Annotated in this window: 105 protein-coding genes, 4 tRNA genes and 1 pseudogene (1 of these 110 only partly in view); 63 read left to right on the top strand and 47 right to left on the bottom strand. The window is 68.8% G+C overall.

The window, feature by feature from the left end; genetic code table 11:
- Together EAO78_RS08680 and EAO78_RS08675 are read right to left on the bottom strand one after the other, a co-directional pair.
- Positions 1 to 54, bottom strand: partial view of a hypothetical protein gene (locus EAO78_RS08680; protein WP_122105449.1) — the start only. The gene continues 303 nt to the left of window position 1, outside the view; 54 of the gene's 357 nt are visible here — the first part of the coding sequence; its start codon is at positions 52 to 54; its stop codon lies beyond the left edge, outside the window.
- A 72-nt stretch (positions 55 to 126) separates the two neighbouring features.
- Positions 127 to 390, bottom strand: coding sequence for a winged helix-turn-helix domain-containing protein (locus EAO78_RS08675; RefSeq protein ID WP_122105448.1), 264 nt, complete (start codon positions 388 to 390; stop codon positions 127 to 129).
- Between the two features lie 141 nt (positions 391 to 531).
- Here EAO78_RS08675 and pan1 point away from each other — a divergent pair, with 141 nt between their 5' ends.
- Positions 532 to 1746, top strand: coding sequence for a proteasome-activating nucleotidase Pan1 (gene pan1 / locus EAO78_RS08670; protein ID WP_122105447.1), 1215 nt, complete (start codon positions 532 to 534; stop codon positions 1744 to 1746).
- Between the two features lie 216 nt (positions 1747 to 1962).
- Positions 1963 to 2100 carry a DUF7560 family zinc ribbon protein gene (locus tag EAO78_RS08665; protein WP_122105446.1) on the top strand — a complete coding sequence of 46 codons (138 nt, stop codon included), beginning with the start codon at positions 1963 to 1965 and terminating at the stop codon, positions 2098 to 2100.
- 226 nt (positions 2101 to 2326) lie between these two features.
- On the opposite strand, the gene EAO78_RS08660 is transcribed toward EAO78_RS08665, so the two are convergent.
- From EAO78_RS08660 to EAO78_RS08650, 3 genes are all read right to left on the bottom strand, one after another.
- Positions 2327 to 2785 carry a pyridoxamine 5'-phosphate oxidase family protein gene (locus tag EAO78_RS08660; protein ID WP_122105445.1) on the bottom strand — a complete coding sequence of 153 codons (459 nt, stop codon included), beginning with the start codon at positions 2783 to 2785 and terminating at the stop codon, positions 2327 to 2329.
- Positions 2786 to 2891: 106 nt separating this feature from the next.
- The gene (locus EAO78_RS08655; protein ID WP_112079253.1) at positions 2892 to 3044 is read right to left on the bottom strand and encodes a DUF7560 family zinc ribbon protein; all 153 of its coding nucleotides are present in this window, start codon (positions 3042 to 3044) and stop codon (positions 2892 to 2894) included.
- Positions 3045 to 3128: 84 nt separating this feature from the next.
- Positions 3129 to 3887, bottom strand: coding sequence for a helix-turn-helix domain-containing protein (locus EAO78_RS08650; protein WP_238987652.1), 759 nt, complete (start codon positions 3885 to 3887; stop codon positions 3129 to 3131).
- 122 nt (positions 3888 to 4009) lie between these two features.
- On the opposite strand from EAO78_RS08650, the gene EAO78_RS08640 reads away from it, so the two are divergent.
- The 4 genes from EAO78_RS08640 to EAO78_RS08625 all read left to right on the top strand — a co-directional run bounded on the left by EAO78_RS08640 (position 4010) and on the right by EAO78_RS08625 (position 9062).
- Positions 4010 to 4402, top strand: coding sequence for a winged helix-turn-helix domain-containing protein (locus tag EAO78_RS08640; protein WP_122105562.1), 393 nt, complete (start codon positions 4010 to 4012; stop codon positions 4400 to 4402).
- A 335-nt stretch (positions 4403 to 4737) separates the two neighbouring features.
- Positions 4738 to 6867, top strand: coding sequence for an acetate--CoA ligase family protein (locus EAO78_RS08635; protein WP_122105444.1), 2130 nt, complete (start codon positions 4738 to 4740; stop codon positions 6865 to 6867).
- Positions 6864 to 7922 (top strand): phosphotransacetylase family protein, encoded by a 1059-nt coding sequence (locus EAO78_RS08630; RefSeq protein ID WP_122105443.1) that lies wholly within the window; start codon positions 6864 to 6866, stop codon positions 7920 to 7922. Before EAO78_RS08635 ends, EAO78_RS08630 begins: the two co-directional genes overlap by 4 nt.
- 144 nt (positions 7923 to 8066) lie before the next feature.
- Complete coding sequence (locus EAO78_RS08625) at positions 8067 to 9062, top strand: cell division protein CdpA domain-containing protein (protein ID WP_122105442.1); 996 nt, start codon at positions 8067 to 8069, stop codon at positions 9060 to 9062.
- A gap of 466 nt (positions 9063 to 9528) precedes the next feature.
- Here EAO78_RS08625 and EAO78_RS08620 read toward each other — a convergent pair whose 3' ends face one another.
- A complete protein-coding gene (locus EAO78_RS08620; protein WP_122105441.1) occupies positions 9529 to 10638 on the bottom strand; it encodes a DUF373 family protein in 1110 nt (369 codons plus the stop codon).
- A 136-nt stretch (positions 10639 to 10774) separates the two neighbouring features.
- Between EAO78_RS08620 and EAO78_RS08615 the strand changes: the two genes are divergently transcribed.
- Positions 10775 to 12232 carry a dihydrolipoyl dehydrogenase gene (locus EAO78_RS08615; protein ID WP_122105440.1) on the top strand — a complete coding sequence of 486 codons (1458 nt, stop codon included), beginning with the start codon at positions 10775 to 10777 and terminating at the stop codon, positions 12230 to 12232.
- Positions 12233 to 12561: 329 nt separating this feature from the next.
- Positions 12562 to 13065 carry a cupin domain-containing protein gene (locus EAO78_RS08610; RefSeq protein ID WP_122105439.1) on the top strand — a complete coding sequence of 168 codons (504 nt, stop codon included), beginning with the start codon at positions 12562 to 12564 and terminating at the stop codon, positions 13063 to 13065.
- A 75-nt stretch (positions 13066 to 13140) separates the two neighbouring features.
- Here EAO78_RS08610 and EAO78_RS08605 read toward each other — a convergent pair whose 3' ends face one another.
- The gene (locus EAO78_RS08605; RefSeq protein WP_122105438.1) at positions 13141 to 13857 is read right to left on the bottom strand and encodes a DUF6517 family protein; all 717 of its coding nucleotides are present in this window, start codon (positions 13855 to 13857) and stop codon (positions 13141 to 13143) included.
- Between the two features lie 144 nt (positions 13858 to 14001).
- Here EAO78_RS08605 and EAO78_RS08600 point away from each other — a divergent pair, with 144 nt between their 5' ends.
- The 4 genes from EAO78_RS08600 (at position 14002) to pheA (ending at position 18269) form a co-directional block, all read left to right on the top strand.
- On the top strand, positions 14002 to 15000 hold the full coding sequence (locus EAO78_RS08600; protein ID WP_122105437.1) for a radical SAM protein: 999 nt from the start codon (positions 14002 to 14004) through the stop codon (positions 14998 to 15000).
- Positions 15001 to 15080: 80 nt separating this feature from the next.
- A complete protein-coding gene (locus tag EAO78_RS08595; RefSeq protein WP_122105436.1) occupies positions 15081 to 16103 on the top strand; it encodes a M48 family metalloprotease in 1023 nt (340 codons plus the stop codon).
- A complete protein-coding gene (locus EAO78_RS08590; protein ID WP_122105435.1) occupies positions 16100 to 17380 on the top strand; it encodes an outer membrane protein assembly factor BamB family protein in 1281 nt (426 codons plus the stop codon). The genes EAO78_RS08595 and EAO78_RS08590 overlap by 4 nt, the downstream gene beginning before the upstream one ends.
- An 82-nt stretch (positions 17381 to 17462) precedes the next feature.
- Positions 17463 to 18269, top strand: a complete 807-nt coding sequence (pheA, locus tag EAO78_RS08585) for a prephenate dehydratase (protein WP_122105434.1) — start codon at positions 17463 to 17465, stop codon at positions 18267 to 18269.
- Between the two features lie 33 nt (positions 18270 to 18302).
- Here the strand turns inward: pheA and cysS are convergent, their stop codons facing one another.
- Positions 18303 to 19778 carry a cysteine--tRNA ligase gene (cysS, locus tag EAO78_RS08580; RefSeq protein ID WP_122105433.1) on the bottom strand — a complete coding sequence of 492 codons (1476 nt, stop codon included), beginning with the start codon at positions 19776 to 19778 and terminating at the stop codon, positions 18303 to 18305.
- A gap of 118 nt (positions 19779 to 19896) precedes the next feature.
- Here cysS and EAO78_RS08575 point away from each other — a divergent pair, with 118 nt between their 5' ends.
- Positions 19897 to 20775, top strand: a complete 879-nt coding sequence (locus EAO78_RS08575; RefSeq protein ID WP_122105432.1) for an alpha/beta fold hydrolase — start codon at positions 19897 to 19899, stop codon at positions 20773 to 20775.
- Positions 20776 to 20801: 26 nt separating this feature from the next.
- On the opposite strand, the gene ilvA is transcribed toward EAO78_RS08575, so the two are convergent.
- Positions 20802 to 22055 carry a threonine ammonia-lyase gene (gene ilvA / locus EAO78_RS08570; RefSeq protein WP_122105431.1) on the bottom strand — a complete coding sequence of 418 codons (1254 nt, stop codon included), beginning with the start codon at positions 22053 to 22055 and terminating at the stop codon, positions 20802 to 20804.
- Between ilvA and EAO78_RS17685 the strand changes: the two genes are divergently transcribed.
- Positions 22054 to 22278, top strand: a complete 225-nt coding sequence (locus tag EAO78_RS17685; protein ID WP_136516494.1) for a hypothetical protein — start codon at positions 22054 to 22056, stop codon at positions 22276 to 22278. The genes ilvA and EAO78_RS17685 overlap by 2 nt on opposite strands.
- Positions 22279 to 22389: 111 nt before the next feature.
- Here EAO78_RS17685 and EAO78_RS08565 read toward each other — a convergent pair whose 3' ends face one another.
- Positions 22390 to 22923 carry a DUF7523 family protein gene (locus EAO78_RS08565; protein WP_122105430.1) on the bottom strand — a complete coding sequence of 178 codons (534 nt, stop codon included), beginning with the start codon at positions 22921 to 22923 and terminating at the stop codon, positions 22390 to 22392.
- Between the two features lie 207 nt (positions 22924 to 23130).
- Here EAO78_RS08565 and EAO78_RS08560 point away from each other — a divergent pair, with 207 nt between their 5' ends.
- Complete coding sequence (locus tag EAO78_RS08560) at positions 23131 to 24000, top strand: CbiX/SirB N-terminal domain-containing protein (RefSeq protein ID WP_122105429.1); 870 nt, start codon at positions 23131 to 23133, stop codon at positions 23998 to 24000.
- 2 nt (positions 24001 to 24002) lie between these two features.
- Entirely contained in the window at positions 24003 to 25211 is a 1209-nt protein-coding gene (locus EAO78_RS08555; RefSeq protein WP_122105428.1) for a DR2241 family protein, read from the top strand.
- A gap of 49 nt (positions 25212 to 25260) precedes the next feature.
- Here EAO78_RS08555 and polC read toward each other — a convergent pair whose 3' ends face one another.
- From polC to EAO78_RS08500, 11 genes are all read right to left on the bottom strand, one after another.
- A complete protein-coding gene (gene polC / locus EAO78_RS08550) occupies positions 25261 to 30381 on the bottom strand; it encodes a DNA polymerase II large subunit (protein WP_122105427.1) in 5121 nt (1706 codons plus the stop codon).
- Between the two features lie 13 nt (positions 30382 to 30394).
- On the bottom strand, positions 30395 to 30814 hold the full coding sequence (locus tag EAO78_RS08545; RefSeq protein WP_122105426.1) for a PPC domain-containing DNA-binding protein: 420 nt from the start codon (positions 30812 to 30814) through the stop codon (positions 30395 to 30397).
- Between the two features lie 198 nt (positions 30815 to 31012).
- Complete coding sequence (locus tag EAO78_RS08540; protein ID WP_122105425.1) at positions 31013 to 31387, bottom strand: NifU family protein; 375 nt, start codon at positions 31385 to 31387, stop codon at positions 31013 to 31015.
- A 54-nt stretch (positions 31388 to 31441) separates the two neighbouring features.
- Entirely contained in the window at positions 31442 to 31768 is a 327-nt protein-coding gene (locus EAO78_RS08535) for a DUF5783 family protein (protein ID WP_122105561.1), read from the bottom strand.
- A 244-nt stretch (positions 31769 to 32012) separates the two neighbouring features.
- On the bottom strand, positions 32013 to 33440 hold the full coding sequence (lpdA, locus tag EAO78_RS08530) for a dihydrolipoyl dehydrogenase (RefSeq protein ID WP_122105424.1): 1428 nt from the start codon (positions 33438 to 33440) through the stop codon (positions 32013 to 32015).
- Entirely contained in the window at positions 33440 to 35182 is a 1743-nt protein-coding gene (locus EAO78_RS08525; RefSeq protein ID WP_122105423.1) for a 2-oxo acid dehydrogenase subunit E2, read from the bottom strand. The genes lpdA and EAO78_RS08525 overlap by 1 nt, the downstream gene beginning before the upstream one ends.
- Positions 35179 to 36171, bottom strand: a complete 993-nt coding sequence (locus EAO78_RS08520; RefSeq protein WP_122105422.1) for an alpha-ketoacid dehydrogenase subunit beta — start codon at positions 36169 to 36171, stop codon at positions 35179 to 35181. The genes EAO78_RS08525 and EAO78_RS08520 overlap by 4 nt, the downstream gene beginning before the upstream one ends.
- Positions 36172 to 37281: a pyruvate dehydrogenase (acetyl-transferring) E1 component subunit alpha gene (gene pdhA, locus EAO78_RS08515; protein WP_238987651.1), complete on the bottom strand. Its 1110-nt coding sequence runs from the start codon at positions 37279 to 37281 to the stop codon at positions 36172 to 36174.
- Between the two features lie 271 nt (positions 37282 to 37552).
- Positions 37553 to 37957: a CopG family transcriptional regulator gene (locus tag EAO78_RS08510; protein ID WP_066412396.1), complete on the bottom strand. Its 405-nt coding sequence runs from the start codon at positions 37955 to 37957 to the stop codon at positions 37553 to 37555.
- Between the two features lie 151 nt (positions 37958 to 38108).
- Complete coding sequence (locus EAO78_RS08505; RefSeq protein WP_122105421.1) at positions 38109 to 38807, bottom strand: RPA family protein; 699 nt, start codon at positions 38805 to 38807, stop codon at positions 38109 to 38111.
- A gap of 1 nt (position 38808) precedes the next feature.
- The gene (locus tag EAO78_RS08500; protein WP_122105420.1) at positions 38809 to 39735 is read right to left on the bottom strand and encodes a replication factor A; all 927 of its coding nucleotides are present in this window, start codon (positions 39733 to 39735) and stop codon (positions 38809 to 38811) included.
- Positions 39736 to 40073: 338 nt separating this feature from the next.
- Here EAO78_RS08500 and EAO78_RS08495 point away from each other — a divergent pair, with 338 nt between their 5' ends.
- The 4 genes from EAO78_RS08495 (at position 40074) to EAO78_RS08480 (ending at position 44541) form a co-directional block, all read left to right on the top strand.
- Positions 40074 to 40376, top strand: coding sequence for a DUF7091 family protein (locus tag EAO78_RS08495; RefSeq protein WP_122105419.1), 303 nt, complete (start codon positions 40074 to 40076; stop codon positions 40374 to 40376).
- An 82-nt stretch (positions 40377 to 40458) separates the two neighbouring features.
- Positions 40459 to 41715, top strand: a complete 1257-nt coding sequence (locus tag EAO78_RS08490) for a TgpA N-terminal domain-containing protein (RefSeq protein ID WP_122105418.1) — start codon at positions 40459 to 40461, stop codon at positions 41713 to 41715.
- A gap of 52 nt (positions 41716 to 41767) precedes the next feature.
- A complete protein-coding gene (locus tag EAO78_RS08485; protein WP_122105417.1) occupies positions 41768 to 43624 on the top strand; it encodes an ABC transporter substrate-binding protein in 1857 nt (618 codons plus the stop codon).
- Complete coding sequence (locus EAO78_RS08480) at positions 43621 to 44541, top strand: phosphatase PAP2 family protein (protein WP_122105416.1); 921 nt, start codon at positions 43621 to 43623, stop codon at positions 44539 to 44541. The genes EAO78_RS08485 and EAO78_RS08480 overlap by 4 nt, the downstream gene beginning before the upstream one ends.
- 30 nt (positions 44542 to 44571) lie before the next feature.
- On the opposite strand, the gene EAO78_RS08475 is transcribed toward EAO78_RS08480, so the two are convergent.
- A complete protein-coding gene (locus EAO78_RS08475) occupies positions 44572 to 45240 on the bottom strand; it encodes a DsbA family oxidoreductase (protein ID WP_122105415.1) in 669 nt (222 codons plus the stop codon).
- 84 nt (positions 45241 to 45324) lie between these two features.
- On the opposite strand from EAO78_RS08475, the gene thiD reads away from it, so the two are divergent.
- The 4 genes from thiD to azf all read left to right on the top strand — a co-directional run bounded on the left by thiD (position 45325) and on the right by azf (position 50363).
- Positions 45325 to 46155: a bifunctional hydroxymethylpyrimidine kinase/phosphomethylpyrimidine kinase gene (gene thiD, locus EAO78_RS08470; protein ID WP_122105414.1), complete on the top strand. Its 831-nt coding sequence runs from the start codon at positions 45325 to 45327 to the stop codon at positions 46153 to 46155.
- Positions 46156 to 46186: 31 nt separating this feature from the next.
- Positions 46187 to 48958, top strand: a complete 2772-nt coding sequence (gene mutS / locus EAO78_RS08465; protein ID WP_122105413.1) for a DNA mismatch repair protein MutS — start codon at positions 46187 to 46189, stop codon at positions 48956 to 48958.
- Between the two features lie 168 nt (positions 48959 to 49126).
- Complete coding sequence (locus EAO78_RS08460) at positions 49127 to 49480, top strand: cell division protein SepF (protein ID WP_122105412.1); 354 nt, start codon at positions 49127 to 49129, stop codon at positions 49478 to 49480.
- Between the two features lie 76 nt (positions 49481 to 49556).
- Positions 49557 to 50363 carry an NAD-dependent glucose-6-phosphate dehydrogenase Azf gene (azf, locus tag EAO78_RS08455; RefSeq protein ID WP_122105411.1) on the top strand — a complete coding sequence of 269 codons (807 nt, stop codon included), beginning with the start codon at positions 49557 to 49559 and terminating at the stop codon, positions 50361 to 50363.
- 9 nt (positions 50364 to 50372) lie between these two features.
- On the opposite strand, the gene EAO78_RS08450 is transcribed toward azf, so the two are convergent.
- Entirely contained in the window at positions 50373 to 51095 is a 723-nt protein-coding gene (locus EAO78_RS08450) for a DUF309 domain-containing protein (RefSeq protein WP_238987650.1), read from the bottom strand.
- A 65-nt stretch (positions 51096 to 51160) separates the two neighbouring features.
- On the opposite strand from EAO78_RS08450, the gene EAO78_RS08445 reads away from it, so the two are divergent.
- Complete coding sequence (locus EAO78_RS08445; protein WP_122105410.1) at positions 51161 to 53047, top strand: cation:proton antiporter domain-containing protein; 1887 nt, start codon at positions 51161 to 51163, stop codon at positions 53045 to 53047.
- Positions 53048 to 53131: 84 nt separating this feature from the next.
- On the top strand, positions 53132 to 53611 hold the full coding sequence (locus EAO78_RS08440; RefSeq protein ID WP_122105409.1) for a hypothetical protein: 480 nt from the start codon (positions 53132 to 53134) through the stop codon (positions 53609 to 53611).
- Between the two features lie 325 nt (positions 53612 to 53936).
- Here EAO78_RS08440 and EAO78_RS08435 read toward each other — a convergent pair.
- Positions 53937 to 54009 (bottom strand) — tRNA-Arg (locus tag EAO78_RS08435).
- Positions 54010 to 54268: 259 nt separating this feature from the next.
- On the opposite strand from EAO78_RS08435, the gene EAO78_RS08430 reads away from it, so the two are divergent.
- The 3 genes from EAO78_RS08430 to EAO78_RS08420 all read left to right on the top strand — a co-directional run bounded on the left by EAO78_RS08430 (position 54269) and on the right by EAO78_RS08420 (position 57318).
- On the top strand, positions 54269 to 55729 hold the full coding sequence (locus EAO78_RS08430; protein ID WP_122105408.1) for a single-stranded DNA binding protein: 1461 nt from the start codon (positions 54269 to 54271) through the stop codon (positions 55727 to 55729).
- 152 nt (positions 55730 to 55881) lie between these two features.
- Positions 55882 to 56313: a histone gene (locus EAO78_RS08425; protein WP_122105407.1), complete on the top strand. Its 432-nt coding sequence runs from the start codon at positions 55882 to 55884 to the stop codon at positions 56311 to 56313.
- Positions 56314 to 57318 carry a histone deacetylase family protein gene (locus tag EAO78_RS08420; RefSeq protein WP_122105406.1) on the top strand — a complete coding sequence of 335 codons (1005 nt, stop codon included), beginning with the start codon at positions 56314 to 56316 and terminating at the stop codon, positions 57316 to 57318.
- A 259-nt stretch (positions 57319 to 57577) separates the two neighbouring features.
- Here EAO78_RS08420 and EAO78_RS08415 read toward each other — a convergent pair.
- Together EAO78_RS08415 and EAO78_RS08410 are read right to left on the bottom strand one after the other, a co-directional pair.
- A tRNA-Asp gene (locus tag EAO78_RS08415) sits at positions 57578 to 57650 on the bottom strand.
- Between the two features lie 30 nt (positions 57651 to 57680).
- Positions 57681 to 57753 (bottom strand) — tRNA-Asp (locus EAO78_RS08410).
- Between the two features lie 231 nt (positions 57754 to 57984).
- Here EAO78_RS08410 and EAO78_RS08405 point away from each other — a divergent pair.
- The 9 genes from EAO78_RS08405 to EAO78_RS08365 all read left to right on the top strand — a co-directional run bounded on the left by EAO78_RS08405 (position 57985) and on the right by EAO78_RS08365 (position 68409).
- Positions 57985 to 58215 carry a DNA-directed RNA polymerase subunit H gene (locus tag EAO78_RS08405; protein ID WP_122105405.1) on the top strand — a complete coding sequence of 77 codons (231 nt, stop codon included), beginning with the start codon at positions 57985 to 57987 and terminating at the stop codon, positions 58213 to 58215.
- A complete protein-coding gene (locus EAO78_RS08400; RefSeq protein WP_122105404.1) occupies positions 58212 to 59777 on the top strand; it encodes a DNA-directed RNA polymerase subunit B'' in 1566 nt (521 codons plus the stop codon). The genes EAO78_RS08405 and EAO78_RS08400 overlap by 4 nt, the downstream gene beginning before the upstream one ends.
- A gap of 1 nt (position 59778) precedes the next feature.
- Positions 59779 to 61608 carry a DNA-directed RNA polymerase subunit B gene (rpoB, locus tag EAO78_RS08395; RefSeq protein ID WP_122105403.1) on the top strand — a complete coding sequence of 610 codons (1830 nt, stop codon included), beginning with the start codon at positions 59779 to 59781 and terminating at the stop codon, positions 61606 to 61608.
- A gap of 6 nt (positions 61609 to 61614) precedes the next feature.
- On the top strand, positions 61615 to 64542 hold the full coding sequence (locus EAO78_RS08390; protein WP_122105402.1) for a DNA-directed RNA polymerase subunit A': 2928 nt from the start codon (positions 61615 to 61617) through the stop codon (positions 64540 to 64542).
- Positions 64535 to 65767: a DNA-directed RNA polymerase subunit A'' gene (gene rpoA2, locus EAO78_RS08385; RefSeq protein WP_122105401.1), complete on the top strand. Its 1233-nt coding sequence runs from the start codon at positions 64535 to 64537 to the stop codon at positions 65765 to 65767. Before EAO78_RS08390 ends, rpoA2 begins: the two co-directional genes overlap by 8 nt.
- Positions 65767 to 66186: a NusA-like transcription termination signal-binding factor gene (locus EAO78_RS08380; RefSeq protein WP_122105400.1), complete on the top strand. Its 420-nt coding sequence runs from the start codon at positions 65767 to 65769 to the stop codon at positions 66184 to 66186. Before rpoA2 ends, EAO78_RS08380 begins: the two co-directional genes overlap by 1 nt.
- A 98-nt stretch (positions 66187 to 66284) precedes the next feature.
- Positions 66285 to 67094, top strand: a complete 810-nt coding sequence (locus tag EAO78_RS08375; protein ID WP_122105558.1) for a hypothetical protein — start codon at positions 66285 to 66287, stop codon at positions 67092 to 67094.
- Positions 67095 to 67330: 236 nt separating this feature from the next.
- On the top strand, positions 67331 to 67759 hold the full coding sequence (locus EAO78_RS08370; protein ID WP_004599087.1) for a 30S ribosomal protein S12: 429 nt from the start codon (positions 67331 to 67333) through the stop codon (positions 67757 to 67759).
- Positions 67756 to 68409 (top strand): 30S ribosomal protein S7, encoded by a 654-nt coding sequence (locus EAO78_RS08365; protein ID WP_122105399.1) that lies wholly within the window; start codon positions 67756 to 67758, stop codon positions 68407 to 68409. The genes EAO78_RS08370 and EAO78_RS08365 overlap by 4 nt, the downstream gene beginning before the upstream one ends.
- A 201-nt stretch (positions 68410 to 68610) precedes the next feature.
- Here EAO78_RS08365 and EAO78_RS08360 read toward each other — a convergent pair whose 3' ends face one another.
- Positions 68611 to 70593 (bottom strand): aconitate hydratase, encoded by a 1983-nt coding sequence (locus EAO78_RS08360; protein WP_122105398.1) that lies wholly within the window; start codon positions 70591 to 70593, stop codon positions 68611 to 68613.
- Between the two features lie 202 nt (positions 70594 to 70795).
- Between EAO78_RS08360 and EAO78_RS08355 the strand changes: the two genes are divergently transcribed.
- Positions 70796 to 71269: a deoxyuridine 5'-triphosphate nucleotidohydrolase gene (locus EAO78_RS08355; RefSeq protein WP_122105397.1), complete on the top strand. Its 474-nt coding sequence runs from the start codon at positions 70796 to 70798 to the stop codon at positions 71267 to 71269.
- A gap of 254 nt (positions 71270 to 71523) precedes the next feature.
- Here EAO78_RS08355 and EAO78_RS08350 read toward each other — a convergent pair whose 3' ends face one another.
- From EAO78_RS08350 to EAO78_RS08340, 3 genes are all read right to left on the bottom strand, one after another.
- The gene (locus EAO78_RS08350) at positions 71524 to 72897 is read right to left on the bottom strand and encodes an LLM class flavin-dependent oxidoreductase (RefSeq protein WP_122105396.1); all 1374 of its coding nucleotides are present in this window, start codon (positions 72895 to 72897) and stop codon (positions 71524 to 71526) included.
- A 105-nt stretch (positions 72898 to 73002) separates the two neighbouring features.
- Positions 73003 to 73410 carry a CBS domain-containing protein gene (locus EAO78_RS08345; protein WP_122105395.1) on the bottom strand — a complete coding sequence of 136 codons (408 nt, stop codon included), beginning with the start codon at positions 73408 to 73410 and terminating at the stop codon, positions 73003 to 73005.
- Between the two features lie 81 nt (positions 73411 to 73491).
- A complete protein-coding gene (locus tag EAO78_RS08340; RefSeq protein WP_122105394.1) occupies positions 73492 to 74448 on the bottom strand; it encodes a DUF5787 family protein in 957 nt (318 codons plus the stop codon).
- A 75-nt stretch (positions 74449 to 74523) separates the two neighbouring features.
- Between EAO78_RS08340 and EAO78_RS08335 the strand changes: the two genes are divergently transcribed.
- The 3 genes from EAO78_RS08335 (at position 74524) to EAO78_RS08325 (ending at position 76723) form a co-directional block, all read left to right on the top strand.
- Positions 74524 to 74913, top strand: coding sequence for a hypothetical protein (locus EAO78_RS08335; RefSeq protein ID WP_122105393.1), 390 nt, complete (start codon positions 74524 to 74526; stop codon positions 74911 to 74913).
- Positions 74910 to 75623: an NUDIX hydrolase gene (locus EAO78_RS08330; protein ID WP_238987649.1), complete on the top strand. Its 714-nt coding sequence runs from the start codon at positions 74910 to 74912 to the stop codon at positions 75621 to 75623. The genes EAO78_RS08335 and EAO78_RS08330 overlap by 4 nt, the downstream gene beginning before the upstream one ends.
- A 266-nt stretch (positions 75624 to 75889) precedes the next feature.
- Entirely contained in the window at positions 75890 to 76723 is an 834-nt protein-coding gene (locus EAO78_RS08325) for an NAD+ synthase (RefSeq protein ID WP_122105392.1), read from the top strand.
- A gap of 36 nt (positions 76724 to 76759) precedes the next feature.
- Here EAO78_RS08325 and EAO78_RS18155 read toward each other — a convergent pair whose 3' ends face one another.
- Positions 76760 to 76909, bottom strand: coding sequence for a DUF7563 family protein (locus EAO78_RS18155; protein ID WP_203227855.1), 150 nt, complete (start codon positions 76907 to 76909; stop codon positions 76760 to 76762).
- 161 nt (positions 76910 to 77070) lie between these two features.
- On the bottom strand, positions 77071 to 78201 hold the full coding sequence (locus EAO78_RS08320; RefSeq protein WP_122105391.1) for an anthranilate phosphoribosyltransferase: 1131 nt from the start codon (positions 78199 to 78201) through the stop codon (positions 77071 to 77073).
- Between the two features lie 100 nt (positions 78202 to 78301).
- Here EAO78_RS08320 and EAO78_RS17875 point away from each other — a divergent pair, with 100 nt between their 5' ends.
- The 3 genes from EAO78_RS17875 to ahbB all read left to right on the top strand — a co-directional run bounded on the left by EAO78_RS17875 (position 78302) and on the right by ahbB (position 79995).
- Positions 78302 to 78445 (top strand): hypothetical protein, encoded by a 144-nt coding sequence (locus tag EAO78_RS17875; protein WP_162498058.1) that lies wholly within the window; start codon positions 78302 to 78304, stop codon positions 78443 to 78445.
- A 269-nt stretch (positions 78446 to 78714) separates the two neighbouring features.
- Positions 78715 to 78873, top strand: coding sequence for a DUF7317 family protein (locus EAO78_RS18150; RefSeq protein WP_203227854.1), 159 nt, complete (start codon positions 78715 to 78717; stop codon positions 78871 to 78873).
- A gap of 57 nt (positions 78874 to 78930) precedes the next feature.
- Positions 78931 to 79995, top strand: coding sequence for a siroheme decarboxylase subunit beta (gene ahbB / locus EAO78_RS08315; protein ID WP_122105390.1), 1065 nt, complete (start codon positions 78931 to 78933; stop codon positions 79993 to 79995).
- A 156-nt stretch (positions 79996 to 80151) separates the two neighbouring features.
- Here ahbB and EAO78_RS08310 read toward each other — a convergent pair whose 3' ends face one another.
- On the bottom strand, positions 80152 to 81927 hold the full coding sequence (locus EAO78_RS08310) for an excinuclease ABC subunit C (protein WP_122105389.1): 1776 nt from the start codon (positions 81925 to 81927) through the stop codon (positions 80152 to 80154).
- Positions 81928 to 82070: 143 nt separating this feature from the next.
- Between EAO78_RS08310 and EAO78_RS08305 the strand changes: the two genes are divergently transcribed.
- Positions 82071 to 83696 carry a methyl-accepting chemotaxis protein gene (locus EAO78_RS08305; RefSeq protein ID WP_122105388.1) on the top strand — a complete coding sequence of 542 codons (1626 nt, stop codon included), beginning with the start codon at positions 82071 to 82073 and terminating at the stop codon, positions 83694 to 83696.
- An 81-nt stretch (positions 83697 to 83777) separates the two neighbouring features.
- Positions 83778 to 85172, top strand: coding sequence for a cytochrome P450 (locus tag EAO78_RS08300; protein ID WP_122105387.1), 1395 nt, complete (start codon positions 83778 to 83780; stop codon positions 85170 to 85172).
- 44 nt (positions 85173 to 85216) lie between these two features.
- Here EAO78_RS08300 and kynU read toward each other — a convergent pair whose 3' ends face one another.
- Positions 85217 to 86620, bottom strand: a complete 1404-nt coding sequence (gene kynU, locus EAO78_RS08295; protein WP_122105386.1) for a kynureninase — start codon at positions 86618 to 86620, stop codon at positions 85217 to 85219.
- Between the two features lie 124 nt (positions 86621 to 86744).
- Positions 86745 to 88052: an MFS transporter gene (locus EAO78_RS08290; RefSeq protein ID WP_122105385.1), complete on the bottom strand. Its 1308-nt coding sequence runs from the start codon at positions 88050 to 88052 to the stop codon at positions 86745 to 86747.
- Between the two features lie 129 nt (positions 88053 to 88181).
- Here EAO78_RS08290 and EAO78_RS08285 point away from each other — a divergent pair, with 129 nt between their 5' ends.
- Together EAO78_RS08285 and sugE are read left to right on the top strand one after the other, a co-directional pair.
- Entirely contained in the window at positions 88182 to 90026 is a 1845-nt protein-coding gene (locus tag EAO78_RS08285) for a sensor histidine kinase (protein ID WP_122105384.1), read from the top strand.
- Between the two features lie 28 nt (positions 90027 to 90054).
- Positions 90055 to 90378, top strand: a complete 324-nt coding sequence (gene sugE, locus EAO78_RS08280) for a quaternary ammonium compound efflux SMR transporter SugE (RefSeq protein WP_122105556.1) — start codon at positions 90055 to 90057, stop codon at positions 90376 to 90378.
- 13 nt (positions 90379 to 90391) lie between these two features.
- On the opposite strand, the gene EAO78_RS08275 is transcribed toward sugE, so the two are convergent.
- Positions 90392 to 90985 carry a pyridoxamine 5'-phosphate oxidase family protein gene (locus tag EAO78_RS08275; RefSeq protein WP_122105383.1) on the bottom strand — a complete coding sequence of 198 codons (594 nt, stop codon included), beginning with the start codon at positions 90983 to 90985 and terminating at the stop codon, positions 90392 to 90394.
- Between the two features lie 102 nt (positions 90986 to 91087).
- Complete coding sequence (locus EAO78_RS08270; protein ID WP_122105382.1) at positions 91088 to 91864, bottom strand: hypothetical protein; 777 nt, start codon at positions 91862 to 91864, stop codon at positions 91088 to 91090.
- A gap of 175 nt (positions 91865 to 92039) precedes the next feature.
- Here EAO78_RS08270 and EAO78_RS08265 point away from each other — a divergent pair, with 175 nt between their 5' ends.
- Positions 92040 to 92519 (top strand): type IV pilin domain-containing protein, encoded by a 480-nt coding sequence (locus EAO78_RS08265; RefSeq protein WP_122105381.1) that lies wholly within the window; start codon positions 92040 to 92042, stop codon positions 92517 to 92519.
- Between the two features lie 87 nt (positions 92520 to 92606).
- On the opposite strand, the gene EAO78_RS18725 is transcribed toward EAO78_RS08265, so the two are convergent.
- The gene (locus tag EAO78_RS18725; RefSeq protein ID WP_122105380.1) at positions 92607 to 92867 is read right to left on the bottom strand and encodes a DUF7386 family protein; all 261 of its coding nucleotides are present in this window, start codon (positions 92865 to 92867) and stop codon (positions 92607 to 92609) included.
- Positions 92868 to 93268: 401 nt separating this feature from the next.
- On the opposite strand from EAO78_RS18725, the gene EAO78_RS08255 reads away from it, so the two are divergent.
- Positions 93269 to 93691, top strand: coding sequence for a hypothetical protein (locus EAO78_RS08255; protein WP_238987648.1), 423 nt, complete (start codon positions 93269 to 93271; stop codon positions 93689 to 93691).
- Here EAO78_RS08255 and EAO78_RS17680 read toward each other — a convergent pair.
- Positions 93672 to 94514 (bottom strand): DUF6414 family protein, encoded by an 843-nt coding sequence (locus tag EAO78_RS17680; RefSeq protein WP_136516493.1) that lies wholly within the window; start codon positions 94512 to 94514, stop codon positions 93672 to 93674. The genes EAO78_RS08255 and EAO78_RS17680 overlap by 20 nt on opposite strands.
- Positions 94515 to 95147: 633 nt before the next feature.
- Positions 95148 to 95219: transfer RNA gene (locus EAO78_RS08250), tRNA-Ala, on the bottom strand.
- A gap of 229 nt (positions 95220 to 95448) precedes the next feature.
- Between EAO78_RS08250 and EAO78_RS08245 the strand changes: the two genes are divergently transcribed.
- The 3 genes from EAO78_RS08245 to EAO78_RS08235 all read left to right on the top strand — a co-directional run bounded on the left by EAO78_RS08245 (position 95449) and on the right by EAO78_RS08235 (position 97971).
- Positions 95449 to 96198, top strand: coding sequence for a DUF120 domain-containing protein (locus tag EAO78_RS08245; RefSeq protein ID WP_122105379.1), 750 nt, complete (start codon positions 95449 to 95451; stop codon positions 96196 to 96198).
- A complete protein-coding gene (gene ribB, locus EAO78_RS08240) occupies positions 96198 to 96932 on the top strand; it encodes a 3,4-dihydroxy-2-butanone-4-phosphate synthase (protein ID WP_122105378.1) in 735 nt (244 codons plus the stop codon). The genes EAO78_RS08245 and ribB overlap by 1 nt, the downstream gene beginning before the upstream one ends.
- 109 nt (positions 96933 to 97041) lie before the next feature.
- Positions 97042 to 97971, top strand: coding sequence for a branched-chain amino acid transaminase (locus tag EAO78_RS08235; protein ID WP_122105377.1), 930 nt, complete (start codon positions 97042 to 97044; stop codon positions 97969 to 97971).
- A gap of 16 nt (positions 97972 to 97987) precedes the next feature.
- Here EAO78_RS08235 and EAO78_RS08230 read toward each other — a convergent pair whose 3' ends face one another.
- A complete protein-coding gene (locus EAO78_RS08230; RefSeq protein WP_122105376.1) occupies positions 97988 to 98728 on the bottom strand; it encodes a DUF502 domain-containing protein in 741 nt (246 codons plus the stop codon).
- A 127-nt stretch (positions 98729 to 98855) separates the two neighbouring features.
- Positions 98856 to 99695 (bottom strand): proline dehydrogenase family protein, encoded by an 840-nt coding sequence (locus EAO78_RS08225; protein ID WP_122105375.1) that lies wholly within the window; start codon positions 99693 to 99695, stop codon positions 98856 to 98858.
- Positions 99696 to 99822: 127 nt separating this feature from the next.
- Here EAO78_RS08225 and EAO78_RS08220 point away from each other — a divergent pair, with 127 nt between their 5' ends.
- Complete coding sequence (locus EAO78_RS08220; protein WP_122105374.1) at positions 99823 to 100365, top strand: CDP-2,3-bis-(O-geranylgeranyl)-sn-glycerol synthase; 543 nt, start codon at positions 99823 to 99825, stop codon at positions 100363 to 100365.
- A 77-nt stretch (positions 100366 to 100442) separates the two neighbouring features.
- Here EAO78_RS08220 and EAO78_RS08215 read toward each other — a convergent pair whose 3' ends face one another.
- A complete protein-coding gene (locus EAO78_RS08215; protein WP_203227853.1) occupies positions 100443 to 100805 on the bottom strand; it encodes a PRC-barrel domain-containing protein in 363 nt (120 codons plus the stop codon).
- Between the two features lie 154 nt (positions 100806 to 100959).
- Here EAO78_RS08215 and EAO78_RS08210 point away from each other — a divergent pair, with 154 nt between their 5' ends.
- From EAO78_RS08210 to EAO78_RS08195, 5 genes are all read left to right on the top strand, one after another.
- Entirely contained in the window at positions 100960 to 101139 is a 180-nt protein-coding gene (locus EAO78_RS08210) for an HVO_0416 family zinc finger protein (RefSeq protein WP_112079158.1), read from the top strand.
- 89 nt (positions 101140 to 101228) lie between these two features.
- Positions 101229 to 101387 carry a DUF7563 family protein gene (locus EAO78_RS18145; RefSeq protein WP_188127902.1) on the top strand — a complete coding sequence of 53 codons (159 nt, stop codon included), beginning with the start codon at positions 101229 to 101231 and terminating at the stop codon, positions 101385 to 101387.
- A 307-nt stretch (positions 101388 to 101694) separates the two neighbouring features.
- A complete protein-coding gene (locus EAO78_RS08205; protein ID WP_122105372.1) occupies positions 101695 to 103539 on the top strand; it encodes a UvrD-helicase domain-containing protein in 1845 nt (614 codons plus the stop codon).
- Entirely contained in the window at positions 103536 to 104975 is a 1440-nt protein-coding gene (locus tag EAO78_RS08200) for a M24 family metallopeptidase (protein ID WP_122105371.1), read from the top strand. The genes EAO78_RS08205 and EAO78_RS08200 overlap by 4 nt, the downstream gene beginning before the upstream one ends.
- 87 nt (positions 104976 to 105062) lie before the next feature.
- The gene (locus tag EAO78_RS08195) at positions 105063 to 106106 is read left to right on the top strand and encodes a BGTF surface domain-containing protein (protein WP_122105370.1); all 1044 of its coding nucleotides are present in this window, start codon (positions 105063 to 105065) and stop codon (positions 106104 to 106106) included.
- Between the two features lie 25 nt (positions 106107 to 106131).
- Here the strand turns inward: EAO78_RS08195 and EAO78_RS08190 are convergent, their stop codons facing one another.
- The gene (locus EAO78_RS08190) at positions 106132 to 106401 is read right to left on the bottom strand and encodes a DUF7533 family protein (protein ID WP_122105369.1); all 270 of its coding nucleotides are present in this window, start codon (positions 106399 to 106401) and stop codon (positions 106132 to 106134) included.
- A 110-nt stretch (positions 106402 to 106511) separates the two neighbouring features.
- On the opposite strand from EAO78_RS08190, the gene EAO78_RS08185 reads away from it, so the two are divergent.
- From EAO78_RS08185 to EAO78_RS08175, 3 genes are read left to right on the top strand one after another with little or no spacing between them, the layout of a single operon-like run.
- Positions 106512 to 107690: a sugar phosphate nucleotidyltransferase gene (locus EAO78_RS08185; RefSeq protein WP_122105368.1), complete on the top strand. Its 1179-nt coding sequence runs from the start codon at positions 106512 to 106514 to the stop codon at positions 107688 to 107690.
- A gap of 1 nt (position 107691) precedes the next feature.
- Entirely contained in the window at positions 107692 to 109515 is a 1824-nt protein-coding gene (gene glmS / locus EAO78_RS08180; protein ID WP_122105367.1) for a glutamine--fructose-6-phosphate transaminase (isomerizing), read from the top strand.
- Between the two features lie 45 nt (positions 109516 to 109560).
- A complete protein-coding gene (locus EAO78_RS08175; protein ID WP_122105366.1) occupies positions 109561 to 110187 on the top strand; it encodes a riboflavin synthase in 627 nt (208 codons plus the stop codon).
- On the opposite strand, the gene EAO78_RS08170 is transcribed toward EAO78_RS08175, so the two are convergent.
- The 3 genes and pseudogenes from EAO78_RS08170 to EAO78_RS08160 all read right to left on the bottom strand — a co-directional run.
- Positions 110178 to 111590 carry an MATE family efflux transporter gene (locus EAO78_RS08170; protein ID WP_122105365.1) on the bottom strand — a complete coding sequence of 471 codons (1413 nt, stop codon included), beginning with the start codon at positions 111588 to 111590 and terminating at the stop codon, positions 110178 to 110180. The genes EAO78_RS08175 and EAO78_RS08170 overlap by 10 nt on opposite strands.
- Positions 111591 to 111619: 29 nt before the next feature.
- A complete protein-coding gene (locus EAO78_RS08165) occupies positions 111620 to 112840 on the bottom strand; it encodes an ATP-binding protein (RefSeq protein WP_162498057.1) in 1221 nt (406 codons plus the stop codon).
- Between the two features lie 65 nt (positions 112841 to 112905).
- Positions 112906 to 112992, bottom strand: a pseudogene (locus EAO78_RS08160) (IS6 family transposase); the annotation flags it as partial.

Below are 112992 nucleotides of genomic sequence, written 5' to 3'. Positions count from 1 at the left end.
CGTCCGGGTCGCCAGCGCGGCGAGCGCCCGTTTGACGTCGTCTGTCGAGACCACACGGCGGCTGGGTCGGCATCGGATTTAACCTCTCGGGACGTCGGAGCGGGACTATGGAGTCGGCAGCACGGATCAGACCGCGAGCGAGTACAGCCGTTTCCGGGCGTCGGTAAACGAGAAACGGGCGTCGATCACGTCCTCCTCCTCGAGCCGCGAGAGCGCGTACCGGACGGTCCGCGGCGGGAGCAGCGTCTCCTCGGCGAGCTGGCTCTGGGTCAGCGTGTCGTTGTAATCGAGGACCTTCGCGACGAGCTTGGCGCTCGGCGGCAGGTCGCGAACGGCCTCCCAGCGGTCCGAAACGTCCTCGTCGGCGGCGACGGCTTCCGTGGTGCTCATGCGTGGTCATCAGTAACTCATGCCGTTAAATAATATTTACTATCCTGTTTTATTACTATTGGGCATTCATTTTCGTGACGGGACGGTTCTCGAGTGCCCCCACCCGAAACCTCTTATCCGCGAGACGCTTTATTACGGACAATGAGTGACACCGTCGACGACGTCGACATGCCCTACGAGGGGTCGGCGTCGAGACAGGAGAAGATCGAGACCCTCCAGGAGCGCCTGGAGGTCCTCGAGACCCAGAACGAGGAGATGCGCGACAAGCTCCTCGACGCCAACGCCGAGAACAACAAGTACCAACAGAAGCTCGAGCGGCTCACCCACGAGAACAAGAAGCTCAAGCAGTCGCCGCTCTTCGTGGCCACCGTCCAGGAGCTCACGGAGGACGGCGCGGTCATCAAACAGCACGGCAACAACCAGGAGGCGCTGACGGAGATAACCGACGAGATGCGCGAGAAGGTCGACCCCGACGACCGCGTCGCGGTCAACAACTCGCTCTCCGTCGTCAAGAAACTCGAGAAGGAGACGGACGTCCGGGCTCGCGTCATGCAGGTCGAACACTCCCCCGACGTCACATACAACGACATCGGCGGGCTCGAAGAGCAGATGCAGGAGGTCCGCGAGACGGTCGAGATGCCGCTCGAGAGCCCGGAGATGTTCGAGGACGTCGGCATCCAGCCGCCGAGCGGCGTCCTCCTGTACGGCCCGCCGGGAACCGGGAAGACGATGCTGGCGAAGGCGGTCGCCAACGAGACCGACGCCACGTTCATCAAGATGGCCGGCTCCGAGCTGGTCCACAAGTTCATCGGCGAGGGCGCGAAGCTCGTCCGCGACCTCTTCGAGGTCGCCCGCGAGAACCAGCCAGCCGTCCTCTTCATCGACGAGATCGACGCGATCGCCTCCAAGCGGACGGACTCGAAGACCTCCGGCGACGCCGAGGTCCAGCGCACGATGATGCAGCTACTCAGCGAGATGGACGGCTTCGACGAGCGCGGCGAGGTCCGGATCATCGCCGCCACCAACCGCTTCGACATGCTCGATCCCGCCATCCTGCGTCCGGGTCGGTTCGACCGGCTCATCGAGGTCCCCAAGCCCGACACGGCGGGCCGAGAGATCATCTTCCAGATCCACACCCGCAAGATGAACCTCGCCGACGGCATCGACTTCACCGAACTCGCCGCCATGGTCGAGGACGCCTCCGGCGCGGACATCAAGGCGATCTGCACCGAGGCCGGGATGTTCGCGATCCGCGACGACCGGACGCAGGTCACGCTCGACGACTTCCTCGAGGCCTACGAGAAGCTTCAGGAGACCGACGAGACCGGCGCCGACGACTCGCTCGCGTTCGCGTAGGCGACCGATCACCATCGACCGTCGCCCGGATCGGCCCGCACTCATACCGTCGCCCGGATCGACTCGCAGTCGAGCACTTCCTCGCACGTCTTCCGACTCGATCGGACGCCACCGACGGTCGAGCCTCCGACGGCCGGTCGGGGTTCGACCGCGATCGAACCGAAAGCCGGTGGTTTATATCGCCCGCCGCCGTTTTTCGACCAACGAGGGACCATCGTGACGACCGCAGAGTTCTCGTGTCCGGGCTGTAACCAGACCATCGAGGTGAACGACGAGATGCGCGAGACCATCCTCGAGGTCGGCTGTCCGGTCTGTACGACCGCCGTGAGCCCGGACGACTTCGCCGAGGCGTAGCCCGGCCGGTCGGGCCCGGATCCGCACGTCCACCCGTCCTCGATTCCGTCGTTTTCGCTTCCGCCGCTCTCCGTTCATCCGATCACCGTTCCCCACGGTTTCTCTACTTCGCCGGCGCGGTCACACGGGAGTCCGAGCGGAGCGGAAAACGAGCGTGGAGGGAGGACGGAGAGGGAGCAAGCGAGAGGAGGAAACGACGACGAGCGTGACGCGGGAACGGCCCGGGTTACTCGCCCTCGTCGCGGTCGACGGTGACCGTCCGACCGGTCAGCCGGTCGGGCGCGAGCCGGTAGAGCTGGATGTCGAGGTCGGGCTTGCCGTCGGCCCAGATCTCGAAGAGCGGGCGACGGGTCTCGCCGTACTGGGCGATCCGCTCGGGGGTGAGTTCCGCGGGGTCGACGCGTTCGAGCGTTCCGACGGCGACGACGCTGGCGTAGTCTTCGCCGTCCTCCTCGTACACCACGAGGCGGGCGTCGGGGTCGGAGCCGAGGAACTCGCGCTTCTCGCTGTCGACGGTCGAAACCAGCCGCAGGAACGCCTCGCGTGTGTCCTCGTCGTAGCCGTAGGAGATCGGGATCGCGTACGGGGCGTCGTCGCGGGCGAGCGAGAGCACGCCGGTCTCGTGGCGGGCGAGGAACGCGTCGATCGCCGACGCGGACATCTCGGCCTCGCGCTTCGTCGTCATACGCTACGTCTCTACATACGCACGCATAAACCACACGAGACCGGGCGACGGCCGCGACGCTCTCCGGACCGGAAGTCGTCTCGGCGGCGAGTGATTCACCGGCGGGTCACTCGACGGTCGGGGCGGTGAGGTCGGCGTCGACGACGGGCGCGCCGCAGACGACACAGCCGGCTTCGAGCAGCGCCTCCCGCATCGCGTCGTCCACCTCGAACGAGTGGCGACACTCCGGGCAGACGAACGTGTGTGTGGGTGTCGTCATGGATACGAATAGCACGCCCGTTCCTATCAAACGATCATCGAGTTCCCATGCCGTCAGAATCCGAGGGATCGACGGTCGCGAGCGTCACGAGTCGAGCACGGTCGCGAGGATCTTCCGCTGGGCGGCCGCGACGTGCTCGCTGAACGTCGACCGATCGATGCCGAGGTCCGCGGCGACCTCGCCCGCGTTCGCGCCCTTCGGGTGGTCGAAGTAGCCGGCGTCGTACGCGGCCGAGAGAACCTCGCGCTGTCGTTCCGTCAGCTCGCTCCGGTCGAAGGTGACCAGGTCGCTCTCCTCGGGCGTCGACGACGACTGTAACAGCCGAAGCACCTGCATGTCCGCACACGACTCCTGGAGCTCCCCGAGGACCGTCCGCAGCGTCGGAAGGTCCGCCGCGTGGAACGTCACGAGGAGCCGGCCGTCGCGGACGACCGTCTCCGTCGCCGGGACGCCGTGGCGGTCGAGCACCGAGAACGGCGACCCGTCCGCACAGGGTACCTCGAACCGATAGGCCGCCTTCCGACCGTAGTCGAACACCGTCTCGACGCCCTCCGGAACCTCGAGGTCGGCGTCCGCGAGGAACTCGATCACGACGGTGTCGGCGGCGGCGTCCGCCGGGACGCCGGAGCTCGCGGCCGTGTCGTCGCCGTCGGCCGTGTCGTCGGGGAGATCGTCGCCGTCGGCCGTTTCGGTGCCGTCAGCCGCGTCGTTCGCGTCCGGCGACTCGGGTGTGATCCGGCTTCGTGCGACGCTGTAGATCGGGGTCGACCCGTCGACGACGCCGTCGAACGGGGACGGTGCCGACGTCGGCAGCGAGACCTCCGCGCGGATGCCGGATCCCATCGTTCGTCCGTCCCTCCCGCCGAACAAAACGTTGACGGCCCGCGGGGCTCGCGGGATCCGGTATAAAACACCCCGCATATACAGGGATGGGGTTCGGGGGGATGGAGCGCCGACGTATAGACATGAAGCGAGACCCGTCCCGCCTGGGTGGACCGACGACGCTGACGGAGACCGACGGAGACCTGGACACCGCGTTCGACGCGCTCTCGGACCCCGACTGCCGGACGATCCTCGCGATGGCGGACGAGCCGATGACGACGAGCGAGATCGCCGACGCCTGCGACATCGCGCTCTCGACGGCCTACCGAAAGGTCGAACGGCTGAGCGAGACGCCGCTTCTCACCGAGGGCGTCCGGTTCGACCCCGACGGCGACCACGCCGCGGAGTACTCGCGAGGCGTCACCGACGCGACGCTCGAACTCACCGATGGCGGGGTCCGCCTGACGATGGAGTCCGACGAGGGAGCCGGCGCCCTCGGTGCCGCCTTCGACACGCCGGAGGTCTCCGCGGACTGACTCGCTCCGGCAACGTCGCCGTCATCGATCCGTCCGTCGACGATCGAACCGTACTTTTCGATCGTGATAACCGGACGGTCATGACCATCTGTGCCGTATCGAGAGAGCTCGGGTATGACCGGGGCGCCGAACGCCACGACTACGAGCGCCGCCGCTGGCGGAAGCGGTCCTCCCTCCGGACGCGAACGGGATCCCGCGAACGGGATCGCCCCCGAGCGAGGGGCGCGCCCCGGTCCGTCCGTCGATCGGTCGTTTCGCGCGCGCGTCGGTGTGGATTCCCGGAACCGGGAACCAGTCACCGTTATTAAAGCCGTAGTCCGCGTAGGCGGGAAACGATGGGTACGCTCAACGAACTGTTCGACCCGGACCGGGTCGCGGTCGTCGGCGCGACGGCCCGCGAGGGGGCGGTCGGCCGCGCCGTCACGTCGAACCTGCTCGCGGACTTCGACGGCGAGACGGTCCCCGTCAACCCGAACTACGACGAGGTGCTCGGGACGACCTGCGTCGACGGGATCGGCGACGCCGACGCCGACGTGGCGGTCGTCGTCGTTCCGCCCTCGATCGTGTTAGACGCCATCGAGGCGTGCGGCGAGGCGGGGGTGGAAAACGTCGTCGTGATCACCGCGGGGTTCGGCGAGACCGGCGAGGACGGCGCGGCACGCGAGCGTCGCCTCGCCGAGATCGCCGAGGAGTACGAGTTGAACCTCGTCGGCCCGAATAGCCTCGGTATCATGTCGACGCCCTCGGGAATGAACGCCACGTTCGGCCCCGAGAACGCGCTCCCCGGCGGGCTCTCGTTCATGAGCCAGTCCGGCGCGTTCGTCACGGCGGTCCTCGACTGGGCCAACGACAACGGCGTCGGGTTCAAGGACGTGGTCTCGCTCGGAAACAAGGCGGTCCTCGACGAGACCGACTTCGTCGACCACTGGGGCGACGACGAGGGCACGGACGTGATCATCGGCTACCTCGAGGGGATCGAGGACGGCCGCGAGTTCATCGAGACCGCCCGCGAGACCGCCGCCGACACCCCGATCGTGGCCGTGAAGTCGGGGCGCACGAGCGCGGGCGCACAGGCCGCCTCCTCCCACACCGGCACGCTTGCCGGCTCGGAGAAGGCCTACGAGGCGGGGCTCGACCAGGCCGGCGTCATCCGCGCGGAGTCGGTCGACGAGCTGTTCGACGCCGCCGGCATCCTCGGCAGCCAGCCGCTCCCCGACACCGACAGCGTCGCGATCGTCACGAACGCCGGCGGCCCGGGCGTGATGGCGACCGACGCGGTCGGCGACGCCGGCCTCGAGCTGGCCTCGTTCACGGGCGAGACCACCGAGGCGCTCCGCGAGTCCATGCCGGAGGAGGCGAACGTCCACAACCCCGTCGACGTGATCGGCGACGCCGACGTCGACCGGTTCCGCGAGGCGCTCGAGACGGTGATCGCCGACGACAACGTCGGGGCCGCGCTGGTGTTGGCCGCGCCGACCGCGACCCTCGAGTTCGACGAGCTGGGCGAGGCGGTACGCGAGACGGTCTCGGACGTCGACGCCCCGGTGGCCGCCTGCCTGATGGGCGGCGACCGGACCCGCGAGCCGAAACGGAAGCTCCAGGCGGCGGGGATCCCCTGTTACTTCGACCCCGCTCGCGGGATCGAGAGCCTCGCGACGCTCGCGGAGTACCGAGACATCAGAGCGCGCGAGTACGCCGAGCCGATGTCGTTCGACGTCGACCGCGAGCGCGCCCGCGAAATTCTTTCGTCGGTCCGCGACCGCGACGACAACCGCCTCGGCGTGGAGGCGATGGAGCTGCTCGACGCCTACGGGATCGAGACGCCCGCCGGCGAGATCGTCGACTCGCCGGCACGCGCGAGCGAGGTCGCGGCCGGGATCGACGGCGACGTGGTCATGAAGATCGTCTCGCCGGACGTTCTCCACAAGTCCGACATCGGCGGGGTCGCGGTCGGCGTCGCCGACGCGGACGTGGCCGACACCTACGAGGACCTGATCACTCGCGCGCGGAACTACCAGCCGGACGCGACGATCCTCGGCGTCCAGGTTCAGGAGATGGTCGACCTCGACGACGGCGTCGAGACCATCGTGGGGATGAACCGGGACCCGCAGTTCGGCCCGCTCGTGATGTTCGGGCTCGGTGGGATCTTCGTGGAAGTGATGGAGGACACCGCCTTCCGCGTCGCGCCCGTCTCCGAGCCCGAGGCCCGCGAGATGACCGAGGAGATCCGGTCGGCACCCCTGTTGCGGGGCGCTCGCGGCCGCGACCCGGTCGACGTCGACGCCGTGATCGAGACGATCGGGCGGCTCTCACAGCTCGTCACCGACTTCCCCGCGATCCTGGAACTCGACATCAACCCGCTCGTCGCACTGCCCGACGCCGACGGCGGCACGAACGTCGCCGCCGTGGACGTCCGACTCACCGTCGATCCCGAGGAACTCGACTTCGAGGAACCCAACCAATGACAGACACCACCACACTCGTCACCGCGACCGGAGAAGGCGCCGGAAAGACTGCGATCACCCTCGCGCTCGCTCGGCTCGCCGCCGACCGCGACGGGAGCGTCGGCTACATGAAACCGAAGGGGACGCGGCTCCAGTCGAACGTCGGCAAGACGCTCGACCGCGACCCGATGCTCGCCCGCGAGGTCCTCGGTCTGGACGCCGAGATGCACCAGATGGAGCCCGTCGTCTACTCGCCGACGTTCGTCGAGGGCGCGGTCCGGGGCACCGAGGACGCCGGCGCGCTCCGCGAGCGGATCCGCGGGGAGTTCGACGAGCTGGCCGCCGACCGCGACCACATGTTCGTCGAGGGCGGCGGCGACTGGACCACCGGCGGCGTCGTCGACCTCACCGACGTCGACGTGGCGGAGCTGCTCGACGCGCGGGTCGTGCTCGTGGCGGAGTACGGGTCGCCCGGCGACCTCGACGAGGTGCTCGCAGCCGCCGACGCGTTCGGCGACCGGCTCGCGGGCGTCCTCTTCAACAAGGTGGGTGACGCCGCCTTCGACTCGCTCGATCACGACGGGATCCCGTTCCTCGAGTCCCGCGGGATATCCGTGTTCGGGGCGCTCCCGCACGAGAAGGAGCTCGCGGGCGTCACGGTCGCCGACCTCGCCGACGAGCTCGGCGCGGAGCTGCTGACCGACGGCCCCGGGGACGCGTTCGTCGAGCGGTTCCTCGTCGGTGCGATGGGCGGCGACGAGGCGCTGCGGCACTTCCGGCGCGCCCGCGACGCCGCGGTGATCACCGGCGGCGACCGCGCGGACGTCCAGGCCGCCGCCCTCGACGCCTCCGGCGTCAAGTGTCTCGTGCTCACCGGCGGTCACCGGCCCTCGGGCGCGGTGCTCGGCCGGGCCGCCGAGGCCGGGACGGCCGTGCTCGCGATGAACACCGACACCGCGACCGCGATCGACCGCGTCGAGGCGGTGATAAGCGGCGGGCGGACCCGCGACGCCCGCACCGTCGACCGGATGGCGGAGCTGCTCGACGCGCACGCCGACCTCGACGCGCTCGTCTAGCGCGTCCTCGACGAGGAGCGCGTCCTCGGTGGGGGACGACGACGTCGATGAAGGGTGGACGACATCGACGATCCCGACGACGTCGTCCCGAGATCGGGTGAACGTCTGACGTACTGTTTTCACGGTGGGAGACGAAGGGGGCGTATGACTAGTCTCTCGGAGGCGTACGGGGGGAAGGGGCGCTCCGAGGTCGACCCGCGGCGGCTGTCGCTCGGGGCGGGGCTGTTCGTCGGCGGCACGCTGCTCCTCGTCGCGGGGATCCTCGTCGCCGCGGAGGTGCTCGTGCCGAGCGGCTACAGCTCCGGCGCGGCGCGGCGGCTCGGCGGGATCCTCGGCGGGATCGGCGTCCCGCTCGTCACGCTCGGCGTGATGACGGTGCTGCCGGCCGACCGACGCACCCGGACGGCCGCTGTCGTCGGCGCGGCGATCATGGCGCTCGGCGTCGCGCTGTTCTCGCAGGCGTACCCGAACCACTGGGTCGGCGGGCCGCGCCCGGAGCTCGTGGACCTCACCCTGCCGACCGCCGGCGTCTACTTCCTCGGGGCCGCGACGACGATGTGGTGCGTGTTCGTCGGCGTCGCCAACTTCAAGACCCGAAACGACCCCGGCGGGACGGTGACGATGGAGGTGACCCACAAGGGCGAGACGAAGGTCATCGAGGTCGAACGCGACCGGATCCAGGGGCTCGGCGGCGGAGTGGGCCTCCTCGGCGGCACGCCCGACGGCGACGTGGAGACGCAGACGAACCGGCCGGACGACTCGACGGGACTCGACGACTCCGTGGGGAACGCCGGCGGTTCGCTCGGCACGCCGTCGACGGTCCCCTCCGGTCGAAGCGACGGCGGGAGCGAGACGGCGGACCTCTCCTCGCCGCTCGACGGCGGCGGTTCGGATGGAGTCGACGGGACCGGACCGAACGGTTCGGCCGGACCGGAGACGCCGTCGTCCCCGATCGCGCCGACGGACGGATCACGGGAAGAGAACGCCGCCGCCGCACGCGACGGGCCCGGGGACACCTACTGCGGGAACTGCGCGGAGTTCGACTACGTTCGAACCGACGACGGGATGCGGCCGTACTGCGCCCACTACGACGAGCTGATGGACGACATGGAGGCCTGCGAGCAGTGGACGCCGCGGTGACCTCCGGTTCGGCTCCGTCGAAATCTACAGCGAGTGATAGATCAAGCACCGGTTCGGTCAATACAGACGAAGCCACGAACGATCCGGATTGCGGTGGCGCGCCCGGGAGCGGGCCACCGGCCCGCGACCGGCCCGCGAGGGACGTCGCGAACGAAGTGAGCGACGAGGCTGGGGAGGCGTGAGGTGCGGGGTGGGACTCAAAGGGGCAGTCGCGAGGGCGAACCCCGGCGACGTAAGGACCGCAGGGAGTGAGCAACGCGAACGACTGAGGACCGCAGCGAGCCGCGGGAGCCGTCGCGACTGGGGCTTTGGAGATGGTCACCGCGCCAGCAACGATACTCTTCTACTCACTCTAATCACATCGAAACGACCGTCCTTCAAGCAGTCTACATCGACCGATCGGTTCAGGCGATCATACGCCTGATTAACAGACGTTCAACGAAGCCTCCCGCCCCGATCTCGGCCTTCAGGCCGGCTCCCCGGTCGGGAGCTGCGACTCGGCGATCGCGAACGTGAGCGTGCTCAACACGCCGAGCAGCGTCCCGACCGCCAGCGCCATCGCCAGGTCCGCGAGCTCCAGCGAGGTGACGCCCGGCGCGGGCGGGAGGAGGAACCCGGACACCGCGTACAGCACGACCGCGATGGCGACGACGTAGAACGGCGCGTTGAGGTACCGCCACCGGAAGCGGCCGGCGAGGTACTCGTCGGTGATCTGTCCGAGACTGGAGGTCACGCCCGCCACGGCGAGCCACTGGACGAACCCGTGAACGAACGCGGTGACGGTCGCGGTCACCGGGAGGCTCCCGTCGACGACGCCGCGGACCGCCTCGACCGTCTCGGTTCCCTGAACGCCGCCGACGAGGACCAACGCGAGCGCGACGACGTACGTGATGAGCGTCACCCGTCCGGCGTAGAGCACGTTTCGGACCGCGTCGGCCGCGCCGTCGACGGTGTCCTCCAACCCAAGCCCGCGGAACAGCGAGTAGAGGCCGACGCCGCCGGAGATGAGTCCGAGCACGGCCGCCCCCTCCACGTCGAAGAGGTTCGCGACCACGACGAGCGGGTAGATGAGGAGGAGGATTCCGAGCGGCACGAGGATGGTCCCGCGGGTCTCGGGGTCCGCGAGCACCTGTTTCATCGTGTAGTACAGCGACTCGAGGTCCTGTGCCTGCCGGACGACGACGCGGCGGACCCCGTCGATCCGCATCCGCGAGCGGATCACGGGGAGCACCGACTCGTCCTGGGCTCCGTCGGTGATCACGATCGCCGAGACGTCCTCGCCGGTCGACAGCTCCGCGAGCACGCGGTCGACCTCCGCGCCGACCGCGCGGTTGGCCTTGACGTCCGGACCGTCGACGCCCGTGACGGCCGCGACCTCGACGGCCTCGCCCTCGGCGGCCAGCTCGTCGTGGACGGTCACGCCCTGGAACAGCACGTTCACGTCCGAGTCCTCCGGGTCGGCCGTCGCGAGCGCGACCGCGGCCTCGGTGACGTCGTCGTCGCCGATCACGGGGGTCGGGATCCCGGTCTTGCGGCCGAGGTCGTCGTCGAGGTCGACACAGAGGACGAGCAGCATTCAGCGATGGTATGCGAGGGGCCGGCATATGCTTTCGGCTCGGGCCGACGGAGTCGGGATTCGAGCTCTCGCGGTCGTGTGTCGCGGGCACCACCACGGACGGCCCTTGATGAGGGTGGCCGCCCTCGTCGGAGGCATGCAGGAGTTCGACTTTCTCGTGATCGGATCGGGGTCGGGGCTGGACGTGGCGAACGCGATGGCGAGCCGGGGGAACTCGGTCGCGGTCGTCGAGGAGGGCCGGCTCGGCGGGACGTGTCTCAACCGCGGGTGCATCCCCTCGAAGAAGCTCCTCTATCACGCCGAGGTGCTCGAGACGATCGAGGGTGCGGGCGCGTTCGAGATCGAGGCCGAGGTGACCGACGTCGACTTCGCGGAGATCGTCCGGACGGTCACCGAGGACGTCGCCGAGAGCTCCGAGTCGATCCGGCGGGGGCTCACGTCCTCGGACGCCCACGAGCTGTTCTCGGGAACCGGACGGTTCGTCGACGACCGCACCGTCGAGGTCGTTTCCGGCGACGACGAGGGCGCGACGCTGCGGGCCGACACCGTCCTGATCGCCACCGGGACGCGACCCTCGATCCCGCCGATCGACGGGATCGAGGAGGTGGAGTACCTCACGAGTACGGAGGCGCTCCGGCTGGAGTCGCCGCCGGAGCACCTCGCCATCGTCGGCGGCGGATACATCGCGGCCGAGCTCGGCCACTTCTTCGGGACGTTCGGCAGCGACGTGACGATCGTCGGCCGGCGCGAACGCCTGCTCCCGGAGGCGGACGGGGAGGTGGGCGAGGCCTTCACCGACCGCTACGCCGACCGGTTCGACGTGTACGCGGGCTACGAGGCCGTCGCGGTCGACGAGGACGCCGGCGAGGTGACGGTCGAGGCCCGGCCGTACCCCGAGGCCGACTCGGTCCGTTCGGGCGGCGAGCGGGTCGGACCGCCCGGGGAGGCCGAGAACGTCACCGTCACGGGCGACGCGTTGCTCGTCGCCGCGGGCCGCCGCCCGAACACGGACGCGCTGAACCTCGACGCGACCGGGGTCGAGACCGATGGGAGGGGATTCGTCGAGACCGACGAGTACCTCCGGACGGACGCGGATGGAGTGTGGGCGCTCGGCGACGTCGTCGGCGAGTACCTGCTCAAACACAGCGCGAACCACGAGGCGAAGGCCGTGATCCGCAACCTGCTCGGCGACGAGTCGGAGCCGGTCGATTACTCGGCGATGCCGTTCGCGGTGTTCGCCTCGCCCGAGGTCGCCGGCGTCGGCGCGCGCGAACGGGACCTCCGGGAGGCCGACGCCGACTACGCCACCAACACGTACGCCTACGACGAGACGGCTCGGGGGAGCGCGATGCACGCCGACGGGTTCGTGAAGGTGCTCATCGATCCGGACGGCGAGATACTCGGCTGTCACGTTATGGGCCCCGAGGCCTCGAACCTGATCGAGGAGGTCGTGGTCGCGATGACCGCGGGTTCGGGGACCGTTACGGACATTCGCGACGCGGTCCACGTCCACCCGGCGCTCTCCGAGGTCGTCGACCGGGCGTTCTCGGGACGGTTCTCGCGCGGCGGCCACGACCACCACCGTCACGAATGAGCCGCGCGGTCGAGCGGGCTCGACTCCCGGAGGAACGATCTCACGATCGCTCTCCGGGGGTTCCCGATGTCCGGATTCGGGCATCCCCATGCTCCGGGCTCGAGCGTCCTCCGGGTGATGACCCGACGGTACGCGTATGCACCGTGACCACACGACCGCGAGGCGTTTAACCCGGACGCAGTCGTCCATCCGATCGCGGACGGAGGCACACGTTCCCCCCTTATCGGGTCGTCGGCCGCCGACGACCGACCTCGTCGACTTCTCCTTCGTGTCTCGTGGATCCGGCGCACGCTCCACACGGTTTTGGTGGGTCGCTTCCAAGGACCGTCATGGATCGGGTTCGCATCGACGACGTGGAAAACGACGTACAGCCCGCCGCGGTGATGCGCAAGCTCACCGAACCGCTCGGGCTCACCGACGTGGCGATCAACTACTACGAGCTCGAATCCGGCGACAGCTTCGCGTTCGCGTACCACAGCCACGAGGTCCAGGAGGAGGTCTTCTGCGTCCTCTCGGGAACGGCGACGTTCGAAACCGGGGCGGGTCCCGTCGAGGTCGGCGCGGACGAGATCGTCCGGTTCGGCCGTGAGGAGTTCCAGCGGGGCTGGAACTACGGCGACGAACGGGTCCGGGCGTTCGCGATCGGCGCGCCGCTGGAGTACGGAACCCAGCCGAAACTCCGATACTGTCCCGACTGCGACGCCGAGACCGAGGGCGAGCTGGACCGGATCGAGGACGCCGAAGGGGAGGAGGTCGTCGTCGCGCACTGCGTCGAGTGCGACACCGAGACGGGCCGCTGGCATCGCGGGTCGATGGACGGCGAGGTTTCCTGATCGGCCGGGGCGGATCGGGACGGGTCGCGACGGACCGCGACGGTTCACGCTCCGGAGACGGCGGACCGCGGGCCGCTACGCCGGATCGTGTTCGATGCCGTTCAGCATTCGGCGGACGTTCTCGCCGTCCCCGAACGACGCCGGGAAGGCGGCCATCGGGACGACGTAGTCCTCGCCGGCCTCGACCGCCCCGCCGACGTGGAACTCGAGCTCGGTGCTCGCGCCCGTTCCCGCTATCTCGCCGTCGGCGGTGTACACGACCACGTCGGCGTCCGCGTCGAGGACGGTCGTGGTGTACTCCGAGCCCCGTTCGAGGGAGTCGACGTTCTCGTAGCGGTCCACGATCAGCTCGGCACGCTCCTCGTCGTCGAGGTCGCCGACGGGGTTGACCGCCCGCCCGAGCACCTCGATCCGCGGCGTCGTGAGCACCGCGAACACCGCCGCCTGGTAGCGCTCGCCGAGCACCTCGACGGCCTTGTCGTACTCCGCGACGCGGTTGACCACCCGGACCTCCCGGGTCGTCCCGGCCACCTCGACCTCCCGGGAGACCGCGCGGTCGGAGACCTCGTTGAGCTCGTACCCGGTCTCGTCGAGGGCCGCGTCCGCCACCGTCGCGGTGCCGGCCTCGAACTCGGCCGGATCACCGGTCGCGACGTCGAGCGCGGTACAGCCCGCGATTCCGGCGATCCCGAGCGCCCCTCCGGCGGCGAGCGCTCGCCGCCGGGTGACCGGAGCGTTCGTGTTCCGCCGGGCGTCGCCTCGCGTCTCCTCGTCGTTCGACGGTCGATCCATGCCTCCCGTTCGCCGGGGCGGGGGTACATACTTTGTGTCTGCGACCGCGTCGCCCCTCGCGACCCCGACCCTCCGTGAGAACGGCTCTCCCGGGCGTGCGGAGTCCGGTCGCTTTTTGAGGCCGCGGCCGGTACGGGACCGTAGATGATCTCCAAGGGCTGTGAACAGTGCGCCAAGGGCGGGAAGATGGTGCTCTTCGTCTACGGCTACTGCGACCAGCGGGACTGTTTCTACTGCCCCCTCGGGGAGAACCGGAAGAACGTCACCGACGTGTACGCCAACGAGCGGAAGGTGGAGTCCGACGAGGACGTGATCGAGGAGGCCAAACGCATGAGCGCGCTCGGCACCTCGATCACGGGCGGGGAGCCACAGGAGGCGATGGCGAAGACGACGCGGTACCTCGAACTGCTCAAAGACGAGTTCGGCGAGGACCATCACACTCACCTCTACACGGGGATCCCCGGCGGCCGCGAGAACATGCGCCGGCTGAGCGAGGCCGGCCTCGACGAGATCCGTTTCCATCCGCCCCTGGAGCTGTGGGGCGACATGCACGGTACCGAGTGGGAGGAGATCCTGTACATCGCCCGCGAGGAGGGACTCACGCCGGCGTTCGAGATACCCGGCATCCGCGCGGAGCCGGAGTTCCTGGAGTTCCTCGACGAGGGCGCGGCGGAGTTCTGTAACGTCAACGAGTTCGAGATGAGCGACGGCAACTACCGGCGGATGCAGGAGGAGGGCTTCGAGCTCCAGGAGGGACACATGTCCGCCGTCGAGGGATCGAAGGACGCCTCGATCGTCGAGGAGATGGCCTCCCACGAGAAGGTGTACTTCTGTACGTCGGTGTTCAAGGACGCCGCCCAGCACCGCAACCGCCTCAAGCGGATGGCCCGGAACGTCCGCCGCGAGTTCGACGAGGTCACGGACGACGGCACGCTCGTCTACGGGAAGGCGTTCGCCGACCCCGAGCGGTTCGAGGCGCTCGGCGTCCCCGAGGAGTTCTACACCGTCAAGACGAACCACGTCGAGGTCGCCTGGTGGCTCCTCGAGGAGATGATCGAGGACGGCGACCTCACGGAGGGCGAGATCGTCGAGCAGTACCCGACCGTGAACGGGACCGTCGTCGAGCGGACCCCGGTCGCGTAGGGCTCACGAACCCGTTCACGATCCGGACCGCTCGCCGTCGCGCGCGGGATTTTTATCGTCCCGCTCACAACGCGCGAACGATGCCCTCCACCCTCCCCGAGGACCCCAGCCTCCGGCGTCGCGTGCTGGTCGCGACCGCGCTGGTCGTCGTCCTCCCGTTCGCGTTCATCTACACGTTCGTGTTCGTGACGAACGCGGTCCTGATCCCGCTCCTGGAGTCGCAGGGAAGCGGCCCCTACCACGGCCGGGTGTACGTCGACCCGCTGTTCGCGGTCGTCGTCGTCGCCGGCGGGCTGGCGCTCCAGGCGTGGAAGGGTCCCGACGTCGTGCTCGGCAGCGTCGGGGCCCGCCGCGTCGACGCCGACGAGTACCCGGAGCTCCACGCGCGCGTCACCCGGCTGGCACAGGCCGCGGACGTCGACCCGCCGGCCGTCGCGGTCGCGCACAACGACGCGCCGAACGCGATGGCGGTGCAGGGGCCCCGCGGCGCGGCGGTCGTCGTCACCACCGGCCTGCTCGAGACGCTCGACGGTCGGGAGCTCGAGGCGACCCTCGCCCACGAGGTCTCACACGTCGCCAACGACGATGCCACCGTGATGACCGTGGCGTGGCTGTTGCCGACGGTCACCTACTACCTCGCGATCGCGACCGCGTACGTGCTCTACGGGATGGTCCGCGCGTTGGGCCACGGCGGAAGCTCGCGGAACCGCGGCGACGGCGCGGCGAAGGCGCTGCTCGTGTTGATCGTCACCGCGCTCGTCACGCTGGCGGTCTCGGCGACGTTCTGGGCGGCGAGCGTGCTCGTCCACCGCGTGCTCTCGCGGTACCGCGAGTACGCCGCCGACCGTGGCGCGGCGGCGATCACGGGCGACCCGACCGCGCTCGCGAGCGCGCTCCGGACGCTCGACGAGGGGATGGAGTCGGTTCCCGATCGCGACCTCCGGTCGCTCGACGGCGGCGCGGAGGCGCTGTACGTCGCGCCGCTCGAGGGGCGGGCGTTCACCGACGCGGAGCTGGTGTCGACCGACGTCTTCCCGGCCACGCACCCGCCGACGGCCGACCGGATCGACCGGCTCCGCGGGATGGCCGGGGCGCTCGAATGAACCGCCGACGGCTGCTCGCCGCGCTCGCGACGGGGTCGACCGCGGCGCTCGCCGGCTGCGGGTACGCCTACGGCGGCGGCGACGTTCGACGGACCGCCTTCGCGGGCGGGACGAGCGTCTTCATGGCCGGGTGGAGCGCCCACGCGACGGCCGGGGACCGGATCGTGTTCGCCGAGTCGGGGGACTCGCCGTTCGAGGGCGAGCGGACCGCCGTCGACGTGATCGACCGCGACGCGGCGGTGCGATGGTCGTTCCGACACGGGGACCGAAGCGTCGGAATGGCGGTCGACCCGGCGGCGGAACGGGTGTACCTCCGCGAACTCGGCGGCGTCGTCGCGGTCACCCCGCCCGACGAGTCGGCGGGGATGGGGGGCGCGGACGGCACCGACGACCCGGACGACACGGGCAGAATGGAGGACACGGACGGCATGGACGGCGGTCCGTCCCGGCGGCCCGACACGCCCGACTGGCGGGCGTCGCTCGCCGATCTGACCGCGGAGCCGGTCGACGGCGACGGATCGAGCGGGAACGAGCCGGACGACGGCGAGCCGGGAACCGACGACTCGGACGAGGAGCGCCCGATCGCGGCCGACGCTCACGGCGCGTACGTCGCGGTCGACGCCGAGGTGGTCGCGGTTCGCGAGGGGGGCGTGGCGTGGACGGTCGAGCCGTCGGCGTCCGTCGACTCGTCGCCCCCCGTCGACGGCCTGTGGGGCGGCGGTTCGGACGGTCCCGACGGCGTCGTCGCCGTCGCCGGTGACGCGGTCGTCGCGCTCGCGCCCGACGGGTCCCGTCGGTGGCGGTACGAGGTCGGGAACGAGCCGACTCTGACGGTCGACGGCGACCTGGTCCTGTGCCGCGACGGCGACGCGGTCGTCGCGCTCGACCGCCCCGATGGCGGGGAGGCGTGGCGGACCGAGGTCGGGAGTGGAGGTGTTCCGCCGCGAGTGATCGAGGACCGCGTCGCCGTCACGGCTCGGGGCGAGACTCGGGTTCTCGACCGGCAGTCCGGCGATCCGCTGTGGCGCGCCGGGGGCGCTCCCGGCCGGGACCGATACCGGTCCCTCGTCGTCGACGGGGGCCGGGCGTACTACGTCGGACGGGGCGGCGAGGCGATCGCGGTCGACGCCGACGGCCGGGTCTGGACGCGGGAGCTGGAGCTCTCCGGGGGAAAGGCCGTCGACGGCTGGCTCGTCGACGGGGCGGTGGCGTTCGCGTTCGACTCCGGCGAGTTCGTGTGGCTCCAGCGGCGCGACGAGGACCCCGGCCTGCTGTAGGGACCGATCGAGGGGTCGTTGCCGCCCCACGCCGATCGTCGTCCCACCACGCTTTTCGCGCCCGGGCGTCTACTCCGACGCGATGAACGCCGTCACGCTCGGTCCCGCCGGCACGTACTCACACCGTGCGGCGCGGGCCGTCGCCGCCGAGGTGTCGTTCCGCGAGTCGGTCACCGCCATCGTCGACGCCGTCGCGAGCGGCGAGTTCGAACGCGGGGTCGTCCCCATCGAGAACAGCATCGAGGGCTCGGTCTCCGAGAGCCTCGACGCGCTCGCTGACCACGAGGTCGCGGTCACTCGCGAGGTCGTCACCCCGATCCGGCACGCGCTGCTCGCGCAGTCGTCGGAGTTCGAACTGGTCGCCAGCCACTCGCAGGCGCTCGCGCAGTGTCGCAACTGGCTCGAGGCGAACCATCCGTCGGCCGGATTGGAGGCGGTCGCCTCGACCGCCCGCGGGGTCGAGCGCGCCCGGGAGGACGCCCGTATCGCCGGGATCGGCCACCCGGACAACGCCGGCGACGACCTCGAGATACTCGCCGCGGACATCCAGGACCGGACCTCGAACGCGACCCGGTTCCTCGTCGTCGGTCCCACGAGCGCCCGCACGGACGCCGGCGGGAAGACGACCCTCATCGTCTATCCGAACGCCAACTACCCCGGACTCCTCCTGGAACTCCTGGAGGCGTTCGCCGACCGCAACCTCAACCTCTCGCGGATCGAGTCGCGCCCGAGCGGCGAGCGCCTCGGCGACTACCTCTTCCACTTCGACGTCGAGGCCGGCCTCTACGAGGACCACATGGCGAAGGCGGTCGAGGACGTCGAGGCCATCGCCGACAACGGCTGGGTGCGGGTGCTCGGGTCGTACGACACCCAGCACGTGCTGGAGTAGCGCGTCCCGACGGCCTCCCGTTTCGTCCCCCGCCTACTCGAACCGGTAACTCGTCCCGTCCGGCCCATCCTCGATATCGACGCCGACCTCGCCGAGCGCGTCCCGCAGTTCGTCCGCGCGCTCGTAGTTGCCGGCCTCGCGTTCGGCCTCGCGGACGTCCAGGACGAGTTCCACCACGTCGCCGGCGAGATCGACGTCGCCGTCGGTCGTCGACTCGAACTGGAGGCCCAACACGTCGCCGCCGAGTTCCTCGAACGCCTCGACGGCCTCCCGGAGTCCGCGGTAGTCGTACGGCGGCTCCGCGTCGACGTGGCGGTTCACGGCCTCGGTGAGCTCCAGGAGGGCCGCGGTCGCCTCCCGAAGGTTGAGGTCGTCGTTCATCGCCGTCTCGAACTCCTCACGGGTCGACGCGACCGCCTGGCGCAGGTCCTCGTCGACCGTCTTCGTGCGGGCGTCGACCGAGTCGAGCGCGTCGACCGCGCGTTCGTGAGCGCGCGCGAGCCGGTCCCAGCGTTCCTCGGCCTCCGCGATCGTCTCCTCGGTGAGCGCCTGCTCGGAGCGGTAGGCCGCCCCGGCGTAGAACGTCCGGACGACGTTGACGCCGAGCTCGTCGAGGGCGTCGGGGACGGTCCAGAAGTTGCCGATCGAGGAGGACATCTTCTCGCCCTCCATCGCCAGCAGGCCGACGTGGAGCCAGTGACGGGCGAACTCCTCGCCGGTCGCGGCCGTCGACTGTGCGATCTCGTTCTCGTGATGCGGGAAGACGAGGTCTCGCCCGCCCATGTGAACGTCGAGCGTGTCGCCGAGATGCGTCGTCGACATCGCCGAACACTCCACGTGCCAGCCGGGCCGCCCCTCGCCCCACGGCGACTTCCACGTCTCGCCCTCGGGAACCGCGTCGCCGTGGTCGTGTTTGGCGTGCTCGCGGGCGGCCGCCTCGCTCACGCCGTCCGCCTTCCAGAGCGCGAAGTCCGCGGGGTTGCGCTTCTCGCTCCGCTCGTCCGGCTCGCCCTGCGCCTCCAGCTCCGAGGGGTCCTGGTTCGAGAGCGCGCCGTAGTCGTCGAAGGTCGTGACGTCGAAGTAGACGGAGCCGTTCGACTCGTAGGCGTAGCCCTTCTCGACCAGCGTCTCGACGAGGTCGACGATCTCCGGGACGTGCTCGGTGACGCGGGGATACACCTCCGCGCGGAGCAGGTTCAGCCCGCGCATCGACTCGAAGGTGCTCGCCGTGAACGTCTCGGCCACGTCGCGCTCCTCGTCCCATCCGTCGCGTTCGCCGACGCGGGCCGTGATCTTCTCGTTGACGTCGGTGACGTTCTCGACGTGGCGTACGTCGTACCCGAGGTGCACCAGCCACCGGTGGAGCACGTCGGCGTGGAACCACAGCCGGGCGTGTCCGAGGTGGGGGTCGTCCGACACCGTCAGCCCACAGACGTACAGCGTGACGTCGCCGTCGGCCGTGAACTCGACGCGCTCGTCCGACAGGGTGTCGGTAACGACGAGACTCATTACGCGCCGATACCCGCGGGGAGGCTTTGAAATCGTCGGATCGTCGTCCCGAAGGCTACAATCGGAGCCTGACCCATCCGACGCGTTATGCCTCCGGGATCGAAACCCGAGGACACCGATGGACCAGCACACGACCCCCCGCCCCGGCGTCGACGGGGGCGTGGCCCTCCGCGCCGACGCGGTCGACCTCGCCGACGGGCGAACCCTCGCGTACACCGACTGCGGTCCGCCCGACGGCTTCCCGGTCGTCCTCCACCACGGAACCCCCGGATCCCGGCTGTTCGCGGCGCTGTTCGCCGACGATGCCGCCGAGGAGGGCGTCCGGCTCATCACCCCGGACCGGCCGGGATACGGGCGCTCGTCGCCGCCGCCGGACGGCTGGAGCCGGCGCGATTGGCGCGAGGACCTGACGACCCTGCTCCGCGCGGAGTCGATCGACCGGGCCGGGCTGTGCGGGTTCTCGGGCGGCGGCCCGTTCGCGATGGCGGCCGCCGAGAGCGACCGGGCGACCCGGCTGGCGCTCCTGAGCGCCGTCGTCCCGCCCGCCGCCGACGGGCTCGCCCGGCTCGCGCGGGTCCCCTACGCGCTCCGTCTCCTCTTCCCCCTCTTCCGCGCGTTCGCGTCGGTTTCGGGGCCGGACGCGGTCGTGAGCCAGTACACCGACCGGTCGGTGTCGCCGGCGGTCACGCGGGCGGTGGCCGCGGACTTCCACGAGGCGCTCGGCGGGGCGGACGGTGGCGGAGCGCGCGGCGCCATCGGCGGCGCGACCGCGGTCGAACGCGAGAGCCGGTCGTTCGCGACCGAGCCGGTCGATCCGGGCCGTCCCGACCTCCCGATTCGTGCGTGGCACGGCACCCGCGACGACAACGCCCCGGCGGGACCCGTCCGGGAGTTCGTGGACGACCGCGGGGGAACGCTGACGACCGTCGACGCCGACCATCTCGGGACGCTGCTCGATCGCGGTTCCGACGTGCTCCGGTGGCTCGCGCCCGAGTAGGCGGGTCCGGATACGGACTCACGGGCTCACCGATCGGACCCGACGTCGGTCCGCGAGGCCACCGCGTACCCCGCCTCGCGGACCGCCTCGACGACGCGCTCCATGTGGGCGGGGCCGTTCGTCTCCACCTCGAAGACGAGGTCGGCGTCGCCGACCGGGAGGTCCGGGCGACTCCGCTCGTGGCGGACGGTGCGGATGTTCGCGCGTTCCCCGCCGATCAGCGTCGCGATCTCGCCCATCTTGCCCGGCGTGTCGTCGATGCGGACGGTGAGCTCGACGAGCTGATGGCGCTCGACCAGCGCGTGGGTCAACACCTCCTGAAGCGACGTGATGTCGATGTTCCCGCCACAGAGCAGCGGCACGACCGTCTCGCCGGCCAGCTCGAGCTCGTCGACGATCCGGTCGTCGAGGAGGGCGGCCGCGGCGGTCGCGCCCGCGCCCTCGACCATCTGTTTGGCGCGCTCCAAGAGGAGGAGGATCGCGGCGGCCACGTCGTCGTCGCTGACCACGACCACGCCGTCGAGGTGTTCCTCGAGGAGGCCGAAGGTGAGGTCGCTCATCCCGCCGGTGGCGATCCCGTCCGCGATCGTGTCCGGCTCCTCGCGCGTGACCAACTCGCCGGCCGCGAGGCTCTCCGAGAGCGTCGAGGCGCCCTCGGTCTGGACGCCGATCACCCGTACGTCGGGCGCGCGGGCCTTCACCGCGGTCGCGACCCCGCCCGCGAGCCCGCCGCCACCGACGGGGACGAGCACGGTGTCGACGTCGGGGGCCTGTTCGAGCACCTCCAGCCCGATCGTGCCCTGCCCGGCGACGACGTCGGGATCGTCGAAGGCGTGGACGAACCGTGTCGCCGGGTCGTCCACGAGCGTCCGCGCGTGGTCCATCGCCTCGGCGAAGACGGCTCCCTCGAGGACCACGTCCGCGCCGTACGACCGGGTGGCCTCGATCTTCGCGCCCGGGGCCGACTCCGGCATCACGATCGTGGAGTCGAGGCCCGCCGCGGTCGCCGCGAGGGCGACCCCCTGGGCGTGGTTTCCCGCGCTCGCGGCGACGACCCGGTCGACCGACGGCTCCGACTCGACGAGCCGCGAGATCGCGTTGTACGCGCCGCGGGGCTTGAACGAGCCGGTACGCTGGAGGTGTTCCATCTTCAGCCGCACCTCCGCGCCGCACCGCTCGGAGAGCGACCGGCTCCGCTGGACCGGGGTTCGTTGGACGATGTCGGCGTCGGCGAACCGCGCCGCCGCGGCCTCGACGTCGTCGACCGTGACTCGGGACATGACGAGCGAATCTACGCCACGGAACGAAAAGGACCCGGTTGCGGAATCGGGTTCCCTCGTGGTGGCGCGTGCCTCCGAGCGGCCGGCAGGCCGCGAGGAGCCCGCACGAGGTCGCCGCGAACGGAGTGAGCGGCTGCTCGGAAATCTCCGATTTCCGGTGGAGGGCGAGGCGACCTGCCAGCGGTCCCGGCGGGTCGCCGAGACCGAGGCTGGGGAGGCGTGAGGTGCGGGGCGGTTCGAGGCCGTGGGATTCGGGACGGGACTGGAAGGGGCAGTCGCGAGCGAATCGAGCTCTCGAGACCGGGGCTTTGGAGGTGTTCTCGACAGCCACGGCTCATTCGCCGTCGGCGCTCGGAACCGCCTCCAGCGCGCCCTCGACGACCCGAAGCGCCGTCGCGCCGTCGCGCCGGTCCACGACGACGGCGAGCGAGTCGCCGGCGACGCCCGCGGCCGCGACCGCGACGTCCGCCGCGTCGAGTCGGGAGAGCGCGGCCGAAAGCGCCGCGGCGTCGACCTCGCCGGTCGCGAGCAGCGCCGTGTGTGAACCACTCGGAACGACCGCCGCGCCGGCGACCCGAAGGAGCGGGTCGTCGTCGGGATCGCTGCCCGTCGTCGACTCGTCATCGCTCACCACCCCCACGCCGCTCCGCATCGTGACGCTCGCGGCCCGGTCGTCGGTCGCGTAGGCGGGGAGGTCCCCGCGGAACCGGCGGAGCGCGGTCGCGATCGCGTCCGCGTCGCCGTCGAGGTCGCCCTCGACGGCGAGCCACGCGGCGGCCGCGCTGTAGTTCAGGACCCCGGCACGGAGCGCGTCGAGGAGGAAGGGCCGCTCCCGGACCGCCTCGCGGGTGTCGGCTGCCAGCGACATGCCCGCTCCTGTGTGTGCGGCCGGCATGGCGGTTTCGGTTGATTCGGCGGTCGTGATGCTCGGCGGTCGGAGTTGCGTTGACGGTTGCGGTTGCATTCGCGGCTTCGCGGGATTCGATCGCTCGCCTGGCCTCGTCGACGCCTCGACGCGTTCCCGCGCGGCCGCAGCCTCCGAAGTCCCTAAGAACGGCGCGCCCCCAGATCGGGTATGCAGTCGCTCGTCATCGTCGCGCACGGCTCCCACCTCAATCCGGAATCGAGCGCGCCGACGTACGCACACGCCGACACGATCCGCGCGTCCGGCGCGTTCGACGAGGTGAAGACCGGCTTCTGGAAGGAGGAACCGCACTTCCGCGAGGTGCTCCGCACCGTCGAGGGCGACGAGATATACGTCGTCCCGCTCTTCATCTCGGAGGGCTACTTCACCGAACAGGTGATCCCCCGCGAGCTCCGGCTCGACGGCTGGGACGTCTCGGAGTGGGACTCCGACGGCCTCTCCGCGGACCAGGCGACGCTCGTCGCCCGGGACGTCGACCGGGAGGTCCACTACTGCGGCCCGGTGGGAACCCACCATGCGATGACGGACGTGATCGTCCGGCGCGCGGAGTCGGTCACCGGCGACCCCGACGTGGGCGAGGGATTCGGACTGGCGGTCGTCGGCCACGGTACCGAGCGCAACGAGAACAGCGCGAAGGCGATCGAGTACCACGCCGACCGGATCCGCGAGCGCGGTCGCTTCGAGGAGGTGAAGGCGCTCTACATGGACGAGGACCCGGAGGTCGACGACCTCCCCGAGCACTTCGAGAGCGACGACGTCGTCCTCGTCCCGCTCTTCATCGCCGACGGCTACCACACCCAGGAGGACATCCCCGAGGACGTCGGGCTCTGTGAGGACCACACCGAGGGGTACGACGTGCCGGAGACGGTCGCGGGCACCCGGATCTGGTACGCGGGCGCGGTCGGCACCGAGCCGCTCATGGCCGACGTGATCCTGGAGCGCGCGGCGGACGCCGGCGCGGACCTCGGCGACGCGCTCGCGACCGTGCGTGAAACGACCCGTGTCGCCGCGGGGGACTGACCGTGGCGGACCCGACTCCCGACCCCGCCACCGCGACGCCTGACGGGGGGACGACCACGACCGACGAGCCCGCAGTCCCCGAGACCGACCTCCCGAGCGACGCGTTCGACGCGGTTCTCGACGCGATCGGCGACCTCGCTCCCGACGAGCGGATCCGGTTCGAGGGGTTCGCGGTCGGGCGTGACCCCGACGCCGAGGGCGCCTACGTCCTCGAACCCGCCGGCGACGACCTCCGGACGGGCCTGAGCGAGCGTGACCTCCACGCGGCGCTCGCGGAGCGTGCCCCCCGGGTCACCGACTGGTACGCCTTCGAGCGCGTCGTCGGGGAGTTCGGCCCCCGGCGGGCGTTCCTCCGGTGGATCGAGGACGCCGACGGCGCGACGGTGGCGACCCGGTACGCCGCGCTCTCCGAGGGCATCGAGCGCGCCTGGGGCCAGTTGCGGATCACCGCGACCGTCACCGACCGCGGCGAGCGCCGGTACGAGGTGCGCCACGTCGACGACGCGGGCGTCCCGGTCGACGACCTCGAGACGCACGACGACCCGCTCGACGCGCGCGAGATCGTCAAACTCGACGGAAAGGGGCGGTACCGGCCGCTGAAGACCGCGCCGTCCCTGCGGCGCGGTTGGGCGTTTCCCGAGTTGGGGCCGCGGGACGCCTACGAGCTCGTCGAGACGGTCTACCCGGCGACGGTCGCGAACTGGCACCGCGAGCGCGAGGGGGACCTCGACGTGAACCACTGGCGCGAGACGATGGAGCGACAGTCGGGGATATACGGCGTGATCGAGACGTGGGACCGCGGCGAGGGCCACGAGCACGTGAACTGGGTGGCGGAGGCGTGCTGTGACGACTCGCAGTGTCTGAAACGCCGGGAGTGGGAGTACGACGAGGAGACCGACCTCGACGTCGACGGCGGCGACGGCGTCTTCCCCTGCCGGGAGCCCTGTTCCGTCGTCGTCAGCGCCGCGCGCAAGTGGACCCGTCTGGAGAGCGAGCAACCTCGAACGTACGAGTTCGAGCTGACGCCGAGCGAGAAGGAACAGCTCGAGGCGGTCGTCGACGCGGTCGCCGACGGCCGGATCGACGAGATCCGCGAGGCGGACACGAAGGAGGGCGCGAACCGCTACCGTGCCCGGTTCCTCCGCGCGAAGCTGTTCGACGAGGAGGGGAACCTCGGCGGCGTGCCGACCGACCCGGACGACGGCGAGTAGTGGCGGGTTCCGGAGATCGACGAACGCCCACGAAGTCGCCGCGGCGACCTCACATGAAGTCCGCGATGCCCGACTGTTTGTTGGTGTCGTCCTCGAATATCGACTCCAGCGCGTCCTCGAGCACGTACAGCCGCTGTTTGGTGTAGGGACGGCAGCCGAACCGCTCCGCGACCTCGATGGCGGTGTCGACGTACTTGCTCACGGAGCCCTCGTGGACGGTGAGGTTCACCCGACCGCCGCACTCCCGACAGTCGCCGGAGAGGGGCATCCGCCGGTACTTCTCGCCGCAGTCGAGACACCGCGTCTCCTGGCGCGAGAAGGCCCGGAGGTTCCCGATGATGTCGGGCAGGAAGTGGTACTCGATGACGCGCTCCGCGACGTCCGTCTCGTCGACCGCGCGGAGCTTCCGGGCGAGCTCCAACTGGGCGTCCATCTTCTCCATCATGTCGCCGAGCGTCTTGTACGCCGAGAGGTCCGGCCCCATCGCGATGTCCGTCGTGTCGTGGGTGTGGTCGAACCCGCGGTACTCGTCGTCGGTGCCGAGCGTGTCCTCGCCGAGCTGGATCCGCTCTTCGACCGCCTCGGGATCGGCCATCTCGCGGGTCGCCTCGTAGAACTCCAGCGGATACCGCCGCACGATGTCCATGTTGTGCGCCTCGTCGTCGATCTCCGACGGGTCGATCCGCGAGGACATCACGAGCGGCGCGTCCATCTTTCCACCTCTCTGATCGGGTAAGAAGGTTTTTGAGAAGTTGAGCAGCCCGTCCATGAGGAGCATGACGCAATCCTCGTCACCGTCACACTGATCGACCGACAGGTCGTTCGCGACGAGCGAGTGAGTGTCCTCGACGGTGAGACAGTAGACGTACTCGGTGTCGCTCTCGACGACCTCGATCGTGTCGACGTCGTCGACGAGGTACTCACCGGAGCCACCGTCCGCCATCCGCGGCGCGTTCGGCGAGATCGACGCGACGTTCTCCGCGAGCCGATCTGCCTTGCGAGAGAGGTGAAAGCCCGCCGTCTCGGCGAATCGGACGGCATCCCGCGAGGAGACGGCGAGAACGTACGTCTGTGCGTTCAGCCGCATGTCGCTCTCGTCGTAGAACTCGGGGAACTTGTCGTGGAGCCGGACCCGTTTCGGTCGATCGACCGTCGCGTGGATACCGAGCCGTCTGAGTAGTCCGAGCAGATCCTCCCGGAGTTCCTCGCTCACCGTCGTCGCCGTGATCCGGAGTGACCCCTCGTCCACACCGCCGTCACCGCTGAAGTAGCCGCTCAGATACGCACCGACGATCGTCTCCGACGCGTCGAAGACCGGAGCCGGCACACGTTTCGTGTGTGCGTACACGCCTGCGTCGAGTACCGAGTCGAAGAACGCGCGCAACAGCCGTCCGGAGACGGTCACTTTCGCGTGATTCTCTTCGTACGGGTCCACGCCGAACTCCTCGCGAAGGACGTCGAGGAAGAACTCTCTCGCCTCCGTCTCGGTACCGCAGATCGTCGTCTGGTGGATCGTCCCCTTCGGCGTCTCCTGTTTGCGGGCGAACCCTTCCGCCGCATAGTAGCCGAGAAGTGTCGCCACCCGATCATTAAGTTCTACGAACCGATCGATCTCGGTGCGGTCTCGTTTCATCCCGAGCGTCACGTCGTCCGGGACGAACTCGAGGAGTTCGTCGGTCGAGGAGAAACACCGCTTGAGGTACGACACGGGGAAACTCCCCCGGTACAGGTAGTTACTCAGCGTCTTCTTGTTCGTGTCGAACACCTCGGTCGTACTCTGAAGCGGATAGAAGCGCCCATCCCAGTCCTCGGCGAACGCGTCCTTGAAGAGTTCGTACATCTGGTCCTTGTCCAGTCCCTTGATCATGAGGCGATCGGTCGGAACAGCCTCGCTGTCGATGAACTCGTCGAGCAGGTCGAAGTGTCGGTGCGTTCGATCGCTTACGTCACCGTGGGCTGGCTCGGAGTCGACCGACTCAGGGACGACCAGGCTGTCGGACGTTTCGATATCTCTTGCCTCCTTTCCGACGATCCGGTCCGACTCCACGTCGTACACGTGAACGCTGTGGTCTGGCGTGACGGTTATCGATCGTCCCGATGCTGTTCGGATATCGATCACGTGATCTGATGCCGGGTGTTTGCTGACGGCCTCGACTGGCCGAGACACGCGCTCGCCGTCCGCGGTCAACGACGGAACTCGCAGCTCCCCGTCAACGGCTTCCATCTCACCGACGGCGGTCCCGAAGTCGTCAAATTCGACATCGGACCGATCGAGATACGTTTCGACGAAGTCGTCAATTTCGTCGTATCGCAGGCTCCCTGTCTCATCCTCGTACCAGATCTTCGTCTCCGGGTGGAAGCAGTTCCGCCGCTTCGCGGCGTGAAAGTACGGGTGAGCATAACCCACCGCGGCCGACGTGAACCCTATCACCCTCCCGACGGTCGCCGCGCTCGTGTGCGGGGCCATCCCGAAGACGAGCTCGCCGACGAGGTCGTCGCGCTCGTTCACCTCGTAGAAGCGAGGCAGGTCGTAGAACTGCTCGAGGAGGTCGTCGACGAAGTCGGCCGTCCGAAGCATGTGTTCGGCAGCCCCGTCCGAGAGCACCACGTCCTGTACCTTCAACTCGACCAGCTGGTCGTCGTGGCGGAGCGGGTCGCCGTCGACGTCGGTCTCGTACCCCAGCTCCCGGAAGTGGTCCGCGGTGACGTCGAGTTCCTCCGGGCGGACCGACGTGACCGGGAGGTCGGTCATGTCGTACCGGACCGTGCCGTCCTTGAACGAGGTGACGCCGTTCTTCGCGCGGAGGATCCCCTTCTCGATGGCCTCGGGCGTCTTGTTCGTCGAGGTGAGACCCTGGACGCCCTTGAGGATCTCGAAGGCCGACTCGCGCTCGCCGACGACTTCCATCGCCGAGCGGTAGGCGTCGTTGAGGTCGACCTCCTGGTAGGTAGCCGCGGTCACCTCCCACTCACAGCGCGGACACTCGACGCGGCCCGCCTCGTCGGGCTCACAGACAGTTCCGCAGTCGCCGCACTCGTAGTGGGGCTCGGTGTGGGTGCCGCAGTCGGGACACGCCGATCGATAGGTGTGGGTGCCGCAGTCGGGACAGGCCCGGTCTGCGACCTCGAGTTCGTGATGGCCGCGCCGCCCGCGGTCGTCCATCGTTCCCGCGGCCTTCGCCACGTCGCGTTGCGGGCCGCCGGCCTCGTTGATGGGGAAGAGCGTGTGGACCGCCGGCGAGAGGTCGCGACTCTCCGACTTCTCCGGGCGACCCATCCGGTTGCCGATCCGGACCGGCGCGCGCTCGCGGACCTCGAACGGCGCGACCGCGTCCACGGCTCGCACCGCGTTGTCGCCGCCGTCCCACTCGCGGGCGGACGCGGGCAGCTCCTCCCACTCCTTCCGCAGCCCGTCGTCGATCCCCAGCGAACGCGCCAGCGGTCGCCACGTCGGGATCCGGAGCGCGTCGGGCGTGGCGGCGTGCTCGACGAGCAGCGTCTCGAGCGTGCGCGCGACCGAGTCGGTGTGCTCGATCGCCAGAACGCCCTCGACGATCTCGCCGTCGGCGACCGCGTCCGCGAGCGCCTCGAACGCCTCGACGCTCACGTCGTGCCAGAGGTAGGTGTACTCGGGGTGGAGCGGACAGCCGTACGCTTTCGCCCACTCGATCGCCTCGTCGACGCTCGGGTGTTCGAGGTCGACGTTGGGGTCGTCGTCGAGCGCCTGCACGTCCGCGCCGGCGGCCTCGAACTCCTGGACCCACCACTCGTAGACGTACGAGGCCGGCGCGAGGGGGTGGTTGTTCTCGACGAACTCCCCGTAGTTGACGAGGTACTCGCCCAGGTCGAGGATCTCCTCCACGCCGTTGCGGACCGCGAGCGCCTCCTCGGGGTCGTCGATCCGCCGGACCTCGCCGTTCGCGAGCCTCACCGTCGGCCCCTCGATGGAGTCGACGGGGACGACGCCCGCGGCCTTCCCCGGACGCTCGGTCTTGATCTGCGTCCCGGTCGCGAGGAAGTCGTCCACGAGGTGCATCGTCGCCGGATGGACGCCCGCGGTCGCGAACCCGTGGTTCCGTGCGCGACCGTAGCGGAGCCGGAACCCGCCGTCCTCCGAGGGATGCGTGAACACCGGGCGTCCGGCGATCAGGTCCCGCAGGAACTTCTGCGACGGTTTCGGCCGGAGCGGCCCGGCGGGGCCGGCCGCTCCCTCTTCGTCCGCCTCGCCGTCGATCGCCCTCTCCCCGTCGCCGTCACCCGGCTCGCCGTCCGCGTCGCTTCCGTCACCGTCGTCGTCGGCAGCGGCTTCCTCGTCGCCGTCCTCCTCCTTCCCGATCGTCCCGTCGATGAGGTCCTGGAGCCACGGCCAGTCGACCTCGTCGAGGTCGCGGGTGTACCGCTGGATCTTCGGGGCCTTCAGGGCGATACCCTCCGCGGCGACGAGACACATCCCGCCGCGTGCGGAGTTGGTGTCGACCCGTTCGAGGTCGCGGAACCCAGATACCTCCTCGTCGCCGGTCGCCTCCCCGTCGAGCATGATGGGGATGTTCTCGGCGATGAACCTCGACTCCTCGTCCTTCGGCGTGTACTGGAGCCCTGTCTCGCGGTCGTACAGAGCGATCTCCTCGGCGTACCGCTCGACCTCCTCGGTTCGTGCGTGGTACTCGTCGATCCCCAAGAGTGCTCGTGCGTAGTCGGCGACCAGTACCGACAGCGCCTGTGCGGTCCCGCCGGCCGACCGGATCGGCCCCGCGTAGTAGACGTTGATGAACTCGGTGCCGTCGTCGTTCTCCAGCAGTTCGACGCGGTCGATCCCCTCGATCGGCGCGGCGACGACGCCCTCGGTGAGGAGCGCCACGGCGGTCCGGACCGCCCCCTCGATCTTGCCGGCGCGGGAGTCGTAGTCGCCGACGGTTCCCTCGACGAAGTCGGTGACGAGTTCGAGGGCTGCCTCCTCGCGGGACATCTCGCCTTCCAACTCACGGACGCGCTCCGCGACGCCGTCGATCCCGAGGATGTTCTCGACCCGGTCGGCCATGTCGCGGGCGACCGGGATCTCGATCTCCGGCTCGGGGTCCTTCCCCTGTGCCTTCGCGGTCTCCGCGACCTCGAACGCCTCGTCGAGCCGATCCTCGAGCCGCGCGAAGTAGCGCTCGTCGGCCGGTCTCATCGCTGCCGCCGGGTCAGAGCCATAGGTCGAGGTCGGTGACCGGGTCGTGTGTGCGTTCGAGCGGCTCCGCGAACGCCCGAAGGTGACACTCGCCGGCCCAGACGGTCGCCGAGTCGAGGTGGCCCGCGAGCGCCTGTCCGCTCGGTCGTGACACCACCGAGTGCGTGTGCGCGAAGACGTCGTCCTCGAGGAGCGAGACGTTGCCGACGCAGGCGGCGACCTCCAGCGGTTCGTCGAACGTCACCGATCGATACTCCGTCTCCTCCTGGTCGTAGAACCAGACCTCCGCGTCCTGGACGGCACCGAGCGCCGAGAACCACCCGGCGTCGACGTCCTCCTCGCGGGCGAGGTCCTCGATCTCCTCGCGCCAGTCGGCCCCCGTCTCGAACCGCGCGACGTACTCCGCCGTCGGCTCGACTTCGCGGTACTGCATAGGAAGCGATGACGGCCCGGGGGGCAAAAACCCTTCAGTCGTCGAACCGACCGGGATCGGTTTTTCATATCGCGATATGACATTTATCAGTGCGTGGCGGACGGCTTCATCGTCGAACGATCGATCCCGGAAAACGCGGTCGCTATCGGCTATCGGGCGGGAAAACGCGAGAGGAAGTGATACCGAGGGACGACGGCGTCAGAAGGGGGCCTGCGGCCCTTCGTCGTCGTCGCCGTCGGTCGTCTCACCGGGGAAGGAGGGGGACATGCCGCTGCCGCCGGTCCCGCCGAGGTCGCCGTCGGCACCCGCGCCCATTCCGGTGTCGGCGTGGACCGTCTCGATCTCGGGGATCTCCTTGACCATTCGGGACTTGATCGCCTGGATCGTCATCGGCGAGATGCCGCAGCCGGAACATGCGCCGCCGAGTTGGATCTGGACCTCGCCGGTCTCGCGGTCGAGGTGGCTGATCGCGGCGCTGCCGCCGTGCATCTGGATCTGCGGGAAGTTGCGCCGCAGGAAGTTCGTGACCCGCTCGCGAAGGTCGTTGTCCGCGTCGCTCGTATCCGTGCTCATGTCCTCGAGTTGGCGGTCGGTCGGCTTATGCCTTTGGTTCGGGCGGATCTCCGGTCATTCGGGCGCGTCGACGCCGAGCGTTCGGTACAGCTCCGTCTCGATCCGGTCGACGTACTCCTCGAGGGTCGCCTCGAACTTCTCGTCGTCGACGAGAACCCCCTGAAGCCGCTCGCGAGGGTTCTCGGGTAGTTCGACGGAGAACTCCCCGTCCTCGTAGGTCGGCTCCGATTCGTTGAGGACCATCTGGTCGATCCCGTGGATCAGCTCGGAGTCGTAGCGCTCGTTCATCTGGTTGAACGCGTTCTTGTACGCCCGCTGGAGTTCGGGGAAGTAGTGGACGTACTTGTCCTCGAACTTCTCGGGGTCGAACTCGTCGGCCATACCCGAATCGAGGGTCCGCCGGGGAAAAAGCCGGTCGATCCACGGGAGCCGACTCCCGCCGAACGGCGGCGTGATCGACGGACGTGCCGGGGTGTACCGGATCCAGTGCATTCCGGGATTCGACGAATAATAAATCTCATATCGCGATATCAATTCGATTTCACATCGGCGGCGCGTTCGTCACGCGGGGCTCACGGAGTCGGGGGAACGTCTAACCGCGGGAAACGACCTCGCAGGAAACGATCTACCGGTTCAGCGTGTGGATCGCCTGTCCACGGGCGTTCTCGGCGGCCTCCATCACGGCCTCCGAGAGCGTGGGGTGGGTGTGGACCGTCGCGGCGACGTCCTCTAGGGTCGCGCCGAGTTCGATCGCGAGCCCGACCTCCGCGATCAGCTCCGAGGCTTCCGGGCCGACGATCTGTGCGCCCAGCACGAACCCCTCGTCCGCGTCGGCGACGATCCGAACGAAGCCGTCCGTGTGGCCGGTGGTCATGGCGCGCCCGGAGGCCCGGAACGGCATCTCGCCGACCGCGACGTCGAAGCCGGCGTCCTCGGCGTCGGCCTCCGTCATCCCGACCGTCCCGATCTCGGGATCGGTGAAGACGGCGGCGGGGATCGCCTGCTGGTCGAGGGCGGCCGGCTCGCCGGCGATCGTCTCGGCGGCGACGACCCCCTCCTTCGAGGCCGCGTGTGCGAGCATCGGCTCGCCGGAGACGTCGCCGACGGCGTGGACGTGCTCGACCGTGCTCCGGGTTCGGTCGTCGGTCTCGATGAACCCGCGTTCGGTCGTCTCGACGCCCGCGTTCTCGAGGTCGAGCCCGCCGGTGACGGGCTCGCGGCCGACCGCGACGAGGACCCTGTCGGCCGGATAGCCCGACTCCGTTCCGTCCTCCGTCTCCGTGTGAACGAGGTGGCCGCCGTCGCCGGCCTCCGACCAGCCGGACGCGCCCTCGCCGAAGCGGAACTCGATCCCGAGATCCTCCGCGCGGTCACGGACGACGCGTTTCACGTCGTCCTCGTAGGGGTCGAGAATATCGTCGAGCATCTCGACGACCGTGACCTCGGCGCCGAGTTTCGCGTAGACGGTGGCCAGCTCCATCCCGATGTAGCCGCCGCCGACGACGACGAGGCGGTCCGGAACGCTCTCGGCCGCGAGCGCGGCCTCGGAGCTCCAGACGTGGTCCTCGGCGAACTCGAACCCGGGGATCTCGATCGGGCGGGACCCGGTGGCGACGATCGCGTGTTCGAACTCGATCGACTCGGAGCCCTGCCCGTCGCCGCCGTGGGCGACGCGGACCGTGTGGTCGTCGACGAAGCGCGCGGTCCCTTCTATCAGGTTCACGCCGTTGGCCTTACACAGCTTCTCGACGCCGCCCGTGAGCCGGTCGACGACGCCCCGTTTCCATTCCATCATGCGCGAGAGATCGACGGCGGGGTCGGCGTGGATCCCCATGGACTCGGCGTTGCCCGCCTCGTGGGCGAGCCCGCTCGCCGCGATGAGCGCCTTCGAGGGAATGCAGCCGCGGTTGAGACACGCCCCGCCGTAGGCGTCCTTCTCGACCAGCGTCGTGTCCAGCCCCTTCTGTGCGGCGCGGATCGCGGCGACGTAGCCCCCCGGCCCCGCGCCGATCACCAGTACCTCCGTTCCAGTCGAGATGTCTCCGACCACCATCACTCGTTCAACAGTAACAGCGGGTCTTCAAGATGGTCCATCACGACGTTCGCGAACCGGGCGGCGACCGCCCCGTCGACGACCCGGTGGTCGATGGACAGCGACAGCGGTAGCGTCGACGCCGGGACGACCTCGTGGCTCGCGTCGTCGCCGAGGAACCTGTCCTCGCCGGATCGTTCCCGCACGACGGGGCGTTTCTCGATGGCCCCCAGTCCCAGGACGGCGGTCTCGGGATAGTTGATGATCGGCGTCGCGTACTCGCCGCCGATCGCGCCGAAGTTGGTGAGCGTGAACGTGCCGCCGCGCAGCTCCGCCGGCGTGAGCGAACGGTCACGCGCCCGTGCCGCGAGATCGCTCACCTCGGCGGCCAGCTCGAAGAGCCCCTTCTCGTCGACGTCCTCGATCACGGGAACCATCAGTCCCGCGTCGGTCGCGACCGCGACGCCGAAGTGGTACTCCCCTTTCAGGACGATCTCCTCCTCCTCCTCGCGGAGCTCGCTGTTGAGGATCGGATACTCCCGCAGCCCCGCGAGGACGGCCTTCATCACGAACGGCAGGTAGGTGAGGGTCACCCCCGCCTCGGCCGCCTTCGGCTTCAGCCGCTCGCGGGCGGCGACGAGGTCGTCGACCTCGGCGGTGTCGTGGTGGGTGACGTGTGGGGCCGTGAACTTCGACCGCTCCATGCGCTCTCCGATCGTCCGGCGGACGCCGCGGTACGGGATCGTCTCCGCGGCCGTTTCGTCGGCATCCCCCGCGGCGTCGTCGACGTTCCTCGCCTCCGAGCCGTCCGTGACGTCGGCGTCGGTCGATACCGTGTCCGCGGTCGACGTCGGCGCGTCGGTCGCCGGATCGGCGGGCGTCGGATCGGTCTCGACGCCGACGTCGGTATCCGGCTCGGAATCGGGACCTGCCCTGATATCGTCGCCCGCTTCCACGTAGGCCCGTACGTGGTCATCGTCGACGAACGCCTCGCCCTCGCGCGTCTCGTCGGTGGGAACCTCGTCGACGTCGACGCCGAGTTCACGGGCGAGCTTCCGCGTCGCCGGCGTCGCGAGCGTCCGATCGCGGTCGGCGGGTTCGGGACCGGACGCCGACGGCCGGCCGTCGGACCCCGCGGTCGAGTCGCGCTTTTTCACGGCCGATCTTCGCTCGTCGGACCCGACGTCGACCGGTCTCGGACCGGACGAGTTCCCGTCGTCGGCGTCGACCGCGTCGCTTCCGGATCCGCTCGTCTCCGCGTGCTCGCGCACGTCGCGCTCGGACACCCGACCGCCAGGACCGCTGCCGGCGACGGCCCCGAGGTCGACGCCGAGTTCGCGCGCGAGCCGGCGGACCGACGGCGGGGCGAACGCGCGTTTCGCCGTCGAGTCAGTCGCCCCGGAGTCGGACCCTTCGGAATCGACCTCGTCGGGGTCGGCCGTCCCGGAGTCGGCCTCTCCGGCATTACCCCCGGCGTCCCCTTCGTCGACCGTCCCCGAGTCGACGGGCTCCCCGTCCCCCGCGTCGACGCGGAAGGAGATGATGGTGTCGCCGACGGGGACGATCTCGCCCTCCTCGACGAACAGCTCCTCGACGACGCCGTCGTAGCTGGAGGGCACCTCGACGAGCGCCTTGTCGGTCTCCACCTCGGCGACGGGCTGGTCCTCCTCGACGCGGTCGCCGGGCTCGACGAGCCACGCGACCAGTTCGCCCTCCGCGACCCCCTCGCCGACGTCCGGGAGGCGGAACTCCTCGATCGTCATGGCTCGTACTCCGCGGCCGCCCTGATCCCCTCCTCGATGCGCGTCGCGCTCGGGAGGTAGTAGTCCTCGAGCGCGTACAGCGGGTACGGCACGTCGAATCCCGTGATACGCTCGATCGGAGCCTCCTGGTAGAGGAGCGCCTCCTCCTGGAGGATCGCCGTGATCTCGCCGGCGAGCCCGCCCGTCCTCGGGGCCTCGTGGACGACCGCCGCGCGGCCGGTGTGCTCGAAGGCGTCGACGATCGCCTCCCGGTCGAGCGGCGAGATCGTCCGGAGGTCGAGCACCTCGCACTCGATCCCCTCCTCGGCGAGCGTCTCGGCCGCCTCGAGGGTGGGTCGAGTCATCGCGCCGTAGGTGAACACGGCGACGTCGTCGCCCTCGCGTCTGGTCGCCGCCTCGCCGATCGGGACGGTATAGGGTTCCTCGGGCACCTCCTCGCGGAACGCCCGGTAGATCAGCTTCGGTTCGAGGAAGATCACCGGGTCCGGATCGCGGATCGACGCCGCGAGCAACCCCTTCGTGTCCCGCGGCGTCGACGGGATCACTACCTTCAACCCCGCCTCGTGGGCGTAGAACGCCTCCTTGGACTCGGAGTGGTGTTCGGGCGCGCGGATCCCCCCGCCGTAGGGTGCACGGAGGGTCATCGGCAGCGAGAACCGTCCCCGCGAGCGCGCCCGGAACCGGGCCATGTGCGAGACGATCTGGTCGTAGCCGGGGTACATGAACCCGGAGAACTGGATCTCCGGAACCGGACGCATCCCCATCGCGGCCATCCCGACCGCGCAGCCGACGATGGCGGACTCCGCGAGCGGCGTGTCGACGACGCGGTCGCCGCCGAACTCGTCGTAGAGCCCCTCGGTCGCCCGGAAGACGCCGCCGTTCCTGCCGACGTCCTGTCCCATCACGACGACGTCCTCGTCCTCGCGGAGCTCGGTGTGAAGCCCGTCCCGGACCGCCTGTACCAGCGTGAGGTTTTGCGTGTCGCTCATTTATTCACCCAGAAACGCCGCGTCGCCGGCTTTCTCGCGGAGCGTCTCGGCCTCCGCGTACTGCGCCTCGAGCTCCGGCGGGAGCTCGGCGTAGGCGTGCTCGAACAGCGCCCGCGGATCCGGTCTGGGAACCGACTCCGCCGCCTCGATGGCGTCGGCGACGCGCGTCTCGACCTCGGCTTCGATCCGGTCGACCCGCTCGTCGTCGAGGACCCCCTCCGACCGGAGATACCGCTCGAGCCGCGGGATCGGGTCCTTGCGCCGCCACCGCTCCACCTCGTCGTCGTCGCGGTAGACGGTCGGGTCGTCGGCGGTGGTGTGTGCGCCGAAGCGGTACTGGACCGCCTCGATCAGCGTCGGTCGGAGCCGGCTCTCCGACGGGTCCCGCGCCTTCTCGACGGCCGCCTTCGTGACCTTATACGTCGCGAGCGGGTCCATGCCGTCGACCTGGACGCCGTCGAAGCCGTACGCCTCGGCCTTCCCTGCCAACGTGGCGCTCCTCGTCTGCCGCTCGCGCGGGACGGAGATCGCCCACTGGTTGTTGTTACAGAAGAACACCGTGGGGGTGTCGAAGACGCCCGCGAAGTTACACCCCTCGTGGAAGTCGCCCTCGCTCGTCGCGCCGTCGCCGAAGTAACAGACGAAGACGTCGTCGTCTCCCCGCAGCTTCGACGCCCACGCGCCGCCGACCGCGTGCGGCACCTGCGAGGCGATCGGCACCGCGATCGGGAAGACGTTGACGTCGTCCGGGGGACGGGCACCGTCCCCGTGGCCCATCCAGTAGAGGAGCGTCTTCTCGGGGGGAAGCCCCCGGACGAACGCGGCGCCGTGCTCGCGGTAGGAGGGAACGATCCAGTCGTTCCCGGCGAGCGCGGCCGCCGACCCGACCTGTGCCCCCTCCTGACCGGACAGCGGCGGGTACGTCCCCATCCGCCCCTGTCTCTGGAGGCTCACCGCCCGGCCGTCGAAGTGCCGAGCGAGCCGCATGTCCCGATAGATCCCGACGAGTTCCTCCTCCCCGAGATCGGGCACGTCGCCGACGACCGTGCCGTCCTCGTCGAGGACGCGGACCGGATCGTCGTACGCCCTGTCGAACACGCCCTCGGTCACGGTCGGATCCACCCCTTCATGCGAGTACAGTCCGAGCCCCGAGTAATATCCTTTTCGTCGATCGTTATAGATCGGCAGAAATCGTCGGAGACTGTGGGGATTCGTCCACGGAACGGCCGCGAGAGAGAAACGATCGTTCCCGTGAGCGCGATAACGCGGTGATCCGTGGTCGGCGGGACGACCCGTCCCGAAATCAGGGGATCGACGGGGACGGTTCGGGAGGGGATAGGTCCGGGCGGCTCGCGGGGAGACCCCGGAGGCGGTCCGCGACCTAGCCGAGACGGAAGGAGGGCTCGTCGGGCTCGCCGTCGAGGTCCTCGAGCTGGATCACGTCCTCGTCCTCGTCCTCGAGCTGCTCGCGGAGGTAGTTGACGTAGCGTTTGTGCTCCTCGAGCTGCTCGCGCAGGTGGTCGGCCTCGAGCTCCAGGCGTTCGTGTTCGCGGACGAAGCTCTTTGGGACCTCGATCTTCGGGGGGAACGACTCGCCGCTGTCGCCCATGCTCTCGAGTTCCGCCTCGGGGATGACGCGGACCTGTCCGTCGTGGGCAACGAGCGTATCCACGTAGTCCCGGAAGACGGCCGAAAGCGAGATGTCCCGCTCCTCGGCGATGTCGCGGAGGGTCTCGAAGGCGTCCTCGTTGACGCGGAACGAGATCGTCTTGTTCTTGTTGCCCATCACCACCCGATCGTTACGCGGACCACTTAAGCGTTTGTCAGACGGTCGCAGGCGCGCTCACGCGTCGTTTCCGGGGATCGAAACGTCGATCGGCGGAATCGGAGCGGGCGCTCGAGTCGGACTCGGGCGATGCTCGGACGGAAACCGAGCGTCAGAGGCCGGCCGCGTCGGGGACCTCCGCGTCGTCGTCGAGCGCCGCGTCGTCGGACCCTGTCGCGTCGCCGGTCGCTCCGTCGCTCACGCCGCCCTCCGTCGCCACGCCGTCGCCGGCGAGCTCGTCGGTCTCGTCGAGGTCCTCGAGCGCCGACAGCGCCGCGGCCTTGTACGTCTCGGGATCGAGGTCGTACTCCTCGCGGGCCATCCGCGCGTACTCGTTCCCCTCGTCGTCGAACGCGGCGACGCGCTCTATCGTCCGCTGAGCGGTCTCCGCGACCCAGCGGTCGCGGACGCTCGCGTCGACCTCCGTGATCGACTCGGGGCGGACCGAGACCCGGACGGTCCCGTCGTCGGTCTCGTACGTCCGGGGCTTGCCCACGACCGCGACGTAGGCGGGCGGTTCCAGGTCTCGGAGCTTCGAGGCGGCCTCTGGCTGGTACTGGCCGGCGTAGACGAAGAACGTCCCCGTCGGGTCGACGATGCGGCCCCGCCAGTACTCGCTGTCCTCGCCGACGTCCTCCTTCTCGGTGAGGGTGCCGACGAAGAAGACGCGGTTGGCGGACTCGCCCGTCGGCAACAGCAGGTAGACGGGCGCGCGCTCGTCATCGGACTCCTTGAACGTGTAGCCGGCGTCGTTGAACTCGCTCGCGAAGACGCGCCGGGCGACCTCTCGGGTGGGGGTTGACTGGCTCATTTCAGATCGACCTCGCTTCGATCAGCGCGCTTTCCACGTCGACCGCGCCGGGTTCCTCCATCTCGTCGACCAGGACGTACCGGCCGAACGTCGGGCCGGTGACGCGGTAGTAGCGGCCGAGGACGTCCTCGGCCATCTCCTCGGCGACGACCGTCGTGTCGAGCGCGTCCATCGCCATGTCCTTCGCCTCCTCGAGGCCCATCCCGGTGAGCTCCTCGGTGGCCTCGCGGTCGAAGATGACCTCGGTGACGGTCTCGCCGTCGTCGAGGACGCCCTTGATGCGGAGGTCGAACTCGCCCTCGACCTGGCCGTGCTCGGAACACCGTCCGTTCTGGAGGACGCGGGTACAGTCCTCCTCGGGACAGCGCTTGATCAGCCCGGAGCCGGACTGGATGTCGACGAGCGCTCCCTCGACGGTCTCGGCGTTGTCGCCGACCTCGATCTCCTCGTCGATCTCGGTGATCCCCGTCGTCCGGTTGAGCTTCACCGAGTAGCTGCCCTCGTACTCGTCGGTGACGACGTTCGAGAGCTCGTAGGCCTTCCCTTCCTCCAGCTCGGGGAGGTCGGACGTCTCGAAGGCGACGAACTTGATCGTCCCGGACTCGTCTCCGACGAGCCCGACCTGCGAGATGGAGTCGCTTCGGGGCTCCCAGAGGTCGACGAGCTTCACGCGGAGGTCGACCCACCGCTCGTCCTCGTCGATGTCGTTCACACGGACCTGCTCGGTGCCGCCGCGGCCGAGCTCGTCGCGCTCCATTCCGGCGTCGTCGAGGTAGCTGTTGGTGACGCTCCGGCGCGCCTCCTCGAGCGGCACGCGATACTCGTTGACCAGGTTCTCCAGCCGCTCTTCGATCTCGTCGGGGCCCACCTCGAGGTGGTCCGAGAACTGTTCCGCTATCGCTTCCGCTTCCTGTCGCAGTTCGCTCATGGGTGTCTCGCCTCCGGTCGTTTTCAATGGGAGGCGTACGACGGTTGGTTCCTCATGATATTAAAACGAACGTGACCGCGGTGAAAGTGTCCGCTCGCTCACCATGGAACCGCCGATATCGGTCGATAGTCGTGCGCTACCGGCTGATCTCGCTCTGTGATCGATCGATGGTTCCTCCGTCGGGAACCGGACCGTCAGACGCGCGTCAGCCATGCGCGGGCGGCGTTTCAAGTGGAACCCTCACACGGGACGTGTTCACGAAGCGGTCGGGCGCACGGGAGGGTCCCGACGCCCACGTCGCCAACGGACCTATACTCCGGGCGGTCGAAAGCGGGGACATGGACGACCGCCTCGAACGAGTGATCCGCCAGCAACTCCGAAAGGCCGGCCGGCAGTTCGAGGAGGCCAAGCGGGCGTACGCGGAGGGCAGAACGGCTCCCGACGAGGAGAACGCCGGTGCGGAACTGTACGACCTGCCGACCGACGAGGGTGGGCGCGCGAGGGTCGTCTGTCGGCGACACGCCGAGCGACGATCGGTGACCGTCGACGCCGAGGGCCGCCCCGACTGTTTCGAGCCGGATCACGCCGACTGTGAGGGCTGTGCGGAGGACGTCCGGGACGGCTACGTCGAGACGTGGTGACTCGCCGTGAGGGATCGTCCGGGACGTTCTCCCGGATCCCGCCCCCGGGAGGTTTTATAGCGCGGACGCGTGCGAATCGGTCATGCAACGGAAGACGGTCGCCGTGGCCCTCCTGCTCGTCGTCGGAGCAGGGCTGGTCCTCTCGGGGATCCTCGGCGGGACCGTTCAAGGGCCGGAGGCCGGCGACGTCCCCGCGGAGTCCCTGATCGAGATAGAGGGGGACTACGAGCTGTGGCCGTACACGAGCCGAAGCCGGTCCGTCTACGGACAGACCCTCGCGATCAACGTCGTGTTCCGGAACGACGCCGAGACGGTCGAGCGCGCACTCACCACTGACCCGGAGGCCGACTGGCGGGAGACCGACGAGCAGGAGGCGACCGACGAGGACGGACGCGCACCGCTGGTCGGGGACGACAACGCGACGGGGCGGACGGACCCGATCGAAAACGAGGATCGATCGGATCCCGTCCGGGACATCGTCGAAGGCAATTGGGAGAACGCCAGCGGATCGAACCGGTACTCGTATTTCAGGGGACCCGACGGCGGCACCTGGAAGGCGGTCACCTTCGAGGTCCACGACGGCACGTATCTGGGTACCCGTGACCACATCCGGGCGTACGAGTCGCCCGACGGCGCGTATACCGCGGTACAGATCCACGAGGAGTACTACGACTGGTTCCGTCTCCGTCACACCGTCCCCGAGATCGACGAGCCGGCGACCCGGCTCGAGGACGAGTTCATCGACGATCCGATCGCCGCGGAGGTCAGCCGGGAGTACCGCGGGATCGACGGCGGCCGGAGCGACGGCTGGCTCTCCGTGATCGAACTCGCCGTTCTCCTCCCGGCGGTCGGGGCGCTCCTCCGGAGACGGACGCGCGAGGCGGCCGTGGAGACGGCGAGTCGGCTGCGACGGGAGGCGGAACGACACGCGGAGGCGGCGGTTCTCGGCGTGGCACTCGCGGGGGCCTTCGTCTCGGTCCGACACCTGGGCGTCGCCCTGGAGACCGCGTATCCCGAACTCGCGCCGAAGGCCATCGCCGCACCGCTGTACCTCGTGATCGCCGTCGGGCTGCCGGCGCTCGTCGTCCACGGGAGCCGACGGTCGGACCCGACCGCCGTGTTCCTCGGGGTCGTGTTGGGGCTCGGTTCGGGGTTCGTCCTCGACTTCGCCGCGCTCGGGGTGGCGGTACCTCCCGGCCTGATCGTCCATCGCATGGCGGTACTGGCCGCCCTCGGGCTGATCGCCGTCGGGCGGGCGGAGGGAGACCGCTCGATCCTCGCCGCCGGCGTGCTCGCGTGGATCGTCGCGCTCGCGCTCCCCCTCGCCGACGTGCTTTAAGAATACCACACCATAGAACTGATATACTTTCGGAGACGACTCCGTCTGAACGATGACGGGGCGGATCAGCCGACGCGACGCGCTCGCGGGGATCGGCCTCGCTGTCGGGAGCGCCGGCTGTGCCGGGCGGGCGCGGAACATCGCCGGACGTGAGGGTTCCTCACAGCTCGTGTTGGAGATCCGAACCACGCCGGCCGACGAGGACCCCAACGGGATCCGGATCGCGCGCGCACTCGCCGAGAACCTGGACGCCGTCGGCGTCGACACGCGGGTCGAGACGATGAACGGGACCGACCTCCACCGGACGGTGCTCCTCAACCACGACTTCGACGTGTACGTCGGCCAGTACACGGAGGTACTCCCGTTCGATCCCGACGTACTCTACGGGCTCATCCACTCGAAGTTCACCGCCGAGGCGGGGTGGCAGAACCCGTTCGGTTTCACCGACCTCGACGTCGACGAACTCCTCGAGCAGCAACGGGCCGCGGCCGAGTCCGACCGGGCCCGGATCGTCTCCGACCTCCAGGAGTCGGTGTGTGAGAAACAGCCGTTCACCGTGGTCGCGTTCCCGGACGCGCTGGCGGCGGCGCGGACGGACCGGTTCGTCGGTTGGGAGACGGGACCGCCGATATCCGCGACCGGGCTGCTCACCATGGATCTCGTCGACGAGCGAGACGAGGACGACGGCGAGCCGGTCACCCTCCGGCTCGCGACCACGGACGGACGAATCACCGAGAACTGGAACCCGATCGCCGCCGAATATCGCCGATACGGGACGTTCATGTCGATGCTGTACGACCGGCTCGCGATCGTCGACGACGGGACCACGATCCCGTGGCTCGCGCGCGAGTGGGAGTGGATCGACCCGGAGACGATCGAGATCGGACTGCGGGACTCGACGTGGCACGACGGCGAGCCGCTGACCGCGGAGGACGTCGCGTTCACGTACGAGTTCCTCCGGGACACCTCGATGGGGGGCACCGAGATGCCGGTTCCCGCCCCACAGTTCCGGGGACGCGGGTCGATCGTGGAGTCGACCGACGTCGTCGACGATTCGACCGTTCGACTGATCGTCGGAGGGGCCGACGAGGCCGTCGCCGAACGCGCCCTACAGGTCCCGATCCTGCCGAGACACGTCTGGATCGACCGGGCCGAGACGGCGACGGTCGGCGGGTTCGAGTTCGACACCGAGACCACGGAGGCGCTCGTCACGTCCAACGAGGACCCGGTCGGCAGCGGTCCGATGCGGTTCATCGAGTCGACTCCCGGAGAGCGGGTGGTCTTCGAACGAAACCCCGACCACTTCCTCGTTCGTTCCGGCTCGGACGGTAGCGAGGACGCCGAGGCCGACGGGGACACCGCCGAATCGACGGCCGGGACCGAGGACGGGGAGTCGATCCCTGCACCGTACCGTGGGAAGCCGGCGTTCGAACGCCTCGAGGTCGCGATCGTCGGATCGGACGTCTCCGCGGTACAGTGGGTCGCCGACGGCTACGCCGACGGAACGGTCTCGAACCTCGGGCCGGACTCGGTGCCCAGGATCGGCCGTGAGAGCGATGCCCGCCTCGTGAGCACGCAGTCGGCCGCGTTCTACTACGTGGGGTATAACGCGCGGCGCGCGCCGCTTTCGAACCCGCGGTTTCGTGGCATCGTCGCGTCGCTCGTGGACAAGTCGACCATCGTCGACGACGCGTTCGCCGGGTACGCTCGACCGGCCACCAGTCCGCTGGCGACGTCGCCCGAGTGGGTTCCCGGGAACCTCCGGTGGGACGACGACCGCGAGGAGGACCCGGTACATCCGTTCCGCGGGGAGGACGGGTCGCTCGACGCGGAGGCGACGCGCGAGGCCCTCCGGGAGATCGGCTATCGGTTCGACGAGTCCGACAGACTGCTCGCGCGCGACCAATGACTCCGCTCCTCCCGGTCGTCACGAGCGTCCTGTTCTGGGTGGCCGCGATGTGCCTCGTCGCCGGCGTCGCCGTCGTCGGCCCGCGGCGGCTGTACGGGGTCGGCGAGAACCTGGTTCCGTACCTCCGCGAGTCGCGTCGGGAGGTCGCCGCCCTGATCGTCGTGCTCGTCGTGAGCGGGATCGGTCGGCCCGCGCTCCAGTCGATATCGGAAGTGTTCGGCCTGCGACTGACGGGGCTCATCTTCGCGCTGGAGGGGAACTTCGTCGCCTGGCTCCAGGGGACCTTCCAGAGCCCACGGCTGACGCTGTACTTCTCGTCCGTCTACGTGTTCGGGTACGCGTTCCTGCTCGTGTTCCCCTTCATCGCGTACGCGGCGCTTCCGGAGTCGACGACGCTGAAGCGGTTGATCGTGGCGTACACGCTCAACTACGCGATCGGGCTCGTGCTCTACACCGTCGTGTTGGCGTACGGCCCGCGGAACCTGATGCCGGACGCCGTGACCTCGCTTCTGTACACGTTCAACCCGAACTTCCAGACGCTCACCGGGGAGGTGAACGTCGAGACGAACGTGTTCCCCTCGCTTCACACCTCCCTGTCGGTGACCGTCGCGACCTTCGCCGCGCTCACGCACGGAAGGTATCCCAGATGGACGCCGATAGCCTGGTGGATCGCCGGCTCCGTGGTCGTCTCGACGATGTACCTCGGGATCCACTGGCTCACGGACGTGATGTTCGGGACCGCTCTCGCGCTCGGCTGCGTGTACCTCTCGTACCGGTACGTGGACGCGGTCGGGGACCGCGACGGGGACGTCGCCGATCAGAACGCCGCCGATCGGAACGTCGCCGATCGGAACGCGGCCGACCACAACGTCGACGACGGAGCGGTTGAAGACCCCACCGAGGGGGGATCCGCCTGATCGCGGTCGACCCGAGCGCGGTCGACGCGCCTATGCGCCCTCGACGAGCCGCCGGAGGTGTTCCGGCGGGACCGCGCCCCGGGCGGCGTGGCCGTCGTACGCGAACGTCGGGACGCCGGTGACTCCCCGCCGTCGCGCCTCGTCGAACAGCCCCGACACCTCCTCGCGGAGCGTGTCGTCCTCGAGCGCTGACCGGACCTCCTCGGGATCGACGCCGGCGTCCGCCGCGAGATCGACGAGGAGGTCGCGGTCGCCGATGTCCTCGCCCTCCCGCCACAGCGCGGCGAAGACGGACTCGTCGAACGCGAGCCACGTGTCGTAGGGGTGGTGCTCCTTTAGGTAGTAGGAGACGACCTGTGCGTCGAGCGAGTCCACGTCGGTCGCGATCTCGAGGTCCATCTCGACGTCGTACTCCTCCTGAAGCCGGCGGACGTTCTCCCTGGCCTGCGCGTAGTAGTCGTCGTCCTTGCCGTCGTCGACCGAGGTATCGATGCTCCCGTCGGGACGGCGTTTCCCGCTCCGGAGGTCGAAGGGGTGCCAGTCGATCCGCAGGTCGCCGTCGTCCGCCTCCCGCGTCTCCCGGTATCCCTCGAGGGACTGCCGACCCAGGTAGCAGAACGGGCAGACGTAGTCGGAAAAGACCGTGACGGTGACGGGATCGGCGTCGGCCTCCGCGTCGTCGACGTCAGTGTCGCTCATACCTCCCCTCGGACCCCGAGGCGGAAAGCCCGTTCGACGGCGGTTATCGCCACCCACTAGTACAACCGAAGAATATCCGCGGACATGTCCGAACCCTACGACCCCGTCTCCCCGCCCGTCGCGCTGACGATCGCCGGCAGCGACAGCGGCGGCGGGGCGGGGATCCAGGCGGATCTGAAGGCGATGACGGCCCACGGCGTCTTCGGGACCGCGGTCGTGACGGCGACGACCGCCCAGAACACCCGCGGCGTCAACGACGTGAACCCGCTGTCGGCCGACCACGTGGCCGCCCAGTACGACGCGGTCGTCGACGACCTCGAGCCGCGCGCGGTCAAGACCGGAATGTTGGCGACGCGCGAGGTCGTCGAGACGGCCACGCGGAAGCTCGCCGACTTCCCTGGGCCGGTCGTCGTCGACCCCGTGATGGTGGCGGCGACCGGCGACCGCCTGCTGTCGCCGGCGGCGGAGGCGGCGTACGACGACCTGATCGCGGCGGCGACGCTCGTCACGCCCAACGCCGACGAGGCGGCGGTCCTCGTCGACGGCGCGGTCGAGACGCCCACGGACGCCGCGGAAGCCGGGCGGACGCTCGTCGACCGCGGAGCCGACGCGGCGCTCGTGAAGGGCGGTCACCTCGACGGCGAAGGAACCGTGACGGATACTCTGGTGATCGGTGGAAACGGGGGGAACGATCCCCGCGTACGTCGGATCGAGAACCCGCGGGTCGACACGGACGCGACCCACGGCTCCGGCTGTACCCTCTCGAGTTCGATCGCCGCACGGCTGGCGCGCGGCGAGCCGCTGGAGGGGGCCGTCGTCGACGCGGTCGACGGAATGAACGAGGGGATCCGGCGCGGCTACGACGTGGGCTCGGGTCCGGGTGCGGTGAACCCGACGGCCGCGACCGACCCGTAGGGTTTTAGCCGCCGACGGCGGGAGTACGGGTATGCCAACGGGGATCGTCGGGGAGTTCCTCGAACTCAAGGAGGGGACGGACGCGGACGTCCTCGCGATGCAGTGTGGCGATTTCTACGAGTTCTTCGCCGACGACGCCGAGCTGGTCGCCGACGAGCTCGACCTGACGGTCTCCCAGAAGTCCTCACACGGGTCGTCGTACCCGATGGCGGGCGTCCCGCTCTCGGAGCTGACGCCGTACCTGAAGGCGCTCGTCGAGCGGGGGTACCGGGTCGCGGTCGCGGACCAGTACGAGACGGACGACGGCGGCCACGCGCGGGAGGTGACCCGTGTCGTCACGCCCGGGACGCTCCTCGAGACCAGCGACGCCGACGCGCGATACCTGGCGACGGTCGTGCGCGGCGGGGAGGGCGGCGGAAGCGGAATCGACGACGGAAGCACCGGAAGCGACGACGGCCCCTACGGGGTCGCGTTCGCGGACGTCACCACCGGTCGGTTCCTCGCCACGACGGTCGACGACCGGGGCGACCTCCGGGCGGAGCTGTACCGGTTCGATCCCGCGGAGGTGTTGCCGGGCCCCGACCTCCGGAACGACGACGCGTTCCTCGCCTCGGTCCGCGAGGACCTCTCCGGCTCCGTCTCGGTCTTCGACGCGGAGGCGTTCGCGCCGGGGCGGGCGGCCCACGCGGTCCGCGAGCAGTTCGGGGCCGAGACCGCCGACAGCGTCGGGCTGGGCTCCGGGTCCGCGACGCGGGCGGCCGGCGCGGCCCTGGCGTACGTCGCCGAGACGGGCGCGGGCGTGCTCGCGTCGATGACGCGCCTGACGACGTACGGCGCGAGCGACCACGTCGAGCTCGACGCCACCACCCAGCGCAACCTCGAGCTGACGGAGACGATGCGCGGGGAGACGGACGGGTCGCTCTACGACGCCGTCGACCACACGGTCACCGCCGCGGGCGGCCGGCTGCTCCGCGAGTGGCTCACGCGGCCGAAACGCGACCGCGATGAGCTGGACCGACGGCTCGACGCGGTGGAGTCGTTGGCGTCGGCGGCGCTCGCACGCGACCGGCTCCGCGAGACGCTCGGGGACGCGTACGACCTCGAACGGCTGGCCGCCCGGACGACGAGCGGGAGCGCGGGCGCGCGGGAACTCTCGTCGGTCCGGGACACCCTCGGGCTGCTGCCCGCGCTCGCGGAGGCGGTCGAGGGGACGGAGCTCGCTGACTCCCCGGTCGTGGAGGTCCTCGGACGGCCGGACCGCGACCGCGCCCGCAACCTCCACGGGGAGCTGGAGGAGGCCCTCGCGGCGGACCCGCCGAAGACGAAGACGGAGGGCGGGCTGTTCCGGAAGGGGTACGACGCGGAGCTCGACGAGCTCATCGAGCGCCACGAGGCCGCCGCCGAGTGGCTCGACACGCTCGCCGAGCGGGAGAAGCGGGACCACGGGCTCTCCCACGTCACGGTCGACCGGAACAAGACGGACGGTTACTACATTCAAGTGGGCAAGTCGGTGGCGGACGGGGTGCCCGACCACTATCGGGAGATCAAGACGCTGAAGAACTCGAAGCGGTTCGTCACCGACGAGCTGGAGGAGCGCGAACGCGAGGTGCTCCGGCTCGAGGAGGCGCGCGGCGAGCTGGAGTACGAGCTGTTCGAGGCGCTCCGCGAGCGGGTCGCGGAGGCGGTAACGCTGTTACAGGACGTGGGGCGAGCGTTCGCGGAGCTGGACGCGCTCGCGTCGCTCGCGACCCACGCCGCGGGCAACGACTGGACCCGCCCGACGCTCTCGGACTCGCGGGCCCTCTCGATCGAGGCGGGCCGCCATCCCGTGGTCGAGCGGACGACGGACTTCGTGCCGAACGACCTCGAGCTCGACGCGGAGCGCGGCTTCCTGATCGTCACGGGACCGAACATGAGCGGGAAGTCGACGTACATGCGGCAGGCGGCGCTGATCCAGCTGCTCGCCCAGACGGGATCGTTCGTGCCCGCACGCGCGGCGGAGGTGGGCCTCGTCGACGGGATCTACACCCGGGTCGGCGCGCTCGACGAGCTGGCACAGGGCCGGTCGACGTTCATGGTGGAGATGCAGGAGCTGTCGAACATCCTCCACTCGGCGACGGAGGAGTCGCTCGTAATCTTAGACGAGGTGGGCCGCGGCACCGCAACCTACGACGGGATATCCATCGCGTGGGCGGCCACGGAGTACCTCCACAACGAGGTGCGCGCCCGAACCCTCTTCGCGACCCACTACCACGAGCTGACGACGCTCGCGGACCACCTCCCGCGCGTCGAGAACGTCCACGTCGCGGTCGACGAGCGCGACGGCGACGTGACGTTCCTCCGGACGATTCGGGACGGGCCGACGAACCGCTCGTACGGCGTCCACGTCGCGGACATCGCGGGCGTCCCCGGGCCGGTCGTCGACCGCGCGGGCCGGGTGCTCGACCGGCTGCGCGAGGAGAAGGCGATCGAGGCGAAGGGCGGCTCGCGGCAGGGGACGGGAGGGGACGGGACGAGACAGGCCGTCTTCGACCTCTCGACCGGATCGTTCGCGGGAGCCGAGGGGGGAGAACGCGGCGCTCGAAACGGAGACGAGGAGGAGTCGCCGGCGACCGGTTCCGAGGGAACTCCGGTCTCGGAGGGATCCTCGGACGAACGGGCCGCCGCGCTCGAGACTCCCGAGGACGGCCTCGACGCGGAGACGCGCGCGGTGATCGAGGAGTTGACCGACGTCGACGTCGTGGAGACGGCACCGGTGGAGCTGCTCTCGCGCGTCAAGGAGTGGCAGGACCGCCTCGAGTGATCGGAGCCGACTCCGTCGATCTCGGGCTCGCTACCGGACGGCCGCGCGGCGGGTTCGTCGTCGTGTGTGACCGCGTTCGAGCGACCGACGCGGCGGCCTCGTCCGAACGAGAACGCAACGGCCGTGTCTGACGTAAGAACTAATGTGCGACCTCGTCGTAACACTGGTATGGGTATTATGAGCAAGATCCTCGGCGGGGGCGGACAGCGCTCCGTCGACGACTACGTCGAACTCGACATAGACGACTTCGCCGAGGCGAAGGCGGACGCGGGAATGAAGGTACACATCGCGGAGATCGGCGACCAGAGCGACGTCATCCCGATCAAGGACGCGGTCTACGACGGCGACTTCGTCATCGCGGACATCACCCGGCACTCGACGTCCGACCGGACCGTGGAACACATCATCGACGAGCTCCGCCAGGTCGCGGAGGAGGTCGACGGAGACATCGTCCAGAAGGGGGACGACCAGCTCGTGGTGGCGCCGACCGGCGTGACCGTCTCGCGTCAGAAGCTCTCCTGAGGACGCGGAGCGGCCGTCGACGTCTCGGCGGCCGAACCGTGTCATATATGCCGTCCTCGCGTCCATAGTAGGCTGAATGGACGATCCGGTCCTACTCACAGGCGCGGGCGGGCGGGTCGGCCAGGCCATCCTCGACGGGATCGGCGAGGAGTACGACTGGCGGCTCCTCGACCGCGAGCCGCTCCCGGCCGCGAAGGTGCCCGACCGGGTGACCGACGCCGACCAGTACGTCGCCGACATCACCGACGAGCGTGCCGTCCGCGAGGCCATGACGGGCGTGAACGCGGTCATTCACCTCGCGGGGGACCCGCGGAAGACCGCGCCGTGGGACTCCGTCCTCCGGAACAACATCGACGGGACGCAGGTGGTGATGCGAGTCGCCGCCGCCGCCGGCGTCGAGAAGTTCGCGTTCGCCTCCTCGAACCACGCCGTCGGCGGCTACGAGACCGACGATCGGACCCCCGACCTCTACCGCCCCGACGACGACTACCGGCTCGACGGCGAGGAGCTCCCCCGTCCGGGGAACCTCTACGGGGTCTCGAAGGCGACCGGCGAGTTCCTCGGGCGGTACTATCACGACGAGACCGGGATGGGCGTCGTCTGCGTCCGCATCGGCAACCTCACCAAGGACCACCCGCCGCGCGAGTACGAGCGCGGACAGGCGATGTGGCTCTCACACGGCGACTGCGCGCACCTCTTCGACCGGTGTCTCCGGGCGGAGTACGGCTTCGAGATCGTCTACGGCATCTCCGACAACGACCGGAAGTACTACTCCATCGAGCGCGCCCGCGAGGTCCTCGGCTACGACCCGCAGGACAACTCCGCGAACTACACCTTCGAGGGCGAGCCGATCGCCGAGGATCCGCCGACGGACGAACCCTGACGCCCCCGCTCACTCGAACAGGCCCGAGACGTCCCGACCCTTGCGACGGTCCCGGTCGACGTGGTCAGCGATCCGCGCCGCGATCTGCGGGCGCGCCTCCGGCCGACGGAGATACGCGAACAGAAGCTCCGTGACCTGCGTCCGGCCCGTTCCGTGCTCTTCGCGAGCGAGCGCCGCCGCGGCCGACATCGTTTCCTCGTCACCGGCGTCGACCACGGCCGAAAGCGCGGACGCGGCCGAGAGCGTCGCCGCCAGATCCAGGTCCTCGAACCCGACGGCGACGCCGTCGATCCGGATCGGCGGCGGGCCGTCCCCGATCGCTCCCGGGTCCGCGGCGAGCCGTCGGCACCACTCGCGGATCGGCTCGAGATCGGTCCCGTGGCACGCGTCGTCGATCCCCTCGAGGAGGTCCACGGCGCGCGTGCCGTGGTCCGCGGCTCCGGACCGCTCCCCGCTTCCCGCGTGATCGGCCGCGGTCGCGACCGCAACCAGCCCGCGGAGGACCCGCTCGCCTCCGGGTTCGGTGCCGGCGTCGGCGGGTGCGTCGTCGGCGATCGCGACCCGTGTCGACCTCCAGCGGTCGCGCGCCGCGAGGACGTAGCCGGCGTTGAACAGCGCGATTCCCGCCTCGAGCCCGGCGGCAACCCGTTCGCCGCGGTCGTCGTCGCCGAGGCTGTCCGCGTCGCCGTGGTCGTTCGTGTCGCCGTGGTCGCCGCGGCCGTCACGCGTCACGTCGAGCGTCTCGGTCAGGGACGAACATAAATCCCGAGTTCGATCGTCGACGAACCAACACAGTAATGTACGGTGGGTACAATAATCCGATAGACGTGTCCAGTAGTCTCCTGCCGGTCGTCGCGGCCATCCTCGTTTCGGGGCTCGTCGTGCAACTGCTCGCGCATCGGCTGAAGGTGCCGAGCGTGGTCTTCTACCTCGCTATCGGGGTCGTCCTCGGTCCCGAGGTGCTCGGGCTCGTGACGCTCGACACGTTCGGGGACGGCCTCGAGATCATCGTCGGCCTCAGCGTCGCGATCATCGTCTTCGAGGGGGCGTTCGCGCTGCAGGTCGACCGGATCCGCCGGGCGTCGACGGTGTCGCTCCGGTTGGTCACGGTCAGCGCCCTGGTGATGTTCCTCGGCACCGCGGTGGCGGTCCGGTTCCTCGAAGGGTCCACCTGGGAGATCGCGCTGCTGATCGGAGCCCTGCTCGTCGCGACCGGTCCCACGGTCATCACGCCGATACTCAACGTCGTCCGGGTCCGGGACCACGTGGCGACCGCACTGGAGACGGAGGGGATCGTCAACGACGTGACCGCGGCGATCGTCGCCGTGGTCGTCTTCGAGACGCTGCTGCTCGACGACCTCGGCGTGCCCGCGACGCTCCTCTCGTTCCTCCAGCGGTTCGGCGTCGGCGTCGCCGCAGGGGTGCTCGCGACGGTCGTCATCTACCTCCTTCTGGAAAGCGAGTTCGTCCCCGAACGCGACGTCCAGGCGTCGCAGTTCCTCGTGTTGGCCGCGGCGATCGGGTCGTTCGCGGCCGCCGAGGCCGTCGCGGCCGAGGCGGGCATCGCCGCGGCGGCGACGAGCGGAATGCTGCTCGGGAACCTCGGCATCGACAACAGGGAGGAGATCGAACGGTTCGCGGAGAACACGACGCTGGTCGTGCTCTCGTTCGTGTTCATCTCGCTGGCCGCGCTGATAGACGTCGAGGCGATCCTCGGGCTCGGCGTCGGCGCGATCGGGCTCGTGCTCGTGGTCATGCTCGTGTTGCGGCCGCTGGGCGCGTTCATCGCCACGGCCGGCGTCGAGCGGTTCACGCGAGCGGAGCGGCTGTTCATCGCGGCGGTCGGCCCGCGGGGGATCATCCCGGCGAGCGTGGCGACGCTCTTCGCCATCGAGCTGGAGCTGGCGGGCAACGTCGCGGCCGGGCAGCTGCTCGTCGGGACGGTCTTCGCCGTCATCTTCGCGACGGTCGCGATCGAGGCGGGCATGGCGCGGCAGATCGGCGAGTACCTCGGAGTGTCACCAATGCGTACGATAATCATCGGCGGGGGTCGGATCGGCCGGGCGCTCGCCACACGACTGGAGAACAGGGGCGAGTTCGTCGTCATCGTCGAATCCGACGCGGACGTGGTCGAGCGCGCACGTGCCGAGGGATACACCGTTCGCGAGGGCGACGGAAGCGAGGCGGAAGCGTTGCGCAAGGCGGGCATCGAGGACGCCAAGCGGTTCGTCACGACGACGGCCGACGACGACATCAACCTCCTCGCGTGTCAGCTCGCGATCACCAAGTTCGACGTCGAGTCGGTGTACTCCCGGGTGAACGAGCCGGAGAACGTCGACGCGTTCGAGAGCATCGGCGTCGAGGCTATCGACGCCACGACGGCGACCGCGGTGGCCATCGACGACGAGATCGAGCGCCCGGCGCTCACCCACTGGATGAACGAGCTCGGCGACGACCACGACGTCCAGGAGGTGGAGGTGACCTCCGAGAGGCTCGCCGGCAAGAGCATCCGCGACCTCAACGCGGACATCCCGGACGGAACCTTCGTCGCCGTCGTCAGCCGCGACGGCGAGAACCACGTCCCCTCAGCGGACAGCGTGCTCGAGTACGGCGACCACGTCACCTTCATCGGCGACACCGACGCGGTCAAGCGGGCGATGGAGCGGTTCCACCCGCACGATTGATCGAGGGTCGGCGGTGGCGTTCCCGCTCGGGATCGATGTGTTCGCCAAAACGACTATCCGAACACGACGACGAATTCGACGGTAATGGGCTACCTCGAGGACGTACGCGGCTCGACGCACGTCGTTGGAGACTCCTCGAGTAGGAGTCTTCTCGTACTGGCAGTGGTCGGCCTCCTTTTGCTCGCCTCCGGTGGGTTCGTGATCGGACTGAACGTCGGCCTCTCCCTCGGCTGGATCGTGTTGACGCTCGGGATCGCTATCGTGGCGGGACTCGTCGGTGCGGGTCTCGTACCGACGATCGGTTCGCTGTGGCTCATCGGTCTCTGGTGGTTCGTCTTCTTGCCGCTCGTCGGGTACCTTACCGGAAGCTGGGCGGGGTCGACCCGGTATAACCACCCGAGAATGCTGGGATACGGGTACACCTCCGCACGCGCCGAGTTATTCGGTGGGGTCGAATACGGCGTCCAGTTCGGTCTCCCGTTTGCCGTCCTCCTCGGATCGAGCGGATACGCTGCCGGGGTAGCCATTGATCGGATGTCGAAACGAATGAAGGCATCTCGATGAGTATCACCCTCGTACCGACCGACCCAGGGTCTCGCAAAGAACCCCCGAACCGTTCGATGGTCCCCGCTATTTACCATTCGTAGCGTCCTGACGGAGTCCTGCGCGAGCGAAGCGAGCGCAGGGCACGTCAGGACGCTCACTTTGCGGCTGTCGAACGAAGTGAGACAGCCGCTGCGTTCGGTCCTGACGGAGATCTGAACTCGAAAAGACGGTCCGGGTCGCTCACTCCGTTCGCTCCCCGGTTGCGACTTTTCTGCTCAAATCTCCGCGGAGTTTCCTTCAGCACGTGCTGCTCGCTTCGCTCGCAGCGTTGTGCTGAAGGAAACGTCCTGACGGAGATTTGAACTCCGGTCCCTGGCTCCGCAAGCCAAGAGGATAGTCCACTACCCTACCAGGACTCGATTACACGTATCGCCGAGATACTTAAGACGGTTACGGTCCGGCGTGCGCCGTGCCCGACGGTCGCACGGACCGATTACGGAGCTGCCGGGAACCCGAGGATCGACTGAACGTTTTTGTATCGAACCGAGGCGAGAGTGTCGCATGGCGAGCGAAAACGCGACTCGAGAGCGGGGAGAAAACGCGACCGACGACGGCACGGAAACGGCGCAAGGACAACGCTTATCCGCGGAGTCGACGACCCTACGAGGTACGCGTATGGGAGCCATAGAGGACGTTTACGAGGACCTCGAGACCGACGTCGAGTTCGAGGAGTTCGCGGCCGCCGTCGAGGACAAAGTCGAGCAGATGGGCGGGCTCGCGGACGAGGAGACCGCCGCGATGCTCATCGCCCACGAGCTCCGCGACGAGGAGGCCGACACCATCGCCGACATCGAGCCCGGCATGAACGACGTGAAGTTCCTCGGGAAGGTGACCTCCATCGGCGACGTCCGCACGTTCGAGCGCGACGGCGAGGACGACGAGGGTCGCGTCTGTAACGTCGACGTCGCGGACGCCTCCGGCTCCGTTCGGGTCGCCCTCTGGGACGAGATGGCGACCGCGGCCGAGGAACAGTTGGAGGTCGGCCAGGTGCTGCGGGTCATGGGTCGGCCGAAGGAGGGATACAGCGGCCTCGAGGTGAGCGCGGACAAGGTCGAACCGGACGAGGACGCCGAGGTCGACGTGCAGGTGCTCGACACCTACCGCGTCGAGGACCTCTCTCTGGGCGCGTCCGACGTCGACCTGGTCGGGAAGGTGCTCGACACCGACTCGATCCGGACGTTCGACCGCGACGACGGCAGCGAGGGCCGAGTGGCGAACCTCACCGTCGGCGACGAGACCGGTCGGGTCCGGGTCACCCTGTGGGACGACAAGGCCGACCTCGTCGAGGAGTTCGAGTCCGGCGAGGTCGTCGAGGTGGGCGACGGCTACGTCCGCGAGCGTGACGGCGACCTGGAGCTTCACGTCGGGGATCGCGGCACCGTCGACCGCGTCGACGAGGACGTCGAGTACGTCCCGGAGACGACGGACATCGCCGAGTTGGAGATCGGTCAGACCGTCGACGTCGCGGGCGGGGTCATCGAGACGGACCCGACACGGACGTTCGACCGCGACGACGGGAGCGAGGGGCAGGTCCGGAACGTCCGGATCAAGGACGAGACGGGCGAGATCCGGGTCGCGCTGTGGGGCGACAAGGCGGATCGCGAGATCGACCTGGCCGACCGCGTCGTCTTCACCGACGTGGAGATCCAGGACGGCTGGCAGGACGACCTGGAGGCGTCCGCGAACTGGCGCTCGACCGTCTCCGTGCTCGACTCCGGCGGCGACGGCGCGGGTGCCGGACGCGCGAGCGACGGCTCGGACGCCGGCGCGGCGGACGCGACGAACGCGTCGGCGACGGACGCGGGACTGGACGCCTTCGGCGACTCGTCGGGATCCGACGAGGGGGCCGAGGCGGTGGCGGACGGCGACGGCACCCCGACGGCGACCGTCGAATCCGGAGCCGCGGACGACGTGGAGTTCACGGGGACGGTCGTCCAGACGGGAGACCCGGTCGTGTTGGACGACGGCGAGCGGACGAAAAGCGTCGAGACGGGGGCGAGCCTGCGACTCGGCGAGGAGATCACGGTTCGCGGCCCGGAACGCGACGGGACGATCCACGCCGAGGACGTGTTCTAAGCTACGTCGCCGCGCGATTCTCGCGCGGAGGGGGCGGGACGGCGTGCATCGTCGGTGCGAAACGACCTGCTGAGTGGCTTCGAGGCCGTCTTTCGGGCACGTAGACGCCGGTAACGGAAAGCGTTATACGGTGGACGAACCCGACTGTGTGTATGAGTGTCGAATTGCCGTTCGCGCCGGTCGATACGATCATCCGGCGGAACGCCGGCGAGCTCCGGGTCAGTGCCGACGCCGCCGAGGAGCTGGCCCGGCGGATCCAGTCGCACGGCGCGGAACTGGCGATCGACGCGGCCGAGCACGCGACGGCGGACGGACGGAAGACGCTGATGGCGTCGGACTTCGGCGTCAAGCAGGTCATCCCCCGCGAGGAGCTGTCCCTCCCCGTCGCGCCCATCGATCGGATCGCGCGGCTCCGCATCGACGACCGGTATCGCGTCGGCGTCGACGCGCGGATCGCGTTGGCCGACATCCTCGAGGACTACGCCGACAACGTGGCGAGCGCCGCGGCGACGCTGGCCCGCCACGCCGATCGCCGGACCGTACAGGCCGAGGACATCGAGACGTACTTCGCGCTGTTCGAATAGATGCGCTTCGGCTACAGCGAGCGGTGTCTCGACCACGACACGGGCGATCGACACCCCGAGAACCCGGACCGACTACGCGCGATCCGCCGTGGCCTCGCGAAGCGACACGGCGTCGAGTACACCGAGGCGTCGCCGGCGAACCGCGGGGCGGTGACGGCGGTCCACGCCGACGACTACGTCGACGAACTCGAGGCGTTCTGTGCGGACGGCGGGGGTAACTGGGACCCGGACACGGTCGCCGGCGAGGGGACGTGGGACGCCGCGCTCTCGGCGGCCGGACTGGCGCAGTGGGCGGCGGACGCGGCGCTCGACGGCGAGAACGGTCGAAAGACCCCGTTCGCGATCGGTCGTCCGCCGGGCCATCACGCGGTCACCGACGACGCGATGGGTTTCTGTTTCTTCAACAACGCCGCGGTCGCGGGCCAGCACGTCATCGATCGGGACCGCGCCGACCGGGTCGCGATCCTCGACTGGGACGTCCACCACGGCAACGGCACCCAGGACATCTTCTACGACCGCGAGGACGTGCTGTACGCGTCGATCCACGAGGACGGGCTCTACCCGGCGACCGGCGAGCTCACCGAAACGGGCGAGGGTGACGGCGAGGGGACGACCGTGAACCTCCCGCTCGCAGCCGGTGCGGGTGACGCCGACTACTGTTACGCGATCGACGAGGCGATCGAGCCGGCCCTCGACCGGTTCGCCCCCGATCTCGTGATCGTCTCGGCCGGGTTCGACGCCCACCGCCACGACCCGATCTCGCGGATGCGCGTCTCCTCGGAGGGATACGCGCTGTTGACGGATCAGATCCGGACGGTCGCGGAGGGGCTCGACGCCGCGGTGGCGTACGTCCTCGAGGGCGGATACGGTCTCGACACGCTGGCCGAGGGGGTGTCGATGGTTCACGAGACCTACGACGGGCGAACGCCGGTCGAACCGGACGGCGACGTCGACGAGAAGACCGAGGCCCGCGTCAACGACCTTCGCTCGGCGCTCGGGCTGTAGTGGTCGAGGACTCACTCGTCGTTCGATCGTCCGCGGATCAAGTCCCTCTGAACGATTCGTCGACGCCGGACTCACTCGTCGCTTGCGCTCCTCGTTCGCGTTGCGTTCCGAGAAAGCGCCCGGAGCGGGATTTGAACCTCACTCGTTCCGCTCGCGTCGCTCGCTTCACTCCCTGGTTCGAATCCCTTCAGTCGTGGTTCCGTTGCGACCGGACTCGCGGTTCGCGATGCTCACCGCTCGTTTGTTGGTCGCAACGGAACGCCCGGAGCGGGATTTGAACCCGCGTCACGACCGTGACAGGGTCGTATGATGGGCCACTACACCATCCGGGCAGACAGCGACGAAAGCCCCGAAATAGGGGACGCCCGGAGCGGGATTTGAACCCGCGTCACGACCGTGACAGGGTCGTATGATGGGCCACTACACCATCCGGGCGCGTCGCAACCTGTCGTACCCGTGTCTGGCAAATAAGGCTTGTCATCGGCGGCGGCGGTGGTGAACGCTCACAGGGCGGGCGGTACGTTTTTGTGTGTCACTCCCGAGCGTGAGAACGTGGGACGCCCCGGCGCGGAGAGCCGTGCGCGGCGGAGTTGACAAACCTTATGCGGCTGGAGTCGGTAACACGCTGTAGTATCTCGTGATAGCTTTTCCCCACCACCACCACCCATGGTAGACGTAAGCCAACACGAACTCGTTCCGGACCACGTCCTGATCGACGATCCCGAGGAGATCGAGACGGTCCTGACCGAGTACGACGTGAAGAAGACGAACCTACCGAAGATCAAACGCACCGACCCCGCGACCCCGGACGACGCCGAAGTCGGGGACGTGGTGAAGATCGTTCGTGACTCACGAACGACCGACCAAGCGGTCGTGTTCCGACTGGTCGTCTCATGAACAGGCAAGACCGACGCGTGGTGTCACGCGAGTACTTCTCCGACGAACGACTCGCCGAACACCACTTCCGATCGTTCAACAACTTCCTGGGTCGCGGGATGCAGGAAGTCGTCGACGAAAAGGAGACGATAGAGACCGACATCGGCGACAAGGAGGGCCAGGAGCCCGTCTACGTCGAACTCGGCGACGTGCGGATGGTCACGCCCCGAGTCCGCGAGGCCGACGGCTCCGAGGAGCTCCTCTACCCCCAGGAAGCCCGCCTCAGGAACATCACCTACTCCGCACCGGTGTTCATGGAGATGTCCATCGTGCGCGGCGGCGAGGACGAGCCGGAGACCGTCGTCGACAGCACGGAGACGAAGGTCGGCCGGATGCCGATCATGGTCGGCTCCGACAAGTGTAACATGGCCGATTTCACCGACGAGGAGCTGATCGACATCGGCGAGGACCCGGTCGACCCCGGCGGCTACTTCATCGTCAACGGCTCCGAGCGCGTGCTGATGACCTCGGAGGACCTCGCGCCCAACAAGATCCTCGCCGAGTACGACTCGAAGTACGGCGACGAGATCCAGGTCGCGAAGACGTTCTCCCAGCGCCGTGGCTACCGCGCGCTGGTGCTGTGTGAGCGTAACCGCGAGGGGCTGCTCGAGGTGTCGTTCCCCTCGGTGTCCGGTTCGATCGACTTCGTGACGCTCGTTCGCGCGCTCGGGCTCGAGTCCGACGAGGAGATCGTCCACCGCGTGAGCGACGACCCCGAGATCGTGAAGTTCATGCTGGAGAACTTAGAGGAGGCCTCCGTCCAGACCACGGAGGAGGCCATCGAGACCCTCGGCGAGCGGGTCGCCTCGGGGCAGGGGAAGAACTACCAGCTCAAGCGGGCGAACTACGTCATCGACCGCTACCTCCTCCCGCACCTCCACGAGGAGGGCGTCGACGAGGAGGACGTCCGCATCAACAAGGCGTACTACCTCTGCCGGATGGCCGAGGCGTGTTTCGAGCTCGCCTTGGACCGCCGGGAGGCCGACGACAAGGACCACTACGCGAACAAGCGGCTGAAGGTCTCCGGCGACCTGATGCGCGACCTGTTCCGGACCGCGCTGAACAAGCTGGCGCGCGACGTGAAGTACCAGCTCGAGCGGGCGAACATGCGGAACCGGCAGCTCACCGTGAACACGGTGGTCCGCTCGGACGTGTTGACCGAGCGGCTCGAACACCCGATCGCGACGGGCAACTGGGTGGGCGGCCGCTCGGGCGTCTCCCAGCTCGTCGACCGGACCGACTACATGGGCGTGCTCTCGCACCTCCGCCGGCTGCGCTCGCCGCTGTCGCGCTCCCAGCCGCACTTCGAGGCGCGGGACCTCCACGCGACCCAGTGGGGTCGCATCTGTCCCTCCGAGACGCCGGAGGGGCCGAACTGCGGACTCGTGAAGAACTTCGCGCAGGCGATGGAGCTGTCACAGACAGTCGAGGACGAACAGGGGCTGAAACGAGAACTGGCGTCGATGGGTGTCGAGGGGATCCCCGGCATCGAGGGCGTCGAACGACAGACGGCGGACGACTAACATGGCACAAGCAGAACGCGAAGCGAAGGTGTACGTCAACGGGAGCCTCGTCGGGACCCACCCGGACCCGCACGAGCTCGCCGGCCAGATCCGCGAAGCGCGCCGACGCGGCGACGTGAGCGAGATGGTGAACGTCTCGGTGAAGGAACGGACCCGCGAGGTCATCGTCAACGCGGACGCGGGGCGGGCCCGCCGGCCGCTGATCGTCGTCGAGAACGGCGAGCCGCTGCTGGGCGACGAGGAGGTCGCCGCCGTCGAGCGGGGCGACGTCGAGTTCGAGGACCTCGTCGACCGCGGCTACATCGAGTTCATCGACGCCGAGGAGGAGGAGGACATCCTCGTCGCCGTCGACGAGGAGGACGTGACCGAGAACCACACGCACCTCGAGATCGACCCGCAGCTCGTGTTCGGCATCGGCGCGGGAATGATCCCGTACCCCGAACACAACGCGTCTCCGCGCATCACGATGGGCGCGGGGATGATGAAACAGTCGCTCGGGCTTCCCTCGGCCAACTACCGGATCCGGCCGGACACCCGCCAACACCTGCTGCACTACCCCCAGCTGGCGATGGTGAAGACGCAGACCTCCGACCAGATCAGCTTCGACGAGCGGCCGGCGGCACAGAACTTCGTGGTCGCCGTGATGAGCTACGAGGGGTTCAACATCGAGGACGCGCTCGTGATGAACCAGGGGTCGGTGGACCGCGCGCTCACCCGCTCGCACTTCTTCCGGACGTACGAGGGCGAGGAGCGGCGGTACCCCGGCGGCCAGGAGGACCGCTTCGAGATCCCCGACCAGGACGTTCGCGGTGCACGCGGTGAGGACGCGTACACCCACCTCGACGAGGACGGCCTCGTCAACCCCGAGACACGGGTCGACGAGTCCTCGGTGCTGCTCGGCAAGACGAGCCCGCCGCGCTTCCTGGAGGAGCCCGACGACATGGGCGGGCTCTCCCCGCAGAAGCGCCGCGAGACGAGCGTGACGATGCGCTCGGGCGAGTCCGGCGTCGTCGACACGGTCACCCTGATGGAGGGCGAGGACGGCTCGAAGCTCTCGAAGGTGAAGGTGCGCGACCAGCGGGTGCCCGAACTCGGCGACAAGTTCGCGTCCCGACACGGCCAGAAGGGCGTCGTGGGCCACCTCGCGCCCCAGGAGGACATGCCCTTCACCGAGGAGGGTGTCGTTCCCGACCTCGTGATGAACCCGCACGCGCTGCCGTCGCGGATGACGGTCGGCCACGTGCTGGAGATGCTCGGCGGCAAGGTCGGCTCGCTCCGCGGGTCGCGCGTCGACGGGACGCCGTTCCAGGGCGAGGACGAGGAGGAGCTCCGGGGCGGGCTGGAGGAGCACGGATTCAAGTCCTCCGGCAAGGAGGTCATGTACTCCGGCGTCACCGGCGAGAAGATCGAGGCGGAGATCTTCGTCGGAACGATCTTCTACCACAAGCTGTACCACATGGTGTCGAACAAGCTCCACGCCCGCTCGCGCGGGCCGGTCCAGGTGCTCACGCGCCAGCCGACCGAGGGGCGCGCCCGCGAGGGCGGGCTCCGCGTCGGGGAGATGGAGCGCGACACGATCATCGGCCACGGCGCGTCGATGGTGCTCAACGAACGGCTGCTCGAGTCGTCGGACGCCGAACAGGTGTACGTCTCCGCGGAGACGGGCCTGGTCGCCGTCGAGGACAGGGAGCAGCGCCGCGTGTACGACCCGGTCACGGGCGACGAGGACGACATCCACGAGCTCGAGGTGAGCTACGCGTTCAAGCTGCTGCTCGACGAGATGATCGCCCTCGGAATCCGACCGAAACTCGAACTGGAGGACGCGATTTAAATGTCAATGCAAACACCGAAGGTGCTCGGCGGGATCGACTTCGGCCTCATGGACCCGGAGACGTACCGGGACATGTCGGCCACGAAGGTGATCACGGCGGACACGTACGACGACGACGGCTACCCGATCGACATGGGGCTCATGGACCCGCGGCTCGGCGTCATCGACCCCGGACTGGAGTGTCGGACCTGCGGGTCCCACTCCGGGTCCTGTAACGGCCACTTCGGCCACATCGAGCTGGCCGCCCCCGTCATCCACGTGGGCTTCACGAAGCTCATCCGCCGACTGCTGCGGTCGACGTGCCGTGAGTGCGGGAAGCTGGCGCTCACCGAGGCGGAACGCGAGGAGTTCCAGGAGCGGCTGGAGCGCGCCGAGGAGCTCGGCGAGGACCCCCACGACGTGTTGAAGGCGGCCGTGCGGCAGGCCCGGAAGGCGTCGACGTGTCCGTACTGCGGCGAGCCGCAGGCGGACATCAAACACGAGAAGCCGACGACCTACTACGAGGTCCAGGACGTGCTCTCGGGCGACTACTCCGAGCACATCGCGGCCGCGATGCAGCCCGACGAGGAGGAGGACGACCCGGGCACCTCCCCGCAGGAGCTGGCCGAGAAGACGGACATCTCGCTGGAGCGGATAAACGAGATCATGGCCGGCGAGTTCCGCCCGCGCAAGGAGGACCGCCGCGCCATCGAGAAGGCGCTCGACATCGACCTCACCGAGGAGGACATGAACAAGCTGATGCCCTCGGACGTCCGCGACTGGTTCGAGGACATCCCCGACGAGGACCTGGAGGTGCTCGGGATCGACTCCGAACACTCCCGACCCGAGTGGATGATCCTGACGGTGCTTCCGGTTCCGCCGGTCACGACCCGACCCTCCATCACGCTGGACAACGGCCAGCGCTCCGAGGACGACCTCACGCACAAGCTGGTCGACATCATCCGCATCAACCAGCGGTTCATGGAGAACCGCGAGGCGGGTGCCCCGCAGCTGATCATCGAGGACCTCTGGGAACTCCTCCAGTACCACGTCACGACGTTCGTCGACAACGAGATCAGCGGAACGCCGCCGGCGCGACACCGTTCCGGTCGGCCCCTCAAGACCCTCAGCCAGCGGCTGAAGGGCAAGGAGGGTCGTTTCCGCGGGAGCCTCTCCGGGAAGCGCGTGAACTTCTCGGCGCGGACCGTCATCTCGCCGGACCCCACGCTCTCCCTGAACGAGGTCGGCGTCCCCGACCGCGTGGCCAAGGAGATGACCCAGACGCTCAACGTCACCGAGCGAAACGTCGAGGACGCACGGCAGTACGTCCGGAACGGTCCCGAGGCACACCCGGGCGCGAACTACGTGCGCCGACCCGACGGTCGCCGCCTGAAGGTGACCGAGAAGAACTGCGAGGAGCTCGCGGAGAAGGTCGAACCCGGCTGGGAGGTGAATCGACACCTCGTCGACGGCGACATCGTGATCTTCAACCGCCAGCCGTCGCTGCACCGGATGTCGATCATGGCCCACGAGGTGGTCGTGATGCCGTACAAGACGTTCCGGCTCAACACCGTCGTCTGTCCGCCGTACAACGCCGACTTCGACGGCGACGAGATGAACATGCACGCGCTGCAGAACGAGGAGGCCCGCGCGGAGGCGCGCGTGCTCATGCGCGTTCAGGAGCAGATCCTCTCGCCGCGGTTCGGCGGGAACATCATCGGCGCGATCCAGGACCACATCTCCGGGACGTACCTGCTCACTCACGCGAACCCCGAGTTCACGGAGACGCAGGCGCTCGACCTGCTCCGGGCGACGCGGGTGGACGAGCTCCCCGAGGCCGACGGCGTCGACGACGAGGGACGGGAGTTCTGGACCGGCCGGACGCTGTTCTCGGAGCTGCTTCCCGACGACCTCTCTTTAGAGTTCACCTCCTCGACCGGCGACGCCGTCCTCATCGAGGACGGCCAGCTCGTCGAGGGAACGATCGACGAGGACGCCGTCGGGGCGTTCGGCGGCGAGGTCGTCGACACGCTCACCAAGCAGTACGGCGAGACGCGCGCCCGCGTCTTCATCAACGAGATCGCCTCGCTCGCGATGCGGGCGATCATGCACTTCGGCTTCTCGATCGGGATCGACGACGAGTCGATCCCGCCGGCGGCCGAAGAGCAGGTCGACGAGGCGATCGGCAGCGCGTACGACCGCGTCAACGAACTGATCGAGACGTACCGCGCGGGCGAGCTGGAGTCGCTGCCCGGCCGCAGCGTCGACGAGACGCTTGAGATGAAGATCATGCAGACGCTCGGGAAGGCCCGTGACTCCGCCGGGGAGATCGCCGACCAGCACTTCGGCGACGACAACCCGGCGGTCGTGATGGCCCGCTCCGGCGCGCGTGGTTCGATGCTCAACCTCACGCAGATGGCCGGCTCCGTCGGCCAGCAGGCGGTTCGCGGCGAGCGCATCAACCGCGGCTACGAGGACCGCACGCTCGCCCACTACGAGGCGGACGACCTCTCGGCCGAGGCGCACGGCTTCGTGGAGAACTCCTACCGCGGCGGACTCACGCCCGAGGAGTTCTTCTTCCACGCGATGGGCGGCCGCGAGGGGCTCGTCGACACGGCGGTTCGGACCTCGAAGTCCGGCTACCTCCAGCGGCGGCTCATCAACGCGCTCTCGGAGCTGGAGGCGCAGTACGACGGAACCGTCCGGGACACCTCCGGACGGATCGTCCAGTTCGAGTTCGGCGAGGACGGCACCTCGCCGATCAAGGTCTCCTCCGGCGAGGGCGACGGGATCGACGTCGACGGGATCGCCGACCGCGTCCTGGAGTCGGAGTTCGCCTCCGACGACGAGAAGGAGCGGTTCCTCGGCGAGCGCACGCCGCCGACGAACCTCTCGGAGCACGCGGGTCCAGGCCTGAACAAGGCGGACGAGCTGGGGGTGGAGTCCGATGACTGAGTACGAACACGTCACCGAGGACATGGAGGCCGTCGTGGAGGCGACGGAGCTCCCGAAGCGGTTGAAGACGGAGGTGTACGAGACGTTGGAGGCGAAGGCGGACGAGTACGGCGAGATCTCGATCGAGCAGGCGACGGACATCGCGACCGGCGTCGAGAACCGGTACATCGAGACGCGGGTGGACCCGTTAGAGCCCGTGGGGACCGTCTCCGCGCAGTCGATCGGGGAACCCGGAACGCAGATGACGATGAACACCTTCCACTACGCCGGCGTCGCGGAGATCGACGTCACGCAGGGGCTCCCCCGGCTCATCGAGCTGGTGGACGCCCGGAAGACGCCGGACACGCCGATGATGACGGTTCATCTCGAGGGCGAGTACGCGACCGACCGCGAGAAGGCACACGAGGTCGTCTGGTCGATCGAGTCGACGCGGATCTTAGCGCTCGGCGACGTCTCCACCAACGTCGCGGACATGCTCGTACGGATCGACCTCAACGACGACACGCTGTTGGAGCGGTGGCCGACCCACTCGGACCCCACGGAGGTCGCCGAGATCATCGCCGAGACCATCGAGGACTCGCTCGGCGTCGACGCCCGGCAGGCGGGGACCGTGATCGAGTTCGGCCCCAACGAGCCGAGCTACCGCGAGCTGTTACAGCTCGTCGAGCGCCTCCGCGACATCGTCTTCAAGGGGATCGAGGAGGTCGAGCGGGTCGTCATCCGCAAGGAGGAACTCGAGGAGGGCGAGGAGTTCGTCCTCTACACCGAGGGGTCCGCCTTCGGCGACGCCCTGGAGATCGAGGGGGTCGACGCCTCGCGAACGACGTGTAACAACATCCACGAGATCTATCGGAACCTCGGCGTCGAGGCGGCCCGCGAGACGATCATCGACGAGACGAAGAACACGCTCGAAGAGCAGGGGCTCGACGACGTGAACGTCCGGCACCTCATGCTCGTCGCGGACATCATGACGAACAACGGCGAGATCGAGTCGATCGGCCGGCACGGCATCTCCGGCTCGAAGGACTCGGTGCTCGCGCGCGCGGCGTTCGAGGTGACGGTGAACCACCTGCTCGACGCGGCGGTCCACGGCGAGTACGACGAGCTCGACGGGGTCATCGAGAACGTCATCGCCGGGAAACCCATCTCGATCGGAACCGGCGACGTCGACCTCCGGATGGGGTCGCGGGTCGTCTCGGACGGCGGCACGCCGAGCGACGACTGATGCGCGTCGAGCTCTCCGACGAGGCGCGGCGCTACATCGGTCGGTTCGACGAGCTGACCGGCGTCGCGCCGAAGGACTGCCTCGTGGAGGGCGACCGGCTCGTGTTCCTCCTTCCGGCCGGCGAGATGGCGGCCGCGATCGGCCAGGCGGGCGAGACCGTCGAGGAGGCCGAACGACGGCTCGGCAAGTCGATCGACCTCGTCGAGGACGCGGACACGCCCGAGGCGTTCGTCGCGAGCGCGCTCGCGCCGGCGGCGGTCAACGCGGTGACCGTCTCCGAGCAGAACGACCGGGTCGCGTACGTGGAGGTCCCCGAGCCGGACCGCGGCGTCGCGATCGGCGCGGACGGCCGGAACATCGAGACCGCGCGGACGCTGGCGAAGCGTCACCACGACATCGACGACGTCCAACTGACTTGACCGCGACTCGCGGACGGCTTCGGCGGGCTTTTTCGCGTCCGTCGCCACGGACGGGTATGACCGAACGATCCACGAACGAACGGCGCGTCGGCCGGCGCGTGAACAGACGCCGCCTTCTGGCGGCGCTCGGCACCGCCGCCGGCGTCGGACTCGCGGGCTGTGTCGGCGGGAGCGTGGACGGTCCCTTCCCGGACGCCGAGTGGCGCGACGGCGACGGGCTCGACGTCGAGACGCTGGCCACGAACCACGTCGAGTCGGCGGTCGAGGCGGGCGGAATGACCCTCTTCTCGACGGCTACGTCGAGCTACGACGGGGACGGCGACCCGACCCCGTGGCTCCCCTCACAGGAGTACGAGTCGAGCCACGACCTCGAGAACGGACGGTCGTACCTTCGACAGGAGGTGACCGAAACCGAGGGGCCGGACGTGCTCGAGCGGTACGTCGCGGACGGGGAGGCGCTGCTCCGTGAACGCACCGAGGAGGGGGTCCGCTACGGCCGGCAGGCGGTCGACCGCACGGCCGCCGACTTCGAGGAGGCGCTTCGATCGGAGGCGCTCGTCGGGATCCGGGTACCTCGGGGAGACGGCTCGGGGGAGACGGCGTACGAGGGGCTCGGGAACTGGGACCCGCGCGCCGAGGGGGAAGGGGAGATGGAGGGGCAGCCGACCGCCCGGTTCGTCTCCGACTCCTTCGACGGCGAGCGGTCGGTTCCGGAGCGCATCGAGACCGCGTCGGCGACCGTCGACGTGTTCGAGGCCGGGTTCGTCCCGCGGATCGAGCAGTCCTGGGAGGGACCACACGACGACGGAACCGGGGCCGTCGAGGTCGAGATCGAGTACCGCGATCGGGGCGAGGCGGTCACGGAACCCGACTGGGCGGCGGAGGCGCGCGGCGAGACGGAGGGCTGAGAACGGAACCACGACGGGGACGTCTCCCGGCTGACGACGGGTTTCGGTCGACGACGGAATTCGATCAACGACGGGCTCTCAGGCTGGCTTATCGGTTCAACGGTCAGGAGCGTCCGTCGATATCGATCGGAGAAACGCGCGTAGATCGCTCGAGCGGTACCTCTCGTCGGATCTGTGCACGTTTCTCCGGGCGGAAAGACGACGCTTAAGTAGCTCCGTTCGGAAAGGAACGTACGATGGCGAACGGCAAATATGCCGCCCGTAAGCTCAAAAAGGACCGGCAGAAGCGCCGCTGGTCCGACTCCGAGTACGCTCGGCGAGAGCGCGGGCTCAAGAAGAAGTCCGACCCCCTCGAGGGTGCCCCGCAGGCTCGCGGGATCGTCCTCGAGAAGGTCGGGATCGAGGCGAAGCAACCGAACTCGGCGATCCGGAAGTGCGTCCGGGTTCAGCTCATCAAGAACGGGAAGCAGGTCACGGCCTTCTGTCCCGGCGACGGCGCGATCTCCTTCATCGACGAGCACGACGAGGTCACGATCGCGGGGATCGGCGGCGCGAAGGGTCGCGCGATGGGCGACCTCTCCGGCGTCAACTACAAGGTCGAGAAGGTCAACGGCGTCTCGATGATCGAACTGGTTCGCGGAAACGCGGAGAAGCCGGTCCGATGAGCGGGGAGGAAGTCGAGGCGGAGTCCGACGAGGACGTCGCCGCCGACGAGCCGGACCCGGACGCGCCCGCCTCGAGCGAGGCCGCGAACGAGAACGCGGAGCTGTTCGGCGTCTGGGACGTCACCGAGATCGCCTACGAGGACCCCTCGACGAAGCGATACATGACGGTGACGCCGATCGCCCACACGATGGGGCGACACGCGTCCAAACAGTTCCAGAAGAGCGAGATATCCCTCGTCGAGCGGCTGATCAACCGGCTGATGCAGACCGACGAGAACACGGGCAAGAAACAGCAGACGACCCGGATCGTCCGTGACGCGTTCGACGTGATCCACGACCGCACCGAGGAGAACCCGGTTCAGATCCTCGTACGCGCCGTCGAGAACGCCGCGCCGCGCGAGGAGACGGTCCGCCTGAAGTACGGCGGCATCTCCGTCCCGAAGGCCGTCGACGTCGCGCCCCAGCGCCGCGTCGACCAGGCGCTGTTGTTCATCTCCGACGGCGTCGCCAACGCGACGTACAAGTCCAGCACCTCGGCCGCCGAGGCGCTCGCGAACGAGCTGATCGCGGCCGCCGACTACGACGCCAACGCCTCCTACTCCATCTCACAGAAGGAGGAGCGCGAGCGCGTCGCCGCCGCGGCCCGCTGACGCGGGAGACCGAGCGACGGGCGGTTTTTCCGTTTCTCGAGCCCCCTCGATCCGCGAGCGACCGCGCCGTCGATCCGCGTCGCTACTTCTCGACCGTTGCCACCGACGATCGCGGAGAGCCGTCGCTCGGGGGCCGTGACGAAAGGGAGAAAGAACTGGAAGGGAGAAAGAACCGAAACAGGTGTGGGTCGTCGTTTCGTTTCAGTCGTCGGCGGGCGCGGCGCCGGAGCCGCCGTCGTGCTGCTGTTTGACCCACGAGAGCTTGCCGCCGGACGCGAGGATCTCGCGTTCGCGCTCGGAGGCGTCGAGCTCGGCCGTGAACTCCCACTCGTCGTTGACGCGGGCGGTGAACTCCGTCTCCCCGGAGTTGACGCCGGCGGGCACGTCGTCGACGATCTCGATGTCGTCGCCCTGGTCGATCCGCTCGTACGTCTCCGCGTCGATGGCGAGGGGGACGATACCGAAGTTGAACAGGTTCGCCTTGTGGATGCGGGCGAAGCTCTGCGCGAAGACGGCCTCGATTCCCAGGTACATCGGACAGAGCGCGGCGTGCTCGCGCGAGGAGCCCTGGCCGTAGTTCTCGCCGGCGACGAGGACGCCGCCGTCGGCGTCGAGCGCGCGCTGTGCGAACGTGTCGTCGACGCGCGAGAGCGTGAACTCCGAGAGCTTCTCGATGTTCGAGCGGAACTTCAGGATGTCCGCCGTCGCCGGGATGATGTGGTCGGTGGTGATGTTGTCCTCCATCTTGAGGAGCGCCTCGCCGCCGTCCACGTCGATCCCGTCCTTGAGCGGCACGTCGCCGATGTTCGGCCCCTTGACGAGGCCGTCGTCGATCGCCTCCTCGGGCGAGATGATGTCGTTGTCGTCGCGACCCATCCCGGGGCCGTACTTCGTCCCCATCTCGAGACCGGGCGCCTCGAGGTCGCCGAGCTCGTCGGCGAGGTCCCGCGGGTCGACGATCTCGCCGGTGATGGCCGCCGCGGTGGCGACCTCGGGCGAGCAGAGGAAGACGGAGTCGTCCTCGATGCCGGAGCGACCCTCGAAGTTGCGGTTGAAGGTACGCAGCGAGACGGAGTCGGAGGCTGGCACGTGGCCGATGCCGATGCAGGCACCACACGTCGCCTCGGAGAAGTTGACGCCGGCCGCCATCATCTCCGCGGTCCAGCCCTCACGGGCCAGCATCTCGGAGGCCTGCTTGGAGCCGGGCGCGACGATCATCTCGGTCTGCTTCGCGACCTCTCGGCCCTCCAGCATCTTCGCGCTCGGGAGGATGTCCTCGTAGGCGCCGTTGGTACAGGAGCCGACGATGACCTGCTCGACGTCGGTACCCTCGTACTCGCTGACGGGGGCGACGTTGTCGGGCATCGACGGGGCGGCCACGAGCGGCTCGAGCTCGTCGAGGTCGACCTCGATCGTCTCCGCGTACTCCGCGTCGTCGTCGGGCTCGAGCTCGACGAACTCCTCCTCGCGGTCCTGGCGTGCGAGCCAGTCCTTCGTCTTCTCGTCGGTGCCGAAGATGGAGGAGGTGGCGCCGAGCTCGGTGCCGAGGTTCGTGATCGTCGTCCGCTCGGGGATCGTGAGCTTCTCGGCGCCGGGGCCGGTGTACTCGAAGATCTTGCCGACGCCGCCCTTGACGGTCAGCTCGCCGAGCAGGTGGAGTGCGACGTCCTTCGCGGTCGCCCACTCGGGGAGCTCGCCCTCGAGGTGGACGTTGACGACTTCGGGCATCTCGACGTAGTAGGGGCCGCCGCCCATGGCGACGGCGATGTCGAGCCCGCCGGCGCCGATCGCGAGCTGGCCGAGCCCGCCGGGCGTCGGGGTGTGCGAGTCGGAGCCCAGGAGGGTCTTGCCGGGCGCGGCGAAGTTCTCCTTGTGGACCTGGTGGCAGATTCCGTTGCCGGGCCGGGAGAAGTACGCGCCGTAGGTGCCGGCCGCGGAGCGGAGGAAGCGGTGGTCGTCGGTGTTCTTGAAGTCGAACTGGTACGTCTGGTGGTCACAGTACTGCGCGGCGAGTTCGGTCTGGACCTCGTCCAGATCCAGCGCCTCGAACTGGAGCCAGACCATCGTCCCCGTGGTGTCCTGTGTGAGCACCTGGTCGATCTCGATGCCGATCTCCTCGCCGGGGGTCAACTCCCCTTCGACGAGATGGTCGCCGAGGATCTTCTCCGTAATCGTCTTTCCCATATCGGTCGAAGATGGCCGTCCCGTGAATATAAAACCCGCGAGTGTCCCGCCGGATCGACCGTGTTGGACCCGAAGGATCGAGCAATACTTGGGCGAAAACTGCCGTGATGGCACGCCGAACGCGGACGTGATCGTCGGATCCCGGACCCACCCACGACGCGGGGTCGACACGGTTTTGCCGCCGCCGCGGCTCCGGGAGGACATGTTCGAATCGGGGGAGTCGGTGGCGGCCGCCCTGGAGGCGGCGGGCGCGACGCTCGAGCCGGAACAGCGACAGCCGAACGGGGTCGATCTCACGGTCGGGGCCGTCTTCCGACAGACGGAGCCGGGACGGATCGGTCGGGACGGGAAACGCGTCGGCGACCGAATCGAGATCGAGCCCGACGACGGCGCGTATCGGCTCGACGCCGGGACGTACGTGGTCCGCTACGGCGAGCCGGTCCGGATCCCCGAGGGACGCGTCGGCTTCGTCCTCCCGCGGTCGACGCTGCTGCGGAACTCGTGTACCCTCGACACCGCGGTCTGGGACGCCGGCTACGAGGGGATCGGCGAGGGTCGACTCGACGTGGGACACGCGCTCGACGTCGAACCCGGCGCGCGGATCGCCCAGCTGGTGCTCGCGCGTGCGGACCACGACGGGACGTACGACGGCGACTACCAGTCCGAGGGTCTCTGATCCGAACGGGGCACGGTCGCCTACAGAACGCGGTCATCTACGGAACACGGTCGCTCACGGTTCGAAAGGAACGAACGCTCTCGCGTGCCGGGAAAAGGTGGCACGCGGGAGCGTTCAGTAGGTCCCCGCTGACGCTTCGGCCCTCCAAGCGAAGCGTCACCTGACACCAGACGCGTGAACCACTTAACGGTGCCGGGGGCGGCAGATACGTCGTGTTAACGGTTAGTGTTTACTTAATAACCATGGGGGATCGATCACTCGGACGACGAGCGCGCGGGATGGTCGGCCCGGAGCCGCGACTGTCCCTCGCCGAGAAGCCGCTCGCGAAGGGTGTCCCCCGGCGGGTCGGCGTCGGCGGGCGCGAGAAGCCCGCGCTCGCGGAGCTCGGGCACCACGAGGTCCACGAAGTCCACCAGCGAGTCGGGACGAACGACCTCCTTCACGTTGAACCCGTGGACGCCGACCTCCCCGTGCCAGTACTCGAGCTCGTCGGCGACCTGTTCCGGCGTCCCCACGATCGTCGGCGAGGTGGTCCCGAGCCCGCAGAACTCCGCGACCTCGCGGACCGTCCACTCGCGGTCGGGCTGTGACCGGGTGAACGCGTTCATCGTTCCCTGGATCGCGTCGGTCTCGATGTGTTCGACCTTCCGGTCGGGGTCGAGTTCGGACAGGTCCATGTCGAGGAATCCCGAGAGGAGCGCCAGCGTCGCCTCGACGTCGACGTGTTCGCGGTACCGCTCGTGTTTCTGCTCGGCGGCCGCCTCGGTCTCGCCGACGATCGGGACGACGCCGATGAAGAACCGCAGACTGTCGGGATCGCGACCGTACTCGGCCGCGCGTGCCTTCACGTCCTCGATGTATTCTCTGACTCCCTCCTCGGTCGGTTGGCTCGCGAACACCGCCTCCGCGTTGGCGGCCGCGAACTCCCGCCCGCGGTCCGACGAGCCCGCCTGATAGACGACAGGCGTCCGCTGCGGGGAGGGCTCACAGCCGTGGGGACCGGGCACGGAGAAGTGCTCGCCCTCGTGGTCGATGGCGCGGACCTTCTCCGGGTCCGTGTACCGGCCGCTCTCGCGGTCGCGCTCGACGGCATCGTCCGTCCAGGAGTCCTCCCAGAGCGCGTAACAGACGTCGAGGAACTCGTCGGCGCGGTCGTAGCGCTCGCCCTTCTCCATCCGCTCGTCGAGCCCGAGGTTCTCGGCGGCCGACTCCAGGTAGGAGGTGACGACGTTGATGGCGACCCGGCCGTCGGTGAGGTGGTCGAGCGTCGAGAACTCGCGGGCGAGCTGGTAGGGGTGGGTGTACGTCGTCGAGCGCGTGACGGCGAACCCGAGGTCGTCGGTGGCGGCGGCCATCGCGGGGACGACGAGCTGCGGGTCGCTCGCGGGCGTCTGAACCGCGCGCTCGACCGCCGTCTCGCGGTCGTCGCCGTACACGTCGTAGACCCCGCGGACGTCCGCGAAGAACACCGCGTCGAAGCCGCCGCGCTCGGCCGTGCGCGCGACCTCGGTCCAGTACTCGGCGTCGGTGTACTCCGCCGATCGGTCCCCGGGGTACCGCCACGACCCCGGCGAGACGTGCTCGACCGAAGTCATCGTAAAGAGGTTGAGGTGTAGACGGTCGCTCATGGCCCCGGTTGGGTCGCCCTCCGTAATACCCCCGAGGAAGGGGTGGATGTTGACGATATCGCGGACGGGGAGGAAACGGCCTCGAAAAGCGAAGGACCGCGTCGGTTACGGGCTCACCGGCTCGGTGCCGGAGACGTACGCCGCGAAGTCCGAGGTGGTGATGATCCCGATCGGCGTCCCCTCCCCGTCGACGACCGGGACGTGGTGGAACCCGTGGTCGATCATGGTGGCGGCGACCGCGGAGACGGCGTCCTGTGCACCCGCCGTGATCGGGTCCTGGGTCATGTAGCGCTCGACCGTCGTCTCGGCTTTCGGCTGGCTTTTCGCGACGATCTCGACGAAGTCGGTGGTGGTGAGGATCCCGACCAGCCGACCGTCCTCGACGACGAGCGCGGAGCTGATGTCGTTGTCGAGCAGGACGGCCGCGGCGTCCTCGACGAGCGTGTCCGGAGTCACCGTGTGGAGGTCGGTCGTCATCAGTCGGGCGACGAAGACGTCTTCTATCCCGTTCATACCGATGGATCCCGCCGTCGCCGTATAAGCGTTCTCACGGCGGAACGCCGGCGATCGGGGCGGGTCACGCGGGATCGGTTCTCACCGGAACCGCGAGAGTCCCGACTGCCTGCGCGGGCCGGTTCCGTCCGGGTCCGCCACCCACGCCGTCCGCTCGTCGCGGAGGCGGTCCCGGTCGACCGCCGGCGGGTCGGCGGGGTCGCGTTCCGGACAGCCGGGGCCGCACTCGCGACCGGGATCGACGACCCGGTCGAACCGGTCGCATCGTGGTCGGCCGTCGGCCGTGGGCGTCGCGTGCGCGCAGGCGGGCGGCTCCGGTCGCCATCCCTTCCCGTAGGCGCGCTCGGCGATCCGGCGACGCTTCCGCGCCTTCGCCTCGAGGGAGACGAGCGCGACCTCGGTCCGGAGCGAGCGCTCCTCGCGGATCTCGACGCCGGGGGCGTCGGGATCGAGCGGAGTCGCCTCGCGGACCACCTCTCGGTCGCCCGTCTCCGGGTCGAACCGCCAGACGCCGACCGAGTCGGGGATCCGGTTGAGGTGTGCGCGAGTGACGTAGGAGGCGGTCGCGAGCACGACCCGATCGAAGAGCCCGAGCGCGACGTCGTACCGGAGCTGGGCCGCCAGATCGCCCGGCGTCCCGAGGTCGGGCTTGTTCTCGATCGCGGTCAGCGACCCGATCCAGTCGTCGGGGTAGCGGGCGGTCGCGCGCACGAACGGGCGGCCGTCGCGACGCTCCCGTTCGAGGTACCCCGCGTCGACGGCGGCGTCGACGACGGCGTTCGCGCGCTCCGGCGGGAGGTCGAACGCGTCGGCGACCGGGACGGCCTCGCCCGGGCCGACGCGCGCCTCGATCGCGGCCGCCGGGATCCGGTCGGGCGTCAGGGAGGCCCGCGCGTCGAAGTCGGGGCCGGGCGAGAGGAGACAGACGTCGACGATCCGCGCTCCCGGCCGCGTCACCCCCGCGCCGAGCTGTCGGGCGACCACCCGGTCGGGAGACTCGAGGGCCGCACACAGGGCCAGCTCGAACCGGAACTCCATGTTCGAGGGGGAGGTCGGCGAGGAGTAAAACGCGTCGGCCGAAACCCGTATTCGACGCCGCCACCTAGCTCGCGTATGCGCCCGGTCACGCGGAACCTCCTCGTCGCCATCGCGGTGATCGCGCTCGCGCTGCTGGCGCTGGGTGCGTTGCCGAGCTACCTCGGGAGCGGCGACCCCTACTACCTCACCGCCGAGCCGATCGAGACCGACGAGCCGACCGCGAACGCCACCGGCCTCTCCGAGCGTCGCTACCCGTACCTGACGGGCGCGATCGGGAGCGACGACGGCCGCTCGGAGCCGTATCTGATGGGGCCGTACGGGCTGAAGGAGTGGTTCACGCACACGCCGTTCGACGAGGTCGACGCGCTCGCTCGGCGCGCGCCGGCGGCCGAGACGGACGGGGGCGTTCGGGTCGAACGTGACGGCGAAACGTATTACGTCGAGGTCACGCAGTCTCCGGCATGAAAGAGGACGGACCGACGGACGACGCACCCGCGAACGATACGTCCCTGAACGATCCATCCGCGGACGACCGCCCCGCCACCGACGACCGCGCCGCGGCCGACCTGCGCGACCTCCCGGCCTTCGCCGACGGACGGCTTCACTCGCTGCCGGGCGAGCCGGAGTGGCCGGTCCGGGAGGTCGCCGTCGAGTACGACCCCGGGTGGTTCGTCGGCGGCTACGACCGGGTCGAACAGCCCGACGGGACGGAGAAGAACTACTACTGGGCGGAGCTCCCGCCCGCGACCGTCGTGGTCGCGGTCGCCGACGACCGGGTGTTGTTCGTCGAGCAGTACCGCCCGACGGTGCGGAACATCCAACTCGAGTTGCCCGCCGGGATCGTCGAGCCCGGCGAGTCCTACACCGCCGCGGGGGCCCGGGAACTCGCCGAGGAGACCGGATTCTCCCCCTCGTCGACGACGCTGCTCCAGGAGGTGTGGTGTTCGACGGGCGTGTTGCGCCACCGGCGCGGCTACGTGTTCGCCGAGGGGCTGGAGCCGGTCGACGTCGAGGCCGACAGCAACGAGTTCCTCGTTCCGCGGACCGTGCCGATCGACGAGGCGCTGGCGGTCGTCCGGGAGCGGCCGACGAACGACGCGACGCTGGAGGGGTTGCTGTTGGCCGACCACGAGGGATTGCTATCGGCCTCCGGATACTCCCCGACCCGTGCCTGAGCGACGTCTCGACCGCACCTCACGCCTCCCCAGCCTCGGTCTCGGCGACCCGCCGGAACCGCCGGCGGGTCGCCTCGCCCTCCCTCGCGCGTGCTCCTCGCGCCCCGACGGGCGCTCGAAGGCGCGCGCCACCGCGATCGCGGACGTTCGGTTCGCCGGCATCGTCCCCGGACGGATGCGTCGGAGTGGCCGCATAAAATCCGACGAACGTCCAGTTCGAGTCGGGGACGGGGAGCTATTAGTCGTCTCGGCCCCTGGATCCCTCCATGAGTCAGACGCCGGAGCAGTCTGTGTTGTTGTCGGAGGACCCCCCGCTCGACCTGCGCCTCTCGGAGGCGGAGTTGGCGGAGACGCGCGAGCGCATCATCTCGTTCATCGCCGACCTCGTCGACGACGCGGGCGCGGAGGGAGCCGTCCTGGGCCTCTCGGGCGGGATCGACTCGACGCTCACCGCCCACCTCGCGGTCGAGGCGCTCGGGGAGGACGGACTGCACGGGATCACGATGCCCTCGGAGGTGAACGACCCGGACGTGATGAGCGACGCCGAGCGGGTCGCTCACGACCTCGGGATCGAGTACGACGTGGTGGAGATCCAACCGATCGCGGAGTCCTTCTTCGCGGCGTTCCCCGAGGCCGCCGACGACCGGACGGCGGCGGGGAACGTGTACGTCCGCACCCGGGCGGTCCTGAACTACTTCGTCGCCAACGCGGAGGACCGGATCGTGTTGGGCACGGGCAACCGCGCGGAGGCGATGACGGGCTACTTCACGAAGTACGGCGACCAGGCCGTCGACTGTAACCCGATCGGCAACCTCTACAAACAGCAGGTGCGCCAACTGGCCGCCCGCGTCGGCGTCCCCCGCGACCTCGTGATGCAGGAGCCGACGGCCGGGATGTGGGAGGGACAGACGGACGCCGAGGAGATGGGCCTCGATTACGACACGGTCGACGCGATCCTCGCGGTCCACGTCGACGGCGGGCTCTCCCGGGCGGCGACGACGCGAGAACTGGACGTGCCGGCGGCGGCCGTCGATCGCGTCGTCGAGCTGTACGAACGCAGCGCGCACAAGCGCTCGATGCCGCCCGCACCGGAGCGGTAGGGTAGTCGATCGCGGGTCGCACGTCCCGTTTCGAGGTCAGGCGTCGGGGGCCCGTTCCTTCGCGACCTCCGCGATCCCGGCGTTCGCGGAGCAGTTCGGACACGCGTGTATCCGCCCGCGAGCGTCCGAGAACACCCGGACGAACCGTTCGGAGACGTGCGCCTCACAGTGTTCACACGTCGGCATGATGTGTCGAGGTATCGTGGGTCATGTTCGGTACACGTTCCCTTGTCTCCGGAGCCTCAAGACGGCTTTCCGAATTCCGTCCCAAATTCGACCCGGATCGACGGGGGACGGTCGAACGAACGGACGACGACGGGCGGAGAAAGCGCGTTCGTGCGGCGTGATCAGAGGTCGCGAAGCGCCTCGAGGACCTCGTGTGCGGAGCCGTCGTCGATGGCCGCGCGGGCCGCCTCGAGGCCCTCCTCGATCGAGTCGGCGTCCTCGCGGGCGTAGATGCGCAGCGCCGCGTTGACGGCGACCGCGTCGGCGAACGGTCCGTCGCGCTCTCCCGCGAGCACCTCCTCCGTGATCCGTGCGGACTCGACGGCGACGTCGTCGACGGCGAGGTCGTCCTCCTCGAGGTCCATCCCGTACTCTGCGGTCTCGATCTCGAAGTCGTCGAAGGACGCTCCCTCGCTGCCGGCGCCGGCGTCGGCGGTGCCGTCAGCCTCGCTCCCTCCGGCATCGTCACCCCCCGCCGCGTCCCACTCGGCGACCTTGGTGTAGCCGGGACGCACGTCGTCGTACCCCTCCATTCCCTGGAACATCAGGACGCGGTCGAGGTCGTGGAACTCGCTCTCGACGAACGTGTCGACCACCTTCTTCGCGAACGCGAGGTGGTAGAAGGAGCCGAGGTGGACCGAGGCCCCGGCCGGGTTCGCGAGCGTCTCGATCGTGTTGACGAACGTCCGGACGCCCATCTGGTCGCGGCGGTCGAACAGGTCGTCGATCGCGGGGTTGAACGCGGGCTGGTAGTAGATGCCGAAGCCGGTCTCGTCGACCATGTCTGCGGAGTCGGACGGCGTCAACTCGGTGTGGACGCCCAACTCCTCGAGGACGTGCTTGTACGCGTCCTGCTTCTGGGTCGGGACGCGGTCGCCCGAGTGGACGACGACGGGGGTTCCCGCCGCGGCCGCGACCGCGCCCGCGGCCACGCCGAGGACCGCGGTCCGGCCCTTCCCGTCGTAGTTCGCGCCGCAGTCGACGGGGTCACAGTCGGGCTCGGCGTACTCGACGCGCTCGCACATGACGTCGACGTACGCACCGAGCTCCTCGGGCGTGTTCCGCTTCCAGCGGTTCGCGAGCCAGAACGCCCCGAGCGTCGTCGGGTCGGGCTCGTCCGCGAGGATGCGCTCGAACGCCTCGGTCGCCTGCGCGCGCGTCAGGTCGTCCGACGACTTGTGCCCGGAGCCGCAGACCTCGGTCATCAGCCGCTTGAGGGGCCACTCGCCGAACTCCTGGGTCGCCTGAGCCATACGCGTCGTTCGGGTTCTCGAACGAAAAGCCTCCCGCTCGACTCCCACGCGGCGGGAAGGGTGCCCCAAGGGCGATGGACGGGTACGCCATGGGCGATGGATGGGTACGCCATGGGCGATGGACGCGTACGGTGGCGTGCGCCCGCGAGCGCCCGACGGGCGCGAGCCGGAACGCGCGAGGGAGGGCGAGGCGACCCGCCGACGGTTCCGGCGGGTCGCAGAGCCCGAGGCTGGGGAGGCGTGAGGCTGCGGTCGCGGGCGGTGCGTGCGGCGAGGAAGACCAAATTCAGCGCTCACACACTGACGACTGCGTCATCACCGATCGCGCGCGACGCGGCGAAGGAGCCCCAACCCCCGATCGTGGCACTCATTACCAAATTAAGATCGATCGAACATACAAAAGGATCTAACAGAAGTGGAATTACAGAACTATTTATGGAATCTAATCTGTGCAATAGGGCTTAATGTCCGATACTATTATATATTTGTCCATCCAAATGTGACTTGACCCTGATGACGTCCAAATCCGTGGCGACCGCACTCACGCTGTATCGTGCCCGCACGCTGACGCTCGAACAGGCCGCCACCGTCGGCGGCTGCTCCGTGGCACAGCTCGAGGAGAGCGCCCGCGCGTTCGCGCCGACGTCTGGTGAGGCTCCCGCTGACGACTGACGCTACCTTTCGCGCCCCTCCGAAACCCGTACGTACACGCGACCCCTTCTACCGGCAATGAGTCTGGACGCCGACTGGCGGGCCGACCTCGACCCGGTCGACGCCGTCCTCATCGACGACTACCAGAGCGACTTCCCCGTCGAGGCGCGCCCGTTCGAACGCGTCGCCGCGCGGATCGCGGCCGAAACCGGCATCGACGTCGACGCCGACGGAGTCCTCGACCGCGTCCGCGACCTCCGCGAACGGGGCGTGTTCCGGCGGTTCGGCGCGGTGCTCAACCCGCCCGTCATCGGCTCCTCGACGCTGGCGGCGGTGCGTGCGCCGGCGGATCGATTCGACGCGATCGCCGAGGTCATCAACGGCTACCGGCAGGTGAACCACAACTACCGGCGGGACCACGAGTGGAACCAGTGGTTCGTCGTCACCGCCGGCTCCCGCGAGAAGCGCGACGCGATCCTCGCGGAGATCGAGGAGCAAACCGGCTGTGAGGTGCTGAACCTCCCGATGCTCACGGACTACTACATCGATCTCGAGTTCCCCGTGGTCAACGGGGACCGGTTCGCGAGAGAGTCGCTTGAGGGAACCGAGGTCTCGGCCACCCGGATCTCCGAGGACGCTCGTGGCGACCTGAGCGCGCTCGAGGCCGACCTCCTCGTGGCGATCCAGGACGGTTTCCCGCTGTCGGCGACCCCCTACGCCGACGTGGCGAGCGAGATCGACGCCCCGCTCGACGACGTGCTCGCCGCGGTCGACCGACTGCTCGTCGACGGCTGTATCAAGCGCATCGGCTGCGTCGTCAACCACGTCGTCACCGGCTTCACGAACAACTGTATGGTGGTCTGGGACGTGCCAGACGACGAACTCGACGCACGCGGCGAGGCGGTCGGGAGCCTCCCGTACGTCACCCTCTGTTACCACCGACCCCGCCGTCCCGAGCAGGGGTGGACGTACGACCTGTTCACGATGATCCACGGTCGAGAGGCCGAGGCGGTCGACGCGAAGATCGACGAGCTCGCCGCGGAACACCTCCCGTTCGAGCACGAGCGGCTCTACTCGACCGAGACGCTGAAACAAACCGGGGCGCGGTACGACGAACTCGTCGCGAACGAGAACGACGCCTGAGCACCCACCGACTCGAGAGGCGAGCGTTTATGCCCGAAGCCGCGGCCACCGCCCTCGTGGCCTGATCGAGGCCCGGAACGGGAGGCGGTCGTGCGGCGGTCGTTCCGGGACGGTGACGCGTCGCCTGTTCGCCATTACCGACGACCGGGAGGCCCGCTACAATCGTTCCCGAAGCCGTCGGGCCGTCGTGTCGCCGACGCCCTCGACGTCGGTGAGGTCCTCGAAGGAGGCGTCACGGACGTTCTCGACCGATCCGAACCGTCGGAGCAGTCCCCTCCGCGTCTCGGGACCGACGCCGGGGACGTCGTCGAGAACCGTCTTCACCTCGTCGCGGACGGTCTGGTGGTACTGGACGGCGAAACGGTGCGCCTCGTCGCGGACGCGCTGGAGCAGGTGGAGCTCCGGCGCGTCGTCGGGCCACCGCAACGGGCCGTCCGGCGTCACCACCAGCTCCTCGGCCTTCGCTAAGGCGATCGCCGGCACGTCCCAGCTGACCTCCGCGAGCGCGTCGCGAGCCGCGCCGAGCTGTCCCTCGCCGCCGTCGATCAGAAGCAGATCCGGATCCGGTCGGTCGTCACGGTTCTCGACCGCTCGAGTCGCGCGCCAACGGAGCAGTTCCCGCATGTTGGCGTAGTCGTCGTTGCGGTCGGTGAGCTTCTTCCGGCGGTACTCGCTCGTCCGCGCGCTCCCGTCGATGAAACAGACGTTCGAGCCGACGACGGCGGTCCCGGACGCGTGACTCACGTCGAACCCCTCGACCCGCGCCGGGCGGTCGATCCCGAGGCGGTCGGCCAGCGCGCCCACGGGATCGTCGCGTCCGCCGCGTTTCCGGGCGTTCTTCAGCGCGAGCTCGACGAGCTTCGCCTCCCGCCCGGCGCCCGGAACGCGGACCGCGACGCCCTCGCGTTCGAGCCACTCGACCACGTCGGCGTCGGCGGGACGCTCCGCGAGGAGCACCGCGTCGGGGAACTCACGCTCGGCGTAGTACTGGGCGAGAAACGCCGAGAGCACCGCCGCCGGCGTGTGAGCGTCGTCGTCGACGACTTCCTCGGCGTCGTCGACCGCCGCCTCGATCGTCGGGGTGTCGAGCCGGTGTCGACTCCGGTCGACGAGCTGGCCGCGCTCGCTGTGAAGCCGAGCGACTCGAGCGGTCTCCCCTTCGACGACGGCGGCGAGCACGTCGACGGTGCGGTCGTCGTTGCGGTCGCTCACCGCCTCGCCGCCCTCGCCGTGGAACGCCTCGACGGCCTCGAGCCGGTCACGGAGGTTCGCCGCGCGCTCGAACTCGGCGTTCTCCGCGGCCGCCTCCATCCGGCGGCGGAGCGGGTCGGCGAGCGCGCCCGTCTCGCCCTCGAAGAAGCGTCGTGCGGCGGCGACGTCCTCGGCGTAGCTCTCGGGGTCGATCTCGCCGGTACAGGGGGCCGAGCAGATCCCCATCTCGTAGTCGAGACAGGGCCGGTCGCGGTTCGCGTACTTGTGGTCCGAACAGCCGCGGAGCCGGTACTCGTCGCGGATCGCCTTCACGATCGTCTCGACGCGGCCCTTGTTCGTGAACGGGCCGTACGCGACCGCGCCCTCCTCGGGGTCACGTGTGATCTCGACCCGCGGGACTTCGTGATCGGAGAAGGCGACGAGCGGGTAGGACTTGTCGTCCTTCAGCCGGACGTTGTACCGCGGCCGAAGTCGCTTTATCAGGTTGGCCTCGAGCAGCAGCGCCTGCGTTTCGGTGTCCGTGACGGCGAATTCGACGCGATCCGCCCGCTCGACCATGCCGCGGATCCGGGCCGATCGCGGGTCGGCGTACGATCGGACCCGGTCCCGAATATCGACCGCTTTACCGACGTACAGCGTGGTCTCACCGGATCGAAACTGGTACACGCCGGGTTCCGTCGGGAGGTCGCCCGCACGGGCTCTCACGACGTCAGAGTCCATCGCTGACACGTAGCCGTCGGACGCGCTTGAACGCTGCGGGCGGAACCGCAGCACCGAAGCGATCCGCGATTCTCACGTGAGTATCAGATCTGATTCTCCAAGGGAGGACCTTATATAGGCGGTTCGGCGAGGGGGAAGTGAACATGACGGGATTTCGAGGTCTCCTCCGCCGCGTGCTCGGAGGAGATCGAAACTCACGATCGCTCCCGGACGGTGGCGTCGTCGTTGACGGGTCATCGGATGAGGACCTCTCGGAGGCGGACGCGGGGATCGGATCGGAGGAACGAACGAACGAGGGACGCGGCGTCACCGACGAGGACGGCGTCGATCGAGCGGAGACGCTCGAGCGAGCCGGCTTCGAACAGGTGTTCGACGCCACGAGCGTCCCGACGTTCATCCTCGATCGTGAGGGTAGCGTCGTCGAGTGGAACGAGTCGATAGCCACACTCACCGGCGTGGATCGTGAGGACGCGGTCGGTTCCGGACACGTCTCCGAGCTGTTCTATCCGGACGGCCGCCGGGCCGACACGCTCGCCGACAAGGTACTCGACGCGCCGGAGGACGCGGACGAGGCGTACGGCGTCGAACGTCCCGACTCGGCCCGGAACCGCTACCGCGACTCCAGTACGATGGTCGACCGCCACGGCGACGAGCGACACATCGAGTTCACCGCGACGCCGCTGTACGGTGACGACGGCGAACTCGTGGGGGTCACCGAGGTCGTTGTCGACCGAACGGAGAACGTCGAGGGACGGAAGGCGACCGCGGCGCTGATATCCGAGATCCGAGGGACCGCCGAGGCGATCGGCGAGGGTGATCTGGAGGCTCGGATCACTCGTGAGGAGTCCTTCGAACGGCTCGACGACGACCTGCTCCGGGTCGTGGACGCGGTCGACGGGATGGCCGAGAACCTCGAGGAACTCTCTCGGAGCGTCCACGAGCAGGCTCGCGAGATCGACGACACCGTCGAGGAGGCGAGCGAGGCGGCGGGCGAGATCGCGACCAACGTCGACGAACAGAACGAACTGTTGGCGGAGGGCGTCGCGGAGATGCAGTCCTTCTCGGCCGGCATGGAGGAGGTCGCCGCGACCGCCGATCAGGTCGACGCGGCGGCCTCGAACGCCAGGGAGGCCGCCGAGGAAGGGCTCGACGCCAGCAGCGACGCTCGCGAAGCGACCGAGGACGTGGTCGATATCGGCGACGAGCTGGTCGACAGCGTCGGCGCGCTCTCGGACCGGATGGACGACATCGAGGAGGTGATCGAAGTGATCTCGGACGTCGCGGAACAGACCAACCTGCTTGCTTTGAACGCCAACATCGAGGCCGCCCGCGCGGGCGAGGAGGGTAACGGATTCGCGGTCGTCGCGGAGGAGGTGAAGAAGCTGGCCGACGAGACCCGCGGACACACCGAAGCGATCACCGATAGCCTCGCCGAGCTTCAGGCGCAGTCGGACGAGACGTCGGCGGCCGTCGAGCGCTCGCACGAACGGATCGAGGACGCGGGCGAGGAGATAGAGACGGTTCTCGACTCGCTGTCGGAGATCGCCGACGCGGTCGACGAAGCGGCCGACGGCGTCGCCGAGGTCGCGCGGACGACCGACGATCAGGCGGCGACCGTCGAGGAACTCACCGCGACCCTCGAGAGCGTCCGCGACCGTTCGGACCGGACGGAGTCGGCGACCGAACGGATCGTCGACGCGACCGACGACCAGGAGGCCGCGGTGGCGGAGCTGATAGCGCGCGTCGAGCGGCTCGACGCCGCTCGCTGACGGCGACGAAACGCTCCTTTTCCGGATCGGTCGAAACACGGGCTGCCGAACGTTTAACACCGTTCAGGCCCCAGAAATCGTATGTCCGCCACGCCGCCCGGACCGGTCGGGGATCCCCTCTTCGGCAACGGCCGCCAGTACGCCGACGATCCCTTCGGTTTCATGCGCGCCTGCGCCGACAGCTACGGCGACGTCGTTCGGTTCGACCTCGGACCGCGCGAGACGTACCTACTCACGAACCCCGACGACATCGAGCGGGTGCTCGTCGCGGAGGCGGAGCGGTACCGCAAGCCGCAGTTCGGCGACGACGCGATGGGGACGCTGCTCGGCGAGGGACTGTTGTTGAGCGAGGGTGAGACGTGGCGTCGACAGCGGCGGCTCGCGAACCCCTCGTTTCACAGCCGTCGGATCGGCGCGCTCGCGGGGACGATGGTCGAGCACACGGCGTCGCAGATCGCCGAGTGGGAGGACGGCACGGTCGTCGACGTCCAACTCGAGATCGCACGACTCACCGTCCGGATCATCGTTTCGGCGATGTTCGGTGCGGACGTTACCGACGAGGAGGTCAGGACGGTCCAGGAGAAGCTGGAGCCGCTCGGCGCGCGGTTCGAGCCGGACCCGCGCCGCTTCCTGATCCCGAACTGGGTGCCGACCCGCGAGAACCGCGAGTTCGCCGACGCCGTCGACACCCTGGAGTCGGTGATCGACGGGATCGTCGAGCGACGACGGGGAACCGAACGCGATCCCGCGGTGGACCCGGCGGGTTCCGAGGGAGTCGCCGTGGGCGGTCCGCCGGGCGACCCCGACGGCGACGTGCCGATGGACCTGCTCTCCGTCCTGCTCCGCGCTCGCGACCGCGGCGAGCAGACCGACGAGAACCTGCGCGACGAGCTGGTGACGATGCTTCTGGCCGGCCACGACACCACGGCGCTCGCGTTGACCTACACGTTCTACCTCCTCTCGAAGCACCCGGCGGCCCGCGAACGCGTGGAGCGCGAGGCCGCGGCCGCGACCGCGGACGGCCCGCCGGACGCCGCGGACGCCCGGGAGATGACGTACACGGGTCGGGTGCTCTCGGAGTCGATGCGGCTGTACCCTCCGGTCTACACGCTGTTCCGCGAGCCGAAGCTCGACGTGAAGATCGACGGCTACCGGATCCCCGAGGGGTCCGCGCTGATGTGCTCACAGTGGGTCGTTCACCGCTCGCCGCGGTGGTACGACGATCCGGACACCTTCGATCCAGGTCGGTGGGAACCCGAGCGCCGGAGCGCGCGTCCCCGCTTCGCGTACTTCCCGTTCGGCGGCGGGCCGCGCCACTGCATCGGGAAGGCGTTCTCCCTCCTGGAGGCGAAGCTCATCCTCGCATGCGTCTGCTCGCGCTACGCGCTCGACTACGAGGGCCCCGACCTCTCGTTGCGCGGGTCGCTGACGATGCATCCCGACCACCCGGTGCCGATGCGGATCCGCGAGAAGTGAGGTCGCTCCGTTCCTCGAGCCCCGGTTTCGTCCTTCCGTCCTCGTTACGTCACGCCGCCCTCACTCGCCGCGTACTCCTCGTGTGCGCCGGCGTCGAGGATCGCCTCGATCCGGTCGACCACCGCGAGCACGTCCGCGAAGGCGGTGTAGGGCGCGGCCGGACACACGCGCACGACGTTCGGCGGCCGGAAGTCGACGACGACGCCCCGGTCCGTCAGCGCCCTGCTCAACCGTTCGGCGTCGGGATGCTCCAGGGCGACGTGGCCGCCCCGTGTGTCGCGGTCGCGGGGCGTCCCGATCGCCACCTCGGGGAGGCGTTCGTCGACTAAGGCGATCAGGAGGTCGGTGAGCGCGAGGGATTTCGCCCGGATCCGTTCTATTCCCGCCTCGCGTAGCGTCTCGACTGCGCCCTCTAGGGGGGCCGCCGCGAGCAGCGGCGGGGTTCCGATCTGCCACGCGCCCGCGGAGTCCGCGGGCGTGTACGTTAGGTTCATCTCGAACTGCGTCGCCTTCTCGTGGCCCCACCACCCGGCGAGCGCGGGCGTGAGCCCGTGGTGGCGCTCGGCGACGAACAGCGCGCCGAGCGCGCCCGGTCCGGCGTTGAGGTACTTGTAGGTACACCACACCGCGAAGTCGACGCCGGCGTCGTCGAACGCGTGCGGTACCGCCCCGACGGAGTGGGCGGCGTCGAACCCCGCGTACGCGCCGGCGTCGTGGGCCGCCTCGGCGATCCGCGCCACGTCGAACAGCTGCCCGGACCGGTAGAGCGCGGTCGGCATGAAGACGATCCCCACGTCGTCGTGTTCCTCGAGTACGGCCTCGACGTCGGCGGGATCGATCGTTCGACCGTCCCGGCTCTCGACGACTCGGAGCTTCTCGTCGGGGTCGATCCCGCGCTGGCGCAGCTGTGCCCGGATCGCGTAGTGGTCGGAGGGGAAATCGAGTTCGTTGACCAGCACCGCGGGCTCGACGTCCGGGTCCCAGCTCCCGTCCGCGGCGGCACTGTCGGCGCGGTCCGGTCCGTTCCCGGCGAGCAACTCGTCCAGGAACGTCCCCACGAGCGTGTGTACGTTCACCGTGATCGAGTTTCCGATGACGACCTCCTCGGGTGCCGCCCCGACGAGCGGCGCGAGCGCCGCCCCGATCCGCTCGCCGACCTCGAACCACGGCGGGTCGGCGTCGGTCCACCCGCCGATCAGGTGCTCGCGCCACTCGTCGACGACGCGGTCGAGGCTCGCGAGCGCGGCGTCGCTCGCGGGGCCGAGCGAGTTGCCGTCCATGTACAGCCCGTCGTCGGGGGTGAAAAAGCGGTCCGCGAGGCCGGAGAGCGGGTCGTCCGCGTCGAGCCGGGCGGCGGTCTCGACCGGGTCCGAGCCGAACCCGCCACCGTCGAGCACCGCCTTCGCGGGGGCGTACGGGTCGTCCCCCACGCCGTGTGAGTCGTCCATACGGGGAGGGACGCCGCCGTCGACTAAGCCCTTCCGGGGGTCGCTCGGATCGCCGATCCGACTCCGGTAGTCCAGTTCCGGTAGTCCGGTGTCGGCACCTCAGTTCCGGCGGCCACGCCGCGGCTCACTCCCTCGACTCGCCGAACCGGTGGACGGAACCCGAGGCGAGCGCGCCGCAGACGGCGATCCCCGCGAGCACGAGGAACAGCTCCCGGGTACCCGCGACCGTGAGAACGTAGCCGGCGAGCCCGGCCCCGAGGGAGCCGACGCCGAAGATCCCGAGGTAGGTGTATCCGAACGAGAGCCCACGGGTTCCCGGCGGGGAGTAGGCCGCGACGGTCGCCTGCGAGAGCGGCTGTACCGTGAACAGCGCGACGCCGAGCAGTCCCGAGACGAGCAGGAACGACCAGACCCGTCCGGTCGCCGGCACGAACGACAGCGCGAGGAGGGCGAGTATCGACATGAGGTACATGAGCGCTCGCTCCGGCGGCATCCGGTCGGCGATCCGTCCGCCGAGGTACTGGCCCGGCACGCCCACCATCAGGATCGCGACGTAGAGGTACCGGGCCGGGTCGAACTCCTCGGCGTAGGGCCCCTCGGGGTCGACGAGTTGGAGGTCGGCGAACCCGCCGAGCGTGTCGCCGAGGAGGTCGGGAAGGAACGTCAGAAACGTGCGGTAGTAGAGGCCGCTGAACGTGACGAACACCAGGACGAGCCCGAACCCGAGCGTCAGGAGCACCCGCGTGTCGTCGAGGAAGCCGGCGAACCCGTTCGGACTCGTGTCGGGGGCGTCGACAGTAGCGTCGTCGGAGCCGTCGGCGGCGACATCGGCGTCGTCGCCGTCCCTCTCGCCGGCCCCGTCGTCGCCGGCGGCCACGAGTGCGGACTCGACGTCGACGGTGTAGCCGTAGGCGGCGACGAGGAACGCCGGGACCGTGAGCAGCGCGGCGACGACCCGCCAGTCGAACGCGACGAGCAGCAGGACCGCCGCGAGCGGGCCGAGCGCGATCCCGAGGTTGCCGCCGATGCCGTGGTAGCCGAGCGCGGTTCCACGGCGCTCGACGGCCTTCGAGAGCAGCGAGAGGCCCGCGGGATGGTAGACGCTGGCGGTGACGCCCCACACCGCGAGCGCGACTGCGAGCACCGGGAGGCTCGGTGCGGCCCCCACGAGCAGGAACGAGCCGCCCATGCCGAGCAGACACGCGAGGATGACCGGCTTCGAGCCGAAGCGGTCGACGACGACCCCCCCGGGAAGCGCGCCGACGCCGAAGAGGCCGTAGCCGACCGTGACGAGCGCTCCCAGGGTCGCGGCCGTGGTCGAGAACTCCGCGATCCACACCGTGAGCAGGATCGGAATGGACAGCTCGTAGGTGTGGACGAGCCCGTGGGAGCTCGCCGTGAAGGCGACGATGCGTCGCTCGTTCGCGTTCATGTGGATCCGCAGTTCTCCGGGTGCGGGGATAATCCCGTGGGTAGGTGACGGAGTTGCCGGGACGGCGAAGTCGTGCGGTTTCAGTATCACAATCGTTTTGACGACGTGTGGCGAAACCCGGGTTCAGTGATGGACTGGGTCCTGCTCAGTCACGTGGCGGTCTTCGCCGTCTCCGCCCTCGCCTGCGTGGCGAGTCTCCCGCGCGTGCGACGCATCCGGCACGCCGACACTCGCCGAGGGCTCGCCGGACTCCTCCTCTCCGTCGCCGTCTGGTCGGTCGGCTACGTCGGGTACCTGCTCGCCCCGACGGCCGCCGGCAGTACCGCTTGGTACACGGTCGGGTTCGTGTTCGCGTTCGTCGCGGTCGGCGCGTGGCTGTACTTCTGTGCCGCCTACACCGGCCGGCCGCCGCGGCAGGCGCCGTACCGAAACGTCGCCCTCGCCGTGTTCGGGCTCCTCACCGCGCTCAAGATCACGAACCCGTTACACGAGCTCTACTTCACGACCGCGTGGACGACGGAACCGTTCACCCACCTCGAGATCCGCCATCAGGTGCTCTACTGGCTCGTTCTCGGGTTGTCGTACGTCGTTATCGGCGTCGGCTTCTTCATGTTGCTCGAGCGGTTCCACTACACGGGTGCCGACAGCCGTCCGCTCGTGGTCCTGGTCGCCCTCACCGGGATACCGGCAGTCGCGACGGTCTTCGGTGACCGGGTGGAGTGGTTGCTTCCGCTGATGTACGAGCCGCCCGGGGTCGCGATCTTCGCGGTCGGGACGCTCTTCGTGTACCACGACCGCCTCGAGACGATCCGACTCACCGGGACGTCGGACAAGCCGGCGATCTATCTCGACCGGGAGGACCGAGTCCTCGATTACAACGTGTCGGCTCGGCGGATACTCCCGTCGCTCGAGGAGTCCGTCGGGGAGCCGATAGGCTTCGTGAACGCCTCCATCGCGGAACGGCTCGACGGGGGTGGCGTGTGTACGCTCGAACACGCGGGGGACTCTCGAGAGGGGGACTCCCGGGAGGGAGGCACCCGGGACGAGGGAGTCCGTTTCTACGAGGTGACGTCGACGCCGTTCACCGCCGGCGACGTCCCGACGGGACGGTTGGTGACGATCACGGACGTGACCGACCGGGAGGCGTATCGTCGTCGTCTCGAAGTGCGGACGGAACAGCTCGAGACGCTGAACCGCGTCGTCCGCCACGACATCCGCAACGACATGGCCGTGATCCTCGGCTGGATGGAGACGTTCCGAGGTCGCGTCGACGACGACCTCGAGGCGGTGCTCGACCGCGTGTTACGCAAGGGGAACGACGTCGTGGAACTCACCGAAACCGTCCGGGACTTCACCGACGCGTTGTCCGAGGAGGGAACGGTCGACCTCCGCCCGGTCGACCTCCGGTGGTCGGTCGAGTCCGAGCTGGAGGCCGTCCGGGAGACGTTCCCGGAGGCGACGTTCCGGCTCGTCGACGACGCCGGAACCGCCCACGTCAGAGCGAACGGGATGATATCGTCCGTCCTCCGGAACCTCCTCGAGAACGCGGTTCGACACAACGACGAGGGGATCCCGGAGGTCACGGTCGCCATCGAGGGACGGGGCGAAACGGTCCGCCTCGAGGTCCGGGACAACGGCCCCGGGGTTCCCGACGAGCGAAAAGAGGCGGTCTTCGGGAAAGGCGAGAAGGGACTGGACAGCCCCGGAACCGGGATCGGGCTGTACCTCGTCCACGTGCTGGTACGACAGTTCGGCGGCGACGTGTGGATCGAGGACAACGAGCCGAAGGGCGCGACCTTCGTCGTCGAACTCCAGCGGGCGGATCTCACGGGGAGCGAGGACGAATCCAGCGAGGACGACCCTGCGGCGGACGACGAGGACGGTGGGGCTGCCGAGGACGGCGGAGGTGCCGGGGACGGCGGAGACGACGCTCCCGGCGACCCGTCGTCCCGCGACCGGGACCCGAACCTATAGCGCGGTCGGGCCGGAACTCCGATCCGACATGTCGTGGTACCTCCTGATCCTCGCCGGATTGTTCGAGATCGGGTGGGCGATCGGGCTCCAGTACTCCGAGGGGTTCTCGAAGCCGGTCCCCACGCTCGGGACCGCCGTCGCCATCGTGATCAGCATGGTGCTCCTGGCCCGAGCCGTCGAGGACCTCCCCGTGGGCACGGCCTACGCGGTGTGGACGGGCATCGGGGCCGTCGGCACCGCGTCGCTCGGCGTCGTCCTCTTCGACGAGCCGGCCACGCTCGCCCGCGCCGGGTGTATCGGGCTGATCGTCGTCGGCATCGTCGGGCTCCATCTGGCGTCCGGCGGGCACTGAGGTTCGCGGCCGATCAGTCGTCGTCCGATCCCCCGTCGTCCCGCTCGACCCCGTCCAGATCGTAGGCGTCCGGGTGGTCGGGCTCCTTCCAGCCCTCCTTGCCGCTCCACGAGTCGACATCGAGGCGGTAGACGGCCGTTCGATCGATGGACTCCGTCGCCATCTCCTCGTAGTCCTCGCCCGGCGTCAACTGGGGCGCGAACTTCCCCATGAACCGTTGGAGGACGCGTCGTTTCTCCGGTCGCTCCGCGACGAAATCGACGGTCCCGTAGGCGACGACGCTCGAGTACTCCACGGTGAAGTTCACCGGCTCGTCGGCCGGGACGTACCGACCCTTCTCGCTCGTCGTGAAGGTCGCGTTCGGCTCGTCGCCGTCCTCGACGAGGTCGTGCGCCCGCCCGGCCTGTGCGCCGTGGAGGTAGATCGCGCCCGCCTCGGGGTCGTAGACGAAGAGCTGCGTCACGAGGTGCGGCGTGTCGTCGTCGACCAGCCCGAGCACGCCGGCCTCCTGATCGGCCAGGAACTCCGGGATCCACGCCGGGTCGTCGATCGCCTTTCCCCCGTACCGGATGTCGTCGGAGACGTCGGTCGGCGTGCGTTCGGTCATGCGGACCGATCGGGGTGGCGTTCGTAAAGTCTTACCGTGACTCACGGACGACCGGGGTCGGGCGTACCTCGCCGGCGACTTACCGCCGTCGAACTCGAATCGCTACGCGGCAGCGAGCGCGCGGACTGCATCCGCCGAGATCGTGACGGTCCCGTTCCCCACGGTCACCGTCTTCCCGGTCACGTCCGCCAGTAGCTCCCGCAACCCACGCAGATACGCCTCCGATCGGTCCTCCTGGATCACCATGGTCCGCTTTTCCGGATATTCGGCCGCCCGATGAGCGACGTAGACCCGGGCGAACGACTCCCGCACCTCCCCCGGAACGTCCCTCACGACCGCGGGGAAGCTTTCGAGACCGACCTTCTCGCCGGCCGGAGCCCCCATCGTGACGAGACACCGACCGAGGACCGACGCGTCGGTGGCGGGGACGACCTCGGTGGCCCGTCCGTCCGCGTCGTCGTTACGGACGATCGTCCCGACGCCGACGCGATCGAACGCCTCCCGGATCCCGTCGAGATCGACGCGGCGGGCGGTAGCCACGGCGGGAACGAACGTGTCGGCGGCGATGCTCCCGCCCGCGAGGACGTGCGCGAGCAACTCGACGAGCCCTGCCGCCGTCTCGCCGTCGGGATCGGGGTCGATCCACCCGTGAGCGATGGCGGCCTGGATGCCGCGGACGGGGTCGGGCATCCCGCCGTTGATCCACGCACGGACGCGGCTCGGCGGGAGCTCGAGGGCGTTCCCGACGCGCGTCCGGCCGTGTTTGGGGTGGTCGGCGGCGTACTCACGAACGCGTCGGTAGTCGAGGACCTTCTCCCACGGGTCCGCGTACTCACGATCGCTGTAGGTCCGCGCGAGGGCCCGGGCCGTGGGGGACATGTACAGTGATCCAATCGGTTCGCGTTTGAACGTACCGAACTAATATTCAAGACTGAGATTCAGGACATCAAGTATATATACGGAACGTCCTTCCTTTCAAATAGCCAGCAACCCGACCGACGCGCCTCAGGGGGATTCCCGGGATCGCGCCCGTCGGCCCCAGCTGGGTTCAATCATGAAACCAAGCAACCTGTTCAACTCAGACGACCGCGCCGTGAGTCCTGTTATAGGGGTCATACTCATGGTCGCTATTACCGTCATCCTGGCCGCCGTCATCGGGACGTTCGTGCTCGGGCTCGGGGACTCGCTCGGAGACAGTCAGCCGACGGCTCAATTAAGTGTCGATGTTAACGAAGACAGTGCTGCTAACTCAGCCACAGTTAGTATTGAGCACACCGGTGGTGACTCTCTTGAGTCAGACACGGTTAGAGTAATTGTTGATGATACTGGAAATGACACTAGTTCTGACGGCGTGATTGATCAGCGTCTATCTGTCGGAGATAGTGTCGAAACTGACTCTTTCGGTGGAGATACCACCGCTATCGGCGAAATTCGTGTTAGATTGATCCATACCCCAAGCGACTCGATCCTTTTAGATCGTACGTTTGATGTCAACGATCTCCAGTACGACACCGATACCGATCTCTTCGCATAGTAAGCGTCTCTAATTTCAGTCCTATTCTGTTATTGAAGTCCGATAATTGATGTATTAGTGAGCTACTGGATACGAAACGGTCCGATTCTAAGACCGCCACCGACTTTCGATTCGCGTCCGGTACCGCAACCTGATAACATCGGTATTGAACCGTTGGATTGTCACGGGATCTAATTCATCACGGGCGTCACCCATGTTCCTATTGGACTGAATCAGATGCGCAAGCGCAGCATCAATCACCACGCTCATCGGGGGATCATCGTCGGGACCATTCGCCACGATCTCGCTCGCCTTTTCCAACTGTCGCTCTCGTTCGTCAGTGATCTTGAGACTGGTTCGGCGGCTCATTTATACCACGCTGTATGTACCGGGGTCGCGATCCCGCCGATCTCGGCTGACTGAACCGGTCCGTGTTGAAGTAGTGCGAACTGCTCGACCACGATCGCGACGACGGCCACCCACAACACAACCGATTTCTATGTACTTCGACAGTCCTCGAGGACCACCGAAGTACATAGATCGCGGTTCGGCGATACATCCAGGTCCGAACCCACGGGGTCGGTCCGAGATCCCCCTTCCGGCGGGTTTCACGCTCGCCCCACGAGTTCGATCAACGAGGGGACTTCCCCGTCCTCGGGGAACCGCACGAGGTACGCGCGCTCCCCGACGCGTTGAGTGTGTGCGTCCGCCTCCTTGATCGATCCGCGTCGCCGACGAGATCTCCAATCGCAACCCAAACGAGGATCGACATGAGCTACGACCCGGCGATCGTCGGTCGATACGGAAACCTCGTCGAGAAGTGGGCGGCGAAAAAGTATCCGCTCGAGCTCGATTATCCGATGGTGGACGGGCTCACGTTCGACGCGATCGACGAGAAGGGCCGCCCGTGGGACGTGACGGGCTCGATGACCAACGACGTCCGACCGACGTTCAAGCTCTGGGAGGACCAACACGAGACGCTGGTGGACGCTGACGGCGGGCGCTCGGGTGGTACCGGACGGAGGGACGGAAGGTTACGGTCGTGTCTTCGCGGACGGTTCGCCCTCGGGATCTGGAGGTCTCTAACTGGACAAACCCGGGCGAGACGCACTATCGGAGTCATTCGTGGGAGGCGCAGATACTCGAATCAAAGCTCCGATTGTAAGATTAGTTTCACCAATATACGGCAATAGGATCGATCACAGCAGTGCGTCCTTTTACAAAGAAATCTTCATTTCCCATCGAAATATTCAATTTGTTAGACACGTTTCTAACATCGTCTCGGAAATTCTCAACTGAATCTTCACCTTCTGGAAGAAAACGCGAAGCAATATTCATCGCATCAATTGGATCCCACCTATCGTTTCTTGGGATACATCGATTTACTCTACCAAAAACAGTAAAATTTGTGTTCTCAAGAAAGGCTCTTCTTGCTGGTGTTCTCATTCCGTTCTGTTTTAATGATGTACAATAAACTTCTTCGTCGGTCTCCAATCGAAGAGGCATTTTAGATCCTAAGAACTCCTTTACCATCGTAGATAATGCCTCCATCTCATTGATCTCTTGTTCCTGATATGGTGCTTCTTGATTTAGTGTTTGTAACGAATTCTTGAGGTTATCGTTAGCAAGTGTTTGAAAGGCCTCTACAGCAATTTGAATTTTGAAAATTGACATTGGATATACTTCTGCTTCAATTTTGACTACATCGCCCCGATTCAGCCGTCTCACATCTGGATTTGTATATATGTCAATATCTATGTCTTCCAGTTCATCGAGTAAATCTTGAAATCGATATGGAGCAGTTATGTCTAACCTTGTTTCTACTTGTTTTCGACTGAGATCACCATACTGACCGCCAGCCTGGATTCCCAAGAGGTTCCCTCCTGCTTCTCCAGATTTTTCAGTTTGATTCTCTGATGCGTGGGTAATCTCCGCAGGAATTCCTTTTCCAAGTGATGAGAGATTGTTATTCAATCGCTCATTATCAAGATAGATGAATTCTCGTAGTTGGGGCATATATTCTGTATTCTCTACTATATTTTAGTCATTTCTGTGATCGCTAACTCTGAGCGGAGTTGAGTGATATTATTTTAACGATAGACAGTCGTTCTCGCCAAAACGGGGCGGTACCTTAGAATCTGTGAGCCACACCCCTAACACGCGGCCGACCCCCCAGGGTCGATCTGAGCCCACCGATCAACGTCTCCGGACGAGATCGCGCTCGTGTTGCGGTCGCGATCGACGTCGAGCTGGGTGAGTAGCTTCAACCACGACTCGCCCGCCAAGTTCCCCATCGCCACCCCGAGCCGGGCGTCCCGTTCGTTTCACCACGGATCAGTGCGACGGGATTCGCGGTGAACTCTCTCAACGGGATCGGGATCGTGTATAGATACGTTGAACCGAAACCGACGAGAGACGACCCTTCGGTCCTGAGGAGTCGAGTAAAACCCGGATGGACTCGCGGGGGTCCCGTGAGCGGAGCGAACGGGACCAAGCGAGTGAACGAACGAAGTGAGTGGACTCGCGGGGATTTTGAACCGAAACCAGACGTGCTCGCTCGCTCCGCTCGCTGCGCGCGACTGGTAGGGTTCAAATCCCCGCTCGTTACAGTGTCGCGCCGCTCGCGAGATTGCTCGCGGCGCGAAAACATGGACTCGCGGGGATTTGAACCCCGGGCCTCTTCCTTGCGAAGGAAGCGATCTGCCGCTGATCTACGAGCCCGCACCCGAAACCAGTCCCCGTCCGTACTTGTACCTTACTTTTCGCCGATCCGCGCGCGAGGGGTTCACACCCGCCGAGCCGACCGCCGTGACCGACGCCCTTAGGTGGCCACCGGCCCGAGTTCGATCCGAAACGGCGGGATCGCGTCGCGGGATCCCACTCACGTAACGATTTTGAGATCCATCGCATATTCGTTATGCTTTTGCGTGCGGAGGTCCTCGATCGGGGTATGTCAGAAGCGACGGCGGCGACTCCCGACCCGGCGGCGATGGCGGCGTTGAAACACGTCGCGCTCGCTGGCGGGTTGACGGAGACGAAGGTGTCGTGTGCGGCGCTCGGCGACCGCCTCGGCGCATCGACGCAGACCGCCTCCAGACGCCTCCAGACGCTCGAATCCGCGGGGGTGCTCGAACGCGACGTCGTCGGCGACGGCCAGTGGGTCCGGGTCACCGACGCGGGCGAGGCCGCGCTGCGCGGCGAGTACGCCGACTACCGCCGGCTCTTCGAGCGCGACGTCGAACTCGTCCTCCGCGGGAGCGTCACCGGCGGCATGGGCGAGGGCCGCCACTACATCACCCTGCCGGGGTACGCGGAGCAGTTCGCCTCCCGGCTGGGCTACGAGCCGTTCCCGGGGACGCTCAACCTCGAACTCGACGAGGAGAGCGTCCGTCGGCGCGGCGAGATCGTGGGGATCGACGCCGTCCCGATCGACGCCTGGGAGGACGAGGACCGAACCTACGGCGCGGCCGCGTGCTACGCCGTCACGCTCGTCGCCGACGGCGGGCGGTACGAGGACGCCCACGCGATCGTCCCCGACCGGACCCACCACGACGACGACAAGCTCGAGGTGATCGCCCCCGACGAGCTCCGGGCGGAACTCGATCTCGCGGACGGCGACTCGGTCGAGGTCCGCGTCGAGGCGACCTCGCGGGCGGACGCGCCGGACGCTCCCGACGAGGCGCTCGGGGAGGTGGCCTGATGCGCGCCGACGCCGAGGGCTCCGAGCCCGACCCGGCCGACGCGCCGGTCACGGCGGGCGACGCGGACGCGACCGCGTCGGTCGACCGCGCGCTTTCGGCGTTCCGCGCCGGCGACCCGGTCTGCGTCCACGACTTCGCGGACCGCGAGGGCGAGACGGACATCGTCTATCCCGCGGGCGCCGTGGACGCGGCCGCCGTGGCACACATGCGAAACGACGCCGGCGGACTGATCTGCGTCGCCGTCGACGACACGGTCGCCGACGCGTTCGGGCTCCCGTTCCTCGCGGACGCGCTCGATCACCCCGCAGTCAACGACGACCCCGCCTACGACGACCGTTCCTCCTTCTCGCTGCCGGTGAACCACCGCGAGACGTTCACGGGGATCACGGACGCGGACCGCGCGCTGACGATCACGGAGATCGCGAACGCGGCCGCGGCCGCCGCGAACGACCCCGAGGGCTACACCCCCGACGACTTCGCGGCCTCGTTCCGCGCGCCCGGCCACGTTCACGTCCTTCGCGGCGCGGTCGCGGGACTCGACGACCGCGTCGGTCACACCGAACTCGGGCTGGCGCTCGCCGCGGCGGTCGACGCCGCGCCCGCCGCCGTGGTGTGTGAGATGCTCGACGACGAGACCGGCGACGCGCTCACGCCCGAGGACGCCGCCGCCTACGCGAAACGACGCGGGATCCCCTACGTCGAGGGCGCGGCCCTCGTCGACGCGCTCCGATAGGGAGCTCCCGACCCGCGTCGGACTCCGAAGGAGTCCCGAACGCCTTCGAATCCGGCGGAGCGGGGTGGTATGTCATAAATTTAAGCCCGGACGTCTCGAGTCCGGTAGTATGGGATTCGACGAGATGGACGTCGACACGATCTGGAAGAACGGGGAGTTCCTCGACTGGGAGGACGCGACGACCCACGTCCTCACGCACGCGCTCCACTACGGGAGCGGCGTGTTCGAGGGGCTCCGCGCGTACGAGACGGAGCAGGGTCCCGCGATCTTCCGGCTCGAGGAGCACCTCGACCGCCTCTTCGACTCCGCGAAGATGTACGACATGGACATCGGCCACTCCCGTGAAGAGATCACGGAGGCGACGCTCGAACTCCTCGACCGGCAGGACCTCACCTCCTGTTACATCCGGCCGATCGCCTACTACGGCTACGAGTCGCTCGGCGTCTCGCCGGGCGACTGCCCGACCGACCTCGTGCTCGCCGCCTGGCCGTGGGGGACGTACCTCGGCGAGGAGGCGCTCGAGGAGGGCGTCGACGTGATGGTCTCCTCCTGGCGGAAACACGCCTCCTCGCAGGTCCCCACGAACGTGAAGACCACCGGCCTCTACGTCAACTCGATGCTCGCGGGCGAGGAGGCCCGCCGGAACGGCTACGTCGAGGCGATCGTCTTGAACAAGGAGGGGAACGTCGCCGAGGGTCCCGGCGAGAACGTCTTCATGGTGAACGACGGCGAGATCTACACCACCGGCCAGGCCCAGTCGATCCTGGAGGGCATCACCCGCGACACGGTGATCACCCTGGCCGAGGAGCGCGGCTACACCGTCCACGACGAGGCGGTCATCTCCCGCGGACAGCTCTACACCGCCGACGAGCTGTTCTTCACCGGCTCCGCCGCCGAGGTGACGCCCATCCGTTCCGTCGACGACACGGAGATCGGAAACGGCAGCCGCGGTCCCGTGACCGAGGAGCTCCAGGAGGCCTTCTTCGAGGTCATCGAGCGCCGGACCGACGACCACGACGAGTGGTTCACGTATTTGTAGACCGGCTCACGACCCGCTAATCGGGGCGTGGGTCGTCTCCCGACCGCTCTCCGTCATCGTCGGATCGGTTTTCGCCGCCGTCGGACCGCTCACTGGCGGTTCGTCCCGGATGACCGACGCCGGGACGGTGGTCCTCGGGCCGGTCGTCGGCTGGCGGGCGCTCCTCCTCGACGGGTATCTGGTGGGCGGACTCGCCGAAGCCCGCAGAGAGGATCCGGGTCATGCCCTCCTCGACGCTCTCGCCGGTGTCCTCGACCCGCTCGGGCTCGACCTCGATGACGAAGCCGGTGGTGATGTTCGGCGCGGTGGGCATGAAGAGGACGATCTTCCCGTCGCGGGTCTTCTTGCCCGTTCGGAACGCGGTCATCCGGATGCCGGGCCACGTCTCGAGGTACACCGGGTTCTGGAGCTCGTCGGTGCCCGAGATGGCCGTCTCGGCCGCGAGCTTCGATGCGTTGTACACCACGCGCAGCGCGGGGATCCGGTTTATCGCGTCGTCGACCTTCGCCTCCGCGAGCCGGCCGAGGGTCGTCCGCATGAAGTAGCCGACCGCGAGCACGAGCGTCGAGAAGACCGCAATGGCGATTACGACCCGCGAGACGGGCTCCAGCGGGCCGGGGATGACTTCGGGCTGGAGCGCGTCGATGAGCGGGATCGACGCGATGTGCAGGTAGATCCACCGGATGACGAGAAGCAGAACGAGGAGGGGGGCCAACACGATGAGCCCGCTGGCGAAGTCGCGTTTCCACGTGGACATCTATCGAGCCGTTATGCGGCGGCGACGCTTAAAGGGCTTCCACCCACCTCCCGGTCCACCCGTCAGCGGTCGTCGAGGGGTAGCCGTCGGTCCCCGCCACCGGCTCACCGGCCGACGATCGCTCGATTCACCGCCCGGCGATCGCCCGTACGGCGAACGTCAGGTTCTCCTTGCGCTCGCGGACGCGACGGTAGAAGTACGAGAGCCACTTGTCCCCGTAGGGCGCGTACTGTTTCACGTCGACGCCCTGTCTCGCGAGGTCGCGCTGGGCGTCCTCGCGGACGCCCATCAGCATCTGGATCTCGTAGTCGACGTCGTGTTCGGTCGCGAGCCGGTTGGCGAGCGAGACCATCTCCGGGTCGTGGCTGCCGACGGCGACTCCCCGATCGCGGCGCTCGAAGAGGAACTCGATGTCGCCGCGGTACGCCTCGTCGACGTCGGCCTTGTCGGTGTAGGCGATCGCGTCGGGCTCGTCGTACGCGCCCTTCACGAGCCGGACCACGCCGGGAACGTCGACGAGCCGTTCGAGGTCCTCGCGCGTTCGCTTGAGGTTCGACTGGACGCACTGGCCGACGCTCCAGGGGTAGTCGTCGGCGATCGACTCGAACGCGTCGAGGGTGGCGTCGGTCGTGTCGGCGTCCTCCATGTCGCACCAGACGAACGCGTCGCGCTCGTGAGCGTACGCGACCAGGTCGCGGTACTGCTCCTCGAAGAGGTCGGCGGAGACGTCGAGTCCGATCTGCGAGGGTTTCACGGAGATACACGCGTCGAGGTCCGTCTCGGCCAGATCGTCGAGGAGCCGATGGTACGCGTCCGCGTCGGCCCGGGCGTCCGCGGGGTCGTCGTAGTGCTCTCCGAGCAGGTTCAGGATGACGGCGATGCCCTCCTCGTTGCGTTCCCGTGCGTGCTCGAGCGCCTCGGGGACGCTCTCGCCGGCGACGAACCGGCGCGCGATCGGGGGGATCATACCCGGAGGTGGGTTCCCCCCGACTTGAGCGTTGTCACCGGCCGACCCGCGGACGTGGCGGCGACCTCGCGCTTCGGTCCCCCGTCGGATCCGCGGTTTATATCACGCGGACGGGCGTGATGCCGGCATGGTCGGTTCCCTCGTCGCGACCGCGTTCTGGGCGATGGTGCCAGCGTACGTGCCGAACAACGCCGCGGTACTCGCCGGCGGCGGCCGGCCCATCGACGGCGGCCGGGAGTGGCGGGGTGCGCGCCTGCTCGGCGACGGGAAGACGTGGCGGGGGACCGCCGTCGGCACGGCGGTCGGCGTCGTCGTGGCGCTCGCGCTCAACGCCGTCGTCGACCCCACGAGCGCGGCGCTCGGCGTGGACCTCCCCACGTTCGAGCTCCGGGCGGCGCTGGGGCTGGCGTTCGGCGCGATGATCGGCGACATCGGCGCGTCCTTCCTCAAGCGGCGCTCCGGACGGGAACGCGGGGCGTCGTTTCCCGGGCTCGACCAGCTCGACTTCGTCGTCGGCGCGCTCCTCTCCGCCCTCCTCGTCGCACCCGGCTGGACGACCGCCGTCTTCACGCTTCCCGTTCTCGCCGTCGTGGTCGTGATGACGCCCGTCCTCCACGTGGTGACGAACGTCGCCGCCTACGCGCTCGGGCTGAAGAACGAGCCCTGGTGAGGGGCGAGTCCCGGCCGGATGTGCTTCGACGGACCGGCACTGGGACGCGTTCCGGCTCGAGACGACTTCCCGGGTCGCTATCGGGGTCGATCGGTCGAGAGGTCGACGATCACCTGATCGCCCACCGCGGTGACGGCGTCGCCGGGGATCCGGATCGTCTCGTCGTCGTGTGCGATCTCGGCGTCGTGTGTGGTAGCATCGTCGTTCCGAGTCGCACCGTCGTTCCGGCTCACGCCGTCGTTTTCGTTCGTGTCGCTGCGGATCGTCTCGCCGCGGGTCACCTCGCCGCGGTCGGCGGCGTCCACGACGGGATCGACGAGGAGCGTCTCGAAGTCTCCCGACCGTGGATCGATGGTGAGGTTACGGACGGTACCGAGTCTCCTGCCGTCGGCGCTGAGCACCGGCTTCTCGGGGAGGGCGCTCGCGAGGACCGTGGACATGACACCCGTGCGTGGGCGGGAACGGGACAAAAAAGTACGGATCGTCGTTCCGTCTCGGGTGTCCCTGACCGATCGGTCGGATCCGATCCGAGGAACGGCCGGATCCGAAATCACGGAAAGATACTTATGCTGCCGTGGCATACGTTGTCATGCAATGTCTAGCGCACCCAGCACGAACGACGACGTGTTCGACGAGTTCCTGTCCGACCGGGGCCACGAGACGGAGATCGTACGCTGGGAGCGATCGTATAACAAGCTTCAGTGCCCCGAGTGTGGTGCGCTCCATCCCGAGGGAACCGACAGCTGCTCCGTCTGCGACTGGCGGCCGACCTGACGCCGACGGCACCGATCGACCGGTTAGCGGTTTTCTTTCCGCCCGATCCGGGCGGCAGTATTATATATAACGATTAGCTAGTGGGGCGTATGCCGACCTGCCAGAACTGCGGTTCGTTCGTTACGACCGACTACGTCCGGGTGTTCACGCCGAACGACGTGGACCGTCCTCGCGTGTGTCCGGGCTGTGAGGACCTGGTTCGTGACGGTGCCGACGTGCGGGAAGCGCGCGCGACCCGAAGCAACTGACGTCCCGTCGATCCGCCCGCCACCGATCGAGCCTCCACCAACCCGCCCACCCAACCGACCGAAACCCTCCACCAACCGGCCCTCCCAACCGACCGAAACCCTCCACCAACCAGCCCACCCAACCGACCGACCCTCGCAACCAACTAACCCCTCCATCCACCGACCGGCCCTTCCGTTCGCCGGCTCGACCCTCCATCCAACGCTCGTCCTGACGGTTCTGCCTCCACTCCGACAGGGGGCGTAGACGGCCCGAACGACCCGTCACCGAGCCACGGCGTTTAAGGAGAGCCGCGATCAGTAGTCGGTAATGAACGACCCCACGGTAACGCGACTGTTCGGCGGCCCCGGGAGCGGGAAGACCACCGCCCTCCTCGACCGCGTCGAAGGGATCCTCGAGGACGACGGAGCCGAGGTCCGCGACGTGCTCGTCGTCTCCTACACCCGCGCGGCCGCCGCCGAGATCCGCGAACGGCTCGCCGAGCGCCTCGACGTCTCCCCGCGGAGCCTCCAGGGGAACGTCTGTACGATGCACGCGAAGGCGTACGAGCTGCTCGACCTCTCGCGGGGCGACGTCGTCGGCGAGAGCGACAAGGAGGAGTTCTGTGAGGAGTACGGCATCGAGTTCGAGGACCAACACGGCGGGGCGGGCCGCCGAACGGCGCGGTCGACGACCATCGGCAACAAGATCATCGCCACCTCCCAGTGGCTCCAGCGCACCGAGCGCGACGTGGCCGACTGGTACGACGTTCCCTTCCAGTGGAACGTCGAGGAGGTCAGGCTCCCGCCCGAGGAGGACCCCAACGCCCAGCAGGGGAACAAGTACACCCCGACGTGGCCCTCCGACGACGACCGGATCGACATCCCGGAGACGATCCGCGCGTGGCGGGCCTACAAGGGCGAACACGGGCTCGTCGGCTTCGCCGACATGCTCGAACGCGTGGCTCAGCGTTCGCTCGTGCCCAACGTCGACTACCTGGTCATCGACGAGTTCCAGGACATCACGACCCTCCAGTACGGCGTCTTCGAGGAGTGGAAACCCCACATGGAGAAGGTACTCATCGCCGGCGACGACGACCAGGTGGTCTACGCGTGGCAGGGTGCGGACCCCGACCTCCTCTTGGAGACCGACGTCGACGAGGACGTGATCCTCCCGAACTCCTACCGGCTCCCCTCGGAGATCCTCAACGTCGTCAACGCCGAGATACGCCACATCGACAAGCGTCAGGAGAAGGACCTCCACCCGCGAAAGGAGGGCGGCAGCGTCGAGGCGATCGAGTCGCCGTCGATGCTCGAACTCGTCCGGAACGTCCGGTACACCGTCGAGGACGACGAGGGCAGCGTGATGTGTCTGTTCCGCGCGCGCTACCAGATGTTCGACTTCATCGACGACTTCATCGATCACGGCATCCCCTTCACGATGTTGACTGACGGACGGATGTGGACCGACCGCGTCCAGGACTACGTCTCCGCAATCGAGAAGCTCGACGACGACGAGCCGATCACGCTGCTCGAAGCGCGCCGGCTGGCGGACATGCTTCAGGAGTCGGCGTTCGGCACGCACGACCGCGAGGAGTTCTACGACTTCGTCGACGACCGCGAGGAGGCCGCCGACGCCGACGACATCTCGCTGATCGAGGTGGCTCCCGACGAGGTACGCGACCGGGTCCCGTTCATGCCGGACGCCGCGAGCGCCGACGACATGGTCCGGAAGGTGACGAGCTTCCAGCGGAAGTCGATGGGGGCGTACTTCTCGGGCGACTATCAGGAGGTCGAGCCCGACCGGGTCCGCGTCGGCACCATCCACTCCGCGAAGGGCCGCGAGGCCGACCACGTGTTCGTCGCGACGGACCTGACGGAGAAGGTGGTCGAGCAGATGGCGGCCTCCATCGACGATCCGACCGACGTCGACGGGGTCGACGAGTTCACGAAGACCACGAGCCCCGTCCCGGTGCTCACCGACAACGAGCGACGGGTGTTCTACGTCGGGATGTCCCGTGCCCGCGAGCGGCTCGTGATCATGGAGAGCCTCATCGGCGGCGCGCCGACGCTCCCGATCAGCGTCCTGCTGTTCAACGAGCTCCGCGACGAGCCGCCACAGGAGCTCATCGAGGAGGTCCAGGACGAGGTGGCGGTTCCCGAACCCGAGCCGTGAGCGGCGGGGACGAGCGCTCTGCCGCTCCGGGCCACGGCGGCGACGGAGACGGTCGTCCGAACGACCCGGATCGGGGCGGCGACGATCCCGAACTCGGGCCGCTCCGAACCGACCTCTCCCCCGTCGTCGGGGCGGTCGCGGAGGCGGACGCGGCCGGGTTCGTCGCGGTCGGCGACCGCCTCGACGCCGACCTCCGCTATCTGACGCGCGTCGGCGAGCCTGACGGGACGTACGGCGTCGTCGTGATCGCCGAGTCCGGATCGTCGGCGGCGCGGGCGACCCTCCTCGCGCCCGCGTCCGCCGGCGAGGCGGCCGAACGCGGGTTCGTCGACGCCGCCAGGATCGACGCGCCGCACACGGACGCCGCCTTTCACGACGGCGTCCTCCGGACGGTTCGGACCGACCGCGCCGGCGTCCCGGTCGGCGTCCGTGCCGCGGCGGTCCTCGACGAGCACGGGAGCGGCGACGCCGTCGACGATCGCCGCGTCCTCGTCCCGCGATCCGTCCCCCACGACGCGGCCGTCTACCTCGAGCGGGCGGGCTACGATCCCGCGTCGACGCCGATCGTCACCGACTCGCGGGCGGTCAAGACCTCGGACGAGGTGGACCGGATCCGGCGGGCACAGCGCGCCGCCGCGGCCGGAATGGCGCGCGCAGAGACGATGCTCGCCCGGAGCGACTCGTCTCGGAGCGACCCGGCCGGCGGGTCGATGGAACCGGGAGGTTCCGGGAGCGAGGAGGACGGGCGACCCGTCCTCCGTTTCGAGGACGAGCCGCTCACGATCGAGCGGCTCCGGCGGGCGGTGAACGCGACGCTCGCCGCACGGGGCGTACGCGACGCCGGAAACACGAGGATCGCCGCGGGACGGGATGCCGCCGATTCCCCTCGCTGGGGAGGACCCGGCGGTCCCGCCGCCCTCGACCGAAACGCCGGGATCCGGGCGGGCGAGACGGTCGTGATCGATCTCGCGCCACGCGGGCCGGACGGCTACCACGGCGCGCTCACGCGTACGTTCGTCGTCGACGGCGACGGCGGCTGGGAACGCCGGGCGTACGTCGCCGTCGAGGCGGCCCTCGAGGCCGCGCTCGCGGAGGTGGAGCCGGGGGCTCCCGCGACGACCGTCCACGGGGAGGCCGCCGCCGAGCTGGCCGCGTACGGCTTCGATCCGAACGCGTCGCCCGGAGAACCCGGGTTCACCCACGACGCCGGCCACGGGGTCGGGCTGTCCCGCTCGGAGCCGCCGTCGCTGCCGGGCGGGTCTGACCTCCGTCCCGGCCACGTCCTCGCCGTCGAGCCCGGCGTGTACGACCCCGCGACCGGCGGCGTCCGGCTGGGGGACGTCGTCGTCGTACGCGAGGACGGGTACGAGCTCCTCACGGCGTACCCGTTCGGCACGGTCCCGGTCGACCGCGAGCGGTCCGCCGGGGACCGGTAGCGCGGTCGCCCGCCATCTCGCCATAGCTACGACGGTCGTTTGAGTCTCCGGCGTCCCTATATCGTCCCCGTCCGATCGCCGACGTGTATGCCGAGACAGCCCTCCACGGCCGACGAGACCGGATCGAGCGGACGAATCGTGAGAAAACTGCTTCCGGCCGCGGCCACCGTTCTCGTGGCCGCGCTCGCGGTGGTCGGAGCCGCGCTCGTCGGAACCGCGTTCGCGGGAACCGCCGCCGCGGACGGCACGGCCGACCTCGACGCGGACCTCGTCACCGTGACCGAGGGCGGCACCGCCGTCATCGGCGTCGAGACGGACGGCGTCGACGAGTTCTCGATCGTGGTCGGCGACGAGTCCGCGAGCGGATACGAACTCCGCGCGACGGTGACGCCGGACGACGACGGCGTCACGTCGCTCGTCCTCGACCACGCCGCGACGGACGGCGACGGCGCGTCCCTGACCGCCGAGGGCGACGCCGCGGTCTCCGTCGAGAGCGAAACCGACCTCGACGAGCCCATCGCGCCCGGGAACTACGACGTCGAGGTCGCCGTCGACGACGAGGGAACGGCCGACGTCGGGAGCCTGATGGTCGAGCCCGCGTCGAGTGACGACGGGAGCGACTCCGACGACGACGGATCGACGGACGGTTCGAACGATTCGCCCGTCGTCACCGAATCCGACGTCGAGGCGGCCGACGTGGTGGTCGAGCCGGCCGAGACGGACGTGACGGTCCCGGTCGACCTCGCGGACGGCGAGAGCGTCACCCTCCGGATGCGGTCCGCCGCGGACGCGAGCCCGGCGTACATCCTGACCGAGGAGACGACCGTCGAGGACGGCGAGACGACCGCGACGTTCGACCTGAGCCGGGCGAGCCACGGCGACCGGGCGACGCTGACGGTCCGCGGGAACGACGGGCTCGACGGCGAGAGCGAGCACGCCGTCCTCGTCGCCGACGAGTCGATCGGCGTCGAGGACGGTGAGAGCGGAACCGACGGCGGCGAGAGTGACGACGGCACCGGAAGCGCGGACGACGGCGACGACGGCACCGACACGAGCGTCCCCGGCTTCGGCGTCGTCGTGGCCGCGCTCGCGCTCCTCGGGACCGCGCTCCTCGCGCGCCGGCGGAACTGAGCGTCCGGACCTCCGGTCGACGGAGCTACTTCTCGACGGCGTCGCGGTCGGTTTCCGACTCCGCGTCGTCACCGCGGAGCTGTCGCGGGAGGAGCCCGCGGACGAGCCCCCGGAAGATCCGCGCGGGATCGAGGAAGTACTGCGGCAACACGACCATCGCGACGGCGACGACGAGCAGCCCGCCGCCGAGAGCGGTCTCGCCGGCGAGGAGGCGAACGATCGCGTAGTTCGCGAGCGGCAGCGCGAACGCCAGCGACGCCGCCAGCCCGATCATGTCGAACAGCCCGAAACTCATCGGTCCCCGTACCACCTCGGCCGGGATAAGGATACAGGACGCGTCCCGCGGTCACCACGGCGGGCGGGCGACCACCACCCTTCAAGTCGATCGGACGTTTCCCCTCCGACATGTCCGACCGACCGACGACCGCCGTCGTGCTCGCCGCCGGGGCGGGTCGACGACTGAGCCCGCTGACGAACCGGCGGCCGAAGCCGATGATGCCGGTCGCCAACAGGCCCCTCCTCGAGTACGTGATCGAGGCCGCGAGCGCGGCCGGCGTCGACGAGGTGGCCCTCGTCGTGGGCTACGAACGCGAGCGCATCCAGACCCACTTCGGCGACGGCGACGACTGGGACGTCTCGATCCGGTACGTGGTCCAGGAGAAGCGGCTCGGCACCGCTCACGCGGTCGCGCAGGCGGAGCCGCACGTCGACGGGCCGTTCCTCGTGTTGAACGGCGACCGGATCGTCGAGCCCTCCGCGGTCGCCGACGTCCGCGACGCGCTGGCGGACGGCGACGCCGCGGCCGCGATGGCGGTGACCCGGAGCGACCGCCCGCGGGCCTACGGGGTGGTGACCGTCCGCGACGGGTTCGTCGAGACGATCGTCGAGAAACCGCGGCGGCGGGCCGACTCGGACGTCATCAACGCGGGCGTGTACGCGTTCACCCCCGCGGTGTTCGACGCTATCCGCGACACCGAGGCGTCCGACGACGGCGAGTACGAGCTTCCCGACACGGTCGAGCGGCTCATCGACGAGGGCGGCGTCCGCGCCGTCAGGTACGTCGGCGGCTGGCACGACGTCTCGTACCTCTGGGACCTGCTCGCGGTCACCGACGACGTGCTCGACCGCGACGGCGGGACCGTCGAGGGGACGCTCGCGCCCGGCGCGGGCGTCGACGACCGCTGTGTCGTCGCCCCCACCGCGTCCGTCGGACGGAACGCGGTCGTCGGCGCGGGGACGACCCTCGGCGCGAACGCGCGGATCGGGCCGAACGCGACCGTCGAGCGCTCCGTCGTCTTCCCCGACGCGACCGTGGAGGCCGGGGCGGTGGTCCGGGACTGTGTCGTCGGCGCGGGCGCGAGGGTCGGCGCGAACGCCACGGTCAGGGGCGGGACCGCGACCGTCGCCGTCGCGGGCGAGCTCCACGAGGGAGTGCGACTCGGCGGGGTCGTCGGCGACGACGCGGCCGTGGGCGGGGCGGCGGCGCTCGTGCCCGGGACCGTCCTCGGCAACGACGCGGTCGTCGGCGACGGGGCGTCGGTGAGCGGGAGGATCGAGGACGGCGTGACGGTACGGAGGGGGTAACATGTGTGGGATCATCGGCTACGTCGGCGGTCGCCCCGCGCTCCCGATCCTCTCCGCTGGCCTCTCGAACCTGGAGTACCGCGGGTACGACTCCGCGGGCGTCGCGCTCACCGACGACGCGCTCTCGGTGTACAAGAAGTCGGGCGAAGTGAGCGAGCTCCAGGGGGTCCTCCCCGAGTCGACCGACCACACGCGGGGGATCGGCCACACGCGGTGGTCGACGCACGGTCCGCCGACCGACGGGAACGCCCACCCGCACACGGACTGTACGGGGCGTGTCGCGGTCGTCCACAACGGGATCATCGAGAACTACGACGCGCTTCGCGGGGAGCTCGCCGACCACGAGTTCACGAGCGACACCGACACCGAGGTCGTCCCGCACCTGATCGAGGCGGAACTCGACGCGGGCGCGGAGCCGCGGGCGGCCGTCGAGGCCGCCGTCGACCGGCTCGAGGGGACCTACGCGGTCGTCGTGACGATCGCCGGCGTCGACGAGCTGTACGCGACCCGCCGCGACAGCCCGCTCGTGGTCGGCCACGGCGACGACGGGACGTTCCTCGCCAGCGACGTGACCGCCTTCCTCGAGCACACCCGCGACGTGACGTACATCGAGGACGGCGACTTCGCCGTGATCGGCGACGACGGTCTGACGCTGTACCGCGACGGCGAGGCGATCGATCCGCCGGTCGAACGGCTCGAGTACGAGGCCGACGCCGCCGAGAAGAGCGGCTACGACCACTACATGCTCAAGGAGATCCACGAGCAGCCGCGGGCGCTCAGACAGACGATCTCGGGGCGGATCGACGCCGACGCCGGCACCGTCGACATCGACGTCGACCTCCCCGCGGAGTACGTCGACTCCATCGAGGAGATCCAGGTGGTCGCCTGCGGCACCTCCAACTACGCGGGTCGGTACGCCGCGGAGCTGCTCGAGTCGGTCGTCGACGTCCGGACGACGGTGGAGGTCGCGAGCGAGTACGAGTTCGACGGCGGGCGCGACCCCTGGCGCACGCTCGTGGTCGCGGTGACCCAGAGCGGCGAGACCGCCGACACCCTCTCCGCGATCCGTCGGGCGAAACGCGCCGGCGCGCGGACGCTCGCGGTCACCAACACGCTCGGGAGCACGATCGTCCGCGAGACCGACGACAGCGTGTTCATCCGCGCCGGTCCGGAGATCGGCGTGGCGGCGACGAAGACGTTCGCCTCGCAGGTGGCGACGCTGACGCTGCTCGCGGTCCACGTCGGCCGCGCCCGCGGGTCGCTGTCGTACGGACGGGCCCGGGAGCTGCTCGAGTCGGTCCGCAAGCTCCCGAACGCGGTCCAGGCCGTCCTCGACCGCGAGGACCGCGTTCGGGAGGTCGCCCGCGAGTACGCCGACTCGGACGCGTTCTTCTTCGTCGGGCGGAAGCTCGGCTACCCGGTCGCGCTGGAGGGCGCGTTGAAGCTCAAGGAGATCTCCTACGACCACGCGGAGGGCTTCGCGGCCGGCGAGCTGAAACACGGGCCGCTCGCGCTCGTGACGGAGGAGACGCCGGTTCTCGCGCTTCTGACCGACGGCTCCCGGCCACACGAGACGCTGAACAACGTCAAGGAGGTCCAGGCGCGCGGCGCGCCGGTGATCGGGGCGACGGGAACCGACGGCGACGGCGAGACGTCGCTCGGCGACGGCTACGTCGACGTCGACCTCCCGGTGCCCGAGACGGGCGCGCTGGAGCCCCTCGTCGCGAACGTCTACTGGCAGCTGTTCGCCTACCACGTCGCCGACGAGAAGGGCCGGCCGATCGACCGGCCGCGCAACCTCGCGAAGAGCGTGACGGTGGAGTAGCTACGAACCCAGAACGGCTATCCGTCGCCCGCTCTCACTCCGCGTATGTTCACCGGCATCGTCGAGGGGACCGGGACCGTCCGGACGCGGACCGAGACGGCCGACGGCCTCCGACTGCGGATCGGCGTCGACGGCGTCGAGGGGTTCGAGAACCTCGCCCACGGTCAGTCGATAAGCGTCAGCGGGGTCTGTCTCACCGTCGAGAAACATGGGATCGCCGAGGAACCCGAAGCAGTCGACGACGCCTGGTTCGAGGTGTTCCTCGCCGCGGAGACGGTCGCGAAGACGTACCTCGGCGACCTCCACGAGGGCGACGCGGTCAACGTCGAGCGCGCGATGCCCGCCGACGGGCGGTTCGACGGCCACGTCGTCCAGGGTCACGTCGACACGGTCGCGGAGGTCACCGGGATCGAGCGGGTCGGCGAGGACTGGCGGTTCACCTTCTCAATCCCGGACGGACACGGCCGCTACCTCGTCGACAAGGGCTCCGTGACGCTCGACGGGATCTCGCTCACGGTCGCCGAGAAACGGGAGCGGGAGTTCGACGTGGCGATCATTCCGACGACCTACGACCTGACGACGCTCTCGGAGAAGTCCGTGGGCGACCCGGTCCACCTGGAGGTCGACGTGATCGCGAAGTACGTCGAGAACATGGTCGACGGCTACGCCTGATCGTCGTTGCCGGCGGCCGCCTCCTCGCCGCTGCCGCGTTCCGCCATCATCCCGGCGGCCCGCGCGACCCATCCCGAGTGCCGGAAGCCGAGCGCGACGACGAGCGCCATCCAGCAGTACGCGAGGAACACCCCGACGTACGCGCCCGGCGGGCCGAGTCCCGCCGTCCGGCTCAACGCCCAGGAGGCGCCGAGGAAGAGCCCGAACATGCCCGTGAGCCGCGCCGCGAACGGGATCCGGGTCTCGCTCGCGCCCTGAAGCGCGCCCGACAGCGACGAGAAACAGGCGAGCGCGCCGCCCGCGAGGCCGTACACTCCGGCGAAGTCGACGGCGTACTCGACGGTCGCCGGGTCGGAGGTGAAGAGGCGAACGACCCGGGGCGCGAGCGCGACGAGGGCGAGGCCGATCGATCCGACGGAGACGAGGGCGAGCCCCGCGACCGCCCACCCCTCGAAGCGGGCCTCGTCCGGGTCGCCCGCGCCGAGCGCCTGCCCGACCAGGACCGAGGCGGCGACGTTGTAGCCGCGGGAGAGCGGTCCCGTCACCTGCTGGTAGACGCGGCGGCCGATCTGGAAGCCGGCGTTGACCGCCTCCCCGAAGCCCAAGAGCAGGGCGTTGAACGGGAACTCCGCGGCCTCGGAGCTGAACCCCTCGGCCACCCGCGGGGCGCTCACCCGGAGGAGCTGTCTCGCGATCGTGAGGTCCCGAGGGCGGACGAACGCGGCGTCGGTCCAGGGGCCCAGGATCGCGGCACAGAGGAGTCCAGCCGTGAGGACGTTCGCGGTCGCGGTCGCGAGCCCGACGCCGACGATCTCCAGGCGGGGGAGCCCGAACAGCCCGAGGCCGAGGACCGCCGACCCGACGATGTTGACGGAGTTCGCGAGCACGTTCACGTACATCGGCGTTCGCGTGTCGCCGGTGCCCTGGAGCGCCCGCGCGGCCACGAGCGCGACGTGTCTCGCCGGGGCCGTCGCGAAGACGATGGCGAGGTACGCCGAGCCGAGGGCGACGACCTCGGACGGCGTCTCGCGGCCGATCAGCCGACCGAAGACGTCGATCGCCGCCTCGCCGAGGAACAGCCCGAAGAGGACGAAGGGGAGCCCCGCGAGCGCCCCGAGCAGGACCGCCTGCGTGATCGCCTCGTCGCGGATCGTCGTCTCCCCTGCCCCGGTGTCCTGTGAGGAGAGCGCGATCGCGCCGCCGCCGAGCCCCAACCCGATCCGAAGGGGGAACCGCGCGTACAGGTCCGCGAGGCCGATCGCGACCACCGCGGCCGGCGAGAAGAGCGCGCTGACGACGACGTCGGTCGTCCGCATCGCGGTCCGGAACGTCTGCTCGGCCATCACCGGCCAGGCGAGCGCGAATACGCGCTTCCAGACGCGGCGGATCCGCGGGAGGTCCATGCGTCACCGACGACGGATGCAGTCGGGTTCTAGCTGTCGGAGGCGGCCGAGTCCGCCGCCGGTTCCCGGTCGATGAACCCTCGATCGGGACCTCGAGTCGACGCTCCCCCGGCCGCCGATCCGTCGTCGTCCGCCCGCGGAAGCCGCACCTCGAACCGCGTCCCGCCGAGGTCGCTCTCCTCGATCGAGATCGTCCCGCCGTACTCCTCGACGAGGCTGCCGACGATGAACAGCCCGCCACCCTCGGAGCCGTCGTTCGCGGCGGTCGTCTCGCGGTCGCCGCCGAACAGCGCGGACCGCCGCTCGGGCGGGATCCCCGGCCCGTCGTCGTCGATCGACAGCGTGACCGTTCCGTCGCCGTCGCGGACGGAGATCCGGAGGGTTGCGTCGCCGCCCGCGTGTTCGACGGCGTTCTCGACGAGGTTGTCGACGACGGAGCGGAGACCGTCGTTCGCCGTGACCGGTGCCTCCTCGACGAGGTCGGCGTCGACGGCCACGTCGGCGCGCTCCGTGAGCCCCTCGAGTATCTCCCGGGTGACGGCCGCGAGGTCGACCCGATGGAGGTCCGAGTCGCCGAGGAGCGCGTCGGCGACGGCGCTCGTCGTCTCCAGGCGGTCGAGTCCCTCGTCGGCCTTGGACGCGATCACCGCGGCGGCGTCGCGTCCGTCGGGGCCGTGCGAGTCGTGCTCGCCGGCCCGTCCACGCTCGAGGTCGACGTCGTCGCCGTCACCGCGGTCGGTCGAGCCGGCGAGGTCCGCGTATCCTCGGATCGTCGAGAGGTCGTTCCGGAGGTCGTGACGAAGCAGGTGGTTCACGAACGAGACCGCGCGGGTCGCGTCGTGTGCCCGCCGAGCCTCCGCCTCCTGGCGAACGGCGAGGTATCCCGCGATGGCGCCCCCGAGCGCTCCCGACCCGGCGGCGACCAACAGCGGAAAGACGGGCTCGACGAGGGGGCGGCCTTCGACGACCCGAACGAGAAGCGTCGCGCCGATCGCGGCGGCAGCGAGGAGCGTGCCGGTCGCGGTCCACCGAGCGACGCGTTCCTCCTCGTGCCGGGTGAAGCCGGCCTCCCGGAGCCGCACACCCGCGTAGACCACGCCGAGGGCGATCCCGCCGTCGAGTACGAGCGCGAGTGCGGGACCGAGCGTCCCCTCGACGGCTCCGATCTCGGCCCCGTGATGGACGATCGCGGCGAACAGAAGGCTACAGCCGATCGCGACGACGACGACGTATCCCCGCGGTTTCCACACGATGTCACCGCTTGGAAGGGAGCCGACAAAAACCGTTTGTGTCGAGCCGCTCGAGGAGGTAGTGTTCAGATAAGCTGATTCCATGCGAATGCGAACGATCTCAGCCACTCGTTTGCTGTTTCTGCTTCGGCGTTGCTGAAACAGTTTGAGAA

It is taken from the genome of Halobellus captivus (assembly GCF_003697845.1).
Lineage (GTDB): Archaea > Halobacteriota > Halobacteria > Halobacteriales > Haloferacaceae > Halorubrum > Halorubrum glutamatedens.
Note: the sequence above shows the minus strand (reverse complement) of the source record. Positions and strands in the feature narration are given on the sequence as shown.

Coding starts and splice junctions, on each gene's coding strand:
- EAO78_RS08675 (WP_122105448.1), bottom strand. CDS start 390: ATGAGCACCACGGAAGCCGTCGCCGCCGACGAGGACGTTTCGGACCGC.
- pan1 (WP_122105447.1), top strand. CDS start 532: ATGAGTGACACCGTCGACGACGTCGACATGCCCTACGAGGGGTCGGCG.
- EAO78_RS08660 (WP_122105445.1), bottom strand. CDS start 2,785: ATGACGACGAAGCGCGAGGCCGAGATGTCCGCGTCGGCGATCGACGCG.
- EAO78_RS08655 (WP_112079253.1), bottom strand. CDS start 3,044: ATGACGACACCCACACACACGTTCGTCTGCCCGGAGTGTCGCCACTCG.
- EAO78_RS08650 (WP_238987652.1), bottom strand. CDS start 3,887: ATGGGATCCGGCATCCGCGCGGAGGTCTCGCTGCCGACGTCGGCACCG.
- EAO78_RS08640 (WP_122105562.1), top strand. CDS start 4,010: ATGAAGCGAGACCCGTCCCGCCTGGGTGGACCGACGACGCTGACGGAG.
- EAO78_RS08635 (WP_122105444.1), top strand. CDS start 4,738: ATGGGTACGCTCAACGAACTGTTCGACCCGGACCGGGTCGCGGTCGTC.
- EAO78_RS08630 (WP_122105443.1), top strand. CDS start 6,864: ATGACAGACACCACCACACTCGTCACCGCGACCGGAGAAGGCGCCGGA.
- EAO78_RS08625 (WP_122105442.1), top strand. CDS start 8,067: ATGACTAGTCTCTCGGAGGCGTACGGGGGGAAGGGGCGCTCCGAGGTC.
- EAO78_RS08620 (WP_122105441.1), bottom strand. CDS start 10,638: ATGCTGCTCGTCCTCTGTGTCGACCTCGACGACGACCTCGGCCGCAAG.
- EAO78_RS08615 (WP_122105440.1), top strand. CDS start 10,775: ATGCAGGAGTTCGACTTTCTCGTGATCGGATCGGGGTCGGGGCTGGAC.
- EAO78_RS08610 (WP_122105439.1), top strand. CDS start 12,562: ATGGATCGGGTTCGCATCGACGACGTGGAAAACGACGTACAGCCCGCC.
- EAO78_RS08605 (WP_122105438.1), bottom strand. CDS start 13,857: ATGGATCGACCGTCGAACGACGAGGAGACGCGAGGCGACGCCCGGCGG.
- EAO78_RS08600 (WP_122105437.1), top strand. CDS start 14,002: ATGATCTCCAAGGGCTGTGAACAGTGCGCCAAGGGCGGGAAGATGGTG.
- EAO78_RS08595 (WP_122105436.1), top strand. CDS start 15,081: ATGCCCTCCACCCTCCCCGAGGACCCCAGCCTCCGGCGTCGCGTGCTG.
- EAO78_RS08590 (WP_122105435.1), top strand. CDS start 16,100: ATGAACCGCCGACGGCTGCTCGCCGCGCTCGCGACGGGGTCGACCGCG.
- pheA (WP_122105434.1), top strand. CDS start 17,463: ATGAACGCCGTCACGCTCGGTCCCGCCGGCACGTACTCACACCGTGCG.
- cysS (WP_122105433.1), bottom strand. CDS start 19,778: ATGAGTCTCGTCGTTACCGACACCCTGTCGGACGAGCGCGTCGAGTTC.
- EAO78_RS08575 (WP_122105432.1), top strand. CDS start 19,897: ATGGACCAGCACACGACCCCCCGCCCCGGCGTCGACGGGGGCGTGGCC.
- EAO78_RS17685 (WP_136516494.1), top strand. CDS start 22,054: ATGACGAGCGAATCTACGCCACGGAACGAAAAGGACCCGGTTGCGGAA.
- ilvA (WP_122105431.1), bottom strand. CDS start 22,055: ATGTCCCGAGTCACGGTCGACGACGTCGAGGCCGCGGCGGCGCGGTTC.
- EAO78_RS08565 (WP_122105430.1), bottom strand. CDS start 22,923: ATGTCGCTGGCAGCCGACACCCGCGAGGCGGTCCGGGAGCGGCCCTTC.
- EAO78_RS08560 (WP_122105429.1), top strand. CDS start 23,131: ATGCAGTCGCTCGTCATCGTCGCGCACGGCTCCCACCTCAATCCGGAA.
- polC (WP_122105427.1), bottom strand. CDS start 30,381: ATGAGACCGGCCGACGAGCGCTACTTCGCGCGGCTCGAGGATCGGCTC.
- EAO78_RS08545 (WP_122105426.1), bottom strand. CDS start 30,814: ATGCAGTACCGCGAAGTCGAGCCGACGGCGGAGTACGTCGCGCGGTTC.
- EAO78_RS08540 (WP_122105425.1), bottom strand. CDS start 31,387: ATGAGCACGGATACGAGCGACGCGGACAACGACCTTCGCGAGCGGGTC.
- EAO78_RS08535 (WP_122105561.1), bottom strand. CDS start 31,768: ATGGCCGACGAGTTCGACCCCGAGAAGTTCGAGGACAAGTACGTCCAC.
- lpdA (WP_122105424.1), bottom strand. CDS start 33,440: ATGGTGGTCGGAGACATCTCGACTGGAACGGAGGTACTGGTGATCGGC.
- EAO78_RS08525 (WP_122105423.1), bottom strand. CDS start 35,182: ATGACGATCGAGGAGTTCCGCCTCCCGGACGTCGGCGAGGGGGTCGCG.
- EAO78_RS08520 (WP_122105422.1), bottom strand. CDS start 36,171: ATGAGCGACACGCAAAACCTCACGCTGGTACAGGCGGTCCGGGACGGG.
- EAO78_RS08510 (WP_066412396.1), bottom strand. CDS start 37,957: ATGGGCAACAAGAACAAGACGATCTCGTTCCGCGTCAACGAGGACGCC.
- EAO78_RS08505 (WP_122105421.1), bottom strand. CDS start 38,807: ATGAGCCAGTCAACCCCCACCCGAGAGGTCGCCCGGCGCGTCTTCGCG.
- EAO78_RS08500 (WP_122105420.1), bottom strand. CDS start 39,735: ATGAGCGAACTGCGACAGGAAGCGGAAGCGATAGCGGAACAGTTCTCG.
- EAO78_RS08495 (WP_122105419.1), top strand. CDS start 40,074: ATGGACGACCGCCTCGAACGAGTGATCCGCCAGCAACTCCGAAAGGCC.
- EAO78_RS08490 (WP_122105418.1), top strand. CDS start 40,459: ATGCAACGGAAGACGGTCGCCGTGGCCCTCCTGCTCGTCGTCGGAGCA.
- EAO78_RS08485 (WP_122105417.1), top strand. CDS start 41,768: ATGACGGGGCGGATCAGCCGACGCGACGCGCTCGCGGGGATCGGCCTC.
- EAO78_RS08480 (WP_122105416.1), top strand. CDS start 43,621: ATGACTCCGCTCCTCCCGGTCGTCACGAGCGTCCTGTTCTGGGTGGCC.
- EAO78_RS08475 (WP_122105415.1), bottom strand. CDS start 45,240: ATGAGCGACACTGACGTCGACGACGCGGAGGCCGACGCCGATCCCGTC.
- thiD (WP_122105414.1), top strand. CDS start 45,325: ATGTCCGAACCCTACGACCCCGTCTCCCCGCCCGTCGCGCTGACGATC.
- mutS (WP_122105413.1), top strand. CDS start 46,187: ATGCCAACGGGGATCGTCGGGGAGTTCCTCGAACTCAAGGAGGGGACG.
- EAO78_RS08460 (WP_122105412.1), top strand. CDS start 49,127: ATGGGTATTATGAGCAAGATCCTCGGCGGGGGCGGACAGCGCTCCGTC.
- azf (WP_122105411.1), top strand. CDS start 49,557: ATGGACGATCCGGTCCTACTCACAGGCGCGGGCGGGCGGGTCGGCCAG.
- EAO78_RS08445 (WP_122105410.1), top strand. CDS start 51,161: ATGTACGGTGGGTACAATAATCCGATAGACGTGTCCAGTAGTCTCCTG.
- EAO78_RS08440 (WP_122105409.1), top strand. CDS start 53,132: ATGGGCTACCTCGAGGACGTACGCGGCTCGACGCACGTCGTTGGAGAC.
- EAO78_RS08430 (WP_122105408.1), top strand. CDS start 54,269: ATGGGAGCCATAGAGGACGTTTACGAGGACCTCGAGACCGACGTCGAG.
- EAO78_RS08425 (WP_122105407.1), top strand. CDS start 55,882: ATGAGTGTCGAATTGCCGTTCGCGCCGGTCGATACGATCATCCGGCGG.
- EAO78_RS08420 (WP_122105406.1), top strand. CDS start 56,314: ATGCGCTTCGGCTACAGCGAGCGGTGTCTCGACCACGACACGGGCGAT.
- EAO78_RS08405 (WP_122105405.1), top strand. CDS start 57,985: ATGGTAGACGTAAGCCAACACGAACTCGTTCCGGACCACGTCCTGATC.
- EAO78_RS08400 (WP_122105404.1), top strand. CDS start 58,212: ATGAACAGGCAAGACCGACGCGTGGTGTCACGCGAGTACTTCTCCGAC.
- rpoB (WP_122105403.1), top strand. CDS start 59,779: ATGGCACAAGCAGAACGCGAAGCGAAGGTGTACGTCAACGGGAGCCTC.
- EAO78_RS08390 (WP_122105402.1), top strand. CDS start 61,615: ATGCAAACACCGAAGGTGCTCGGCGGGATCGACTTCGGCCTCATGGAC.
- rpoA2 (WP_122105401.1), top strand. CDS start 64,535: ATGACTGAGTACGAACACGTCACCGAGGACATGGAGGCCGTCGTGGAG.
- EAO78_RS08380 (WP_122105400.1), top strand. CDS start 65,767: ATGCGCGTCGAGCTCTCCGACGAGGCGCGGCGCTACATCGGTCGGTTC.
- EAO78_RS08370 (WP_004599087.1), top strand. CDS start 67,331: ATGGCGAACGGCAAATATGCCGCCCGTAAGCTCAAAAAGGACCGGCAG.
- EAO78_RS08365 (WP_122105399.1), top strand. CDS start 67,756: ATGAGCGGGGAGGAAGTCGAGGCGGAGTCCGACGAGGACGTCGCCGCC.
- EAO78_RS08360 (WP_122105398.1), bottom strand. CDS start 70,593: ATGGGAAAGACGATTACGGAGAAGATCCTCGGCGACCATCTCGTCGAA.
- EAO78_RS08355 (WP_122105397.1), top strand. CDS start 70,796: ATGTTCGAATCGGGGGAGTCGGTGGCGGCCGCCCTGGAGGCGGCGGGC.
- EAO78_RS08350 (WP_122105396.1), bottom strand. CDS start 72,897: ATGAGCGACCGTCTACACCTCAACCTCTTTACGATGACTTCGGTCGAG.
- EAO78_RS08345 (WP_122105395.1), bottom strand. CDS start 73,410: ATGAACGGGATAGAAGACGTCTTCGTCGCCCGACTGATGACGACCGAC.
- EAO78_RS08340 (WP_122105394.1), bottom strand. CDS start 74,448: ATGGAGTTCCGGTTCGAGCTGGCCCTGTGTGCGGCCCTCGAGTCTCCC.
- EAO78_RS08335 (WP_122105393.1), top strand. CDS start 74,524: ATGCGCCCGGTCACGCGGAACCTCCTCGTCGCCATCGCGGTGATCGCG.
- EAO78_RS08330 (WP_238987649.1), top strand. CDS start 74,910: ATGAAAGAGGACGGACCGACGGACGACGCACCCGCGAACGATACGTCC.
- EAO78_RS08325 (WP_122105392.1), top strand. CDS start 75,890: ATGAGTCAGACGCCGGAGCAGTCTGTGTTGTTGTCGGAGGACCCCCCG.
- EAO78_RS18155 (WP_203227855.1), bottom strand. CDS start 76,909: ATGCCGACGTGTGAACACTGTGAGGCGCACGTCTCCGAACGGTTCGTC.
- EAO78_RS08320 (WP_122105391.1), bottom strand. CDS start 78,201: ATGGCTCAGGCGACCCAGGAGTTCGGCGAGTGGCCCCTCAAGCGGCTG.
- EAO78_RS17875 (WP_162498058.1), top strand. CDS start 78,302: ATGGGTACGCCATGGGCGATGGACGCGTACGGTGGCGTGCGCCCGCGA.
- EAO78_RS18150 (WP_203227854.1), top strand. CDS start 78,715: ATGACGTCCAAATCCGTGGCGACCGCACTCACGCTGTATCGTGCCCGC.
- ahbB (WP_122105390.1), top strand. CDS start 78,931: ATGAGTCTGGACGCCGACTGGCGGGCCGACCTCGACCCGGTCGACGCC.
- EAO78_RS08310 (WP_122105389.1), bottom strand. CDS start 81,927: ATGGACTCTGACGTCGTGAGAGCCCGTGCGGGCGACCTCCCGACGGAA.
- EAO78_RS08305 (WP_122105388.1), top strand. CDS start 82,071: ATGACGGGATTTCGAGGTCTCCTCCGCCGCGTGCTCGGAGGAGATCGA.
- EAO78_RS08300 (WP_122105387.1), top strand. CDS start 83,778: ATGTCCGCCACGCCGCCCGGACCGGTCGGGGATCCCCTCTTCGGCAAC.
- kynU (WP_122105386.1), bottom strand. CDS start 86,620: ATGGACGACTCACACGGCGTGGGGGACGACCCGTACGCCCCCGCGAAG.
- EAO78_RS08290 (WP_122105385.1), bottom strand. CDS start 88,052: ATGAACGCGAACGAGCGACGCATCGTCGCCTTCACGGCGAGCTCCCAC.
- EAO78_RS08285 (WP_122105384.1), top strand. CDS start 88,182: ATGGACTGGGTCCTGCTCAGTCACGTGGCGGTCTTCGCCGTCTCCGCC.
- sugE (WP_122105556.1), top strand. CDS start 90,055: ATGTCGTGGTACCTCCTGATCCTCGCCGGATTGTTCGAGATCGGGTGG.
- EAO78_RS08275 (WP_122105383.1), bottom strand. CDS start 90,985: ATGACCGAACGCACGCCGACCGACGTCTCCGACGACATCCGGTACGGG.
- EAO78_RS08270 (WP_122105382.1), bottom strand. CDS start 91,864: ATGTCCCCCACGGCCCGGGCCCTCGCGCGGACCTACAGCGATCGTGAG.
- EAO78_RS08265 (WP_122105381.1), top strand. CDS start 92,040: ATGAAACCAAGCAACCTGTTCAACTCAGACGACCGCGCCGTGAGTCCT.
- EAO78_RS18725 (WP_122105380.1), bottom strand. CDS start 92,867: ATGAGCCGCCGAACCAGTCTCAAGATCACTGACGAACGAGAGCGACAG.
- EAO78_RS08255 (WP_238987648.1), top strand. CDS start 93,269: ATGAGCTACGACCCGGCGATCGTCGGTCGATACGGAAACCTCGTCGAG.
- EAO78_RS17680 (WP_136516493.1), bottom strand. CDS start 94,514: ATGCCCCAACTACGAGAATTCATCTATCTTGATAATGAGCGATTGAAT.
- EAO78_RS08245 (WP_122105379.1), top strand. CDS start 95,449: ATGTCAGAAGCGACGGCGGCGACTCCCGACCCGGCGGCGATGGCGGCG.
- ribB (WP_122105378.1), top strand. CDS start 96,198: ATGCGCGCCGACGCCGAGGGCTCCGAGCCCGACCCGGCCGACGCGCCG.
- EAO78_RS08235 (WP_122105377.1), top strand. CDS start 97,042: ATGGGATTCGACGAGATGGACGTCGACACGATCTGGAAGAACGGGGAG.
- EAO78_RS08230 (WP_122105376.1), bottom strand. CDS start 98,728: ATGTCCACGTGGAAACGCGACTTCGCCAGCGGGCTCATCGTGTTGGCC.
- EAO78_RS08225 (WP_122105375.1), bottom strand. CDS start 99,695: ATGATCCCCCCGATCGCGCGCCGGTTCGTCGCCGGCGAGAGCGTCCCC.
- EAO78_RS08220 (WP_122105374.1), top strand. CDS start 99,823: ATGGTCGGTTCCCTCGTCGCGACCGCGTTCTGGGCGATGGTGCCAGCG.
- EAO78_RS08215 (WP_203227853.1), bottom strand. CDS start 100,805: ATGTCCACGGTCCTCGCGAGCGCCCTCCCCGAGAAGCCGGTGCTCAGC.
- EAO78_RS08210 (WP_112079158.1), top strand. CDS start 100,960: ATGTCTAGCGCACCCAGCACGAACGACGACGTGTTCGACGAGTTCCTG.
- EAO78_RS18145 (WP_188127902.1), top strand. CDS start 101,229: ATGCCGACCTGCCAGAACTGCGGTTCGTTCGTTACGACCGACTACGTC.
- EAO78_RS08205 (WP_122105372.1), top strand. CDS start 101,695: ATGAACGACCCCACGGTAACGCGACTGTTCGGCGGCCCCGGGAGCGGG.
- EAO78_RS08195 (WP_122105370.1), top strand. CDS start 105,063: ATGCCGAGACAGCCCTCCACGGCCGACGAGACCGGATCGAGCGGACGA.
- EAO78_RS08190 (WP_122105369.1), bottom strand. CDS start 106,401: ATGAGTTTCGGGCTGTTCGACATGATCGGGCTGGCGGCGTCGCTGGCG.
- EAO78_RS08185 (WP_122105368.1), top strand. CDS start 106,512: ATGTCCGACCGACCGACGACCGCCGTCGTGCTCGCCGCCGGGGCGGGT.
- glmS (WP_122105367.1), top strand. CDS start 107,692: ATGTGTGGGATCATCGGCTACGTCGGCGGTCGCCCCGCGCTCCCGATC.
- EAO78_RS08175 (WP_122105366.1), top strand. CDS start 109,561: ATGTTCACCGGCATCGTCGAGGGGACCGGGACCGTCCGGACGCGGACC.
- EAO78_RS08170 (WP_122105365.1), bottom strand. CDS start 111,590: ATGGACCTCCCGCGGATCCGCCGCGTCTGGAAGCGCGTATTCGCGCTC.